The 108,445-nt window shown below is 61.3% G+C and carries 121 protein-coding genes, 1 tRNA gene, 2 pseudogenes and 1 riboswitch (2 of these 125 running past the window's edge); of the genes and pseudogenes, 49 read left to right on the top strand and 75 right to left on the bottom strand.

Translation table 11 applies throughout. The annotated features are described in order from the left end of the window. Positions 1–361 carry the 3' portion of an invasion associated locus B family protein gene (locus tag AC0L7I_RS05260; RefSeq protein WP_473398493.1) on the top strand. Its footprint begins 155 nt before the window's first position, so only the last 361 of its 516 coding nucleotides appear in the window; its start codon lies off the left edge, out of view; the stop codon is at positions 359–361. On the opposite strand, the gene AC0L7I_RS05255 is transcribed toward AC0L7I_RS05260, so the two are convergent. Then, on the bottom strand, positions 358–993 hold the full coding sequence (locus tag AC0L7I_RS05255) for a 1-acyl-sn-glycerol-3-phosphate acyltransferase (RefSeq protein ID WP_473398492.1): 636 nt from the start codon (positions 991–993) through the stop codon (positions 358–360). The two genes, AC0L7I_RS05260 and AC0L7I_RS05255, sit on opposite strands and share 4 nt — an antisense overlap. Before the next feature lie 103 nt (positions 994–1,096). On the opposite strand from AC0L7I_RS05255, the gene AC0L7I_RS05250 reads away from it, so the two are divergent. Then, a complete protein-coding gene (locus tag AC0L7I_RS05250; RefSeq protein WP_473398491.1) occupies positions 1,097–1,753 on the top strand; it encodes a DJ-1/PfpI family protein in 657 nt (218 codons plus the stop codon). Between the two features lie 69 nt (positions 1,754–1,822). Here the strand turns inward: AC0L7I_RS05250 and AC0L7I_RS05245 are convergent, their stop codons facing one another. Continuing rightward, entirely contained in the window at positions 1,823–2,458 is a 636-nt protein-coding gene (locus tag AC0L7I_RS05245; RefSeq protein ID WP_473398490.1) for a YiaD family glycine zipper/OmpA-like lipoprotein, read from the bottom strand. A gap of 182 nt (positions 2,459–2,640) precedes the next feature. Here AC0L7I_RS05245 and rlmN point away from each other — a divergent pair, with 182 nt between their 5' ends. Beyond that, the gene (gene rlmN, locus AC0L7I_RS05240; protein WP_473398489.1) at positions 2,641–3,816 is read left to right on the top strand and encodes a dual-specificity RNA methyltransferase RlmN; all 1,176 of its coding nucleotides are present in this window, start codon (positions 2,641–2,643) and stop codon (positions 3,814–3,816) included. A 1-nt stretch (position 3,817) separates the two neighbouring features. Here rlmN and AC0L7I_RS05235 read toward each other — a convergent pair whose 3' ends face one another. The 3 genes from AC0L7I_RS05235 to AC0L7I_RS05225 all read right to left on the bottom strand — a co-directional run bounded on the left by AC0L7I_RS05235 (position 3,818) and on the right by AC0L7I_RS05225 (position 8,122). Beyond that, the gene (locus tag AC0L7I_RS05235; protein WP_473398488.1) at positions 3,818–5,305 is read right to left on the bottom strand and encodes a tryptophan halogenase family protein; all 1,488 of its coding nucleotides are present in this window, start codon (positions 5,303–5,305) and stop codon (positions 3,818–3,820) included. Between the two features lie 112 nt (positions 5,306–5,417). Continuing rightward, positions 5,418–5,597, bottom strand: a complete 180-nt coding sequence (locus tag AC0L7I_RS05230; RefSeq protein ID WP_473398487.1) for a hypothetical protein — start codon at positions 5,595–5,597, stop codon at positions 5,418–5,420. Positions 5,598–5,701: 104 nt separating this feature from the next. Next, entirely contained in the window at positions 5,702–8,122 is a 2,421-nt protein-coding gene (locus AC0L7I_RS05225; RefSeq protein ID WP_473398486.1) for a putative bifunctional diguanylate cyclase/phosphodiesterase, read from the bottom strand. Between the two features lie 205 nt (positions 8,123–8,327). Between AC0L7I_RS05225 and AC0L7I_RS05220 the strand changes: the two genes are divergently transcribed. Genes AC0L7I_RS05220 through AC0L7I_RS05210 form a run of 3 tightly spaced genes read left to right on the top strand, consistent with a single transcriptional unit; the run spans position 8,328 to position 9,926 of the window. Then, positions 8,328–9,101 carry a phosphodiester glycosidase family protein gene (locus AC0L7I_RS05220; RefSeq protein WP_473399115.1) on the top strand — a complete coding sequence of 258 codons (774 nt, stop codon included), beginning with the start codon at positions 8,328–8,330 and terminating at the stop codon, positions 9,099–9,101. Between the two features lie 60 nt (positions 9,102–9,161). Beyond that, positions 9,162–9,542 (top strand): hypothetical protein, encoded by a 381-nt coding sequence (locus AC0L7I_RS05215; RefSeq protein ID WP_473398485.1) that lies wholly within the window; start codon positions 9,162–9,164, stop codon positions 9,540–9,542. 27 nt (positions 9,543–9,569) lie between these two features. Beyond that, the gene (locus tag AC0L7I_RS05210; protein ID WP_473398484.1) at positions 9,570–9,926 is read left to right on the top strand and encodes an ArsC/Spx/MgsR family protein; all 357 of its coding nucleotides are present in this window, start codon (positions 9,570–9,572) and stop codon (positions 9,924–9,926) included. Positions 9,927–9,930: 4 nt separating this feature from the next. Here the strand turns inward: AC0L7I_RS05210 and AC0L7I_RS05205 are convergent, their stop codons facing one another. The 3 genes from AC0L7I_RS05205 to AC0L7I_RS05195 all read right to left on the bottom strand — a co-directional run bounded on the left by AC0L7I_RS05205 (position 9,931) and on the right by AC0L7I_RS05195 (position 11,706). Next, positions 9,931–10,764 carry a hypothetical protein gene (locus AC0L7I_RS05205; RefSeq protein ID WP_473398483.1) on the bottom strand — a complete coding sequence of 278 codons (834 nt, stop codon included), beginning with the start codon at positions 10,762–10,764 and terminating at the stop codon, positions 9,931–9,933. A gap of 127 nt (positions 10,765–10,891) precedes the next feature. After that, positions 10,892–11,353, bottom strand: coding sequence for an SRPBCC domain-containing protein (locus tag AC0L7I_RS05200; protein WP_473398482.1), 462 nt, complete (start codon positions 11,351–11,353; stop codon positions 10,892–10,894). After that, a complete protein-coding gene (locus tag AC0L7I_RS05195) occupies positions 11,350–11,706 on the bottom strand; it encodes an ArsR/SmtB family transcription factor (RefSeq protein ID WP_473398481.1) in 357 nt (118 codons plus the stop codon). The genes AC0L7I_RS05200 and AC0L7I_RS05195 overlap by 4 nt, the downstream gene beginning before the upstream one ends. 107 nt (positions 11,707–11,813) lie before the next feature. Continuing rightward, positions 11,814–11,912: riboswitch (TPP riboswitch) on the top strand. Here AC0L7I_RS05195 and AC0L7I_RS05190 point away from each other — a divergent pair. Together AC0L7I_RS05190 and thiC are read left to right on the top strand one after the other, a co-directional pair. Continuing rightward, a complete protein-coding gene (locus AC0L7I_RS05190; RefSeq protein ID WP_473398480.1) occupies positions 11,907–12,293 on the top strand; it encodes an MmcQ/YjbR family DNA-binding protein in 387 nt (128 codons plus the stop codon). It overlaps the preceding riboswitch by 6 nt. Beyond that, complete coding sequence (thiC, locus tag AC0L7I_RS05185) at positions 12,290–14,167, top strand: phosphomethylpyrimidine synthase ThiC (RefSeq protein WP_473398479.1); 1,878 nt, start codon at positions 12,290–12,292, stop codon at positions 14,165–14,167. Before AC0L7I_RS05190 ends, thiC begins: the two co-directional genes overlap by 4 nt. 581 nt (positions 14,168–14,748) lie before the next feature. On the opposite strand, the gene AC0L7I_RS05180 is transcribed toward thiC, so the two are convergent. Further along, entirely contained in the window at positions 14,749–15,849 is a 1,101-nt protein-coding gene (locus tag AC0L7I_RS05180) for a TIR domain-containing protein (protein ID WP_473398478.1), read from the bottom strand. Between the two features lie 211 nt (positions 15,850–16,060). Here AC0L7I_RS05180 and AC0L7I_RS05175 point away from each other — a divergent pair, with 211 nt between their 5' ends. The 4 genes from AC0L7I_RS05175 (at position 16,061) to AC0L7I_RS05160 (ending at position 18,181) form a co-directional block, all read left to right on the top strand. Further along, a complete protein-coding gene (locus AC0L7I_RS05175; protein ID WP_473398477.1) occupies positions 16,061–16,489 on the top strand; it encodes a hypothetical protein in 429 nt (142 codons plus the stop codon). 315 nt (positions 16,490–16,804) lie between these two features. Next, positions 16,805–17,272 carry a phage tail protein gene (locus AC0L7I_RS05170; protein ID WP_473398476.1) on the top strand — a complete coding sequence of 156 codons (468 nt, stop codon included), beginning with the start codon at positions 16,805–16,807 and terminating at the stop codon, positions 17,270–17,272. A 2-nt stretch (positions 17,273–17,274) separates the two neighbouring features. Beyond that, positions 17,275–17,691, top strand: coding sequence for a VOC family protein (locus AC0L7I_RS05165; protein ID WP_473398475.1), 417 nt, complete (start codon positions 17,275–17,277; stop codon positions 17,689–17,691). 10 nt (positions 17,692–17,701) lie between these two features. Continuing rightward, positions 17,702–18,181: a DUF4262 domain-containing protein gene (locus AC0L7I_RS05160; RefSeq protein ID WP_473398474.1), complete on the top strand. Its 480-nt coding sequence runs from the start codon at positions 17,702–17,704 to the stop codon at positions 18,179–18,181. Here the strand turns inward: AC0L7I_RS05160 and AC0L7I_RS05155 are convergent. Beyond that, positions 18,178–18,507 (bottom strand): YkgJ family cysteine cluster protein, encoded by a 330-nt coding sequence (locus AC0L7I_RS05155; RefSeq protein ID WP_473398473.1) that lies wholly within the window; start codon positions 18,505–18,507, stop codon positions 18,178–18,180. The genes AC0L7I_RS05160 and AC0L7I_RS05155 overlap by 4 nt on opposite strands. A gap of 144 nt (positions 18,508–18,651) precedes the next feature. On the opposite strand from AC0L7I_RS05155, the gene AC0L7I_RS05150 reads away from it, so the two are divergent. From AC0L7I_RS05150 to AC0L7I_RS05140, 3 genes are all read left to right on the top strand, one after another. Continuing rightward, a complete protein-coding gene (locus AC0L7I_RS05150; protein ID WP_473398472.1) occupies positions 18,652–19,002 on the top strand; it encodes a hypothetical protein in 351 nt (116 codons plus the stop codon). Between the two features lie 111 nt (positions 19,003–19,113). After that, positions 19,114–19,629 carry a DUF4262 domain-containing protein gene (locus AC0L7I_RS05145; protein WP_473398471.1) on the top strand — a complete coding sequence of 172 codons (516 nt, stop codon included), beginning with the start codon at positions 19,114–19,116 and terminating at the stop codon, positions 19,627–19,629. Between the two features lie 42 nt (positions 19,630–19,671). Then, positions 19,672–20,283, top strand: a complete 612-nt coding sequence (locus AC0L7I_RS05140) for a glutathione S-transferase family protein (RefSeq protein WP_473398470.1) — start codon at positions 19,672–19,674, stop codon at positions 20,281–20,283. Positions 20,284–20,391: 108 nt separating this feature from the next. On the opposite strand, the gene ftsH is transcribed toward AC0L7I_RS05140, so the two are convergent. The 9 genes from ftsH to cls form a co-directional block, all read right to left on the bottom strand. Next, complete coding sequence (gene ftsH, locus AC0L7I_RS05135; RefSeq protein ID WP_473398469.1) at positions 20,392–22,314, bottom strand: ATP-dependent zinc metalloprotease FtsH; 1,923 nt, start codon at positions 22,312–22,314, stop codon at positions 20,392–20,394. Between the two features lie 93 nt (positions 22,315–22,407). Then, on the bottom strand, positions 22,408–23,367 hold the full coding sequence (tilS, locus tag AC0L7I_RS05130; protein WP_473399114.1) for a tRNA lysidine(34) synthetase TilS: 960 nt from the start codon (positions 23,365–23,367) through the stop codon (positions 22,408–22,410). Positions 23,368–23,438: 71 nt separating this feature from the next. Continuing rightward, a complete protein-coding gene (gene ybgF, locus AC0L7I_RS05125; RefSeq protein ID WP_473398468.1) occupies positions 23,439–24,473 on the bottom strand; it encodes a tol-pal system protein YbgF in 1,035 nt (344 codons plus the stop codon). A gap of 101 nt (positions 24,474–24,574) precedes the next feature. Further along, positions 24,575–25,120 (bottom strand): peptidoglycan-associated lipoprotein Pal, encoded by a 546-nt coding sequence (gene pal, locus AC0L7I_RS05120; protein WP_473398467.1) that lies wholly within the window; start codon positions 25,118–25,120, stop codon positions 24,575–24,577. A 220-nt stretch (positions 25,121–25,340) separates the two neighbouring features. Continuing rightward, positions 25,341–26,696 carry a Tol-Pal system beta propeller repeat protein TolB gene (tolB, locus tag AC0L7I_RS05115; RefSeq protein WP_473398466.1) on the bottom strand — a complete coding sequence of 452 codons (1,356 nt, stop codon included), beginning with the start codon at positions 26,694–26,696 and terminating at the stop codon, positions 25,341–25,343. Between the two features lie 31 nt (positions 26,697–26,727). Continuing rightward, positions 26,728–27,681, bottom strand: a complete 954-nt coding sequence (locus tag AC0L7I_RS05110) for a hypothetical protein (protein ID WP_473398465.1) — start codon at positions 27,679–27,681, stop codon at positions 26,728–26,730. A gap of 18 nt (positions 27,682–27,699) precedes the next feature. Continuing rightward, positions 27,700–28,137 (bottom strand): ExbD/TolR family protein, encoded by a 438-nt coding sequence (locus AC0L7I_RS05105; RefSeq protein ID WP_473398464.1) that lies wholly within the window; start codon positions 28,135–28,137, stop codon positions 27,700–27,702. Between the two features lie 3 nt (positions 28,138–28,140). Further along, positions 28,141–28,854 carry a protein TolQ gene (gene tolQ, locus AC0L7I_RS05100; protein ID WP_473398463.1) on the bottom strand — a complete coding sequence of 238 codons (714 nt, stop codon included), beginning with the start codon at positions 28,852–28,854 and terminating at the stop codon, positions 28,141–28,143. A 224-nt stretch (positions 28,855–29,078) separates the two neighbouring features. Further along, on the bottom strand, positions 29,079–30,536 hold the full coding sequence (cls, locus tag AC0L7I_RS05095; protein ID WP_473398462.1) for a cardiolipin synthase: 1,458 nt from the start codon (positions 30,534–30,536) through the stop codon (positions 29,079–29,081). Between the two features lie 70 nt (positions 30,537–30,606). Here cls and AC0L7I_RS05090 point away from each other — a divergent pair, with 70 nt between their 5' ends. After that, positions 30,607–31,344 (top strand): endonuclease/exonuclease/phosphatase family protein, encoded by a 738-nt coding sequence (locus AC0L7I_RS05090; RefSeq protein WP_473398461.1) that lies wholly within the window; start codon positions 30,607–30,609, stop codon positions 31,342–31,344. 25 nt (positions 31,345–31,369) lie between these two features. On the opposite strand, the gene AC0L7I_RS05085 is transcribed toward AC0L7I_RS05090, so the two are convergent. After that, positions 31,370–31,822, bottom strand: coding sequence for a YbgC/FadM family acyl-CoA thioesterase (locus tag AC0L7I_RS05085; RefSeq protein WP_473398460.1), 453 nt, complete (start codon positions 31,820–31,822; stop codon positions 31,370–31,372). Between the two features lie 79 nt (positions 31,823–31,901). On the opposite strand from AC0L7I_RS05085, the gene AC0L7I_RS05080 reads away from it, so the two are divergent. Next, positions 31,902–32,255 (top strand): DUF983 domain-containing protein, encoded by a 354-nt coding sequence (locus AC0L7I_RS05080; protein WP_473398459.1) that lies wholly within the window; start codon positions 31,902–31,904, stop codon positions 32,253–32,255. Here AC0L7I_RS05080 and ruvB read toward each other — a convergent pair whose 3' ends face one another. The 7 genes from ruvB to AC0L7I_RS05045 all read right to left on the bottom strand — a co-directional run bounded on the left by ruvB (position 32,256) and on the right by AC0L7I_RS05045 (position 37,765). Continuing rightward, positions 32,256–33,284 carry a Holliday junction branch migration DNA helicase RuvB gene (ruvB, locus tag AC0L7I_RS05075; protein ID WP_473398458.1) on the bottom strand — a complete coding sequence of 343 codons (1,029 nt, stop codon included), beginning with the start codon at positions 33,282–33,284 and terminating at the stop codon, positions 32,256–32,258. It lies immediately after the preceding gene. Next, positions 33,281–33,901 carry a Holliday junction branch migration protein RuvA gene (gene ruvA, locus AC0L7I_RS05070; protein WP_473399113.1) on the bottom strand — a complete coding sequence of 207 codons (621 nt, stop codon included), beginning with the start codon at positions 33,899–33,901 and terminating at the stop codon, positions 33,281–33,283. Before ruvA ends, ruvB begins: the two co-directional genes overlap by 4 nt. Further along, positions 33,901–34,404 (bottom strand): crossover junction endodeoxyribonuclease RuvC, encoded by a 504-nt coding sequence (ruvC, locus tag AC0L7I_RS05065; RefSeq protein WP_473398457.1) that lies wholly within the window; start codon positions 34,402–34,404, stop codon positions 33,901–33,903. Before ruvC ends, ruvA begins: the two co-directional genes overlap by 1 nt. Before the next feature lie 81 nt (positions 34,405–34,485). After that, positions 34,486–35,586, bottom strand: a complete 1,101-nt coding sequence (locus tag AC0L7I_RS05060) for a Rieske 2Fe-2S domain-containing protein (protein ID WP_473398456.1) — start codon at positions 35,584–35,586, stop codon at positions 34,486–34,488. Between the two features lie 8 nt (positions 35,587–35,594). Further along, positions 35,595–36,032: a protease inhibitor I42 family protein gene (locus AC0L7I_RS05055; RefSeq protein ID WP_473398455.1), complete on the bottom strand. Its 438-nt coding sequence runs from the start codon at positions 36,030–36,032 to the stop codon at positions 35,595–35,597. 68 nt (positions 36,033–36,100) lie between these two features. Then, entirely contained in the window at positions 36,101–36,874 is a 774-nt protein-coding gene (locus tag AC0L7I_RS05050; RefSeq protein WP_473398454.1) for a hypothetical protein, read from the bottom strand. Beyond that, positions 36,875–37,765, bottom strand: coding sequence for a hypothetical protein (locus AC0L7I_RS05045; RefSeq protein WP_473398453.1), 891 nt, complete (start codon positions 37,763–37,765; stop codon positions 36,875–36,877). A 181-nt stretch (positions 37,766–37,946) separates the two neighbouring features. On the opposite strand from AC0L7I_RS05045, the gene lepA reads away from it, so the two are divergent. Then, positions 37,947–39,752 (top strand): translation elongation factor 4, encoded by a 1,806-nt coding sequence (gene lepA / locus AC0L7I_RS05040; RefSeq protein ID WP_473398452.1) that lies wholly within the window; start codon positions 37,947–37,949, stop codon positions 39,750–39,752. A 215-nt stretch (positions 39,753–39,967) separates the two neighbouring features. Here lepA and AC0L7I_RS05035 read toward each other — a convergent pair whose 3' ends face one another. Then, positions 39,968–40,585, bottom strand: a complete 618-nt coding sequence (locus AC0L7I_RS05035; RefSeq protein WP_473398451.1) for a hypothetical protein — start codon at positions 40,583–40,585, stop codon at positions 39,968–39,970. 100 nt (positions 40,586–40,685) lie between these two features. After that, entirely contained in the window at positions 40,686–41,264 is a 579-nt protein-coding gene (locus tag AC0L7I_RS05030; RefSeq protein WP_473398450.1) for a hypothetical protein, read from the bottom strand. 484 nt (positions 41,265–41,748) lie between these two features. Here AC0L7I_RS05030 and tsaD point away from each other — a divergent pair, with 484 nt between their 5' ends. Beyond that, positions 41,749–42,855 (top strand): tRNA (adenosine(37)-N6)-threonylcarbamoyltransferase complex transferase subunit TsaD, encoded by a 1,107-nt coding sequence (tsaD, locus tag AC0L7I_RS05025; RefSeq protein WP_473398449.1) that lies wholly within the window; start codon positions 41,749–41,751, stop codon positions 42,853–42,855. Positions 42,856–43,095: 240 nt separating this feature from the next. Here the strand turns inward: tsaD and AC0L7I_RS05020 are convergent, their stop codons facing one another. Then, a complete protein-coding gene (locus tag AC0L7I_RS05020; protein ID WP_473398448.1) occupies positions 43,096–43,701 on the bottom strand; it encodes a TetR/AcrR family transcriptional regulator in 606 nt (201 codons plus the stop codon). Positions 43,702–43,840: 139 nt separating this feature from the next. Between AC0L7I_RS05020 and AC0L7I_RS05015 the strand changes: the two genes are divergently transcribed. Together AC0L7I_RS05015 and AC0L7I_RS05010 are read left to right on the top strand one after the other, a co-directional pair. Then, the gene (locus tag AC0L7I_RS05015) at positions 43,841–44,140 is read left to right on the top strand and encodes a YciI family protein (RefSeq protein ID WP_473398447.1); all 300 of its coding nucleotides are present in this window, start codon (positions 43,841–43,843) and stop codon (positions 44,138–44,140) included. Continuing rightward, positions 44,137–44,817 (top strand): glutathione S-transferase family protein, encoded by a 681-nt coding sequence (locus AC0L7I_RS05010; RefSeq protein WP_473398446.1) that lies wholly within the window; start codon positions 44,137–44,139, stop codon positions 44,815–44,817. The genes AC0L7I_RS05015 and AC0L7I_RS05010 overlap by 4 nt, the downstream gene beginning before the upstream one ends. On the opposite strand, the gene AC0L7I_RS05005 is transcribed toward AC0L7I_RS05010, so the two are convergent. From AC0L7I_RS05005 to AC0L7I_RS04980, 6 genes are all read right to left on the bottom strand, one after another. Beyond that, on the bottom strand, positions 44,801–45,625 hold the full coding sequence (locus AC0L7I_RS05005; RefSeq protein WP_473398445.1) for a sulfotransferase family protein: 825 nt from the start codon (positions 45,623–45,625) through the stop codon (positions 44,801–44,803). The genes AC0L7I_RS05010 and AC0L7I_RS05005 overlap by 17 nt on opposite strands. 47 nt (positions 45,626–45,672) lie before the next feature. Beyond that, positions 45,673–46,212 carry a tellurite resistance TerB family protein gene (locus AC0L7I_RS05000; RefSeq protein ID WP_473398444.1) on the bottom strand — a complete coding sequence of 180 codons (540 nt, stop codon included), beginning with the start codon at positions 46,210–46,212 and terminating at the stop codon, positions 45,673–45,675. Between the two features lie 56 nt (positions 46,213–46,268). Continuing rightward, entirely contained in the window at positions 46,269–48,425 is a 2,157-nt protein-coding gene (locus tag AC0L7I_RS04995) for a PQQ-dependent dehydrogenase, methanol/ethanol family (RefSeq protein WP_473398443.1), read from the bottom strand. Between the two features lie 106 nt (positions 48,426–48,531). Further along, positions 48,532–49,443, bottom strand: coding sequence for an orotidine-5'-phosphate decarboxylase (pyrF, locus tag AC0L7I_RS04990; RefSeq protein WP_473398442.1), 912 nt, complete (start codon positions 49,441–49,443; stop codon positions 48,532–48,534). Then, positions 49,440–50,261 (bottom strand): S1 family peptidase, encoded by an 822-nt coding sequence (locus tag AC0L7I_RS04985; RefSeq protein WP_473398441.1) that lies wholly within the window; start codon positions 50,259–50,261, stop codon positions 49,440–49,442. The genes pyrF and AC0L7I_RS04985 overlap by 4 nt, the downstream gene beginning before the upstream one ends. 21 nt (positions 50,262–50,282) lie before the next feature. After that, on the bottom strand, positions 50,283–50,714 hold the full coding sequence (locus tag AC0L7I_RS04980) for a DUF350 domain-containing protein (protein ID WP_473398440.1): 432 nt from the start codon (positions 50,712–50,714) through the stop codon (positions 50,283–50,285). 96 nt (positions 50,715–50,810) lie between these two features. Between AC0L7I_RS04980 and AC0L7I_RS04975 the strand changes: the two are divergent. Then, positions 50,811–51,594: pseudogene (locus AC0L7I_RS04975) on the top strand (3-hydroxybutyrate dehydrogenase). Positions 51,595–51,604: 10 nt separating this feature from the next. On the opposite strand, the gene AC0L7I_RS04970 reads toward AC0L7I_RS04975, so the two are convergent. After that, positions 51,605–52,249: an SCO family protein gene (locus tag AC0L7I_RS04970; RefSeq protein ID WP_473398439.1), complete on the bottom strand. Its 645-nt coding sequence runs from the start codon at positions 52,247–52,249 to the stop codon at positions 51,605–51,607. 63 nt (positions 52,250–52,312) lie between these two features. Here AC0L7I_RS04970 and AC0L7I_RS04965 point away from each other — a divergent pair, with 63 nt between their 5' ends. Both AC0L7I_RS04965 and AC0L7I_RS04960 read left to right on the top strand, forming a co-directional pair. Next, a complete protein-coding gene (locus AC0L7I_RS04965) occupies positions 52,313–53,680 on the top strand; it encodes an ActS/PrrB/RegB family redox-sensitive histidine kinase (RefSeq protein ID WP_473398438.1) in 1,368 nt (455 codons plus the stop codon). Between the two features lie 50 nt (positions 53,681–53,730). Next, positions 53,731–54,303: an ActR/PrrA/RegA family redox response regulator transcription factor gene (locus tag AC0L7I_RS04960; RefSeq protein WP_473398437.1), complete on the top strand. Its 573-nt coding sequence runs from the start codon at positions 53,731–53,733 to the stop codon at positions 54,301–54,303. 60 nt (positions 54,304–54,363) lie between these two features. Here AC0L7I_RS04960 and AC0L7I_RS04955 read toward each other — a convergent pair whose 3' ends face one another. Then, positions 54,364–56,427, bottom strand: coding sequence for an ArnT family glycosyltransferase (locus AC0L7I_RS04955; protein ID WP_473398436.1), 2,064 nt, complete (start codon positions 56,425–56,427; stop codon positions 54,364–54,366). A 146-nt stretch (positions 56,428–56,573) separates the two neighbouring features. On the opposite strand from AC0L7I_RS04955, the gene AC0L7I_RS04950 reads away from it, so the two are divergent. Beyond that, positions 56,574–57,305 carry a glycosyltransferase family 2 protein gene (locus AC0L7I_RS04950; protein WP_473398435.1) on the top strand — a complete coding sequence of 244 codons (732 nt, stop codon included), beginning with the start codon at positions 56,574–56,576 and terminating at the stop codon, positions 57,303–57,305. Here AC0L7I_RS04950 and AC0L7I_RS04945 read toward each other — a convergent pair. Next, entirely contained in the window at positions 57,302–57,832 is a 531-nt protein-coding gene (locus AC0L7I_RS04945) for an AAA family ATPase (RefSeq protein WP_473398434.1), read from the bottom strand. The two genes, AC0L7I_RS04950 and AC0L7I_RS04945, sit on opposite strands and share 4 nt — an antisense overlap. Before the next feature lie 166 nt (positions 57,833–57,998). Here AC0L7I_RS04945 and AC0L7I_RS04940 point away from each other — a divergent pair, with 166 nt between their 5' ends. Next, positions 57,999–58,574, top strand: coding sequence for a hypothetical protein (locus tag AC0L7I_RS04940; protein ID WP_473398433.1), 576 nt, complete (start codon positions 57,999–58,001; stop codon positions 58,572–58,574). A gap of 77 nt (positions 58,575–58,651) precedes the next feature. Here AC0L7I_RS04940 and phaR read toward each other — a convergent pair whose 3' ends face one another. Continuing rightward, entirely contained in the window at positions 58,652–59,224 is a 573-nt protein-coding gene (phaR, locus tag AC0L7I_RS04935; RefSeq protein WP_473398432.1) for a polyhydroxyalkanoate synthesis repressor PhaR, read from the bottom strand. 151 nt (positions 59,225–59,375) lie between these two features. On the opposite strand from phaR, the gene phbB reads away from it, so the two are divergent. Continuing rightward, a complete protein-coding gene (gene phbB, locus AC0L7I_RS04930; protein WP_473398431.1) occupies positions 59,376–60,101 on the top strand; it encodes an acetoacetyl-CoA reductase in 726 nt (241 codons plus the stop codon). Between the two features lie 76 nt (positions 60,102–60,177). Here phbB and AC0L7I_RS04925 read toward each other — a convergent pair whose 3' ends face one another. Then, positions 60,178–60,624 (bottom strand): cupin domain-containing protein, encoded by a 447-nt coding sequence (locus AC0L7I_RS04925; RefSeq protein ID WP_473398430.1) that lies wholly within the window; start codon positions 60,622–60,624, stop codon positions 60,178–60,180. Next, complete coding sequence (gene gloB, locus AC0L7I_RS04920) at positions 60,624–61,385, bottom strand: hydroxyacylglutathione hydrolase (RefSeq protein ID WP_473398429.1); 762 nt, start codon at positions 61,383–61,385, stop codon at positions 60,624–60,626. The genes AC0L7I_RS04925 and gloB overlap by 1 nt, the downstream gene beginning before the upstream one ends. Positions 61,386–61,448: 63 nt before the next feature. On the opposite strand from gloB, the gene AC0L7I_RS04915 reads away from it, so the two are divergent. From AC0L7I_RS04915 to AC0L7I_RS04905, 3 genes are all read left to right on the top strand, one after another. Further along, complete coding sequence (locus AC0L7I_RS04915) at positions 61,449–62,192, top strand: class I SAM-dependent methyltransferase (protein ID WP_473398428.1); 744 nt, start codon at positions 61,449–61,451, stop codon at positions 62,190–62,192. 56 nt (positions 62,193–62,248) lie between these two features. Further along, a complete protein-coding gene (locus AC0L7I_RS04910; protein WP_473398427.1) occupies positions 62,249–62,593 on the top strand; it encodes a P-II family nitrogen regulator in 345 nt (114 codons plus the stop codon). Positions 62,594–62,769: 176 nt separating this feature from the next. Continuing rightward, complete coding sequence (locus AC0L7I_RS04905; protein WP_473398426.1) at positions 62,770–64,200, top strand: putative bifunctional diguanylate cyclase/phosphodiesterase; 1,431 nt, start codon at positions 62,770–62,772, stop codon at positions 64,198–64,200. Here the strand turns inward: AC0L7I_RS04905 and AC0L7I_RS04900 are convergent. Beyond that, a complete protein-coding gene (locus tag AC0L7I_RS04900) occupies positions 64,197–64,574 on the bottom strand; it encodes a DUF983 domain-containing protein (protein WP_473398425.1) in 378 nt (125 codons plus the stop codon). The genes AC0L7I_RS04905 and AC0L7I_RS04900 overlap by 4 nt on opposite strands. 179 nt (positions 64,575–64,753) lie before the next feature. Between AC0L7I_RS04900 and AC0L7I_RS04895 the strand changes: the two genes are divergently transcribed. The 3 genes from AC0L7I_RS04895 (at position 64,754) to msrB (ending at position 66,523) form a co-directional block, all read left to right on the top strand. Further along, entirely contained in the window at positions 64,754–65,698 is a 945-nt protein-coding gene (locus tag AC0L7I_RS04895; RefSeq protein WP_473398424.1) for a prephenate/arogenate dehydrogenase family protein, read from the top strand. Beyond that, positions 65,695–65,934 carry a DUF2164 domain-containing protein gene (locus tag AC0L7I_RS04890; RefSeq protein WP_473398423.1) on the top strand — a complete coding sequence of 80 codons (240 nt, stop codon included), beginning with the start codon at positions 65,695–65,697 and terminating at the stop codon, positions 65,932–65,934. The genes AC0L7I_RS04895 and AC0L7I_RS04890 overlap by 4 nt, the downstream gene beginning before the upstream one ends. Positions 65,935–65,998: 64 nt before the next feature. Further along, entirely contained in the window at positions 65,999–66,523 is a 525-nt protein-coding gene (gene msrB / locus AC0L7I_RS04885) for a peptide-methionine (R)-S-oxide reductase MsrB (RefSeq protein ID WP_473398422.1), read from the top strand. A gap of 2 nt (positions 66,524–66,525) precedes the next feature. Here the strand turns inward: msrB and AC0L7I_RS04880 are convergent, their stop codons facing one another. The 4 genes from AC0L7I_RS04880 to AC0L7I_RS04865 are packed head-to-tail and all read right to left on the bottom strand — an operon-like array spanning position 66,526 to position 71,253. Beyond that, a complete protein-coding gene (locus AC0L7I_RS04880) occupies positions 66,526–67,719 on the bottom strand; it encodes a M23 family metallopeptidase (protein WP_473398421.1) in 1,194 nt (397 codons plus the stop codon). Then, positions 67,719–68,360 (bottom strand): hypothetical protein, encoded by a 642-nt coding sequence (locus AC0L7I_RS04875; protein WP_473398420.1) that lies wholly within the window; start codon positions 68,358–68,360, stop codon positions 67,719–67,721. Before AC0L7I_RS04875 ends, AC0L7I_RS04880 begins: the two co-directional genes overlap by 1 nt. Before the next feature lie 2 nt (positions 68,361–68,362). Next, positions 68,363–68,995 (bottom strand): hypothetical protein, encoded by a 633-nt coding sequence (locus AC0L7I_RS04870; protein WP_473398419.1) that lies wholly within the window; start codon positions 68,993–68,995, stop codon positions 68,363–68,365. 2 nt (positions 68,996–68,997) lie between these two features. Next, positions 68,998–71,253 carry a S8 family peptidase gene (locus AC0L7I_RS04865; protein WP_473398418.1) on the bottom strand — a complete coding sequence of 752 codons (2,256 nt, stop codon included), beginning with the start codon at positions 71,251–71,253 and terminating at the stop codon, positions 68,998–69,000. A 54-nt stretch (positions 71,254–71,307) separates the two neighbouring features. Between AC0L7I_RS04865 and cobB the strand changes: the two are divergent. Then, positions 71,308–72,114, top strand: a pseudogene (gene cobB / locus AC0L7I_RS04860) (Sir2 family NAD+-dependent deacetylase); the annotation flags it as partial. A gap of 174 nt (positions 72,115–72,288) precedes the next feature. Next, a complete protein-coding gene (locus tag AC0L7I_RS04855) occupies positions 72,289–73,392 on the top strand; it encodes a sensor domain-containing diguanylate cyclase (RefSeq protein WP_473398417.1) in 1,104 nt (367 codons plus the stop codon). 35 nt (positions 73,393–73,427) lie between these two features. Here AC0L7I_RS04855 and AC0L7I_RS04850 read toward each other — a convergent pair whose 3' ends face one another. From AC0L7I_RS04850 to AC0L7I_RS04815, 8 genes are all read right to left on the bottom strand, one after another. Then, entirely contained in the window at positions 73,428–73,757 is a 330-nt protein-coding gene (locus AC0L7I_RS04850; RefSeq protein ID WP_473398416.1) for a hypothetical protein, read from the bottom strand. Positions 73,758–73,764: 7 nt separating this feature from the next. Next, entirely contained in the window at positions 73,765–74,838 is a 1,074-nt protein-coding gene (locus tag AC0L7I_RS04845; protein ID WP_473398415.1) for an EscU/YscU/HrcU family type III secretion system export apparatus switch protein, read from the bottom strand. A gap of 8 nt (positions 74,839–74,846) precedes the next feature. Next, complete coding sequence (locus tag AC0L7I_RS04840; protein ID WP_473398414.1) at positions 74,847–75,602, bottom strand: flagellar biosynthetic protein FliR; 756 nt, start codon at positions 75,600–75,602, stop codon at positions 74,847–74,849. Further along, positions 75,602–77,620: a flagellar biosynthesis protein FlhA gene (locus AC0L7I_RS04835; protein ID WP_473399112.1), complete on the bottom strand. Its 2,019-nt coding sequence runs from the start codon at positions 77,618–77,620 to the stop codon at positions 75,602–75,604. Before AC0L7I_RS04835 ends, AC0L7I_RS04840 begins: the two co-directional genes overlap by 1 nt. Before the next feature lie 68 nt (positions 77,621–77,688). Then, positions 77,689–77,952 carry a flagellar biosynthetic protein FliQ gene (locus AC0L7I_RS04830; RefSeq protein WP_473398413.1) on the bottom strand — a complete coding sequence of 88 codons (264 nt, stop codon included), beginning with the start codon at positions 77,950–77,952 and terminating at the stop codon, positions 77,689–77,691. 15 nt (positions 77,953–77,967) lie between these two features. Beyond that, positions 77,968–78,264 (bottom strand): flagellar hook-basal body complex protein FliE, encoded by a 297-nt coding sequence (gene fliE, locus AC0L7I_RS04825; protein WP_473398412.1) that lies wholly within the window; start codon positions 78,262–78,264, stop codon positions 77,968–77,970. A gap of 17 nt (positions 78,265–78,281) precedes the next feature. Further along, a complete protein-coding gene (locus AC0L7I_RS04820) occupies positions 78,282–78,665 on the bottom strand; it encodes a flagellar basal body rod C-terminal domain-containing protein (protein ID WP_473398411.1) in 384 nt (127 codons plus the stop codon). Positions 78,666–78,677: 12 nt separating this feature from the next. Continuing rightward, entirely contained in the window at positions 78,678–79,019 is a 342-nt protein-coding gene (locus AC0L7I_RS04815; protein WP_473398410.1) for a flagellar biosynthesis protein FlgB, read from the bottom strand. A 103-nt stretch (positions 79,020–79,122) separates the two neighbouring features. On the opposite strand from AC0L7I_RS04815, the gene AC0L7I_RS04810 reads away from it, so the two are divergent. Then, positions 79,123–80,487: a FliI/YscN family ATPase gene (locus tag AC0L7I_RS04810; RefSeq protein WP_473398409.1), complete on the top strand. Its 1,365-nt coding sequence runs from the start codon at positions 79,123–79,125 to the stop codon at positions 80,485–80,487. Here the strand turns inward: AC0L7I_RS04810 and AC0L7I_RS04805 are convergent. The 6 genes from AC0L7I_RS04805 to AC0L7I_RS04780 form a co-directional block, all read right to left on the bottom strand. Then, complete coding sequence (locus AC0L7I_RS04805) at positions 80,473–81,309, bottom strand: DUF1217 domain-containing protein (protein WP_473398408.1); 837 nt, start codon at positions 81,307–81,309, stop codon at positions 80,473–80,475. The two genes, AC0L7I_RS04810 and AC0L7I_RS04805, sit on opposite strands and share 15 nt — an antisense overlap. Before the next feature lie 3 nt (positions 81,310–81,312). Then, the gene (locus AC0L7I_RS04800; RefSeq protein WP_473398407.1) at positions 81,313–81,747 is read right to left on the bottom strand and encodes a flagellar biosynthesis repressor FlbT; all 435 of its coding nucleotides are present in this window, start codon (positions 81,745–81,747) and stop codon (positions 81,313–81,315) included. Further along, positions 81,747–82,184, bottom strand: coding sequence for a flagellar biosynthesis regulator FlaF (gene flaF, locus AC0L7I_RS04795; protein WP_473398406.1), 438 nt, complete (start codon positions 82,182–82,184; stop codon positions 81,747–81,749). The genes AC0L7I_RS04800 and flaF overlap by 1 nt, the downstream gene beginning before the upstream one ends. Before the next feature lie 18 nt (positions 82,185–82,202). Further along, positions 82,203–83,417, bottom strand: coding sequence for a flagellin N-terminal helical domain-containing protein (locus AC0L7I_RS04790; RefSeq protein WP_473398405.1), 1,215 nt, complete (start codon positions 83,415–83,417; stop codon positions 82,203–82,205). Positions 83,418–83,590: 173 nt separating this feature from the next. Further along, positions 83,591–83,971 (bottom strand): hypothetical protein, encoded by a 381-nt coding sequence (locus AC0L7I_RS04785; protein WP_473398404.1) that lies wholly within the window; start codon positions 83,969–83,971, stop codon positions 83,591–83,593. Beyond that, a complete protein-coding gene (locus AC0L7I_RS04780) occupies positions 83,968–84,291 on the bottom strand; it encodes a hypothetical protein (protein WP_473398403.1) in 324 nt (107 codons plus the stop codon). Before AC0L7I_RS04780 ends, AC0L7I_RS04785 begins: the two co-directional genes overlap by 4 nt. Before the next feature lie 116 nt (positions 84,292–84,407). On the opposite strand from AC0L7I_RS04780, the gene AC0L7I_RS04775 reads away from it, so the two are divergent. Continuing rightward, entirely contained in the window at positions 84,408–85,892 is a 1,485-nt protein-coding gene (locus tag AC0L7I_RS04775) for a flagellar hook-length control protein FliK (RefSeq protein ID WP_473398402.1), read from the top strand. Positions 85,893–85,903: 11 nt separating this feature from the next. Next, a complete protein-coding gene (locus tag AC0L7I_RS04770; RefSeq protein ID WP_473398401.1) occupies positions 85,904–86,470 on the top strand; it encodes a flagellar hook assembly protein FlgD in 567 nt (188 codons plus the stop codon). Between the two features lie 9 nt (positions 86,471–86,479). On the opposite strand, the gene AC0L7I_RS04765 is transcribed toward AC0L7I_RS04770, so the two are convergent. Genes AC0L7I_RS04765 through AC0L7I_RS04730 form a run of 8 tightly spaced genes read right to left on the bottom strand, consistent with a single transcriptional unit; the run spans position 86,480 to position 93,286 of the window. Then, positions 86,480–87,073, bottom strand: a complete 594-nt coding sequence (locus AC0L7I_RS04765; RefSeq protein ID WP_473398400.1) for a flagellar basal body-associated FliL family protein — start codon at positions 87,071–87,073, stop codon at positions 86,480–86,482. Between the two features lie 9 nt (positions 87,074–87,082). Further along, positions 87,083–87,799: a flagellar basal body L-ring protein FlgH gene (locus tag AC0L7I_RS04760; protein ID WP_473398399.1), complete on the bottom strand. Its 717-nt coding sequence runs from the start codon at positions 87,797–87,799 to the stop codon at positions 87,083–87,085. Next, complete coding sequence (gene flgA, locus AC0L7I_RS04755; RefSeq protein ID WP_473398398.1) at positions 87,781–88,188, bottom strand: flagellar basal body P-ring formation chaperone FlgA; 408 nt, start codon at positions 88,186–88,188, stop codon at positions 87,781–87,783. The genes AC0L7I_RS04760 and flgA overlap by 19 nt, the downstream gene beginning before the upstream one ends. 5 nt (positions 88,189–88,193) lie before the next feature. Next, positions 88,194–88,979, bottom strand: coding sequence for a flagellar basal-body rod protein FlgG (gene flgG, locus AC0L7I_RS04750; protein WP_473398397.1), 786 nt, complete (start codon positions 88,977–88,979; stop codon positions 88,194–88,196). 28 nt (positions 88,980–89,007) lie between these two features. Then, positions 89,008–89,721 carry a flagellar hook-basal body complex protein gene (locus AC0L7I_RS04745; RefSeq protein ID WP_473398396.1) on the bottom strand — a complete coding sequence of 238 codons (714 nt, stop codon included), beginning with the start codon at positions 89,719–89,721 and terminating at the stop codon, positions 89,008–89,010. Further along, complete coding sequence (locus AC0L7I_RS04740) at positions 89,721–91,481, bottom strand: hypothetical protein (protein ID WP_473398395.1); 1,761 nt, start codon at positions 91,479–91,481, stop codon at positions 89,721–89,723. Before AC0L7I_RS04740 ends, AC0L7I_RS04745 begins: the two co-directional genes overlap by 1 nt. Then, the gene (motA, locus tag AC0L7I_RS04735; protein WP_473398394.1) at positions 91,478–92,344 is read right to left on the bottom strand and encodes a flagellar motor stator protein MotA; all 867 of its coding nucleotides are present in this window, start codon (positions 92,342–92,344) and stop codon (positions 91,478–91,480) included. The genes AC0L7I_RS04740 and motA overlap by 4 nt, the downstream gene beginning before the upstream one ends. Positions 92,345–92,392: 48 nt before the next feature. Beyond that, complete coding sequence (locus AC0L7I_RS04730) at positions 92,393–93,286, bottom strand: FliM/FliN family flagellar motor C-terminal domain-containing protein (RefSeq protein ID WP_473398393.1); 894 nt, start codon at positions 93,284–93,286, stop codon at positions 92,393–92,395. 157 nt (positions 93,287–93,443) lie between these two features. Here AC0L7I_RS04730 and AC0L7I_RS04725 point away from each other — a divergent pair, with 157 nt between their 5' ends. The 5 genes from AC0L7I_RS04725 (at position 93,444) to AC0L7I_RS04705 (ending at position 99,238) form a co-directional block, all read left to right on the top strand. After that, entirely contained in the window at positions 93,444–94,274 is an 831-nt protein-coding gene (locus AC0L7I_RS04725) for a flagellar motor protein MotB (protein WP_473398392.1), read from the top strand. An 80-nt stretch (positions 94,275–94,354) separates the two neighbouring features. Next, complete coding sequence (locus tag AC0L7I_RS04720; protein ID WP_473398391.1) at positions 94,355–95,662, top strand: flagellar hook protein FlgE; 1,308 nt, start codon at positions 94,355–94,357, stop codon at positions 95,660–95,662. Positions 95,663–95,690: 28 nt separating this feature from the next. Then, positions 95,691–97,142 (top strand): flagellar hook-associated protein FlgK, encoded by a 1,452-nt coding sequence (flgK, locus tag AC0L7I_RS04715; RefSeq protein WP_473398390.1) that lies wholly within the window; start codon positions 95,691–95,693, stop codon positions 97,140–97,142. Between the two features lies 1 nt (position 97,143). Continuing rightward, entirely contained in the window at positions 97,144–98,124 is a 981-nt protein-coding gene (locus tag AC0L7I_RS04710; protein ID WP_473398389.1) for a flagellin, read from the top strand. A gap of 4 nt (positions 98,125–98,128) precedes the next feature. After that, positions 98,129–99,238: a flagellar basal body P-ring protein FlgI gene (locus tag AC0L7I_RS04705; RefSeq protein ID WP_473398388.1), complete on the top strand. Its 1,110-nt coding sequence runs from the start codon at positions 98,129–98,131 to the stop codon at positions 99,236–99,238. 37 nt (positions 99,239–99,275) lie between these two features. On the opposite strand, the gene AC0L7I_RS04700 is transcribed toward AC0L7I_RS04705, so the two are convergent. Genes AC0L7I_RS04700 through fliF form a run of 5 tightly spaced genes read right to left on the bottom strand, consistent with a single transcriptional unit; the run spans position 99,276 to position 103,558 of the window. Then, a complete protein-coding gene (locus AC0L7I_RS04700; protein WP_473398387.1) occupies positions 99,276–100,400 on the bottom strand; it encodes a FliG C-terminal domain-containing protein in 1,125 nt (374 codons plus the stop codon). After that, entirely contained in the window at positions 100,397–101,173 is a 777-nt protein-coding gene (locus tag AC0L7I_RS04695; protein WP_473398386.1) for a flagellar type III secretion system pore protein FliP, read from the bottom strand. Before AC0L7I_RS04695 ends, AC0L7I_RS04700 begins: the two co-directional genes overlap by 4 nt. Then, positions 101,160–101,483, bottom strand: a complete 324-nt coding sequence (locus AC0L7I_RS04690) for a FliM/FliN family flagellar motor switch protein (protein WP_473398385.1) — start codon at positions 101,481–101,483, stop codon at positions 101,160–101,162. The genes AC0L7I_RS04695 and AC0L7I_RS04690 overlap by 14 nt, the downstream gene beginning before the upstream one ends. 4 nt (positions 101,484–101,487) lie before the next feature. Further along, the gene (locus AC0L7I_RS04685) at positions 101,488–102,096 is read right to left on the bottom strand and encodes a hypothetical protein (RefSeq protein ID WP_473398384.1); all 609 of its coding nucleotides are present in this window, start codon (positions 102,094–102,096) and stop codon (positions 101,488–101,490) included. Beyond that, a complete protein-coding gene (gene fliF / locus AC0L7I_RS04680; RefSeq protein ID WP_473398383.1) occupies positions 102,089–103,558 on the bottom strand; it encodes a flagellar basal-body MS-ring/collar protein FliF in 1,470 nt (489 codons plus the stop codon). The genes AC0L7I_RS04685 and fliF overlap by 8 nt, the downstream gene beginning before the upstream one ends. Positions 103,559–103,734: 176 nt before the next feature. On the opposite strand from fliF, the gene AC0L7I_RS04675 reads away from it, so the two are divergent. The 3 genes from AC0L7I_RS04675 to AC0L7I_RS04665 are packed head-to-tail and all read left to right on the top strand — an operon-like array spanning position 103,735 to position 105,383. Beyond that, complete coding sequence (locus AC0L7I_RS04675) at positions 103,735–104,259, top strand: flagellar basal body-associated FliL family protein (RefSeq protein WP_473398382.1); 525 nt, start codon at positions 103,735–103,737, stop codon at positions 104,257–104,259. Between the two features lies 1 nt (position 104,260). After that, positions 104,261–104,755: a hypothetical protein gene (locus AC0L7I_RS04670; protein WP_473398381.1), complete on the top strand. Its 495-nt coding sequence runs from the start codon at positions 104,261–104,263 to the stop codon at positions 104,753–104,755. Between the two features lie 4 nt (positions 104,756–104,759). After that, the gene (locus tag AC0L7I_RS04665; protein ID WP_473398380.1) at positions 104,760–105,383 is read left to right on the top strand and encodes a MotE family protein; all 624 of its coding nucleotides are present in this window, start codon (positions 104,760–104,762) and stop codon (positions 105,381–105,383) included. A 48-nt stretch (positions 105,384–105,431) separates the two neighbouring features. Here AC0L7I_RS04665 and AC0L7I_RS04660 read toward each other — a convergent pair. After that, a tRNA-Arg gene (locus tag AC0L7I_RS04660) sits at positions 105,432–105,508 on the bottom strand. A 75-nt stretch (positions 105,509–105,583) separates the two neighbouring features. Here AC0L7I_RS04660 and AC0L7I_RS04655 point away from each other — a divergent pair. From AC0L7I_RS04655 to AC0L7I_RS04645, 3 genes are all read left to right on the top strand, one after another. After that, positions 105,584–106,402: a thermonuclease family protein gene (locus tag AC0L7I_RS04655; RefSeq protein ID WP_473398379.1), complete on the top strand. Its 819-nt coding sequence runs from the start codon at positions 105,584–105,586 to the stop codon at positions 106,400–106,402. A gap of 70 nt (positions 106,403–106,472) precedes the next feature. Then, entirely contained in the window at positions 106,473–107,036 is a 564-nt protein-coding gene (locus AC0L7I_RS04650; RefSeq protein WP_473398378.1) for a LemA family protein, read from the top strand. Between the two features lie 9 nt (positions 107,037–107,045). After that, positions 107,046–108,445 carry the 5' portion of a DUF2207 domain-containing protein gene (locus AC0L7I_RS04645; RefSeq protein WP_473399111.1) on the top strand. It continues 310 nt past the right edge of the window, so 1,400 of the gene's 1,710 nt are visible here — the first part of the coding sequence; it begins with the start codon at positions 107,046–107,048; the stop codon falls past the right edge of the window.

The following is a 108,445-nucleotide window of genomic DNA, read 5'->3' as shown; positions in this document are numbered from 1 at the left end:
TGCGGCAACCACCGCAACCGACAAGGCCCCACGTTCGGCCAATCATGGCGAAGTCTGGTACTATGTTACCAGTTGGAAGTCGGGGCGCGCGCGCAACCAGCCGAGCCTGAAGGTTGGCTTCGACTTGCGCGAGGACATGGCTGCGAAAGCCAGTATTGGCCGCTCGTCCTGGACGCTGTTCTCGGTCGGGCCGGAAGCCTTTGCCGATGATTCCGATGACCGGCGCATTGTCGACGCCCTCAAGAAGGGCTCCGAACTCCGCGTCGAAGCCGTCTCCTCACGCAACACGCAGGTTGCCTATCACTTCTCCCTGAAGGGATCGGCCGCCGCCATCGACAAGGCTGCCGCCATCTGCCGCTAGTCGAGCGCGGGCATGCCGAACTGGCCGGGCCTGCGCCCTTCGGCCGTTGCATAAGGCGCCAGTATTTTCGGAAGGTCAGCAGCATAGTTGCCACTTGTTTCCAGTGGCCCGGCGAGGCGGACCGTACGCTTGCCATAGTCGAGCACAGACATCAGCAACGGCACCCCGGCCGAATGCGCAATATGGTAATAGCCGCTCTTCCAGTCTGTATTGCGTGATCGGGTGCCTTCCGGCGCGACGGCCAGGAACAGGCTGTCTGCGGCATCAAATGCGACCCGCATCTGTGACACGACATCATTCGATGTCGACCGCTCCACCGGCACGCAGCCACTGCGCTTCACCAGCCAGCCCAATGGCCCTTTGGTCAGGGATTTCTTGCCCATATAGCTGAGCTTCACCCGGTACCAGCCTGCGACGGCCAGCATGTCGAACCCGTCCCAGTTGGACGTATGCGGCGCGGCGACGATGACCATTTTCTTGTTCGGCGGCCAGTCATCGAGCAGGCGCCAGCCGCCCAGCCACAGGTAAAACCCGCACAGTACATGCACGATCTCAGACCCGATCCCGCGATAGGGCGCCGGGCGGCCAAACCGCGTCGCACCAGGATTCGAGAGAGGCTCCGGATTCGGCATCGCGACACGTTCCACACTTAGGCGCCGATTGGCCAGAGCCAATGTGGCTCCGTCTGCTTTTATCGTCTAAGCAGGATGCTGTGCCCGCACGGAGGCTTGGCCCATGAATATCGGTTTCGTCCTGTTCCCGAATGTCACCCAGCTCGATTTTACCGGGCCACTGCAGGTCCTGCACCGTATGCCCGGCGCCACCACGCACATCCTGTCAAAGACGCTGGACCCCGTTCCCAGCGACTGCGGCCTGTCGCTGGTGCCAACCGGCACATTTGCCAGGGCACCCGCCCTCGACATGATCGTCGTGCCCGGCGGTTTCGGCGTGGTCGAGGCGATTGGCGACGCCGAGACACTGGATTTCGTCCGTTCGGCCGGCACCGCCGCCACCTATGTCACCTCCGTCTGCACCGGCGCCTTCCTGCTCGGCGCAGCCGGCCTGCTCGACGGCAGGAAGGCGACCACGCACTGGGCATACACGTCGCTCCTGCCGCTGGTGGGGGCCACATACGCGCCCGGTCGCTGGGTTCAGGACGGCACCACCTATACAGGCGGCGGCGTGACGGCTGGCATCGACTTCGCGTTCGGCATCATGGCCGATGTCTGCGGCCGGCAGGTCGCCGAGGCGATCCAGCTCGCCTTGGAGTACGATCCCGCACCGCCGACCAATACCGGCCATCCCTCCCGCGCCAGTGACAAGTTGATGGCCATGATGGCCACGCGCTATGGCGATCCGGTAGAGGCCATGCGCGCTGCCGTTGCCGGCTAGGCGCAAAAGAAAACGCCCGCCAGCACGAGACTGACGGGCGTCATAATGTCAGCCTTTTCAGGCCCCCGATCAGCTTTCGGTGATCGGTGTCAGGATGATCTCGACACGGCGGTTGGCGCGGCGGCCAGCTTCGGTCGAGTTGTCGGCGATCGGCTGGGTTTCACCCATGCCATAGGCCTGCAGGCGAACCGGTGTGACGCCTTGGTTGATCAGGTACGTCTTGACCGAATTCGCACGGCGCTCGGACAGGGCCTGGTTGTAGGCGTCGTCACCGTCAGAGCTGGCATGGCCGATAATGTCCACGGCGGTCGACGGATAGTTGACCAGCGTCGTCGAGACATCGTTCAGCGACGCGTAGAAACCGGGAAGAATTTCGGCGCTGTTGACGTTGAACGTCACGTTCGACGGCATGGTTAGGGCAATCTGGTCGCCATTACGAGCGACTTCGATGCCTGTTCCAGCCGTGGCGGCGCGCAGCTCGCGCTCCTGCTTGTCCATGTAGGCCCCGGCGGACGCACCCGCGATCGCACCGACGGCTGCGCCGATGGCTGCGTTGCGGCCGTCGTCGCCACCTGCCAGCGTACCAAGGCCGGCACCGGCGATGGCGCCTGCGGCGGTGCCGATCATGACGCGGTTGCTGGGGCCTGTTTCACAGGCTGCGGGGATCATGGCAAGCGCGACAGCGCCAAGAATGAGATATCTCATGGAGGTCCTCCGGATTGTGGGCGTCATTTCTCAGTCAGCCCCGTTGATAGCGTTGATTACGCGTAAGCGGGGCTTTCGGATAAACGTGTGGCGAATTGATGGCCGCCTCATTCACGTCGCGTTCACGATGCCCTGCCCTCGGCGGTTCCTGCACCGAGCACCCCATGCTATAGCGCATTTTCATGGCCACCACACTTGATCTTTCGCAACGCCCCAGCCCGCAACACGGACCCAGATCCCTGGCCGGCATGCCCCTGCCTGCGCTCAAGGCAGAGCTGGAAGCCATGGGGCTCGACCCGAAAAAGGCCTCGATGCGCGCGAAACAGATCTCGCGCTGGAGCCAGTATTTCGGCGCCACCGGCTTTGGTGACATGACCGATATCGGCAAGGATTTGCGGGCGCAGCTGGCCGAGCGCTATACGCTGGACCGCCCGGCAATCGCCGACCACCAGGTCTCCAGCGACGGCACCCAGAAATGGCTTGCCCGTTTCGCGCCCGGCGTCGAAGGCGAAAGCGTCTACATTCCCGGCGTCGGTATGAATGGCGGCGCGCTTTGCGTGTCCTCTCAGGTCGGTTGCACGCTCAATTGCACCTTTTGCCATACCGGCACACAGGCCCTTGTGCGCAATCTCACCGCACAGGAAATCACCGCCCAGGTGATGATCGCCCGCGACGCGCTCGGCGAGTGGCCGTCTTCCATCGAAGACCGGAAGCTGACCAATATCGTCTTCATGGGCATGGGAGAGCCGCTCTACAATCTCGACAATGTCGCGGCTGCCATCGACATGATTTCCGACGGCGACGGCATCTCCATCGGCCGGCGCCGTATAACTGTCTCCACGGCCGGCGTCGCCCCGAAGCTCCAGGAACTGGGCGAGCGCACCAATGCCATGCTGGCCATCTCGCTTCACGCCACCAATGACGACCTGCGCAACGAACTCGTGCCGATCAATCGGAAGTACGACCTGAAAACCCTGTTCGAGGCGATCCGCGCCTATCCGGGCAGCGGCAACTCGCGCCGGGTGACGTTCGAATACGTCATGCTGAAAGGCATCAACGACACCCCGTCAGAGGCGCACAACCTGGTCCGCCTGCTGAAGGGCGTGCCGGCCAAGATCAACCTGATCCCGTTCAATCCGTGGCCAGGCAGCCCGTATGAATGTTCCGACTGGGAGACGATCGAAGCCTTCGCCGAAATCGTCAACCGGGCCGGCTATGCCAGCCCCATCCGCACGCCGCGCGGCCGCGATATCGCTGCTGCTTGCGGCCAGCTGCGTTCGGAAAGCGTCAAGAAATCGGCTGCCGAAAAGCGCCGCGAAGCGCTTGCAGCAGACGCCCAGGTCGGCGCGGTCGACTAGTTCAGGCCCGCGCGGCCGCTCGCTGGACCAGTTCCAGGATCGCCTCATGCTTTGGCAGTTCGCTCCGGCTCTTGGCAACAATCGGGCTCATGTCCGGCACTTGGACCGGTCTTGAAACCGGGCCATCTACATATTTCATGCCGTGCAGGATGAATTCATAGCTATCCTGCGCAAACAGCCTGTCCGCCCCCGGAAAGTCGAACTGGGTTGGCGAGCGCCGCCTCCATAATTCCAGTCGATCACGCAAATCGTCAACGACGGCTTCATCAGCCGTTGCCGCCCGCCAGAACGGCGTGTCCCGGCGCTTCGAGGTCACATAGTGAAGATTGAGGAAGCCCAGTATCTCGTCATAGAGCTCGTCAATGATGCGGTTGTAGTATCGCGCGGTCGTCTGCGGCGCGACGCTGAAATCCTCCAACATGGTGGCAATGGCAAGCCCCGCGAATTCGATCAGGTATAGGCCGGAAGATTCCAGCGGCTCCAGGAAACCGTCCGACAGGCCGACCGCAACGCAATTGCCCTTCCAGCTGACCTGCCGCTTGCCGCTCGTGAAGCGGATGTGGCGTGCGTCGAGCTTGTCGCTGTGCTCGCCTTCGTAACGACGCAGCGCCGCCTCGGCGGCATCTTCGCTGAGAAAGGCGCTGGAATAGACGTAACCAATGCCGCGCCGGTTCTGAAGGTTGATGTCCCATTGCCAGCCGGCGTCTCGTGCCGTGGCCAGCGTATAGGTCAGGATTTGCTCGGGCTTGTACACGTCATACGGCACACGCATCGTCACGGCACGGTCACACAGGAGGTGTTTGGCAAAGGACTTCATTTGCACACCCAGCGCCTGCCCCAGCAGCGCCGACCGGAAACCGGTGCAATCGACATAAAGGTCGGCCGTCAACGCCTCCCCCTGGTCTGTGTGAACCGCCGAAGTCAATCCTTCCGGTGAGACTGTCACATCGGTGACATTGCAAAGCTTGTGCTGGATACCCCGGTCACGCCCGAATTCGGCGAGCCGGTTGGCGAGCTTGATGGCATCAAGGTGATACGCATAGGGAAAGCTTGCCTGGTATTGCGGGTGGCGCGGCGACTTCGGCGAGATGTTGTGCTCGGCCAGTTGCGTCAGCGCGGAAAAACTATGATCGAAAGGCAGCTTGTTCTGCGCTGTCCAGCGGCTGGCCGCCCCATCTGTCTGGGGCCGCCGCCGCCGGTCGAACGGGTGGTCATAGGTTTCGCCCAGGTTCCAGTCCTTGAACCGGATCAGCGTCTTGAAGGTCGCCTCGGCCGAAATCAGGACGTCCTGCTCCGGCAATCCGATATCGTTCAATGTGCGCCGGATTGACGGCACTGTTGCCTCGCCAACGCCAATGGAGGGAATGTCGGGCGACTCGACCAGCGTGATCTGCGTCTTGCGGCCCGCCCGCTGGCAATGCGCATTGAGCAGGTTGGCCGTAATCCAGCCCGCGCTTCCGCCGCCCACTACCACAATTGACTGAACCATGCCCAACCCTTGAAATGCCGCTTTCCTGTCTGTTTTGACAGGATCATTGATGGGGTCAATTGCAGGCCGCAAAGCCACACCCTGACACGATGTCTGCCTGCCATGGGCCGCGCTAGCGCAGCTTCGAAATCTTCAGCTTGTCGATCTTGGCGCGCGTCTGGATCGATTCTTCCGTGCGTGTCATCGCCTTGCTGATCGCCTTCAGGCTCATGCCCTTGCCTGCCAGAAGGTGCAGCTTCTGGATCTCGTCGGTCGTCCATGCCTGTCGGTGGCGTTGGAATTTCTCTGCCATGCGCGTGTCCTTGCCGTGTCCGCCAATTCAGCGGTCTTGAAGCGTCAGACTAACCCATGACAGGCCGCTTCGCGATGCCTTGTCTGCCGATAGCCGGGCCCCGGCTAAACGACCCGCCGCAAGGCCCCATCGCGACCGGCCGGAACCGGCTCGGCCGAGGATGTGTCTTCGGCAGCCCGTTCACGCCTTTTCAGGATTCCATCTACAACAAGGTCGTCAGGCCGCTTTGGCCGGCTGAACAGGTAACCCTGCAGTTCCGAGCATCCCTCAGCCTTGAGCGCGTCGGCCTGCACGGCTGTTTCCACGCCCTCTGCCGTCGTGCGCATGCCCAGGCTGTGTGCCAGGCCGACCACGGACCGGACGATGGCAGCACACTCCTCGCTCGATTCCATTTTCTGCACGAACGACTTGTCGATCTTGATCTTGTCGAACGGAAACATTCGCAGAAGGCTCAGCGAGGAATACCCCGTTCCGAAATCGTCGAGCGAGATCGTGACGCCCAGATTGTGCAGAGCGTTCAGCATGCTGAGGCTCTCTTCGGTGTCGTCAAACAGCGCCGTCTCGGTGATTTCGAAATCGACACGCTTTGGATCGATGCCGGTCTGTGCCAGCGCATGGGTCACGGTTGTCACCAACGACCTGTTCCTGACCTGCAGCGGCGAAAGATTTATCGAGATCCTGACTTTTTCATCCCATGTCGCGGCTTCGCGAAGCGCTTCGCGGATAATCCAGTCGCCCACAGTCGTGATCATCCCGGCCTGCTCAAGGATCGGCACGAACAGGTCGGGGCCGACTGAACCTCGCTTTGGATGATTCCACCGGATGAGCGTTTCGAACGACCCGAACCGGCCCGACTTGGCATGCACGATCGGCTGGAAGTTCAGGCTGAACTCATTGTTGGCAAGCGCATGACGCAAGTCGGTTTCCAATGCGATGCGCTCGCCGGCATCGTCATTCAGGTCTGACTCGAAGAAACAGACCGTGTCACGTCCCGCCGCTTTCGATGCCAGCAACGCCAGGTCGGCAAATTTGAGCAACTCGGCGGATTGTACGGAATGTTCCGGACACATGGCGATACCCAGGCTCACGCTCGACTGGGCATGCGCGCCATCAATATCGACAGGTTCAGACAGCACTTGCTGGATCGTGACGGCCAGCGACATGGCTTCGCCGCGCCCTGAAATGTCCTGCTGCAGGACGACAAATTCATCGCCGCCAAAACGGGCGACCACGTCATTCGGGCCCACCAGTTGGCGCAACCGTTCTGCCGTTGCCTTGAGATAGGCGTCACCGGCCGTGTGGCCATAGACGTCATTGATCGTCTTGAATCGATCAACATCGAGGGCATGGATAGCGAATTGCGAACCCGATTCCATCGATCCGCTTACGGCAGTCTTGAGCGATTCCAGCAGCATCTCCCGCTTGGGCACGCCTGTCAGGGTGTCGTAATGTGCAAGATCGTGAATCTGCTTTTCAGCCCGGCGCTTCTCGGTGATGTCAGAGGCGACGCCCCGATAGCCTTCAAACACCCCTTGGTCATTAAGCACGGGCTTGGCAGACACGCTCCACCAGAACGTGCCCGCTGGCAGCAATACAGGCAGGATAAGATTGTTGAATTCACCATTGACGGCCAGCGCTGCGTTCAGGCGGCCCAGGTCTTCCCGGCCCTCAAGGTTCGTGGCGTCAAAAAAGTTCGTGATGTGCTGCTGGTCGAGATCGGCCACCGAGATGCCGCACCGTTTGGAGAAGACTTCGGACGGATTGAGCAGGCGATGCGCCGCGTCCAGTTCCCATAGGCTGTCTGAAGCCGCCTGTTCGAACTCGTTGAGCAGCAGGCTGATCAAGCTGGCTTTTTTCTTGAGAAGGCCAGCCTGTTCTTTCAGTTCGACCTGCTGCAGCCAGGCTGCGACATAGTTGCCATAGTTCCAGAAAATTGCCCGTACGGACACCAATGTAAAACAGGCGGTGAGCGAAAGCAGGGCGATCTGCTCGCTGCTAGGGGCGGATCTGAGCAGGCCGATCAATAACCCGCTGGCCATGGCCAGCACGAATCCGACGGCGGCCGCTGGCAGGGTAGACAGCATGTAGGCAGCGCCCGTCATCATGCCCGCGCTGACGCAAAGGATGACTGCGACATCGTACCCGCTTCCGTTCGGCAGGAACAGGAGCGGGCACAAGGCCCATGCCCAGCCAACCAGTGCCGATTCGACGATCGGGCGATACAGCGCCTGCACGGGACTTGGCCGGGCGGGCCTCTTGAACCGCACTACGCGCAGGCTGGCGCGCATGCCGAACAGCGCCGTAGCCACCATGACGGCAGACCATATTACCAATTCCCGAGAAGGCGCGTGGAAGGACAGGTAAGTGACGAGAATCGCTGCATTCACCGTGCTGGCGACAATCCCGAAAGGTAACAGCGCCTTATATGTGTGGATTTGCATGCCGCGAATATAGTCGGCATGTTCGGGCGTCATACGGGAACGGCCCGATCCCATTTCCAGGATAGTCGCAATATTCAAGTTCACGGCATTTACTCCACAAATGCACAACCTGCCGACCATCCTGGACTCGAGCAGAACGATAATAGATACTGGCTGGAATAAAAAATTCGTTTAAACAGAAGGCAAATACGGCCCGATACTGCTAAAATATTCTGGAAGCTACGATATGCAGCCCTCGGCTGCTGCCTGTCTGGTATTCGCCACGAAGCCTCTCTAGACTCGATCAATGATGCTCCCGCGCGCCGTCTCTTCTTCAATTGCTGCCCTCGCGGTGGCCTTCGCCACGGCCTGTTCGCCGCCGCCCGCGCACGCCTGCAATCCGGTCAGTTTCGACGGGGCGCCCTACACGGTGTGCAGGTTCGCCGTGGCCAGCGCCGACATTCGCCTCTTCCTCAACGGCCCGGATGGCGTCCCCTATGGCCAGTTCGACCGTCTCGCCGAACAGCTCGAATCGGACGGCAAGACGCTCGCCTTCGCCATGAATGGCGGCATGTACCATGACGACCGTCGCGCCGTCGGCCTGTTTGTCGAGGAAGGCAACCAGGTCGCTCCGCTGGTCAGGTCCGCCGGTCCCGGCAATTTCGGCATGTTGCCCAATGGTGTATTCTGGATCGAGGGGCCTGTAGCAGGCATTGCAGAAACCAGCATTTACGACGCCCGCTTTCCCGCCGCACCACCGCGCTTTGCCACGCAGTCCGGCCCGATGCTGGTGCTCGACGGCAAACTCCATCCGGACTTCAACGAGAATGGACCCAGCCGCAAGCGGCGCAACGGCGTCGGCCTCAGCGCCGACGGCCGGCATGTCTATTTCGCGATCAGCGACGCGCCGGTAAATTTCCACAGTTTCGCCCGCCTGTTCCGCGACCGTCTCGGCACGCCGAACGCGCTCTATCTCGATGGCGTCGTCTCGCGTCTCTACGCGGCAGACCTCCAGCGCGACGAGGCCGGGCTCGACATGGGCCCCATCGTTGCGGTCGTGGAATCGCGCACCGAAGCGCCCTGACACATTTCGGCCTCGCCCCGGTCTTATGGTACATCAAACACCGGCACGGGAGCACGAACCATGATCGCTGACACGGTATGCGTTATCTTCGGAATCTATGCCCTGGCCGCCGGGCTCGGCATGGTGATCGAACCGGGCCGCGCAACCCGCGTGCTCGACGAGTTCGATACCAGCCCGGCGCTCGTCTATGTCACCGGCGCCTTCATGTTCTTTCTCGGCGCCGCCGTGCTTGCCCTCGTCGACGATTTCGCCACGGTCACGCGCGGCATCACCACCCTGCTCGCTGCCAGCATGATCGTGGAGAGCCTGCTGATGCTGGCCTGGCCGAAACCGATCTTCGCACTCGCCCGCTGGATGGTGCCCGAAGACGACCATGTACGCGGCTTCGGCCTTGTCACCATGGCCTTCGGTCTGGTCATCGCGGTGCTGGGCATCGTATAGGGCCCTGAAACCGTTTCAGGAGCGCCCATGCCCAACGCCCCCCTCACCCTCTACGGCCTGAAGAATTGCGACACATGCAAGAAGGCCATGACCGCCCTCACGGCGTCAGGCCGCAAGGTCGCCTTTGTCGATATCCGCGCCGAAGCCGACCTGCCCGCGCTTGTCCCCGCCTGGCTGAAAGCCGTCGGCGCAGAGAAACTGGTCAACCGCCGTTCGACGACATGGCGCGGCCTCACGCCCGCACAGCAGGCCACCGCCCTCGGCGACGGCGCTGCCGCCCTGCTGATTGAAAATCCCACGCTGGTCAAACGCCCCGTCATCGATACGGGCGCAGAAACCATTGTCGGCTGGGACAAGGCGGCCCAGCAGGCGCTCGGCGCCTGACGGCTCAGCGCCGACGGCGCGGGTTCTTGTAGAGGTCGTCTTCGCGGTGATCGAGTTCCGGCTTCAGCCGGCCGCCATGCACCTTTTCTGTCAGCTGGCGGACATGGCGCCGCGCCGCCCCATTGAACTTCAGCATGGCGCAGAACAGCTGCAGCACGGCTTCCAGCCTGGCATTGGCATGCGCGCTGTCCAGCGTCACTTTCCACGCCCCGCCCAAATTGATGATGCGGCTGTCGAGCTGGCCGATCTTGCGGCCCTTCTGGTCATACAGAGTGTAGTCCGAACCAATGCAGACAATGTTCCGGCGCAGCTTGTAAAAGCGCGGCCCGTTCTTCGTCTGCAGGAAGAAGGAATATTTCTCGGGGAAGAGCGGCCAGTGATGGGCCGAGCGTTCGAGCTGGATCAGCTGGTCGTGCCGCGCCAGGTTGATCGAATAGGCCGGCACGGGCAGGCCGCCCGCGCCCAGTGACAGCTGCATCGAGCGCCCGATCAGCATCTCTATCGTGCCGCGCCAGTGCAGGTCTTCGGAGAACAGCTTGATCACCAGCCGCCGTTTGAAATCCTTGTTCCGCTTCCACATCTCCTGGCGATAGGCGATCAGCGCCTCGCGCTTCCCGTTCACGACCGTCTGGCCGTAAATCTCCATGTCCTTGGTGAACTGGTCGGACGCCGCCTCGTTCTGGGTGCGTTTCATGATGCCGATTTCGGCCGTATTCAAATCGGTGGCCCAGAAATCCACCTTGAACTTGCGGGTCTTCACGGGCGCTTTCGTGCGCGGCGTCAGTTCATCCGCCACAAGGGGAACATGCAGCGGCGCATGCGCAGATCCATCAGCCATGATCGTCGCCTCCTTCCGTAACGGAATCAGATGCGGCCCTTGATGGTCATCAGGTGTCAGGATTTGGTTAACCGGACTGCGTCCGGTGTTAACCTGTGCGCAGTCCCGATGCATGACAGCGTGGGTCTCAGTCCTGTTTCATCATGGCTTCGAGACGCAACAGGGCGCTCTCCCAGCCTTCCTGCACACCGTCCAGCAAGTCCGCACCGTCCAGCGCCGCTGTTTGCAGGGTCAGCACGAGCCGCGTTCCCTGCCCCTCCGGCATGAACTCCGCGGAGACCAGGCAGGCGCCTTCGAGCGCCTCCATGGATGCAATGATCTCGGTATAGACGATCCGCCTGTCTGCCACGATGTCGTGATAACGACCGCGCACCACAGCGATGGCCTGTTCACCCATCATGCACGTGCTGACATCTTCTCCGCCGACAGAGAAATCTGCAGCGTCAATACGCAGGTCGATTTCATCGGATGGCGACCCCCATATCCGGCGCTTTTCCGGATCAGCCCAGGCATCGAACACCCGTGCCGGGCCGGCCGGGTAGGCCTTTTCTATGGTCACTGTGCCGTGGCGGATCGTGTCATGGCTCATGTCGGGTTTCCTTCTGTGTCAGTCGCGTCAAGATAGTCGCCCAGCCGGTCAAGCCGCGCCGCCCATGCCTGCTGGTAGCGGGTAATCCATGCATCCAGCTCGGCCAGCCGCGCGGTTTCCAGCCGGCACCGCCGCACGCGGCCTTCCTTGCGGGTTGTCACGAGGCCAGCCGATTCCAGCACGCGAACATGTTGCAGGAAGCTCGGCAGCGCCATGTCATAGGGTTCGGCCAGTTCGGCGACACTCGCCTCGCCTAGGCTCAGTTGCGCGATCACGCCGCGCCGCGTGGCATCGGCCAGCGCATGGAAGCCACGATCAAGGGCGATTGGGTCAGGCGAAGGATACTTAGGCATACGCCTATCTATTGGGCCCGGCCCGCCCTGTCAATACACTTAGGTAATTGCCTTAGTGTTGTCCGCATGCATGCCACTTTCTTTTGGCCTCCAAACCGCCTATTCTTTGTCCATCCGAGGGGTGTCCGGCATGGTGCCGGGCTGAGAGTTACCCTTTGAACCTGATCCGGCTCATACCGGCGCGAGGGACGGAGAATAGAATGACGCTCGACGCGTTCACGGCCTTCTGCACCTCCCTCCCCCACGCGACCTATGTCTGCCAGTGGGGCGGCTCCCATGTCTGGAAGATTGGCGGCAAGGTCTTCGTCATTGCCAGCGCTGAGGACGGCCAGCTGACCGACGCCTCGTTCAAGGTCACGACCATCGCGTTCGACATCCTGAAAGACCAGCCCGGCTGCCGGGGCGCGCCCTACATGGCCTCGCGCGGCATGAAATGGATCCAGCGCACCAGCGACGCCTCCATGTCCGACGCAGACCTCCTCACCTATATCCGCGACAGCTACCGCCTGGTCGCCGCGGGCCTCACCAAGAAACTGCAAAAAGAGCTGGGCCTTGTCCCCGCCCTGCCCAAAGGATTCCCCCAATGAACAAGCCCGCCGACCAGTCCCAGTTCGAGACCCCGAAAGTCACCACAGGCGCCCTCCCCGCCAGCCGCAAGGTCTATACCCATCCGCCGCAGGCGCCCGACATCGCCGTGCCCCATCGCGAGATCGACCTGCACCCGAGCGCCAATGAGCCGCCCGTGCCGGTCTACGACACGTCCGGCCCCTATACAGACCCGTCGGTCACCATCGACGTCGAAAAAGGCCTCGCCCGCGACCGCCGCGACTGGGTGCTCGCCCGCGGCGGCGTCGAGGAATACGAGGGCCGCCATGTCCGGCCGGAAGACAATGGCGGCGCGGCGGGCAAGCATCTCGCCCGCGAATTCCCCGTCCGCCACCGCCCCCTGCGCGGCCTGCCCGGCCATCCCGTCACGCAATACGAATTCGCCAAGGCCGGCGTCATCACCAAGGAAATGGTCTATGTCGCCACGCGCGAGAACATGGGCCGCGCCAGGGCCCATGAAGACGCCGCCGCCACCATTGCCGACGGCCAGTCCTTCGGCGCCCATATCCCGGAATTCATCACGCCGGAATTCGTCCGTGACGAGATCGCCGCCGGGCGCGCCATCATCCCGTCCAACATCAACCATGCCGAGCTCGAGCCGCAGATCATCGGCCGCAACTTCCTCGTCAAGATCAACGCAAACATCGGCAACTCCGCCGTCACCTCATCCGTGGAGGAAGAAGTCGACAAGATGGTCTGGGCGATCCGCTGGGGCGCCGACAATGTCATGGACCTCTCGACGGGCCGCAACATCCACAACACGCGCGAATGGATCCTGCGCAATTCCCCCGTCCCCATCGGCACCGTGCCGATCTACCAGGCGCTGGAAAAGGTGAACGGCGTCGCCGAAGACCTGACATGGGAAATCTACCGCGACACGCTGATCGAACAGGCGGAGCAAGGCGTCGACTATTTCACCATCCATGCCGGCGTCCGTCTCGCCTACATCCACCTCACCGCCAATCGCGTCACCGGCATTGTCAGCCGCGGCGGCTCGATCATGGCGAAATGGATGCTCGCCCACCACACGGAAAGCTTCCTCTACACCCATTTCGAGGAGATCTGCGACATCATGCGCACGTATGACGTCTCCTTCTCCCTCGGCGACGGCCTGCGCCCCGGCGCCGGGGCAGACGCCAATGACGCCGCCCAGTTCGCCGAACTCGAAACCCTCGGCGAGCTGACCAAGGTGGCCTGGGCCAAAGGCTGCCAGGTCATGATCGAAGGGCCCGGCCACGTGCCGATGCACAAGATCAAGATCAACATGGACAAGCAGCTGCGAGAATGCGGCGAGGCGCCCTTCTACACGCTCGGCCCCCTCACGACAGACATCGCCCCCGGCTATGACCATATCACCTCCGGCATCGGCGCCGCGATGATCGGCTGGTTCGGCACGGCCATGCTCTGCTATGTGACGCCCAAGGAGCATCTCGGCCTGCCAGACCGCGACGACGTCAAGGTCGGCGTCATCACCTACAAGCTCGCCGCCCATGCGGCCGACCTCGCCAAGGGCCACCCGACCGCCCATTTGCGCGACGATGCCGTCTCCCGCGCCCGCTTCGATTTCCGCTGGGAAGACCAGTTCAACCTCGCGCTGGACCCCGAAACCGCGCGCGACTTCCACGACCAGACCCTGCCGAAAGACGCCCACAAGGTCGCCCATTTCTGCTCCATGTGCGGCCCGAAATTCTGCTCCATGAAGATCACCGCGGAAGTGCGCGAATACGCGGCCGGCATGTCAGACAACGAGAAAGCCGACATGGAAAAACAAGCCGCCGCCGCCCGCGCAGGCATGGCGGAGAAGAGCAAGGAATTCATGGACAAGGGCGGGGAGATTTATGTGGGGGACAAGTAAAGTTGTCACTAGCTGATGTAAACTGGGTGGAGCCGATGATCTCGGCAGCATTCTCTGGGGGAGCAATCTTATTGCTCTTTCTGATTCGGGGTGTCTTGGAATTGAGAGTTTGGCCGCGGATCGTGATGCTATTGTCTCCAATATCGACGCAAGGTATCGAATTCAAAAAGCATCCCAGACTCGAGGGAAGTTGGAACCACGAGTACAAAACTGATCGGGGCGCGGGAAGTCAGCCAGAAATCACGAACTTCTCGAAGCGCATGTATCGCTTCTCTGACTATGTTTACTCCGCATTCGAAGCTGACGGCGCGAGCTACTACATCATAGGAAAAATCGAAGACGGATACATTACCGGTGACTGGAGAGCGCAACGACTAAAATTGAACTCGTATTCGGGCAGCTTCCAATTCAAAATCATAGACGAAAATAAACTTGAAGGGCGTTGGATCGGATTCTCAAAATCTCAAAATGCGATACGACACGGAACATGGTCTTGGAATCGCCGCACATAATGGGCGCTGTTGCCGGTTCAGAGCGATAAGCGATTTGCTCGCATCAAGAGAACAAAAATTCGGCTAGCCTCAATTCTTGCCTTTTGGCAGCGGCTGCTTTTTCATGTCGTTTATTGCTTCGAGCAGCTTGATCGTGACCTCTCCCGATAGATCATCGGAATTGTATCGAACTTCGAATAGTCCTTGTAGATTTGAAGGAAGCTTCACGCCCTCCCTCACAAGCAAAATGAATCTCCGACCGTAAAGCGCCATAGCGGCTCCGATCTCAATCAGGACGTTTCCGTTGATAGCATTTACTTCATTAGCAGCACTGTCGAGCAACTTCTGTTCAGAATCAACGTGAATGATGGCGGCTCCGCACGAGCGCATATCGTCCATAACCTTGTCGGGGACAGGTTTTGATACAGACTGATTCTCGACAGAGACAACCGGAACCAGCTCCCCAAAGCCAAGCAGCTTTTTTATCATGCCGATGAAGGCCTGATTTGTTCCGTGCGTCACAAAAACTCGACGAAGGACTTCGTCGGAGCGATTATCCGTTGGCAAACCACCGACTCTTTGCGCAGGCACCTCCGCTAACTCCTGATCCTCAAGTATCTCTCCGTTATCGGCCTGTTCCTGTTCTTGGACAATTGGACCACGGACATCAGATGACAAATCGATATAGACCTTTCCCTTGATCTCCTTAGTCAGACCATACTGCTTTGCACTTTCAACGATCAGAGACAAAACACCCTCGGTCCTATCTTGAGGAACTCCCATCTCGGCAAGCACATTCTGAGCGATTTTCGCAGGAGGAAGCGACGAACCATTGTACTTTGAGAGGAACTCATCGATTACACGGGGTTTCCGCAACGCCTCTCGGAGAGCCGCATAATCGTCGCCCTCCGAGGTTGGCCTGGTGGCTCGACGACCTAGCTCAGTCAATCCAATTTCTGGTGCATTGGGACCACCAGTCGTCAATCCATAAGCTATCGCAGCACCTGCAATACTACGGAATGGTCCAGATGTTGGCGTCATGTCCAACCCGGCCGCTACATTTAATGGAGTCGTGGGTTCGCTCGCATAATTGTCAGCGATACACTCAGCGATTCTGAGCGCCTGCTTCAAAGTTTGTCCCGGTACGTCTTTTTGCGAAATTAGCGTACGTTTAGCGGCGGATTTTGCCATCTTAAGTGCCTCAAAATTAAGATCATTAGCTTTGTTCTATAGAGTCACATGGGAGACAAACGCCAAATATAAACCCCTAAGACTCTATTATATATCAAGTATTTTTTTGATCGCTGTGCACATCACATTCACCAACTTCTTGTGTAATCCGAAATCGCAATCTTTGATTGTATTTTAGCGACACAGCGCGATAGATTGCAAGAGCTTAGCGTTGGTTGCATTTCGCGAATTGCGGCCAATGATGCCAAGTCGAAAGAACAGCAATCGTTGCGGCATGGGGATTTTGTACATGTGTTTAGAGAGTATCGGTCATTGGTCGGCCATCGGCTCATTTGCTTTGGCGTTGGTCGCCTCGACTTACGCCGCCGTCGAGTACGCACGCATGAAAGGAAAACGCCTTTGCAAACGAAGGGCATTGGAAGAATACTTAAGCATCTCCTTCGATCAACGTGGCTCGAACCAGCAGGGAACGCATACGATTCTGCATTGCAAGAGCGAGCTGAGCCTAACTGAAGACGAAATTACAGACATCGTGTTCTTTAGTCCGAAAGTGCGCTTCTTTGGGGTTGTTGACCCTAAAACAAAAAAGATCGTGGACCTCCTGGTTGGCGACGTGCGCTGCAAGCCAAAGCAAGCGTAGGGTGGGTTAAGCAAAGCGATACCCACCGTTCGCCCTCGCCTCACACACCGATCTCCCCCTCCGCACACCCCCCTCCCCCCGATGACCCCTGCGAACGCAGGGGTCCATGGACTGGCGTTTCAGCCAAGGCGCGAAGGGAAAGTCCGGTCCATGGATACCTGCCTGCGCAGGTATCTTCGGAAGAGAGCAAGCCCCGGCTGCACCAAAACTGCAAATCGTAACGCACCCTTCCGGGACATGACCTGCGAAACGCCCGCCCCTTGCCCCTCCCGCACCACGCCTTAGGCTAACCCTTCCACAATGGGAGGACACGGAATGATTCGGAAATTTGCGATGGCGGCGGCGGTGACGGGCGCGCTGATGGCGGGGACGGCGCCGGCGGCCCATGCGGGCGTTGACGAATATATCGGCGAGATCATGACGGTCGGGTTCAATTACTGCCCGCGCAGCACGCTGGAGGCCGATGGCCGCCTCCTGCCGATTGCCGAGAATACCGCCCTGTTCTCTCTCCTTGGCACGATGTATGGCGGCGACGGGCGCACCACCTTCGCCCTGCCGGACCTGCGCGGACGCACCATTGTCGGCGCGGGCCAGGGCCCCGGCCTCACCGAACGCCGGCAGGGCGAGCGGGGCGGCAGCGAGACGGCCAGCGCGGCCGCCGCCCTCGCGGTTGATGGCGAAGGGGATGGCTCCGGCAATGCCTCGGCCGGCAATAACATGCCGCCCTATCTCGCCCTCAAGCACTGCATCGTGACGCAAGGCATCTATCCGTCGCGGAACTGAGCATGCCCCTCGCCCCCTTCCATCTCGCCTTCCCGGTGCACGACCTTGCCGCCGCCCGCGCCTTCTATGGCGGCCTGCTCGGCTGCGCCGAGGGGCGCAGTTCTGACGACTGGGTGGATTTCGACTTTCACGGCCACCAGATCGTCGCGCATCTCGCGCCCGATCAGTGCACCCCCACCGGCACCAGTGCCGTTGATGGCCATGGCGTGCCCGTGCGCCATTTCGGCCTCGTCCTGCCAATGGCAGACTGGCAGGCGATGGCCGCGCGCCTTGAAGGCCAGGTCGATTTCCTGATTGCGCCCTATGTCCGCTTCAAGGGCCAGCCCGGCGAGCAGGCAACCATGTTCTTCCACGACCCCAGCGGCAACGCCATCGAGCTGAAAGCCTTCGCCGACATCGGCCAGCTGTTCGCGAGATAGGAGCCTTCCGTTGACAGACCGCCCCCTGGACGATTTTGAAACCCGCACACTGGACAATATCGCCACGCATGGCTGGTCCGCGCTGCATGTCTTCGATCCAGACGGGCTTGGGGCAGAATTCTCCTATTCCGTCGGTTTCACCCAAACGCTGGGCACGCCGGAATTCATCGTCTTCGGCCTGCCGAAAGACCTGAGGCATTACATGCTCTCGGAAGTCTTCCGCCAGATCAAGGCGGGCTGCACGGCCGAGCTCGGCCAGCGCTGGCATGACCTGATCGAGGGCTTTGACTGTATCGGCATGGCGGCGACCGATCCGGAACTGTTCACCGAATATGCAACTTCCGCCAACTGGTTCTGGCGCCATCAGGGCCATGCCGGCCATCCGGATGTGATCCAGCTGGTCTGGCCCGGCAGCAAGGACGGCCTCTTCCCGTGGGACGATGGCTGCTCGCCCGACGTGATCGCCGCCCAACCCAAACTCTGGGCCTAGGCGGGCTCCCCTTCCCTGTCCCGCACACGCTCCCCCATCACGCCGTTCGCGCGGCGCGCCTTGACGCATTCGAAGCTGCCCGCCCGGAAGGCGCGGCAGGCTTCGGGCCGGTTCTCATACACGCCGCACACGGCCTTTCCGCCGCCAATCTGGAGGTGCACGCACCGGCCGCAGTCGAACGCCACATAGGTCTGCCCGCCCTCGGCAAACAGGCTGCCCGCTGGCAGGGCGCGTGACGCGTCCCATGCCGACAGGGCGAGATAGCGCGGGTTCCGGCTGAAACAGCAGGCGCCGCAGGACACACAGTCAAATGCCGGGTCAGTCATGGTGGGGAATATCGCTCCGCCGCCCGTTTGCGACTGTCTCATCGGTCGGCGGCAGCGGCGATCTACGCCTGCCCGTCCCGCCCGGCAAGCGGGATTCGCTCTTGCCTTTCCGCACCCCCCTAGGCCTCGCGTATACTGCGCGCCATGAACCCCGCGACGCGCCATCGCATCTTCTCTGCTGTGCCCATATGGCTGTGGCCTTATGTCTGGCTGCAGCTCTGGGGCCTGCAGCGCTGGATCAGGGCCAGCGGGCGCGGCCTGCTGATCGCCGTCTGCCCGCGCAGCGGCCATGTCTACATTACCGCCATGGCCGATGTCCCGGCGCCCGAGGGGGCCTATAGCTATACGCCGCCAAAGCAATTTGCGTGGGCGCGCCTCGCCGTGGCCGAGGCGCCGTGCCCCGGCGCGGCCTGTCCGGGCATTTCCCGTGCACGTTTCGTAGACCGGCCACGCCCGGCCCACACCCTTGCCCCACCCTTCGCCGACACGTCTTAGGGACGCACCACGCCCCAGCCACACGCCTGCCGCCGCAGCCCCACCGGGCCTGCGGCCGCCCGTGCTGGGGCACGCCTCACCTTAAATCTCGGACATGTTGGCCCGCGCGCCTTGACCCCGCGCCCGGCGCAACGCGTCATCGCGGCCATGACCGAGAGCGAACTCTCCGCCGCCACGCGCCGCCTGCTCGCCGATATCGACACGCATGGCTGGCACAGCCAGCACGTGTTCGATCCTGAACTGGCCGAGCCGAATTTCACCTATTCCGTCGGCTTCACGCAGACGCTGGACGCGCCGGAATTCATCGTCTTCGGTCTCCACCGCGATGTCATGCACGCCATGCTGGCCGAGGTCTTCCGCCAGATAAAGGCAGGCCGGAAAGTCGAAGGCGACCAGCGCTGGCACGGCCTCTGCGAGGATTTCGACTGTATCGGCAGGAAGGCCGCGCATGAGGCCCTGTTCACGAAATACGCCGCCCGCGCCAACTGGTTCTGGAAACGCTGCGGCCAGCCCGGCCACCCCGCCCTCATCCAGCTCGTCTGGCCCGGCCTGCTGGACGGCCTCTACCCCTGGGACGCAGGCTGCGCGCCCGCCGTGATCGCCGCCCAACCCCGGCTCTGGGCCTGACCGCACCCTTGCGCCCTCGCCGCCGCGCGCTAGGCTGGCGCCATGATCCTGTATGACTATCCCGGCGGGCCCAACCCGCGCCGCGTCCGCATCTTCCTCGCCGAGAAGGGCCTCACCGTGCCCATGGAAACCGTGGACATTCTCAAGCGCCGCAACCGCCAGCCCGATTTCCTCGAGAAGAATCCCACCGGCGGCATTCCCATCCTCGAGCTGGATGACGGCACCTGCATTTCGGAAAGCGTCGCCATCTGCCGCTATTTCGAGGAATTGCACCCCGAGCCGCCGCTTTTCGGCACCGGCGCGAAAGAGCGCACCGTGATCGAGATGTGGCTGCGCCGGGTGGAGCTGAACCTGATGGTGCCCATCGGCATGGTCTGGGTCCACGGCCATCCGCTGACGGCCAAGCTGATCCGGCAGATTCCCGAAGCCGCCGCACAAAACCGCGTGCGCACCGCCATGGGCTACCGGCTGCTGAACGACCAGCTGGCCGACAATGAATTCATCGCCGGCAATGCCTATAGCGTGGTCGATGCCGTGGCCCTGGCCACCTATGATTTCGGCGCCGGCCTCGTCGGCGTGCCCCCCGAAGACGGCCTCCCCCACCTCGCCCGCTGGCACGCCGCCGTCAGCGCCCGCCCCAGCGCAGCGGCCTGACGCGCCGGCTTATCCTCCCCCTTTCAAAATCGTGTAGAATGCGCGGCACAAGAAAAAGGCGCCACCGGGATCCGGTGACGCCTGATTGTTTGCGCAGGAAGGCGTGCCTCAGGCCGGGTTCGGCTCCGGGTCGCCAAGGCCGGCATCGCCCTTGGGCTTGCGGCGCTTGCCGATCACCGGGACGGCTGAGGCCGGGCCGGTATCATCGTCGCCGAGATCGGGCCGGGTCGGCTTGTTGCCTTTCAGCAGTTCGGCGATCTCGTCGCCGGTCAGCGTTTCGTATTCCAGCAGGCCGGTGGCAATCGCTTCCCACTGGTCGCGGCTGACTGTCATGATGTGGCGGGCCTCGTCCATGCCGGTCTGGATCAGCTTGCGGACTTCTTCCTCGATCTTGCGGGACGTTTCTTCCGACACATGGCTGGATTGCATCAGCTGCTGGCCGAGGAACACGTCGCCCTGGTCGGAGCCATAGTCCACGGGGCCGACATTGTCGGCAAAGCCCCAGCGCGTCACCATCGCCCTGGCAAGGCGGGTTGCCTGCTGGATGTCAGAGGCCGCACCGGCGGTAACATTGTCATGGCCGAATTTCAGTTCCTCGGCGACGCGTCCACCCATCATGATGGCCAGGCGGCTGGTCATCTCGATCTTGGACATGGACAGCTTGTCGTCTTCCGGCAGCTGCATCACCATGCCGAGGGCCCGGCCGCGCGGAATGATCGTCGCCTTGTGCACCGGATCGGCCGAGGGCACTTTCATCGCCACGATGGCGTGGCCGGCTTCGTGCCATGCCGTCAGCTCTTTTTCCTTTTCGGACATCACCATCGAGCGGCGCTCAGGCCCCATCAGGACCTTGTCCTTGGCGTCTTCGAATTCCTGCATGGCGACAACGCGCTTGCCACGACGGGCTGCCAGCAGGGCGGCCTCGTTGACAAGGTTGGCCAGGTCGGCGCCCGAAAAGCCGGGCGTGCCGCGCGCAATCGTCTTGGTGTCGACATCCTTGGCCAGCGGCACATTGCGCATGTGGACGCGCAGGATTTTCTCGCGGCCGATAATGTCGGGGTTGCCGACCGTGATCTGGCGATCGAAACGGCCGGGGCGCAGCAGGGCCGGGTCCAGCACGTCAGGCCGGTTGGTCGCAGCCACAAGGATGATGCCTTCATTGGCCTCGAATCCGTCCATCTCGACCAGCAACTGGTTCAGCGTCTGCTCGCGTTCGTCATTGCCACCTCCGAGGCCTGCGCCGCGCGAGCGGCCGACCGCGTCGATCTCGTCAATGAAGATGATGCAAGGGGCCGAACGCTTGGCCTGCTCGAACATGTCGCGCACGCGGCTGGCACCGACGCCGACGAACATTTCGACAAAGTCCGAACCGGAAATCGTGAAGAAGGGAACGCCGGCTTCGCCGGCCACAGCGCGGGCCAGAAGCGTCTTGCCGGTGCCGGGCGGGCCAACCAGCAGCGCGCCTTTCGGGATCTTGCCGCCGAGGCGCTGGAATTTCGACGGGTCCTGCAGGAATTCGACGATCTCCTGCAGTTCTTCCTTGGCCTCGTCCACGCCGGCGACGTCGTCAAACGTCACCCGGCCATGCTTTTCGGTCAGCAGGCGGGCGCGCGACTTGCCGAAGCTCATCGCGCCGCGGCCGCCGCCGCCCTGCATCTGGCGCATCATGAAGAAGACAAAGCCGACGATCAGCAGGATTGGCAGGATCGAGAAGATCAGAGAAGCGAAATTGTTGCGGCCGCTGTCAGCGTCGATCGTGAACGGCACGCCCTCTGCCACGAGGATGCCCTGGGTTTCCATGTCGAGGCCGCGCAATTCGCTGACCAGCGTACGGTCATCGGTCGTCTTCACGACGATCTGCTGGTCGCCAAGCGTTGCCTCGATCACTTCGCCGCCGTCAATCAGCTTGTAGATTTCGGACAGTTTTGCCTTGTCGGCATGGTCTGCTTCAGAGGTCCCGCCCATGGCGACGGCCATGCCGATGACAAGCAGGGCGATGGCCCCCCAGATGGCAAGATTGCGCACGTTCATATTCGGTCTCTCAATTTATCAGTGTTCCTGATCCCTAACATAGGAGCAGCGTCGCACAAAAACGACTCCTTTCCGCTTAACAAGCAGCAATTGTCACGGCTGGCCGAGCAGAAGGTCTCGCAAATCGCCCAACCGCCGGATCAGCAATGGATCCAGGCCATCCAGCCCCACCTCCGGCACAAGATGAACAAATGGGCCCGTCCGCGTAACCTTTGCGCCGCCCAGTGTCGCACCTGCAAACGCCCGCGAAGCCCGCACCCGGTCAGCCAGCGATTGCAGGTTTTCCCGCCTTGGCGGTGTCTCCCGGCCGGTCACGGCCTGAATCAGGATGCCCATCCCGCGCGCGGCGCTTTCCGGGCCAAGCATGGTCATATCTGCTTCGATATATGCCGCGCCGGACACGCGAACATGGTCGCGCAGCCAACGCCCCAGGCGAACATCCTCAATCGCACGCAGTGCGGCGAGGTCCGTCAGGCACCGCGCAATCCGCGTATGAAGCCCCGGAGAGGCGGCCAGCAATTGCCGCATCCGCACCCGCTCATAGGCCGGATTTTCATTTGTCGGGTCCTCCGCCCAGCCTGTGCCTCGCGATTTCAGCACTTGCCGCAAGTCATCGCGGCGCGCGGCCAGCAGCGGCCGGGCGATCCGGACGCCCGCCCCTTCCGGCCAGACAGGCGACGGTGAGACAGCCTGCATGCCGGCCAGCCCATACCAGGTCGATCCTTGCCGGGCCCGCATCAGGAAGGTCTCGGCCTGGTCGTCGGCCGTGTGCCCCGTCAACAGGATCGCGCCGCCTCGAGCCTTCAGCGCGCGCGCCAGCGCCGCATGCCGCGCCCGCCGGGCGGCGGACTGGCGGGCGACCGGATTGTCCCAATATAGAGTTTGATGGCGAACCCCGAGCGCGCGACAAATCTCGCCAACCCGCGCGGCCTCGCGCGCAGACGCTTCGCGCAGGCGGTGATCAAATGTGAATGCCATCAGGTCGCGCCCCCGCGCCTGAGCCCAGTCATGCGCGAGATGAAGAAGCGCAAGGGAATTGCTGCCGCCGGACACGGCGACTCCGACAGGGCCGGTCCCTGCCCGGCACAGCCGGTCAAAGGCTGCGAATTTGGGCGTTTGGGTTTCTAGTTGTCGCACCCGGACTTGGTCCGCTCGACCGCCGACAGGTCGCGCGTCACACCCGATGCGTTCGGATAGCGTTTCGGCAGCGTGTCGAGCGCGAGGCAGGCCTTCTCCTTGTCACCGACGAGGCGCATGGCCCGGGCCAGTTTCACCAGCGCATCAGGTGCGCGCGGATCGTTCGGGAATGACCGGATCATCGTCGTATAGGCAGCGCCGCTGTCAGCAAAAGCCTTCTGCTGGTACAGCGTCTCGCCCAGCCAGTAATGCGCTTCGCCGGCTTGCGGGTCGTTGCCGAACTTCTCGAGGAACAGGCGGAAGGCAGCCTCTGCGCCGGCATAGTCAAACTGGATCAGTTTCGATTTGGCGGCGGCAAACAACGGGCCGGCCTCACCCGGCAGATTGCTGGCCGAGATGGTCCCCAGCGATCCGGACGGCAGGTTCAGTCCGGCTTCGGATGGATTGTTCGAGACGGGTGTCGATGACGGACTCATGCCGGACGCGCTGTTGGCCAGGCCGGTCGCGGACGCTTCACTCGTCGGTGTGATCAGCCGTGTGGGACCGGCATTGCCGAGGCTGCCGGATTGCGGCGAGGCGGGTGAGGCGACGGAATAGTCGCCGCCCTGCGCCGAACCGGGATAGGCGGATTCCTGCTCAGCGGCAGGATCGGAAAAGTCGGCGTCTTCGCCACGGCGCGCTTCAAGTGCGGCCAGGGTCCGGCCCTGCGCGCTGATCTGCTTGCGCAGTTCGCCGATACTGTCGGAGAGCGATTCATTGTCGCGCTGGAGGGCCTCGTTCTGGTCACGCGCCTGGGAGAGTTGGTATTCCATGGTTTCGACCCGCCCGGTCAGGGTCATGATGTCGCCGAGCAGGTTGTTCACCTGGACCTTCAGGTCCGCATTTTGCTGGCGAACCGTGGTCACCTGCGAAGCGAGGTCCGAACTGGTGACACCTTGCGTTATAGGCGCACTGCGCTGCGCCACGGCAGGTGCGGCGGCGAGCATGAGGCAGGCGAGGGCGAGAGCCGGGGCTTTGAACATGAATGCAATATCTCCGCGCAGTTTGGTCGGGACCATACAAAAACAGCCGGGGCCAAATTAAGGCACCCGGCTGCGTATTGTAGACCGTTCAGCAGATCAGCTTAGCTGGTCGAGCCGGAAACGATTTGCGTGAAACCGTTACGGTTGAGGGCCCAGGACTGCTCGTCGCTGCCAGCAGCGATCGGGCGTTCCTTGCCGTACGAGATCGTGTCGATCCGCGATGGATCAACGCCGAGGCTTACGAGATAGTCTTTCACGACCGACGCGCGGCGTTCGCCGAGCGCAAGGTTGTACTCGCGCGTGCCGCGCTCATCGCAGTTACCGGCGACGAGGATGCGGACAGCGGGGTAGGAAGCCAGCCAGGCAGCCTGACGCTTCAGGATTTCCTGGTCGTCGGCATCAAGGCGGTAGGCGTTGAGGTCGTAATAGACGCGCTCACCAACATTGACGCGGAAATCGTCGAGCGAACCAGCCAGCGGGCCGGTAGGCTTCACGACTTCTTCGACAACGGGTGGCTTCGGCGCAGGCGTCGGTTCGACGACTTCAACAGGCGCAGCAGGCTCAACGACGGGCGCTGGCTTGGATGCACAGGCGCCGAGCGCGAGCAGTACGGCAGTTGCGGCGGTAAGTTTCAGTGACGTTTTCATTGCTAAGACTTCCCTGGATGTCCTTAGAGCGATATTGACGCCTTACGGCGGGCGTTTTGTCAACGTGATGACGACTAGCGCGTAAGTGATTCCATATTCTGACGGAAATCGGGCGACAATCGGGCGGTGACTTAACCGAGCGTCGTTTTGCACAAATTTGTCGTCATGTCTCCATAAAGCGACGCCCCCGGACCATTCCAGGGGCGTTTAACTGCTAATTTTATTGCAGAAGCGGCGACCAGGCCGGGTCTGACGCGTCGGTTTGGGTCGGCAAACGCTGTTCATTGCGTCCGGAGAGGTCAACCGACCAGAGTTGCGGCCCTGCGCCGGGACGTGATTCGCGGAAATAAACGATCACGCGGCCGTTTGGCGACCAGTCCGGGCCTTCATCGAGATAGGCCTCGGTCAGCAGGCGCTCGCCTTTGCCGTCAATCCCGATCACGCCGATATAGAACCGGCTGCCGGACTGCTTTGTAAACGCCACGAGATCGCCGCGCGGGCTCCAGACGGGCGTGGAATAGCTGCCCTTGCCGAACGTGATCCGGCAGGCCGAATCCCGGCCGCCCGACGGGCAGGAACGCGGGCTGCCATCGGCATTCATGATGTAGAGCTGCGGGCTGCCGCCGCGATCGGAGGTGAACACGATGGAGTTGCCGTCCGGCGACATTGACGGCGATGTGTCGATGGCCGGATGGTCGGTCAGCCGGCGCGATTCCCGGGTCCGCAGGTTCATGATGTAAATGTCGGAATTGCCGCGTTCGGCTTGCGTCATCAGCACGCTCTGGCCATCACGCGAGAAGCGCGGGGCAAAGGTCATGCCCGGGAAATTGCCCAGCAGTTCCTGGCGGCCCGTCTCGATATTGAAGAGATAGACCCGCGGCTTGCCGCCTTCATAGGACATGTAGGTGATTTCTTGCGCCGAAGGCGAGAAACGCGGCGTCAGAACCGTGTTGCGGCCGGGCGTCAGGTATTGCTGGTTGGCGCCGTCGCTATCCATGATCGCGAGGCGCTTCACACGGGCGAGTTTCGGGCCGGTCTCGGCGATATAGACCATGCGCGTATCGAAATACGGGTCTTCCCCGGTCAGGCGCTGGTAGATCGAGTCGGCGATCTTGTGCGAGATTCGGCGCCAGTTGTCCGGCGTCGTGGTCAGGCGGCGGCCCGGCTGGCCATTGATGCGCATGACTTCGCCGGCATAGACGTCCCACAGGCGGAACGAAACGGCGATCTTGCCGTCCGGCAGCTCTTCATAGGCACCGACGACAAGGCCGTCCGTCTTGATGATCTTCCAGTCGGCAAAGCGCGGCTGGACACTGATATCGAGATCCTTCTGGATGAAGGAGGCCGGGTTCTGCATCTCGAACAGGCCGGTCGAGGCAAGGTCGGCGCGTACGACATCGCTTATCTGCTTGGCCATCGCAGCGTCGGCCCCGGAAATCTGGAAGTCCGGAATGGCGAGCGGTGTCGGCGTGAAATTGCCGTCGGTGACCCGCACCTGCAGCTGCGCCGCAGCCGGAAGCGCAAGACTGGTGGCCAGCAGGAACGCTGTCGCCAGCGCTGTCAGGATACGTTTCATTCGATAGTCTCCTTGAAACTTGGGGGGACGGTCAGTTCTCCGGCCCGATTGTCACGTCGATTTCCTGCCATTGGTCGTAATCGTCCGCAGGCAATTTATATGGGGCACACTTGCGCACTGCCCGCAGGGCGAGGTCAACCGGAATACCCGACCTGCCGATGGGCCGCGACTTCGGCAAGACAAGTTCAGCCGAGTTCGACAGGCTGCCGTCGCGCGCCAGTTTCAGGCGCACCACGACATTGATCTGGTCTTCCTTGGGCAGGTCGTCGATCCCGTTCCAGCAATAACCGATCTGGCGACGGACGGCCGCCTGCAGCGAGGCGGTATTGCCGGTCCGGTCGCCCGCGCCCTTGCGCGGTTGCTGGGCATCGGCCAGCACGGGCTTCTGGATACGTGGCGGTTCCTGCGCCGGGGGCGCCTTGCGCTCGTTCTGGGCCTTGGTTTTCAGCACATCCTCGAAATCATTGAGGAAATCGAGGTCGTCGGACGCCGCTTTGGGTTTCGTCTTTTCGACCAGTTTCGGCTCTTTTTTCGGTTCCGGCTTTTTCTTCTCTGGCTCCGGCGCCTTGACGGGCTCCGGTTCGGCCTTCTCGTCTTCAACGACAATGTCATCCTCGCTCGGTTCCTCGGCGCGGGTGTCATTGGCGTCAACTTCGTCAGCCGTCAGGTCTTTCTGGTCGTCCGGCTCGGCCTCTTCCTCGGGGGCCTCCTCCGGCACCGGTTCGGCTTCAGGCTCCGGTTCGGCCTTCGGGATCGCGCTTACGTTCGTCACGAGGCCGATGTCGAGAAACTCGATCGGCACGTCGATCGCGCTCGCACATTCCGGCAGGCGCATCATGATGTCGACCGGACCGAGGCCCGGCTCGTCACGTTCGAGCTTTGCGATGGCCTTGTCACACTCCGATTTCTGGTTCGGCCATGACATCACCGCCAGCGCGAGCACGCTCGCGTGGAGAAGGGCCGAAAGGGTGAAACCGCGGAGCATGGGTTCTGAAGGCCCCCGCTATTTCTTCTGTTCGGTGACGAAGGCGAGGCGCGTATAACCGGCCGCACGCACTTCGGACGTCACTTCCATGATCCTGCCATAAGGGACGGACTCGTCGGCGCGCAGGTACATCTGCTGCTCGTAGCCCTCGCCGATGATGGCGGCAAGCTTGGCGCCAAGTTCGTCCACGGTCACTTCCGTATTCTGAATATATACCGACCCGTCGGCCTTCACCGTGATCGCCAGCGGCGCATCGTTCGGCTCCGTCTTGATCGGCCCGGACCGTGTTTTTGGCAGGGCGACATCCTCGCCGCGCACCAGCAGGGGTGCCGTGATCATGAACACGATCAGCAGCACCAGCATGACGTCGACGAACGGCGTGACGTTGATTTCGGCGTTCAGCGCCCGGCGCCCGCGCCGCCCGCCCTTGCCGCCAGATCCGAGGATCAGTCCCATGGCCTAGTCCCTCGCGGCGTCGGACGCGCGGCGCGACAGGCGCACCAGGACATCCTGCGAAAACGTGTCGAGCTGATCGCCGAACCTGGTCAGGTCGCCGGTGAACTTGTTGTAGAAAATAACTGCCGGAATGGCCGCCACCAGGCCCATGCCGGTGGCGAACAGGGCTTCGGCGATCGGGCCGGCCACGGTACCGAGGCTGGTATCCTGCTGGGCCGCGATGTTGAGAAAGGCGTTCATGATGCCCCAGACCGTGCCGAACAGGCCGATAAAGGGCGAGGCCGATCCGATGGTTGCCAGCACGCCGAGACCAGTTCCGGCCTTGCCGATTTCACGATCGACCGTCGCTCGCATGGATCGCTCCGCACGGTTGACGAGCGCAGCCGATTCGCCCGGTTGCGATTGCCCGCGCTTGGCATCCGACCATTCGCGCGCAGCCGACGCAAACACGCGGCTGGCCGCGTCGCCGGCAACCTGGCCGGGGCGCATGTCAAAATCCTCGGTACGACCGCTCCAGAACGCATCCTCGAACTGCTTGGCCTTCTTGCGGGCGCCGCCGAGCGAGAATGTCTTTTCAGCGATCACCATCCACGACCAGACAGAAGCGGCCAGCAGGCACAACAGTACCAGTTTGACGATCGGGTCTGCATCGAAAATCAGTGAGAGTAGCGAGAAGTCACTATTGCTGGCGGCCGTGCCAATCGCTTCGGATTCCATGAGATTCCCTGCTCCTTGAAGTCTGCGGGCAGCACGTGCTCCGCATATGAGTCTGTGCCGTCGGCGCGGAGCCTCGGCGTCTGCCCCTGTTTCACTGCCAAATCTGGCGGAAACACGGCAGGCACGCGAGTTTCCGCAGCTGGTTAACCGATAGCGGCGTTTGGTTAAGGATTAGTGGCTGACGGCCATGTTCGCTGCGCTGCAGCAATGACGCCTGAAGCCGGCTAGAGAATCGGTGCGGCGAGGCGCAGGACATTCTCCTTCATGCGCCGCCAGTTCGATCGTGTCGCCCAGGCTTCGGGATCGATATAGGTGCATCGGTCGAGATAACGTTCGCGCATCTGGTCCAGGACATCGGATACGTCCTTGTCATAGGCGATCAGGGTCAGTTCGAGATTCAGGTAGAAGCTGCGTGTGTCCATATTGACCGTGCCCACCATCGAAATCGTATCATCGATCAGGACACATTTCGTGTGCAGCAAGCCGTCGGAATAGCGGGCGATGTTGATACCGGCCTGCAGCAATTCTTCGAAAACGGACTCGCTGGCATATTGGGCGAGTTTCGAATCAATCTTTTCCGGCACGATCACATCCACGGCAACACCGCGTTTGCGCGCCGCCTTGAGCGCCAGTGTCAGCGTCTCGTCGGGAATGAAATAAGGCGTGATGATCGACACCCGCCGGTGCGCGGCAAAGATCGCCGAAACCACCCATTCATGGATCGGGCTGTCGCGCGTTTCAGGGCCGGACGGCAACAGTTGCAACGCCACGTCCCCGGCCGGCGGTGCGTCAGGCCGATCGGTCGGCAGGTCGCGCAGGGCCTCCCGGTCAACGTCCAGGCCAACGCAGTCGAATATGTAATCGGCATTGAACACGCAGCCGAGCGAATCGACGATCCGCCCCTCCAGCCGGAACATCGTGTCGACCCACTCGCCGACCGACTTGTTCTTCTTGAAGAATTTCGGGTCCACCAGGTTGAAGCTGCCGATATAGCCAATTGACTGGTCGATCGCGATCAGCTTGCGATGATTGCGCAGGTCAGAGCGTTGCGACAACGACTTGACCAGTCCGACAGGCAGCGACGGCTCGACATCCACGCCAGCGCTGCGCAGGCGCTGCAGCCAGCTGGACCGGAACAGGGCCTTGCTGCCGAAACTGTCTGCCAGGAGGTTGCAGTCGACCCCGCGCCGGGAAGCGCGCACCAGCGCCTCCATCACGGCGGTCACGCGCCCCTCGGGTTCGACAATGTAGAATTCAAGGAAACATGTCTTGGTCGCCTGGTCGATATCAGCGACAATCCGGTCGAGTATGTTGCCCGCGTCTTCAAGCAGTTCCAGCTTGTTGTCGTGTGTCACCGGGAAACCGGAATGAGTCGCCACGCTCTGGCTGAGCGCCCGCATTGTGTGCGAGGCGTCCAGTGCCACGTCCTGCAACGGGTCTTCGGCAATGCCATACTTGCGCGAATAGAATTGCCGGATGCGCGCGCCCTGGCTGAGGCGCTTGCGTCCCATCCGATGATCTCCGAACAGGAAAAAGAAAAAGATGCCAATATAGGGCAAGGAGAACAGGATGATGATCCAGGCGAGCGTCGTGCTCACCGCCAGCTTGCGATAAAGCAGCCGTATCGTCAGGGCGACCGAGATCAGGATATGGAGGGCAAATACCAGTGAACTTGGTAACAAGGCAGTCCCCTTCGACCCGTACTGTCGAATGCCGGCTGGAACACGCGGCTCCAAACGCCATATGAGCAGCATGAGCCACTCACTCGAGATTCTGACCTGGAACATCCAGGCCGCTATTGGCACGACCAGGTATTCGCAATACCTGACCCGCGCGCATCATCAGGTATTCAATACCAGCGCCAAGCGGTCCACGCTGGAAAAAATCGCGGAAATCGTCAAAACCTATGACGTTGTCTGCCTCCAGGAGGTCGACCTGGGGGGGCGACGGTCCGGTTTTACCTGCCAGGCCGAGCAGATCGCGACCCTGTCGGGCCATTCGCATGTCGCTGTTCAGCGCAACCGGACGATTCCAGGCATCTCGCTACACGGCAACGCCATTCTCAGTCGGTACGCCCTGTCTGATATCCATGATTTCAAGCTGCCGGGGCGTGTGAAGGGCCGCGGCTGCCTGATCGCCAATGTGCAGGTGGGACGGGGGATATCGGTGGCAAACCTACACCTCAGCCTCGGCCGGGACGATCAGGCGACCCAGCTTGAGGCGATTGGCGAGCACCTGCCGCGCAGGAACCCCTTCCTGGTCGTCGGGGACTTCAACTGTACGCATAGTTCCACTCATCTCGAAACATTTGCCACGGCCAACAAGGCGCAAATCGCCAATCATCCGCAATTGCCGACCTTCCCCTCCTGGCGCCCGCAGCGCGATCTCGACCATATCGTCTATTCGGACCGGGTAAGCCTTGAGCACCGGCGCAGTCTTGCCCTGCAACTGTCCGACCACCTGCCCGTTTCGGCCGAAATCCGTTTCTGATCCAGCCTGGAGGCAATTCCAGCCTTCAACCACGCCAGACGAACGCTTCCAGGTGTTCGGCCACTTCACGTATGGGACGACGAAGCCGCCCGTCGGAATGGATCATCACCGCGGTGATCTCGGCTTCGGAAATCAACTGGCCGTCTCGCAGGCAGGCCTGTTCGAACCGGATGCGCGGTCCGTCCATGCCGAGATAACGCGTGCGGATGTGCAGCAGGTCATCCACCTTGGCCGGGCGCTTGTAGCTGACATTCACATTGGTCAACGTGAAGGCCGCCGGGTCTTCGCGCTCCAGCAGCGACTGGTGCGAAATGCCCGCATCGCGCAAATGGTCCGACCGTCCGCGCTCGAAGAAGCGAAGGTAATTGGCGTGGTAGACCATGCCGGTGAAATCTGTGTCTTCGTAATAGACGCGCACCGTGATCCAGTGCTGGCGGTCTGCATCGAAATTCTTGTCGTCGAGTGTCGGCTGGGTCATGCCCTCCGCGTTAGCAGATCACCCCTGCGGCGTCATCCCGGCTGGCGGACGCACCCAACCCGTGCCACCCCCTTGCCCCATGCCTGCACGCCCCGGCCTCACCTCCATTCTGCGCGGCCTGCGCGGACGCTGCCCGGCCTGCGGCAAGGGCCGCCTGTTTACCGGCTACCTCCGGCAGGCGCCTGCCTGTTCCCATTGCGGCGAACCGACTGGCCAGATCCGCGCCGAGGATGGCCCGCCCTGGCTGACCGTGTTGATTCTCGGGCCTTTTCTTGCCCCGCTCACGTTCCTCGTTTCAATGAAAACAGCCTTGCCGCCCTGGTTCAGCCTGCCCGCGTTGGGCACCGGCGTCGTCGCCGCCGTGCTCCTGCTGCTGCCTCGCGTGAAAGGCGCCTTCATCGGCCTCCTTTGGCGAATGCAGAAGGGCGAATAGCTATTTCTCGGTGAACAGGCCGGACTGCGCGCCGCCCGGCACAGGCAGGCCAAGCCGCTCATAGGCCAATGGCGCCGCAGTGCGCCCGCGCGGGGTGCGGGCGACATAGCCCTTCTGCATCAGGTAGGGCTCGATCACGTCTTCGACCGCATCGCGCGCCTCTGACAGGGCCGCTGCCAGCGTCTCGACGCCCACGGGCCCGCCCGCATAGGTGTGCACCAATGCGTGCAGGTAGCGCCGGTCGAGCGCATCGAGGCCGTCTGCGTCGATTTCCAGCCGTTTCAGCGCCCGCGCCGCGGCAGGACTGTCGATCTTCGCGCCCTCGGCCTCGGCAAAGTCGCGTACCCGGCGCAGCAGCCGCAGCGCGATGCGCGGCGTGCCCCTTGCCCGGCTGGCAATCTCGACGGCGCCTTCCTCGGTAATCGCCGCGCCCAGCTTGCGCGCCGCCGCCAATACGATCCGCGCCAGTTCTTCCGGCTCGTAGAATTCGAGCCGCAGCGGAATGCCGAACCGGTCGCGCAGCGGCGTCGCCAACAGGCCCGCCCGCGTCGTTGCCCCCACCAGCGTGAAGGGCGACAGGTCGAGCCGCACCGAGCGCGCCGACGGCCCCTCGCCGATCACGATATCGAGGGCATAGTCTTCCATCGCCGGATAGAGGATTTCCTCGACCACGGCCGGGAGGCGGTGGATCTCGTCAATGAACAACACATCGTTGGGCTCAAGATTGGTCAGGATCGCGGCGAGGTCGCCCGCCTTGGCGATCACCGGCCCGGACGTCGCCCGGAAGCCGACCCCCATTTCCCGCGCCAGGATCTGCGCCAGCGTCGTCTTGCCGAGGCCCGGCGGACCGAACAGCAGCACATGATCCAGCGCTTCCGAGCGACCGCGGGCCGCCTCGACATAGACTTTCAGGTTCGACTTCGCCTTGCGTTGGCCGACATAGTCGTCAAACGTCTGCGGGCGCAGCGCACGGTCCAGCGCGTCGCCGCCCTGCGCGTTCGGATCGGAGAGCTCCCCCTCGCGGCTCACCGGCTAAGTTCCTTCAGCGCCGCTTTCACCAGCGGGCCAACGTCAGCGTCACCCGCCGCCTGCGCAGCAGCCGCAACGGCGCGTGCCGCGTCGCTCTGGCCATAGCCAAGGTTAACCAGAGCCGAGATCGCCTCGCCGCGCGGCCCGGTTTTTGCGGCCACCGGCGCCCTCGCCATGCCGGCCGCATTGGCCGCATCGAATTTGCCAAACCGGCCCATGGGCGGCGCCTTGCCGCCAAGCTCCCCGACGATGCGCTCGGCCAGTTTCTTGCCGACGCCCTTGGCGCGCTCCAGCACGGCGGCATCGCCGAGCGCAATCGCGTCCATCAATTCAGCTGGCGTGATCGCATCGAGAATCGCCATCGCCGCCTTGCCCGCCACGCCATGCACGTCCTGCAGGCGCACGAACCAGGCGCGTTCCTCGTCGGTGCCGAAGGCATAGAGCGTGATCGCCGCTTCGGTGACTTTCGTTTCGACATGCAGCACGGCATTCTCGCCCGCATGCACACGGGCCAGCAGCCGCGTGCCCGCCTGGCAGACATAGCCGACGCCGTTGACGTCAATCAGCAGATGATCGAGGCCGAGCGCCGCAATCGTTCCGGTCAGGCGTCCGATGATCATGCCGCCCCCCGCTTCAACTCCAGCGGCAGGTGGTGCGCCGCGCAGATCGCGCAGGCAAGCGCGTCCGCCGCATCAGCCTTCATTTCTCCGGCGCGCGGCAAAAGGCGTTTGACCATGAACATGACCTGATCCTTGTCTGCCGTGCCGGTGCCGACCACCGACAGCTTGATCTTGCGCGGGGCAAACTCGGCAACCGGCAGGCTCGCCAGCGACAGGGCGGCCATGGCGGCGCCGCGTGCCTGGCCCAGTTTCAGCGCCGAGCGCGGGTTTGCATTCACAAGGGTTTCCTCAATTCCGGCCGCATGCGGCGCATGTTCGCGTGCAATCTCGGCGACGGCGGTAAAGATGCCGGCCAGCCGGGCCGCCATTTCCAGCCCCGTATCCACGGAGATGACCCCATGCGCCACATGCGCAAGGCGGGCGCCGGTCTGCTCGACCACGCCCCAGCCGGTATGGCGGAGGCCCGGATCAATCCCGAGAATGCGAATCGTCGCTGTCATCGGCCCTACCCTATCAGGCGTCGAGGTTAATGACAGCTTGCATTTTCCCCATTTGTTCCAGCTTTCCCGCAGCAGGGCAAATTAGCTCATCCACTTCAGCACACGCGGCTCGATGGGGTTGGCGAAGTCGCGGCCTTCGCTGCGGGCCTCGGTCCATTCGCGCTTCAGGCGCTGGTACCATTTGGCCTGCACGTCGATATCGTCGATCCACAGCATCGCCTTCTGGTGCGCCATCCCCTGGTTCTGCAGGTCGACCATGTCGCCGTCCTGGCGCAGGAATTTCTTCGCCATCTGGATGGCGATGGGTACGGCAAGGTGCAACAGCGGCGCGCCGGTCCACCAAGTGAACTGGGTGATGCGCGTGCGCTTGGGCGCTTCCGGCGTCAGGCAGGTCAGCGTCAGCAGGCGCGCGGTTTCGTTGGAAATGATCTCCCAGCGAAAGCCCGGCAGCTGGAAGCGGATCTCGGTTTCGACATTGCCGCCGAACACCCAGCGGTAAAGGAGGGAGTTCGACGATGGCCGGTGCCGGTCAATCGCCCAGCCGCGCGGCGCCGGAATGAACTGCTTCTCTTTCAGCTTCAGGCCGACTGACGGCGGGCGCCACCACCACTGGTTATGCACGAAGGGCACATGCGCCGGGTCCATCAGGCCGACCACGGCATCGTCCATATGCGCGTTGAACACGTCGTGGATGACGAAACCCGGCTTGTCCGGCAGCGGGCCGAATTCCGGCGGCGGCACGGCTGGCGGGGCGTCGAGGCGCGGATTGTCCGCCACGTAGATGTAGACCGCGCCATTCGCTTCATGGATGGGATAGCGGCGCACCTTCACCTTTGACGGGTCGTAGGCGCTGCCTTCGGTCAGGCTCGGCATCAGCTTGCACACGCCGTCCGTGCCGAAGCGCCAGCCATGATAGGGGCATTGCAGCGCCCATTCGCCGTCTGTCTCGAGTTGCTGGCCTGCAGAGAGGGGCACCAGCCGGTGCGGGCAGATATCGCGCAGCGCAAACGCCTCGCCCGCCGGCGTGCGGCCCACGACGACCGGCTCGCCCAGCATCATGATACGGTGCTGCTGGCCCTTTTTCAGCTCGCTCGATGGCGCGGCAAGGTACCAGCTGTCCGTCAGGAACCCGTCATCGGTGATGCCTGTCCTGGTCTGGGGAGGGGTCTGTGTGTCTGCCATGGGCCGCCTTATGGCGCAGGATTGACCGTGACGTCGAGACTCCAGGTGTCGCTGGGCGGTTCATTCTCTTCCCACGGGCGGTGCTCGACCAGGTGGAGCGTTGCCTTGCCGGTCGCGACGGCTGCCAGGTCGAACGAGAGATAGTGGTTGCCGCCGGTCACGCCGGGCTGGTTCTGGAATTCCGGATCGGTCGGGCGCGTGTTCTCACCAACCATTTCGAGGAAACCGGGCTGGTCCAGGATTTCCCAGATATAGCCGGCTGTGGGAATGCTCTCGAGTTCGATGCGCAGTGTCTGGCCCACATGCATTTCAATCTGCCCGCCATTTTGATCAGCCCCCGCATACAGCATGCCCTCCGGCAATTTTGTCACGGGGTCTGCCGCCGGGCCGGTGCAGGCTGCAAGCACGGGGCCTGCAAGGACGGCGATGAACAGGGAACGCAGCATGTGAAATCCTCCATCATGCCTTCTCAATAGCAGGAATTGGGCAGCGCGCCATTACATCACGTTGCGGGTCAGTTCCGGATCGCGCCTTCGAACGTCACCGAAGCGCCACCGGCCCGGAAATAGTCGGCCCAGAAGGCCCGGAGCCGCGCGTCCAGTTCCGGGTCGAGCGGCGGGCGGCCCGGATTGTGCGAGCGGCCGAAGCCGACAATCCTTACGTCCGCGCCTTGCACAGCCGGCAGGTAGCGAAACTTCTCCGCCAGCGCCATCGCGGCATCCGGCTCCATCGACCTGAATTCAGACCACGGAACGGCCTGGCTGTTTTCCAGCATGTCGGAGAAAATATAGACATGGTTGAACGGCTGGCCACCGGGGGGCGCCTGCGTCCATTGGGCAATCGTCGACATGATGGCCGAATGGTCGGCCGAGGCCGATCCCTGAACGGCCGGGGCCAGCGTTTGCGCCAGGCTGCCCATGAACTGGCGTTCGTCGGCCAGGGCCTTCATGCTGCTGCATCCACCAAGCATGGAATCGAGCGCGCCCTGCCCTTCGGGACAGCCCGGCTTGCACGCATTTATCAGGCGGGCCGACTGTGTGTAATGCTCGTCGATTGTTGCCAGCACGATGCGGTCGCCGGGACCCAGCTGGTCGACAACCGTGCCGATACTTTCGGTGATGACCGCGCGGTCCGTGTCGTCATAAGGCGTGGTCTGGTCGATCAGGAACAGGGACGCAGTCTGCCCGAACGCGCAATAGCCTGCAGCCTGCGCGCCCGACGGCGCCTCATCCGACGCACCCGAACACCCTGTCAGGACCAGAGCGACTGCCAGCAGGACCCGCTTCATTCAGGCGCCGAGCCTGCGCATCTGGTTGGCAAACCGCCGCTTTTCATTGGCTTCCTCGTCGGCACGCTTGGCGCGCAGTTGGGCTGCCTGCTTTTCGAGTTTGCGCTTCTGGCGGTCGACCCGTTCAAAATCGGGATGCTGGTCGTGGCAGAAATAGGCCGCCGATACGCCGACAGCGACAACCGCCAGGTTGATCAGCATGAATATCCAGCCATCGAGGCCGAGACCGGACTTCAGTGCGATGATCGCCGCGCCGCCATATTGCTGGCTCTCGAGCGCCTGGCCAAAGCCCATTTCAGGCTGCGTGATGAAGGCCAGGTATCCCTGCCTCAGGATCGAGACGCCATAAGCCAGCGCCACGATCAGGGCGATGACGAGGGCGATCTGAGCGGCTTCGCCCCACCAGTTCTTGCGCCGCGCATTGTAGCCGAACCGGCACATGATCATGCCCAGCCGGTGGGCCAGCGAAACCAGCAGGCCGCCGACAAGGAAGGAGACCAGCAGGGCCACGGCCGGGCTTTCCTGGAAAAAGAGCTCGAAACTGAACCGGTTGATCGGCACTTCGGCGATGGCGAGCGCGACCATGAAGGGCCAGTAGAACCAGCCGGAGGAATAGCGCGGCTGGCGCTGTTCGGAGGCCTGAATCTCGTCCCAGGTTTCATTCGTACGCTGAAGCTGGTCGCGAAGACTGTCCTGCCGCGGGCTCCAGCGGGTTTCGACCGCTTCCATCCGGCGCGAGAACTGGCGCTCGAGGACGTCGGCTTCCGCTTTGGCGGAGGCCGGGACGTCGGGGATATGCTCTGGGTCGGAAATGGGTGTCGGCGTCAGGTTTGGCTGACCTGGAAAGACTTGAAGGGAGGAAGAGGAACGCCCCGTATTATCAGTGCTCATAAGACACGAATCCCAAGTTTTGCCGCCCGCCAACACCTTCGCCACCAATATGTTTGCGCGAACCATGTGGCAGCTTCAAGGCGAAATGCCAGCGGCGCCTGCAATGCAGGCTGCGACCGCTGATCCGGCATGCCGCCCAAGCCCACTTCCCGTTCGCGAAAAGCGCCGCTATATGCGGCCCATGACCCCACGCGACAAAATCCGCAATTTCTCGATCATTGCCCATATCGACCATGGCAAGTCGACGCTCGCCGACCGCCTGATCCAGGCCTGCGGCGGGCTGACCGACCGTGAAATGTCCCAGCAAGTGCTCGATACGATGGATATCGAGAAAGAGCGCGGCATCACGATCAAGGCCCAGACCGTGCGCCTCAGCTACACCGCGCAGGATGGCGAAACCTATACGCTGAACCTGATGGACACGCCGGGCCATGTCGACTTTGCCTATGAAGTCAGCCGCTGCCTTGCCGCCTGCGAAGGCTCGCTGCTCGTCGTCGATGCCAGCCAGGGCGTCGAGGCCCAGACGCTGGCCAACGTCTACCAGGCCATCGACCAGAACCATGACATCGTGCCCGTCCTCAACAAGGTCGACCTGCCGGCGGCCGACGTCCAGCGCGTCAAGGACCAGATCGAGGACGTGATCGGCCTTGATGCCTCCGACGCGGTCGAAACCTCGGCCAAGACCGGCCTCGGCATTCCCGACGTGCTCGAAGCCATCGTCAAGCGCCTGCCGCCGCCGCGCGACGGCGACGCCACCAAGCCGCTCAAGGCCGCGCTGGTCGACGCCTATTACGACCCCTATCTCGGCGTCGTCGTCATCGTCCGCGTGCATGACGGCGTGCTGAAGCCGAAACAGTCTATCCGCATGATGCGCACCGGCGGCGTCTACGAGATCGACAAGATCGGCACGTTCAACCCGAAACTCACTGAAACCGACGCGCTCGGACCGGGCGAGGTCGGCTATTTCGTCGCCTCCATCAAGGAAGTCGGCGAAACGGCGGTCGGCGACACGATCACCGAGGACAAGCGCCCGTGCGAGAAGGCCCTGCCAGGCTATAAGGAAGTCCAGCCGGTCGTCTTCTGCGGCCTGTTCCCGATGGATGCCGGCGACTTTGACGACCTGCGCGCCGCCATGTCCAAGCTGCGCCTCAACGATGCCAGCTTCACCTGGGAGATGGAAACCAGTGCCGCGCTCGGCATGGGCTTCCGCTGCGGTTTCCTTGGCCTCCTCCACCTCGAAATCATCCAGGAACGCCTCAGCCGCGAGTTCGACCTTGACCTGATCGCGACGGCGCCCAGCGTGGTCTACGAGATTACCATGACCGACGGCACCGAGATCGAGCTGCACAACCCGGCCGACATGCCGGACGTGGTCAAGGTCGCCGAAATCCGCGAGCCGTGGATCAATGCCACGATCTACACGCCCGACGAATATCTCGGCGCGATCCTGAAACTCTGCCAGGACCGCCGCGGCATCCAGAAAGAGCTGTCCTATGTCGGCGGCCGGGCGATGGTGAAATACGAACTGCCGCTCAACGAGGTCGTGTTCGACTTCTATGACCGCCTGAAATCGATCAGCCGCGGCTATGCCAGCTTCGACTATGAGATCGTCGGCCACCGCGCCGAGAATCTCGTGAAGCTGCAGATCCTCGTCAACGAGGAGCCCGTCGACGCCCTCGCCATGCTGGTCCACCGCGACCGCGCCGAAAGCCGGGGCCGCCAGATGTGCGAACGGCTGAAAGACCTGATCCCGCGCCAGATGTTCAAGATCCCGGTCCAGGCCGCGATCGGCGGGCGCGTCGTCGCCCGCGAGACCATCTCGGCCATGCGCAAGGACGTGACCGCCAAATGCTATGGCGGCGATGCGACCCGCAAGAAAAAGCTTCTGGAAAAACAGAAGAAGGGCAAGCAGCGCATGCGCCAGTTCGGCAAGGTCGAGATTCCGCAGGAAGCCTTTGTCGCGGCGCTGCGGATGGATAACGATTAGGGTCCTTTCGAGGCGCTCACCCTGAGTTTCTCTTCCCCCTTCTCCCTCCGGGAGAAGGGTTGGGGATGAGGGGTGATGGCGTCGCTGCGAGCGCAAGTGTTTGTGGCCGGTCCCGTGTCCCCTCACCCCTACCCCTCTCCCAAGGGAGAGGGGGTGAACCTGCGTCCGCACACTCCGCAGAATGCCCGGCCGCTGGTCTGACAAGCCTGTCGAAGTCAGCTTGAATTGTCCCACTTTTCGAGGGCCGCATTGAGCAGGCCCGGCAGGGCCGTGGCGACGGCGCCGAGTTCGGGGCGAAGCCGCCAGGCGCTGGCCATGGGCATTGCGACCGGTTTCGGATCGCCGCGCGTCTGCTGGCGGGCGAGGCTGCGCGCAAGGCGTTTGGCGTGGACGTCTGGCGCTTCGAGCACCTTGTAGAGGGCGCTGACGCGGGCGAGGAAGGGTGCGGCGGGTACCGGGCCGGAAGCCCGGACACACCCCGGAAACAGCCCGGAGGCTTCGGGGTCGACGGCAGGCTGCACCCGTCCCGACAGGGCGAAACGGTACGGGGCCGGGAAGGTGACGGTCTCGGTGCCCTCGGGGAGCGGTGCGGGGGTGGCCGGGGTGAGGCCGGTCCGTGGGCGCACCGCTGGCAGGGTGAGCGCCAGCGCCATCAGGGTCAGCAGGCGCCGCACGATGATTTCGAGTTGTTTCAGCCGTCCCGAGGCCTTTTGCTTGAGGCTGCGCCGCAAGGTGAGGGGGCGCAGGTGCGCGTTCGTCATGTTGATCACCGCCCACAGCGCGAGCCGCGCCTGTTCGAGGCCGTGATGGATCAAGTCAGGCGGATGGCTCATGCGGCGCAGTATAGCGCAGGTGGGGTATGGGTTGGATAAGGTGGGGGAGAGAGGGGGCGAGTGGTGGGTATCGCGATACTCAACCCACCCAACGCTCGCTTTAATCCTGCCGTGAGCCCAATTCCACGACGTTCTCAAAGCAAGACGCCAACTTTTCTTCTAGCTTTTCACCTTGAATGACGATGCTGAAGCCTACGTCTCGGGGCACTCCGTGAACCTCGTAATGGTCGACGAGAACGACGGCTTCGGCTCCATCTGGCCAAAAAAGGACCGAGTCGTGCAGCGATTTTGCTGCCTCGAGAAGCTGCAAAAATGTGGCCGATTCAATTCTGGCAGAGCCGACGTAACCGTATTCGTCAAAGCTGATAAAGCCGCCGTGCAAGTCAGTAATTTCGTCACAACAAGATAGGATTTCACGCGCGCGAGCTTCGTTGGTGTGTGCTGCAACCAAGCCTGGACTGTCATTGAAGTCCGACCGCCGAACATAAGCAATAGGTGGTTCCTTATCGATATCGAACTGATCGAGCGTCAGGTTCATGTTAAAAGCCGCATTGACATTTTCAACGATGGAATTGCCGACGCTTTCTCGCTTTTCAGCATTTTCCTTAGCTTCGGCAAGCCGCGTCCGGCGCTCTTTCAACGCCCGAATGCGATCTTGTTCTGCTGCATCTTCGCTCACGTTCTAAACGACTCCTTGTCTGGATCAAAGCGAGCGTAGGGTGCATTAAGCGTAGCGCAATGCACCATCCTGTATCAGCCGCAAAGACGGTGCATTGCGGCCGGTGGCCTTAATGCACCCTACATGCTGCTTGAGGCTGCGCCGCAAGGTGAGCGAGCGCAGGTGGGCATTGGTCATGTTGATCACGGCCCAGAGCGCGAGGCGCGGCGACCGGACGCCCCCTTCTCCCTTGGGAGAAGGGTTGGGGATGAGGGGTAGCGGAAGTCGCGGCACGGGCAGTGTTTGCGGGGTGTCCGGTGACCCCTCACCCCCGGCCCCTCTCCCAAGGGAGAGGGGGGCGCGAGAGGCGCGTTCCTTTCTCCGATGGCATGAGATCCCGGCTTTCGCCGGGACTGCGGACGTGGGGTGGTGTTGAGAGGAGCGCTCACCCTGAGCGAAGTCGAAGGGCGGGCGCGGGCTTCCCAATCTCCCCGTCCGGGCTTACATGCCTCCCATGTCCCACCCCCTCACCATCCTCGGCATTGAATCCTCTTGCGACGAGACGGCTGCGGCCGTGCTGCGGCTGGAGGATGGGCGCGTGACGCTGCTGGCGGACGTGATCCACACGCAGCTGGAAGAGCATGCGCCGTATCAGGGCGTCGTGCCGGAGATTGCGGCGCGGGCGCATGCGGAGATTGCCGACAAGACAGTGGCGGCCGCCATGAAGGATGCGGGCCTTTCCTATGCAGACCTCGACGGCGTCGCCGCCACATCCGGCCCGGGCCTGATTGGCGGCGTGCTGGTGGGCATGATGACCGGCAAGGCGATTGCGCAGGCGGCGGGGAAGCCGTTTATCGCGGTCAACCATCTGGAAGGGCATGCGCTGAGCCCGAGGCTCGGCGGCGATTGCCCCTTCCCTTACCTGCTGCTGCTGGTGTCGGGCGGGCACTGCCAGTTCCTGGAGGTGCGCGGGCTGGGCGACTACAAGCGGCTCGGCTCGACGATTGACGATGCAGTGGGCGAGGCGTTCGACAAGACGGCCAAATTGCTGGGCCTCGGCTTTCCGGGCGGCCCGGCGGTGGAGCGGCTGGCGAAGGCCGGCGACCCCAAGGCGTTCAGCTTCCCGCGTCCGCTGATGAACCGGCCCGGCCTCGACATGAGCTTTGCCGGCCTGAAGACTGCTGTTGCCCGCGCCGCCGCCGAAGAACCGCTGACCGAGCAGCGCCTCGCAGACCTGTGCGCCAGTTTCCAGGCCGCCGTCTGCGACGTGCTGGGCGGCAAGGCGCAGCGCGCACTTGAGGCGTTTGATCCGGGTGAGGGGGAGAGTATCCGCTTCGTCGTGGCGGGGGGGGTGGCCTCCAACCAGGCCATTCGCGCGGCGCTGGAGGCGGAAGCGGCGGCGGCAGGGGGGCAGCTGGTTGCGCCGCCCTTGCGGCACTGCACGGACAATGCCGCGATGATCGCCCTTGTCGGGGCCGAGCGGATGGCCGCCGGCCTGATCGAGGGGATCGGGGACCTTGGCGCCGGGGCGAGACCCCGGTGGCCGCTGGATGAAGCGTCGGCGACGCTGGATCCGGCTTATGCCACGGGGCTCAAGGGCGCCAAGGCCTGATCAGGCACCACTAGACTGCAAATTCAGCAAGGGCGAGCGTGGCTGCGAAGATGGCAACCGCGAAGGGCACGGCTGCGATCAGGGCAAAAAGGGATTGGCGGGCTTCAGTTTTCGAGATGGTCATTGGATTGCTCTTCAGGGGTCTTCTGGAAGGCACCATAGTCTTCCATGACCTTCATATAGCAGGCCCTGAAAAATAATCAATGAACAATTTCGATTTTATTCAGCGTTTAGGTTTTCTCATCGATCCGGCGTCCTGGCGCCGCACGACAGCGCCGCCAGCAGGAGATCGAGCACACCGCCCAGTTCCCGCTGCAGTTTCGGCAGGGACAGGGCCGAGAAAAGCTGCGGAAAACGGAATTTCATCAACGCAGACTGCATGAATTCAGCGGTTTCCTCCGGCCGCTCGAGCGCGCGGAATTCACCGGCCTGGATGCCATCGTTCAGGATCTGCACCAGGTACACGCGTTCCTGGGCCATCTGTTCGTTGAAATAGAGCGGGCGTTCCTGTTTGAGCACATTGGCCACTTCAAGGATTTTCGCATCCTCTTCAATGGCGCTGAACGTGCGCTCCAGACTCATCTCGAAAAACTCGCGAAGCCTTGAAGATGCTGATGTTTTCTTGCGGGCAATCGCAGCATAATCCTCGAAAACCTTGGCGTTGAACTTGCGCGCCATGGCCTCGGCAATATCGATCTTGGAGGCAAAGAAGCGGTAGATATTGCCGGCCGACATGCTGCAGTCGCGGGCAATTTCCGACATCGTCGTCTTGCCGTAACCATAGTGATGGATGCGCTCCATGGCGGCGTCCAGGATCTGCTCGCGGGTATCGGTCGTGTCATTCATGCGAAAACCATACTACTAATTCCTGAAGGATCAATGATTCATTCAGCTCACATTTGCCGCAACCGGCGAGGCGGTAGGCAACATTCGGGCAGTATGCCATAGCGGTCCACACACTCAACCAGGTCGCGAGGAGACGATCATGCCCCTGTTCTGCCTACACTGTCTCGACAAAAAGGATGGCGGCGCCGCGCTGCGCGCCAAGGCCCGGCCCGCGCATCTTGAATGGGCCGTGAGCCTGGGAGACGCGGTCCGCATGGCCGGGCCGCTGCTGGCCGAGGACGGCGAGACGATGATCGGGTCGCTTTTCCTGGTGCAGGCTGACAGCCTTGCCGCCGCCAAGGCCATTTCAGCGGAAGACCCCTATTCCAAGGCCGGCGTGTTCGGCCATGTTCACATCCAGGAGACCCGCTGGGCCATCGGCCAGGGCAAGCCGGCATGAGGCAGCTCGTCCTCGGCAACCTGAACTATTCCAGCTGGTCGATCCGGCCGCTGCTGGTGGCTCGCCATGTCGGCCTGCCGGTGGAAGAGGTGATCGTGCCGCTGGATTTCCCGGAGACGAATGCACGGCTGAAGGCGATCAGCCCGACCGCCAAGGTGCCGCTGCTGATCTGGGACGACCAGGCGGTGTGGGAAAGCCTCGCCATCACCGAATGGATCGCCGAATGGGCAGCGCCCGGAAAGGTCTGGCCGGAGGATGCCGGTGCCCGCGCCGTGGCCCGCGCCGCTGCCTCGGAAATGCATGCCGGCTTTCAGGCCCTGCGCAGCCTCTGCCCGATGGATATCCGCGCGCGGCATGCCACACCGGAGATGACTGACGGATTGAAGGCCGACATCGCCCGCGTCGATAGCCTCTGGTGCGACCTGCGCGAGCGCTTCGGCAAGGGCGGGCCGTTCCTGTTCGGGCAGTGGAGCGCTGCCGACGCATTCTACACGCCCGTCGTCACCCGTTTCCGCACCTATGGCCTTCCGCTGACCCCCATTGCGCAGGCCTATGCCGACGCGGTGCTGGCGGACGAAAAATTCCTGGTTCTGGAAAAGCAGGCCGAGGCGGAACCCTGGTGGATCAAGTATGGCCCGGACGGCCGGTCCAGCGGATATCTCAAGCCGGCAGGCTGAACAGGTCGTAGCCGAGATCGTGCCGGAACAGGGTCTTGGCCTGTGTCCGGTACAGGTCCATGGCCTCGCCCGTGAACAGGTCGGCAAGCGAGGTCTTGCGGTTCTGCAGCACGTTCGGCTCGGCGTCCGGATCGGTGTGCTTGGCCATCTCTTCCTTCGTGCCCGCCGCTAGCGCCGCGTCGATGGCAGCCGGCGCCAGGTCCAGCGACCAGTGCGCGGCAACCGCTTCAAGAACCGCCCGGGCATCCTTCAGCGTGTCTTCGTAATGGACGGTGAGAATCCGGCCGGGCGCCCCGGCGCAGACGTCGCCCCAGCGGTTCCAGAACCGGGCGAGCCAGTAGATGTCGCACCGGTATTTCCTGCCGCCCGGATCGCCCTTCAGATAGGTCAGCCAGTCGACCTGGATATCGTATTCCCATTTCGCGTGATGGCTGGCGAGGATGGCCATCGGATGGCGCACGGCGAGCACGTAGGGCGGCAGGTGCGCCATGCGCCGGGCCCAGCCCCAGTCGGCCAGGCGGTGGGGGATGGTATGGCTGAAGGCGAGGCGGGGGATGTCCGGGAAGGCCGGCTTGTCCTTGGGCCAGCCGATATAGGGCCGCACCGCATTCTCGGAGAAATATTCCGGCCGCGCGATGCCGTGCGTGTCGGCAATCGCAATCGCCAGCATGTATTTCAGCCAGTGCGTGCCGGAATTCTTCGACGTCACCAGCATGCCGTCAAAGGCACCGTGGCGCAGAACGGAATAATTGTTCCAGTTATCGTTGCGAACGCGGGCGCGGTAGGCGGCAGGCAGGGTCTCGGTCATGGGTCGCCCCTAGCGCCAGACATGGCATCGCGCAACCGAGACCGGCATCATGTCTTGAGGCCGGCCCGGTCGCGGTACACTTGCAGCAGGGCCAGCTGGTCGCGCGTGGGCGTGCCTTCCGCCTCGGATACCGCCTCAAGCATGCCGTCGAGATCGACCACTTCCTTCGGGCCGAGATAGCGGTCGCCGACAATTTTCTGGCTGAGGCGGCGCATGGTTTCCTGCGGCAGCGGCGCCTTGTTCGTGACCCATGCCGCATGCGCAACCAGTTCGTGGGCTTCGTCCTGCGAGAAACTGAAATGGCGCATGATTTCGCCGGAGATGGCATCGCTTTGCCGATCGGTCAGCGGGCCGCCGCGGGCGCGGGCGACTTCCATCATCATGATGGCGGCGGCTTCGCGGGGGTCGTCAATCAGGTCGAGGCCGTTGCGGCCCGCCCGGTACTTGAAGGCAAGGCGCCGGGGCAGGTTGGCGGCAGACCGCGCAAGGTCGACTGCTTCGCGCGCGCCGTCGCGGGCCATGCGCAACCGCCACGACCAGACGCCGATGGCCACCAGGATGCCGAGAATACCGATCAGGAACTGCATGGAAAAAGTGTAGCGCGCCCCAACGGGACGCGCCACACCTATTGGACTCTTGGTCGTTACTGACCGCCGCCTGCAGGGTCTGCGCTGGCATGGGCCTGAGCGAGGACATAGGCCCGGATCGCTTCCGATTCCTCAGGCGTCAGGAATTCGGCGAAGGACACCATTCCGTTGGCGGCAAGGTTGCCGTCAAGCACAACGCCCTTCCAGGCTTCGGCATTGCCCGTGATCGCCGACCAGCGCAGGTCTGGCAGCACGCCGGAACTGGCCGCCAGCGCACCATGGCAGACCATGCAATTGCGGGAGAAGGCAACGGCGCCCTGCGCAATCATCGCTTCGTCGCCAAACGCTTCCGCCTTGGCCGTCCGCTCGATCGGCGTGAAATCGGCGTCGGCAATCAGGCCGGTGCCGCCCACCTTGAACGTGACCACTTTGCCCACGGTCGAGGGAACGGCAGCGTCGTAAGCATAGCCGGCGGTGAGCGCGAACGCGCTGCCCCAGCCGGTCGTGATCGTCACGTATTGCTCGCCGTCAATCAGATAGGTGCCGGGGCCCGATGCGGCGCCTGACTTGACGTTCTGGCTCCACAGCTTTTCGCCGGTTTCGGCATTGTAGGCGACAAAGTCGCCATTCAGCTTGCCCTGGAAGACGAGGTTGCCCGCCGTCGACAGGACGCCGCCATTCCAGGCATTCTCATGCTCGACGGTCCAGCGGGGTTCCTGCTTGACCGGATCCCACGCAATCAGGCGGCCCTTGAGGGTGGAGCGGAGGAACTTGGCGACGTCGGGCGGTGCAATCGGCGGAATGCCCGAGGAGAAGTCGGCGCCGGTGTTCCAGCCAATCGTCTTGGTGCCGAACCGGGGATCTTCCGCATAGGCCTGCGGAATTTCCTGCGCCGGGATATAGGCAAGCTTGGTCGCCGGGCTGTAAGCCATTGGCTGCCAGTTATGCGCGCCAAGCGGCCCCGGAAGTTGCTGGTGAGGCTCCTTGCCATAGCGGGCTGCGGCCACTTCCATCGGCCGGCCATTCTCGTCGAGACCGGTTGCCCAGTTCAGCGGCACGAAGGCATCGCCCGAAAGGAACTCGCCGGTAGCGGCATCCAGGACGTAGAAGAACCCGTTCTTGGGCGCCTGCATGGCGACGCGGCGCGACGCGCCATTCTCGCCGAGCGGCAGGTCGGCCAGGATGATCGACTGGGTGGCCGTGTAATCCCAGTTGTCGCCGGGCGTGGTCTGGAAGTGCCATTTGTATTCGCCCGTCTCGGCATCGACCGCGACGACCGAGGACAGGAACAGGTTGTCGCCGCCAGCGGGATCACGGAACGTACGGTTCCATGGCGAGCCGTTGCCGACACCGAAAATGACCTGGTCGTTGACGGTATCGTAAACGATGGAATCCCAGACGGTGCCGCCGCCGCCATCGGTGACCCAGGCACCTTCGTCGCCCCAGGTGACATTACCGACGGTTTCGAACGCCTTGTCGGAGGCCTCATTGTCAGGTTGCTTTTTCGGGTTCGGCACCGTGTAGAAGCGCCACAGTTTCTTGCCGGTGGCCGCATCATAGGCTGTCAGGTAGCCACGAACGCCCAGTTCGGCGCCGCCATTGCCGATCAGCACCTTGCCGTTGACCACACGCGGAGCGCCGGTGATCGTGTAGGGCTTGGCCTGGTCGACGGTCACCGTGCTCCAGATCCGTTCACCCGTTTTCGCATTCAGCGCTTCGAGTCGACCGTCGATGACACCGACATAGACCTTGCCATCCAGAACAGCGACACCTCGGTTGACCACATCGCAGCAGGCTTTCACGCCGACGGCGCGGTCGACGTCCGGATCATAGGTCCACAGCGCGTCGCCCGTCTTGGCATCCAGCGCATAGACGACGGACCAGGCGGACGTGACATACATGACGCCATCGACAACGATGGGCGTGGCTTCAACACCGCGATTTGTGTCGAGGTCATGCGTCCAGGCAACACCGAGGCGACCAACGTTTTCGGTATTGATTCCAGTCAGCGTCGAGAACCGCTGCTCATCATAGGTGCCGCCATAGGTGAGCCATTCAGCTCCGCCGCTGGCCGTTGCAATGCGGTTCGTGTCGACAGCAGCGAAAGCTGCCTCAGCAGGCTTCTCGGCCTCTTGCGCCTTTTCTTTCGGGGCACAGCCCGCGAGCAGCGCCAAAGCGCCTCCCGCCATGATAAATGAACGCCAATGGGTCATGGCCTGTTATCTCCCCTCGGTTTGAGCATGGCGGTCTGGCGCCGCTTTTTGTTGATTGCGGATGATGCTAGCCGTTCGCCGACAATTGTCGAGGTCTCTCGCTAGGTCAGTTGCCCGCCAAAGTGCCGGATCGTTCGGCGACACCGCTGAGCGCGGTGAGGTCAGCCTGCGCGGCGTCGATCGCATCACTGATTGCCGATTTCCATTCGGCGAGATTACCTGCCGATACCGCAGCTTGCGGGAAATTCACGGACCGGGACGCGTTCACAACGCCGCCTTCAAGGTGATTGCCGCGCCTGACAAAGCCGGCAAGGGCATCTTGCGCACCGCTGCCCTGCGCGCCGTAGCCCGGTACCAGGAACAGGCATTTCGGCGCCAGTTGCCGCAGCTTGCGCGCCTCGTCAGGCCCGGTTGCACCCGCGACCAGCATGAGGCTCGACCAGCCGCTTGCTCCTTCGAGGCGACCGATTGCGGGCTGAAGGGCTTCGACAACCCGCGCATAAAGGGGCGCGCCGCCCATGTCCTGCGTCTGGAAATCGGCCGATCCGGGATTGGAGGTGCGCGCCAGGACAACCACGCCTTTGCCATGGGATTCAGCTGCCGACAGGAACGGCTCGAGTGTATCCATGCCCATGTAAGGGTTTACGGTGACGGCATCACAGGGAAACGGTGCCGCCTTGCCGAGATAGGCCTGCGCATACCCTTCTGCCGTCGATCCGATGTCACCGCGCTTGGCATCTGCGATCACGATCAGGCCGGCATCGCGCGCCACATTGCAGACGCGCTGCAATGCGCGCATGCCATCGGGACCGAGACGCTCGAACAGGCCAACCTGCGGCTTGATGATTCCGGCCCGTCCGGCAACCTGCCCGACAATGGCTTCACCCCAGCGCGCCAACCCGTCCGCCGTGTCGCCGCCGAACAATGCGGGCACCCGCCCTGCGTGAGGGTCTATGCCCACGCAGAGCGGACCCAATGTGCGGGCGGCGGTGACAAGGCGACTGGCAAAATCGCTCATGGCCGCACCTGGCAGGCGACTTTCACCACCTGCAGCCGGCGACGGGCATTGTCGGATTGCGGACCATACGTGTTCACGGTGAACGCCTCATGTGGGCCTTCGACGGTCGAGACGTCGAGACTGGTAAGAAAAGCCTCAACCGAGGACGGCGCAGCGGTGTATATCCGGCCGCGGCGCGGGCTTTCGGCAACAATGACGCCGCGCACGCCGCCATCCTTGTCGAAGACCGGACCGCCCGATATGCCGCCAAGTGTGCCCGTCAGGCCCTGGGTGCGCCCGATCTCTGCCCAGGCGAGGATCGGCTCGGCGCCGTTGCGGCGCCCGCGCGTGATCAGTTTCGATCGCGACAGCAGCTTGGTTGCCACTTCACCGGGCCGCCCCTGAGGATAGCCGACATGATAGCCCTCGTCGCCGACACGCAGCGTCGATCCCAGCGCGAGTTTCACAGAAGCCGGGCTGCGGCCCGTCGAAATGAGGGCGAGGTCGTGGTCTGGGTCGACCGTAACCCGCGCCGCCGGGACGTACTGGTCGGGCGCAACCAGAAGCCCGACGCTATTGCAACCTTCAACCACGTGGCGTGCCGTGATCCAGTCGCCGGAATTGTTGACCGCAAAAGCCGTTCCGATGCCATCTTTCGGGGAGTCGACCTGGACCAGTATCTGCTCGTCCAGGATGGACGGCGGCGGCAATGTCGGGCCGTCCGACTCCAGGACTGTGGGAGGCGATTCAGGCGCATCGGCATTGTGCTCGTTGGCAAACAACGTCCAGACGACGACGCCGAATACCAGAAGGTACAGAACCCAATCAAACGACCTCATTTGTGCGCGTGTCTCCTCAACTCAAAACCTTTGCAGGGCCGGGTCCCACAAACCGGCTGCCAGAATAAGCGCCGACGAAATCTTTGCGGCAATCAGCACGATTGCTGCGCCGGCCTGATCCTGCTCGATCCGCTGCGGAATGTCGCGCAGCACCACATCTACAAGGCGATACACGATCAACTGGAGCAACAGGGCGATCACGCCCCATATCAGCAGGTCCAGAAGGGAAACGCTCGATGCCAGCGTCGAAGCGATCGGTATTGCCAGTCCGGTTATCGCGCCGGCCAGCGCGAGGCCTGCCGAGGCATTGCCGTCTTTTACCAGTGCAAGTTCTTTCCAAGGCGTCAGCAACACGTAGATAGTGCTTGCGACAAGCAGCATGGCACCTGCAGATGTTGTCCAGACCAGAAAGCGCGGAAACGCCTCTACAAAAGCACCGATTTCACCGTCCATTGAACCCGCCTATCTTGAACACATATTGCCGTGGGCCCTCCCGAGGCCGTCCTTATCCCTAAACACAGCGCGCCTGCGCCTCAAGGAGACATCACCATGCTGAGCGGAAAAACTGCACTCGTCACCGGCTCGACGAGCGGTATCGGGAAGGCGATTGCAACCCGCCTTGCACGCGAAGGATGCAATGTCGTGCTCAACGGATTTGGTGACGAAGCCGCAATAGAAGCGGACAGATCCAGCCTGGCAAAGGCATTCGGTGTGAAGGTCGGATACTCGGGCGCCGACCTCACCAACCCGGATGCGATTGAGGGCATGATGGGCTATGTCGCGCGCGATTTCGGCGGAGCCGACATTCTCGTCAACAATGCCGGCGTCCAGCACGTCGCCCCGATCGAGGACTTTCCTGTCGCAAAATGGGATCTCATTATCGCGCTCAACCTGACAGCCGCGTTCCATACGACGCGAATGGCCCTGCCCGGCATGAAGGAAAAGGGCTGGGGCCGAAATCCTGAACACTGGCAGCGCCCACGCCAAGGTCGCTTCGCCCTTCAAGTCTGCCTATGTGACGGCCAAGCACGGGCTGGCCGGCCTGACCAAGGTGACGGCGCTTGAAGGGGCGAAATACGGCGTGCGCTGCAACCTGGTCTGCCCCGGCTACGTCCATACCCCGCTCGTGGACGGCCAGATCGCCGATACGGCCAAGGCGCGCGGAATGACCCGGGAGCAAGTCATCGAAGATGTGATCCTGAAAGCCCAGCCGACCAAGGAATTCGTCACGGCGGAACAGGTCGCAGGCTTTGTCGCCTTCCTTTGTTCGCCCGACGCCGACCAGATCAACGGTGCCGACCTGTCGATCGATGGCGGCTGGACGGCCCAATAGGCTTTGACGCCTACTCTTCCAGCACTTCGGTGAGACAGGCGGCGATCGTCTCGCTCGTGTCCTCATGGGTGAAGAACGTCTTCAGCTTCCAGTCCTTGTCCATCAGGTAGAGCAGGCTGGTATGGTCCATCGTGTAGCCGGCCGTGCTGCTTGGGTCATCGATGCGGGAATAGTCTGCAATGAAGGATTCGGCGGCAGCGCGGACCTGGTCCGGCGTGCCGGTCAGGCCGACGAGATTCGTCGGAAATGCAGCCGTCGTTACATATTGGGCAAGGGCTTCTGGCGTGTCGCGTTCGGGATCGACCGAGATCAGGAGCGTCTGCGGCGGTTCCATGCCTGCGGGCAGCATCTTGTAGGCGCGCGCGATGCTGACCAGCGTCATCGGACAAACGTCCGGGCAATAGGTGAAGCCGAAATAGATCAGCGACGGGCGGCCCTTGAACGTGTCCTCGGTAACCGTTTCGCCAGTGTGCGAGACGAGCGAAATGGGTCCGCCGATTTCCGGATAGGCGCGGCTGAGACACCCTGATTTGACCCCGCCGGATTGGGGTTTCGCCGCTGTTGTCGCGCTATCGGACGGGGGTGCCGCGGGGCTGCAGGCAGTGGCGGCAAGGGCGCCGAAGGCGGCGATGAGGGTGCGGTAGGGGAATGTCATGTTCGCGATATGCCGGAAACAGCCCGCTTGGCGCAAGCGCCACGCTGCCGCATAAGCACGTCCATGGACGATATTACCCGCGATTCCCGCTACGGGCTGGACGACGCTGTCTTCACGCTGGCGCCCGAGGGGCTCGGCTCGGCCCAGTCGGCACTGGGACGGACGCGGCTGCGCACATTCATCACGCTGCGCTGGCTGGCCGTGGCCGGGCAGACGGCGGCTGTCCTGTTCGTCGCCTTCGTGCTGGGCTTTGAAATGCCGCTGGCGCTGTGCCTGGCAATCATTGCCGCGTCGGCCTGGCTGAACGTGTTTCTCGCCTTCGCCTTCCAGAGCCAGCGCCTGACACGTGGCTGGGAGGCCAGCCTGCAACTGGCCTTCGACACGCTGCAACTGGCGGCACTGATCACGGTGACCGGCGGCCTGTCGAACCCTTTCCTGCTGATGCTGCTGGCGCCGGTGACCGTGGCGGCATTGTCTGTCTCGCAGGCGCGGGCAACGATGATTGCGGTTCTGGCGCTCGCGTCGGCGGCGATGATGCCATTCTTCTCGCTGCCTTTGCCCTGGGTGGGCGGTGCCGCGATCAGCCTGCCGCCGCTATTCCAGTGGGGCCAGTTTACCGCGCTCGTCGTGGGCCTGATCTTCTTTTCCCTGTCGGCTGTCCGGGTCAGCCAGGATGAGGCCCGGCTGGTGCGGGCCCTCGATGCGGCCAGTGTGGTGATGGCGCGCGAACAGAAGCTGTCGGCACTGGGCGCCATGTCGGCGATGACCACGCACGAGCTTGGCACGCCGCTGGCCACCATTCACCTTGTGTCCAAGGAACTGCTCGCCGAAATCGGGACGGACAATCCCCATAGCGAGGACATTCGCCTGATCGCCGAGCAGGCCGACCGCTGCCGCGCGATCCTCGCCACCATCCGCGAAGCGCGCGAGGCGACCGATATCGTGCATGCGCTGATGCCGCTCGACGCGCTGGTCGACGAGGCCGCTGCGCCGTTCAAGGGGCTGGGCGTCGATCTCGTCGTACGCGCGGTCCCCGGCGAACGAGGCGAGCCGAAAGCGCCGATCCTCAATCGCAGCCCGGAAATCCTGCACGCGCTGGGCGCCTTTATCGAGAACGCGGTGAGCTTTGCCGACACGCGCGTGACGGCGGTTGCGTCATGGACGGACGACCAGGTGATTATCACGATCACCGATGACGGGCCGGGATTTGCCGCCGAAGTGATGCCCAAACTGGGCGAGCCCTACGTCTCCCAGCGCAGCGAGGCCCAGTTGGGCGGTGGCGACATGGGGCTTGGCTTCTTTATCGCCAAAACCCTGATCGAACGCACAGGCGGGCGCATCGCGACACGCAACCGGACCCCGCCCAAGCGCGGCGCCGTTGTGCAGGCCCTCTGGCCAAGAGCAGCTCTAGAGGCTTCTAAAGTGGCTTAGGGCGTGCCAAAGGCCTATACTGGATTGGAATCACGAGAAGGAATGCGGCCATGGACCGCCCGGTGTCTGTAAACGTGCACGAGAGCCTCAAGGATGTGGAAGACCGCTCCTGCCTTGTCATGGATGATGACGGCCCGTTCGTTCAACGCATGGCGCGGGCCTTGGCCCAGCGCGGGTTCGTTGTTTCGGCTGTTTCGACGGTCAGCGAAGGCAAGGATATTGCCCGCCTGAACCCACCCGCCTTTGCCGTGCTGGACCTGCGCCTCGAAGATGGCAGCGGCCTCGACGTGGTCGATATGCTGCAAAAACACCGCCCGGAGGCGCGCGCCGTGATCCTGACCGGCTACGGCGCGATTGCGACGGCCGTGGCGGCCGTGAAGGCCGGCGCCGTCGATTACCTGTCGAAACCTGCCGATGTCGACGACATCATCCGCGCCCTGACCGCCTCGAAAGACGAGAAGCCAGCGCCACCGGAAAACCCGATGTCGGCCGACCGGGTGCGCTGGGAGCATATCCAGCGCGTCTATGAGTTGTGCAATCACAATGTCTCGGAAACGGCCCGGCGCCTGAACATGCATCGCCGGACCCTTCAGCGTATCCTGGCGAAACGCGCGCCGCGATAGGCAGACCAGGTGTCACGGTCCGCTCATCCCGGCGAATGCGGGCCTGTAAACCACTGATCCTTATTCCCCCGGGCACCCGCCTGTATCGAAACGGATGGCCCGGAAATTGACCGGGTCGCCATTTGAATAGTTGAGTGCATAGTGCGGCTGGGACTCGGTGATGCAGAGGCCCTGCCTTTCCGCTTCTGCGCGCAGCGTGGCGACCGTTTCCGTAATCGCGGGCTCGGCTTTCCTGTCCTCGAAATTGACGAGATAGACGACCGGGTAGGCCGCCGGGTCTGCGGGCAGGTCGAGCGGCGTTTCCGGCGGGTGCAGGTTCTGCGTGCCGAGGGTGAGGATATAGCTCGGCTCGGCATATCCGAGGGCAAGAACGCGGGCCGGCGCCGAGGTGTTGCAATTGGCATCGTCTCCCGGCACGCCGCAGACGTCCTCGAGCGCGGCGCGGGCGGTTTCAGTCGGCTGCAGCCAGACCTGGCTGGGCAGCATGAAGATGCGGATATGCCAGCCGACGGCGACGCTGGCGGCAATGGCGAACAGGATGGCCAGCCCGTCGCGGCGCCGGGCAAACTCGATAATCGCCAGGCCAACCAGCAGGAAGCCAAGCCACCACAGCCAGAGCGGGAAGCTGCGATAGGATGTCCATGCCTCGAGCACCTGGCTGGACGCGGCCGTGGTAAAGTCTGCCGCGGTTTCTTCCATGTAGAAGATCGCGACGCCGGTGAACGAAACAGCGAGCAACAGGATCGCACCTATGGCGAACAGGACGAGCGAAATCCAGCGGCTGACCGGCATGCGCACGCCGTCCATCAACTGCACTGCCGCGTAGCCGCACAGGAGGCCGATCGCGGGGTAAGCGGGCAGGATGTAGTGGCTGAGCAGCGTGGGCATCAGTTCGAAGAAGGCGTAGGTGAGCGCCGCCCAGGCAACGAGGAAGCGTATGGCGCGGGTCTCGTCCGTCAGGCCGTCAATGCCGATCGGCCAGCGGTGTTTCCAGTCGTCGCGGCCGGATATGTACCAGAACACGGCGAGCAGGACCGCCGGGAAGGCCGGCAGGGTTTTCAGCGTGGAAAGGGTCGCCAGAGTCCTGGCGACGAGTCCGGAGCCTTCAGGGCGCGGAAGGAGCGGCAGGGCATAAAGAAGGATCGTCAGGAATGCGAACACAATGGCAGTGATCGCCGCCGATTCGCGCAGCCATTTCCATCCGAGGTCTCCTCGCGGCTTCAGGCGTTTCCAGGCGGCAACGCAGCCCGGAACAAGCATCAGCGTGGCCGGGAAGAACCAGGCAGGCATGTGCGTGAGGTGGTAGAACGGCCAGCCGCCATGGCCTTCGGAGGCGCCGGTGAACTTGTCTTTCAAATCCTTGCCGACGGCGCCCTTGATGAATTCCCCGCCCGTCGCGGCCTGGATCCACAGGAACCAGGGCAGAACGAGCGCAACGAAAATCACCGGGCCGGGCCACCAGAGGAGAACACGCCACCAGTCGCCTCCCTTGCCGCCAGCCGACTTTGTCCAGACCCATGCGCCGAGACCCGCATAGGCCGCGACCATCGGGCCGACCGGGCCCTTGATGAGGAAGACGAGCCCCATGGCCGTCCAGAACAGGAGCGCCATGCGTTTGGACTGGTCACCCCGCATATAGAGCCGGGCGAGGGCGCCGATGCTGAGCGTGGTCAGGAACACGAGCACGCCGTCTGTCTTGGAAATATGCGCCTCGCTGGTGAGGAGGAGTGTCGCGCCGAACAGGGCCGCACCGACGAAACTCGCGCGGCGTCCGATCAGCGGGATGCCGCACCAGAAACAGGCGAGCGTAGCCAGCGCCGCGCCAAGCCAGCTGGGCACGCGGTAGGTCCAGATCTGCTTGGCGTCGGCGCCGGTGAACAGGGCGGTTGAACCAGCCTGCAACCAGTGAATCCCGGCGGGCTTCTTGTTACGCAGCTCGTCCTGGTAGCGCAGGCGAATATAGTCACCCGATTCCAGCATCTGCTTGGAGGCCTGCGCGAAGCGGCTTTCGTCGCGGTCGAGCGCGGGAAGGTTGAACACGCCGGGCGCGGCGGCCCCGAACGTGATCACGAAAAGCAGGACCCAAGCTTTCCAGCCGGACGAGATACGGTCGAGAAATGTCATGGCTTTGCCTTCTAGCGGGTCGCGTTGGGCGCGTCTTGTGGTTTTGGGCAGGAATCAGGACCAGATGAGGTAAGGTCTCGCTTTTACGGCCCTGCCTCGTTATGAGGCGTGGTTCGTTTTCCTCGCAAGCCCGAAGGCGCGTAGATTTGGCCAGTTCCCTTGAATTCTCTGTCGTCGTGCCCGTGCACAATGAAGCCGGCAATGTCGAGACGCTGATCGAAGAGATCGCGCGGGCACTGGACGGGCGCGCCTTTGAGATGGTGTTTGTCGACGACGCCTCGACCGACGATACGCGGGCCGTGCTGTCCGAGCTGAAATCACGTTTCCCGATGCTCAGGGTCCTGGGGCACCGCAAGAATGCCGGGCAAAGCCGGGCAATCCGGTCGGGCATCCTGGCGGCACGGGCGCCGGTTATCGGCACGCTGGACGGTGACGGGCAGAACGACCCGGCTGACCTGCCAGACCTTTACCGCGCCCTGACCCGCGCAGATGCCCCCAGCGACCTGAAAATGGTGATGGGCCGCCGGGCCAGCCGCAAGGACACGCCATGGAAACGGTTCGGATCACGTTTCGCCAACAATATCCGCCAGCGCCTGCTGAAGGACAATTGCGACGATAGCGGATGCGGCACCAAGGCACTCTATCGCGACGCCTATATCTCCCTTCCCTATTTCGACCACATGCACCGTTACATTCCGGCCATGATGCGGGCGGAGGGCTACAAGGTGGAATTCCGGGACGTGAACCATCGCCCACGCGCTTCGGGCAAATCGAACTATACCAATTTCGGCCGCCTGAACGATGCGCTGACAGACCTGCGCGGCGTGATGTGGCTGATCCGCCGCCGGCGTCATCCCGGCGGCACAGACGAAATCTAGGCGCCGATCACTTCGCGCACGAAAGCAGCCCGCGTTTCAGCGTCCGCCAGCGGCATCTCGACCAGATCGTATCCCAGATTTTCATAGGCGATGCGTACCAGCGCGCCGAAAGCCTGCGCGCCCGTAAAATCGAGCGTGCGTTCGCCATCCTGCATGTAGATGGCCTGCCAGGCCGGAAACCAGAAGACGCTGCGTATGGCGGGCCGGGCTTCGATGGCGCGCAGGATGGGACGTTTGTCCAGTTGCCAATAGTCGGCATAGGCCAGCAGGTCGGGAAGACCCCGATCAAATATGACAGAGCCGGGCAATAACAGGGCGTCGTCATGCTCCCGCATCGCCTGCTCCAGCATCAGCTGCACAAACAAGGCCGGGTTGCGGTCGCCGGTGCCCTGCCCGTCCACGCGGCGCTGGTGCGCCAATACGCGGCGCGCAGGCTCGGCCACGGTTGCGAGCCTACCGGCCAAATGCGACAGGACCGTTGTCTTGCCGCTTCCGGGCGGGCCGGTAAGAATGTGAAAATCGGGCATGCCTGTCTCCTCGAAACCGGGGTTCCTGACCCGAAACCGCCGCATTTGCCGCTATTCTGGAACGTCAGGACCTGCTGCCTGCCTGCATTGGGGAAATCTTCTCGCGTCGCCGCGATCAATACGGTAAACCTCGTGTTAACTCAGCCGGACGACGGGTGGTGATGATATGAACAAGACAAAGATCGCGCTTGCGGGAGCTGCGGTCGCAAAGATGGAACGCCAGAAGCGTGAGAAACAGGCTTCGAACGACTCGAATGAAAAGGGGTACATGATGCGCGCAATTTTCGGGATCTTTCCGCTGCTGGTCATTCCGGTGGCCCTCTACAACCTTCTGGCCCTCGGCTTTGGCGGCGCGGTCGAGACCGTGAACGCGCAAGGCGAACTGGTGCGGGCGACGAGCGCGCCCATCCTTCAGCTGCTCAACGGCCCGTTCATGCACCTGCCGATGATTTCCGGCGTCGACTGGATGCTGACCAAGGGCGACGCGATCCTGTTGCTGGCCGTCGTGTTCCTGTTCCTGGAAATCCTGAAATCAACCAGCACCGGCACTTCGACAATCATCAATCACGCCGTGTCGATGATGCTGTTCATCGCCTGCCTGATCCAGTTCCTGCTATTGCCGAACTTCGCGACCTCGACCTTTTTCATCCTGATGTCGATGACATTGCTGGACGTGCTGGCCGGCGTGGTCGTGACCATCGTGTCGGCACGGCGCGACTTTGGCGTGGCCGGGGACGTTTAAGCCTCAAGGCACGCTGCTGGAACTAAAACGCCTGCCTCGATACCGGGGCAGGCGTTTTCCGTTGGCGCCTGGACCGCCTAGTCTTTTTTCGCGAGGTCGGCGAGCTGGTCCTGGATGGCCTGCATCTGGGCCTGCATGGCGGCGAGGGCCTCGGCCTGGAAGTCGAGGATCGGGTTTGCCGGGGCCGGTTTCTCGGTTTGGGACGCCTTGTAGAGCGTCGGCATGAACATTTTCATGCCCTGTTCGAACATGGCCATGTTGCGCTTGGCCTGTTTTTCGAAGGCAGACATCGGATTGGCGGCCTTGCGCCATTCCTTCTGCGTGTCGGCGAAACTGTTCATCGACATGTCGAGGAAGGCCGGCAGGAAGGTCTGGGCGCCGCCGCCATAGAAGCCGATCAGCTGGCGCAGGAAGTTCAATGGCAGCGCGCCTTCGCCCTTTGTTTCCTGCTCGAAAATGATCTGCGTGAGCACCTGGCGCGTCAGATCATCGCCTGTCTTGGCGTCACGAACCTCGAAATCACGGCCCTCGCGGACGAGGTCGGACAGGTGATCGAGCGTCACGTAGGACGAGGTGGATGTGTCGTAAAGACGACGATTCGCGTATTTCTTGATGATGATCGTTGAAGACGATCCATTTTGCTTGGCCATATCCTGCCCTCTGTTCTCCGAAACGGAGAAGCAATTTTTGTGCTATGCAGCAATGTTTGCACAGAATTTGCGTGTGACCAATGTCCTAGTTGAAGTCTCAGGCCCATGAAGGCTACGAGTGGACGCAACTTAACGCCGGAGGAAAACAGGCATGACGAAAACAGTACTGGTCACAGGGGGCACGCGGGGCATCGGGCATGCCATCAGCGTGGCAATGAAAGCAAAAGGCTTCAAGGTTGCGGCCAATTATGGCGGCAATGATGAAGCGGCCAAAAAGTTCGAAGCGGAAACCGGCATCAAGACCTACAAGTTCGACGTCGCCGACTATGACGCTGTCGGCAAGGGCCTGGCCGCCGTCGAAGCCGATCTCGGCCCGGTCGACATTGTGATCAACAATGCCGGCATCACGCGCGATGCGCCGTTCCACAAGATGTCGCTCGACCAGTGGCAGCAGGTGATCGATGTCGACCTGACTTCGGCCTTCAACGTGACCCGCCAGGTCTGGGACGGCATGCGCGAGCGCGGCTTCGGCCGGGTGATCAATATCTCCTCGATCAACGGGCAGAAGGGCCAGTTCGGCCAGGCAAACTATTCAGCCGCCAAGGCGGGCCTGATCGGCTTCACCAAGGCGCTCGCCCAGGAAGGCGCCAAGAAGGGCGTCACAGTGAACGTGGTCTGCCCGGGCTATATCGATACGGAAATGCTGCAGGCCGTGCCGGAGAAAGTGCTTGAGGGCATTATCGCGACCATCCCGGTCGGCCGTCTCGGCAAGGCCGAAGAGATTGCTTCGATGTGCGCCTATCTTGCCAGCGACGAAGCCGCCTTCATCACCGGCGCCACGATGACGGTGAACGGCGCGCAATATATCGCGGGCTAGACCGAACGCATCACGCGCAACAGGAAGAACCGGACCGGCCCCGCGCTGTCCGGTTTTTCTTTGCCTGAAAGCACCGTCAGGGCCGCGGGCGCCAGCCGGGCGGGGCGAGTTCGAACCCCTTGAATTCGAATCCCGGCGCGACAGTGCAACTGACCAGCGTCCAAGCGCCAAGCGTTTCGGCGGTTTGCCAATGGTGCGCGGGAACGAGCACTTGCGGGCGCTGGTCGGCGCGCAGGTCTGGCCCCAGCTGGAAGGCACTCGCACCATTCCCGTCTGGCGGCGACAGTGTCAGGGTAAGCGGGCCGCCGGCATGCCAGAACCAGGCTTCGTCTGCATCGACCCGGTGCCAGGCCGACACTTCGTCCGCCTGCAGCAGGAAGTAGATGGCGGTGGAGGCAGGCCGGTAGCCGTGCATGGCGGGAGCGCGAAAGGTTTCGGCATAGTGGCCGCCTTCCGGGTGCGGCTTCAGGCCGAGCATCCGGATAATCTCGTTGGCGCCAAGGTCTCCCGAAATGGCGTCCATCAGAACCGGTCCTTGCGGCCACGGATTTCGGCGAAGGTCGCCACCGCGTCGCCGGGATGGCCCATGGCGGCCTGAAGGGCAGCGTCGTCGGCGCGCAGGAAGGGATTGGTGGCCAGTTCGCGCGAGAGCCGGGTGGGGACGGTCCACTCATTACGGGCGCGCTTGTCGGTGATCTCATTCACATAAGCGGCGAGCGCCGCGTTTCCGGGATCGACCGTGACGGCAAATTTCGCGTTCGAGGCCGTGTATTCATGGGCGCAGTAAAGCGCGGTCTCGGGCGGCAGGCCCTTCAGCCGCTCCAGGCTTTGCCACATCATTTCCGGATTGCCTTCGAATACGCGTCCGCAACCGAGCGCAAATACGGCATCGCCGACAAAGGCGGTGGATTCTGTTGGCAGATGATAGGCGATATGGCCCAGCGTATGGCCGGGCACATCGATGACCTTAGCTTCGATATTTCCGAGCTTGACCACGTCGCCGGTCTTCACCGCACGGTCGATGCCGGGAATTTTCTCCGCTTCGCCAGCAGGCCCGGTAATGGTGCACCCTGTTGCTTCCTTGATGGCGAAGTTGCCGCCAGCATGGTCAGGATGCCAGTGCGTGTTCCAGACCTGCGTGATCGTCCAGCCCTTCGCGGCGGCCTCGGCGAGGTATTTCTGCGCGTCGGGCGTATCGATGGCGGCCGTTTCGCCCGTGGTGGAATCATGCGCGAGGAACCCGTAATTATCGTTCAGGCAGGGAAACTGATGTATCTGGAACATGTTCTAGGGTCTCCATTGCCGTTACGGGTCGTTACAAGACCTTGATCTAACACAGGGAAGTCGATGCGTCAGGATGCCGTCACGCTACAACGATTCTATGCGTCCCCGTTAGGGAGCGCGGCGTCGCGCATCCTGTCGGCCAAACTCATCGACCTGTGGGGCGATGCGAACAATCTCTCCCTGCTGGGGCTTGGCTACGCCCTGCCGGTGCTCGATACGTTCGGTGACCATCCGAGCCGCAGCGTGGCAGCTGTCCCATTCGATCATGGACCGGTGAACTGGGACCCGACAGGACGGGGCAATGCCGCCGTATCCGTGGGCGACCTGCGCCTGCCCTTTCCGGACGGCATGTTCGACCGGGTAATCGTGCTTCACGGACTGGAAGAAACTGGCGATCCGCGCGCCTACCTGCGCGAAGTCTGGCGCGTCATGTCGCCGGAGGGGCGCATTGTCCTGGCCGCCTCGAACCGCGCAGGGCTCTGGTCGCGGGCAACGCGGACACCATTCGGCCAGGGACGGCCCTGGAGCCGGGCCCAGCTGATGAACCTGCTCTCGGTTGGGCTGTTCCAGGTCACGGCCAGTTCGAGCGCGTTGTACATGCCGCCGGTTTCAACAGGCCTGGTAACGGCTGCCGCCGAAGGCTGGGACGCCATCGGTCGCCTGATCACGCCTGGTCTGGGCGGGGTCGTTCTGGTGGAAGCCGTCAAGCGATTGTATGCCTCTCCGGGAGGCGGCGCCGTGGCGCCGGTTGTGGAGCGCGCGCGCATAACCAAGCCTGCAACAGGCTCCGGGCGCGAAAGGCATTGACGCGAGCGATGCGACGGGTACGTTCGCAGGTGCACAAATCAGAAGGCCGGTCGACCATGAAACTCGTGACAGCAATCTTCAAGCCCAGCCGCCTCGACGCGGTGATCGACGCGCTGTCCGAAGCGGGCGCAACCGGGCTGACCGTCTCGGAGGTGCGCGGCTATGGCCGCCAGCAGGGCAAGACGGAAGTCTATCGCGGCGCCGAATATGAAGTCCGTCTCCTGCCGAAGGTGCGGGTCGAGGTCGCCTGCGCGGACGTGGATGTGGATCGTTTCTCGGATGCAATCATCTCCGCAGCGAACACGGGCACGATTGGTGACGGCAAGATATTCGTCCACACGGTCGACTCGGTGGTCCGGATTCGGACAGGCGAGCGCGACGAGCAGGCCCTGACTGGCTGACCGGCGCCAAGGCGCCGGAAATCATGACAAATCGCGCGTTAACGCGCGCGGCCATATTTGGTCGCGCGCCGAAAGCGTTCGTCCACTTGAGGACAGTAACACTGGCGGCCTAACTTGAGGACCGGGTTCTCTACCATGCCCCATTCATTTCACCCTTCCATGCACCGGGCGCGCTCATGAGCGGGCTGTCGGCTATCCTTATTGCAAACGTCGCGCTGGCCCTGCTAGCAGCGCTGATCCTGTGGCAAGGCTCCCAGCATGCCGAACAGCTGCGCATTGTCCGCAAGCAGTTCAGCAAGTTGTCCTCGACAGATCCCATCACCGACCTGCCCAACCGCGCAACCCTTCATGACCGGTTGAACGATGCGCTAAAATCTGAAGATTCGGACTCCGCACTCATGGTCATCGAGCTTGACGGGTTCAAGGTCGTCAATGACACGTTGGGGCATGAAACCGGCGACGAATTGCTGCGAGCGGTGGCCATGCGGATGTCGAGCTGCCTGCATCAAACCGACGTTCTCGCGCGCGTGGGCAACGGCGAATTCGCCGCACTGATCATGCGGGACGATGCCGAGATCCGCGCGACCCAAACAGCCCAATCCATCGACAAGGCAATGGACGCACCGTTCCGCATCCGCGACGACGTCATCAACGTGAAGGCCAGCATCGGTATCGCGCCAGCCAGCAAGGATGACACGCCAGCCACGGAAATCCTTCGCCGCGCGGATGTTGCGATGTTCGCCGCCAAGAGCGAAAAACAGGATAGTATTCGTGTCTACTCGCCAGCGATGGATGAAGTGCTGCAACTGCGCCGCACGATCAATTCGGAACTCGACCTGGCACTGATGAATAACCAGCTCCAGCTTGTCTACCAGCCCCTCGTGTGCGCCCGAACCGGCAAGGTCATGAGCGCAGAAGCGCTGATGCGCTGGCCGGGCAAGCAAGGCCAGGCGGGATCGCCGGGTGTGTTCATTCCGATTGCTGAGGAAAGTGGCCTGATTTCGAAACTCGGCGCCTGGGCGCTTGACCAGGCCATGCAGGAAATCACCCGCCAGAAGACCATCCCGATCGCCGTCAATGTCTCGCCGATCCAGTTCCGCGTCGATGGGTTCGCCAGCAGCGTCGAAGCCGCCCTTGAGCGCCATGGCATCGACCCGTCATTGCTGCATATCGAGATCACGGAAGGGGTGCTGATTTCCCATACGGGCGAAGCCCAACGCACGATGAAGCGTCTGCGTGAAATGGGCGTGCAGGTCCTGCTCGACGATTTCGGCACAGGTTACTCTTCGCTGAGCTACCTGCAGCAATTCGAGTTCGACGGACTGAAGATCGACAGGGCTTTCATCCAGCAGCTCGATATTGGTCCGACCGGACGGCAATTGCTGAAATCGATCATCGCGCTTGGCCACAGCCTTAATATGAAGGTTGTCGCCGAGGGCGTCGAAACAGAAGACCAGGCCGCCATCCTGCAATTGCTGGCCTGTGACTTCCTGCAGGGTTATGCACTGGGCCGTCCCGACGCGGCCGACAAGCTGCACGGTGTCACGCGCCCGGAGGAATTGCTGGGCAACCTGCACCGCAATGGCGGCTGGAGCGCGGCGAACTAGCGATCCTTGATGTCTGAGGCGGTGACCTGTTCGGCGCCGTGGTGAAGCTGCAAATTAAGCAGCACCGCCTTGGCGACCGGCAGGAGGACCAGGCACAGGCCGACAAGCACGATGCACAGCGCAGCAAAGGCGAAGACCTTTGCCAGGCCAGGAAGCGGGCTCATCGGCAGCAGGAACAGGAACGGGGCGAGCAGAACGAGCACGCCGAAACCGACAAAGAAGGCAGGCCCGTCCGCCGTGTCGGCGGCTGTCATGTCGCGGCCGCAAACCGGACAAGCGGAATTGAGCTTCAAATAGCCCGAGAACAGCTTGCCTTTTCCGCAATTGCCGCAGCGCAGGCGCAGGCCGGCCAGGATGGGCGTGGTTTTTGCCATGTCAGTCTCCGTCGTAAGGGCATATGTAATGCCTCACCGACGCGAAACAGCCGCGCCAAACAGTCGCTGCCAACCACCCACGGCGCCGAACCGTTCGGATTAACTTCAAACGACCCTTGACCTTGGCCTTCGCTTTGCACACCAGAGCAGCGCAGATTGCCTGAACAAGAGTGCGTTGAATGTCCGACCCTGTATTCCCCTCGATTGCGATTGTCGGTGCCGGCCTGATCGGTGCTTCGATTGCCCGCGCCGCCGCCGAATATGGTGCAGCAGGATCTGTCGTTCTCTATGATGCCAGCAATGATGTGCGTGACCGGGCGAATGGGCTGGGCTTGGGCACAGTTGCGGATACGCTGGCGGCCAGCATCGCAAATGCCGATTGCGTATTCCTGTGCGTGCCTGTCGGTGCCCTCAGCGATGTCGCAGCGGCCGCTGTTCCGCACATGAAGACAGGCGCCATCCTGACCGATGTCGGTTCGGTGAAGGGCGAAGCGGCCGCGGCCCTGACGGCTGCGGGTGACGGACGCGTCCATATCATACCGGGCCACCCGATTGCGGGCACCGAACAATCCGGCCCGGAAGCCGGGTTCGCATCCCTGTTCCGCGGCGCCTGGCACATCCTGACCCCAAGCGACGATGCCTCGCCTGACTATCTGTCTGCAGTCGATGCGCTAACCCGTTTTTGGCAGGCGCTGGGCGCCAAGGTCGAGACGATGGACGTGGCCCGGCATGACCGTGTCCTGGCCATCACCAGCCACCTGCCCCACCTTATCGCGTTCAACATTGTCGCTACTGCATTCGACATGGAGACGGTTGAACAGGGCGAAGTGGTCAAGTATTCGGCCGGCGGCTTTCGTGACTTCACGCGCATTGCAGCCTCGGATCCGGTCATGTGGCGCGACGTGTTCCTGACCAACAAGGACGCGGTACTCGAGTGCCTCGGCCGGTTCTCCGAAGACCTCGCTGCGCTGCAACGGGCCATCCGCTGGGGGGACGGAGACATGCTGATGCGCGAATTCACCCGCGCCCGGACGATCCGCAAGGCGATCATTGATGCCGGTCAGGATTCCGGCGCCGTGAACTTCGGACGCAACCCGGTGGCAACCCATGAGCCGGAGAAATGAAAACCATCTCGCTGACCCCTGAGCGCCGCGATGCTTTGTGCCGTCTGGTCCAGCAGAAATTCCAGACCGAATTCGACGAAACGCTGAGTGAATTCCGCGCCGGGGAGATTGTCGACTTGATGCTGAGCGCGATGGGTCCGGCCGTGTACAATCAGGCGGTGCAGGATGTCCGGGCACATTTGCAGGGCAAGCTGGACGACCTTGATGGCGAGGTTTGGGTCGAAGACGGCGCCTGACCGGCTCACGGCCTTGTGTGTTTTACGTGTCCGGGCCGGTTGCTAGGCAACTCATATGAGACAAATGAATCACGCCCTCTCCCGCCGCGCCCTTTTGCTGTCCGGGTCTGCTGCCGTTGCGGTCGCCGCTTGTTCCTCCGCCGGCGCGGACAAGCCGCAACCATCCGAAGCCGAGAGCGCTGATGACGCCTACGCGGGCACTGAATGGCGCGCGCTGAGCGAAGACGACTGGCGCGCGCGCCTGTCACCGGCGGCATTTTCGGTGCTGCGCAAGGCAGATACCGAACGCGCATTCACCTCCCCCCTGAACACAGAAAAACGCGCGGGCACCTATCATTGCGCTGGGTGCGACTTGCCGCTGTTTGCTTCCGACAAGAAATTCGACAGCGGCACTGGCTGGCCGAGCTTTTACGATGTCATGCCGGGCGCGATCATGACGAGCCTGGACCGCAAGCTGATCTATACCCGCACCGAATACCACTGCGCCCGTTGCCTTGGGCACCAGGGACATGTGTTCGACGATGGCCCGGCCCCGACAGGGCAGCGCTGGTGCAATAATGGCGTGGCGCTGACCTTCAGGCCGGCCTGACCCTATTCGATGATTTCCATACCTTCGGGAATGACGATCGGTGCTGACGCAACGGCGACGTTCTGCTCGACCTGTTCGCCGGGGCCGTTTTCACGCCGCTCATAAGCCTGGACCAGAGACAGGTAGGGCGAAACGTGCGCCCAGCCGTGATCTGCCGTGTTCTCGACAATCTCGAAGTGCAGGTGGAAGGTCGTCGCCGAGCCGCCGAAATCGTTCGACACAAATCCGAGTGACTGGCCCGCCGTGACGGCATCGCCGGTCTTCACCTTGAGCTTTGCCATGTTCAGGTGGAGGTATTTGTAGATGCGGCCACCAGCACGCAGGCTGATCGAATAGGACCCGACATTCGAGATGACGCCATCCTCGACGGCGACCACTTCGTGCAGTGTGCGATCGGCCTTTGCTGTGGACCGCATGGTGTTGCACTGGGCCGGAGTGCCGACACGGATATCCTGGCCCTGATGGATCTTTTGCGCCGGGCAGTAGGGCGATCCGCGATTGGCGCTGCGAGTTTCGCAGAAATTGTCACGCCATGGGTAGGCATAGTTGCGCGGATCGCACTGGTCGCCGCCGCCTACGCCGCCGCCAAAGGTGAAGACCTGCGATTGCAGATAGGTCGGCGCCGTCGCGATCGGGAAAACCATGTCGGGGACATGGACGATCTGGTCGCCGGAGCCCTGACCGGTACCGGGGATCAGCGCGCCGGGAGCAAAAAAGCTGAACACCGGATCGGGCGCCGGTTCAGGAACGGGGGGTGTGACCGGGTCGGCAGGGGGTGTTGCAGGTGTATCGGCGGTGCCGTCTGCAGGTGGTGTGGGGTCGGTCGGTGTGTCGGAGGAACCAGGCGTGTCGGTCGCATCCGGCAGGTTATCTGCCGGGTCGCTGACCGGGGGCGTATCGGCGGGGACGTCCGCACCGGTATCCGGCGGCGTCGCCGGGTCGTCCGCCGAGACAGGGTCGGTCGTAGGCGTGCCGGGATCGGTCGGCGTGTCGGGCGTGGTATCTCCCGTGTCGCCGTAGGGGTTGTCGACAGGCGAAGCCGGCGGCGGCGGACCGGGCGCGCCGGGGGGAATTGCCGGGCCGGGTTCGGGGGTGCTCGGTGGCGGACCGCCGTCCCCCGGGAAGCGGATGAAGTCGCACCCGGCAAGACCGGTCAGCGCGACGGCCGCCAGGATGAACGAAGCCTTTTTCAGCATCAACGTGTCCCCGCGATGACCAGTTTACGAGCGATTTCGAGCGCCACGTCCTCTCCGATACAGGTGGGCGAAGCCCCCGTGGCATTCTTGCATTCAAACTCGATGAGATAGTCTGCACCATAGCGCGAGAACGCGACCTGTGCGCCGGACGCCGTGGCGACGAAGGCCGGTTCCGTATCGGCGGACGTATCGCCAGCTTCACGAGCGCCGACGACTTCGTTCGAACCGTTGACGACAATGTCATAGTCGACACCGGGATAGGTGGCGAAATAGCCGTCGCTCATCGGCTGGAACTTGACGCCGCCCTCGGCCGATTGCGGCACGACGATGCCGGTAGGCAGCAGGACAGGCACAGGGGCACCTTCTGCGCCGGACTGGACCTGGAAGGTTCCGGCTCCGCGGTCTTCGCTGGATACAGAGGCCATGTCGCGCCGGGCGGCTTCCCAATCAATCGTGGCCGTGCTGGCAACAGCTTCCGGTCGCACCGGCATGCCGGGATCTGCAGGCGGGGTGTCGGCCGGGGTGTCCGGGGCCGACGCGACCGTTGTGTCAGAGGCCGGGTCTGGCCCCTTCAGACGGTCGCATCCGGTCAGGGCAAAAGCCAATACGGCCGCAAGGGCGAGCATGCCAGACGTGTTCATTATCAGTCTTCCTTTCCGGGATGGGCGATATAGTCGGGATCAGCATAGGCGACGCCGTCGACGGCCATGATTTTCTCCTGCACCGCACGGACTGCCGCACGAGTTGGCTCCACGCCCGGGGGCATTTGATAGGCAAGCCTGATTTCGCCGGAATAGCTGGCACCGACGAGAACAAAATCCCCCAGCGCCGGTGTTCGCCGGACATAGTCAGCGAAAGCCTGCTCGGCAGCAGCCGGGTCGCGCTTGTAGAGGCGTGCCACCGAATCGATTTCCGGCGCCCCCTTGATACGCACGATGAAGGTGACCTCGACGCCGGTTGCCTGCGCAGTGATGACGCTTTGCGGCACCTGTGCAGGCTGAACGGCAGGACCGTCAGGTGGAGGACTGTCTTCAGGGGAAAGCGGCGCAGGCGCATCGGGAACCGTCCCGATCAGGGGATTGGCGTCCCGGTCGACACGGGCGTCGGGCAGTGAGGCCGACACCGCATCCGACACGCCGGACAAGGTGACGCTCGGCTGATCGCCGTTGTCAGGTGACCCGGCCAGGACAAACAGGCCGGTCGCCCCCGCAAGCAAAGTGAGACCTGCCAGACCGAGCGGGCCACCAAAATGAAACGGGGTGCGAATGCCTGCCATGCCTATTGAGTCCCTCCCCCTGTGCTCAGCGGCGGTACGTTTGCGAGATTCAGCAAGCCGCCGCACGGTCGCGCGCACATGCCGGAACTGCCGGGGATCGGCGTCGTGCCGGGGTAAAGGGTACAGGAACCCGCACACTGGAGCGGTTCTCGCGTATCAAGCGCCGCGATCAGCGTGGCCTTGAGCTCTGCCGGTGTCGCGTCAGGCTGGCGCGCCTTGAGTAGCGCAAGCGCGGCCGAGACATGCGGAGCTGCCATGCTGGTGCCCTGCTCGTATGCATAGAAGCAGGTGTCGACACCTTCACCCGTGACCGGATCGTAGCAATTGGTCGCTGCCTTGGTCGACAGGACTCCGTCCGGACGGCCATCGCCATTATCGTCGCGGGTCAGGTCGCCGCCCGGCGCGATAACCGTGACGTTGTCACCGAAGTTCGAATAAGGCGCGATCTGGCCACGGGCATCGCCTGCCGCCACCGTGATAACATTCTGGCAGCCGCCGGGGGCATAGAACTGCGTCGAGACGCGGGCATTGCCGGCTGCAGACACGACGATCACGCCGCGATCCGTGACCGAGTCGATGGCATCCTGAAGTGAGGCGGGGCAGAACTCGAACAGGCCGATGGACAGGTTGATGATGTCCGCCGGATTGTCGTTCCAGACCTCGTTGCCAAGCGCATCTTCGCCTGGGATCAGGCCGCCGGCCCAGCGAATGGCATCGTTGATGTCCGACAGGCGACCACCGCATTTGCCAAGCGCCCGCACAGGTACAATCTTCACGTTCCAGGCACCGCCAGCCACACCGGTCCCGTTGTTGGAGGCAGCCGCACCGATCGTGCCGGCGACGTGGGTGCCATGGAACGTATCGGCGGCGAAGGGCTGTGTGGGATCACACATATCACCCGGATCGTTCGCATCATTGTCGCGTCCATCGCCGTCATTGCCCATGCGCGGATCGGACACCATGTCCCAGCCGGCCGCCACGTTCGGCGAATCCTTGATGTCCGGATGCTGCATCTGCAGGCCGGTATCGACCACGGCCACGACGACCTGGTCCGAGCCTTCATTGGCCTGATGCGTCCAGAAATCCTGGAAACCCGCGCCACCGGCCGATTCGCCATCACCCGTGCCATTGTTCTGCAAATTCCATTGCAGGCTCCACAGCGGGTCATTGGGCGTTATGTCGGTCAGCGTGACAGGCGTTACCGGCGTGTCGCCGGGAACCGTGCCCGCAGAGGGAGTCGTTCCGGGATCAGTAGGGCGCGGACGCCGCACGAACTGGTTCTCGAAAATGAAATCCTTCTCGACATATTCGAACTGACCGGAGGCGCGCAGGTCTTTCACGATACATTCGGTTGCCATCGCCGCATTCGACTGGATGGTCACGAGATCGGCCGTATCAGGGCAGCCTTCGCCGGCATCGACCGCGAGAAAGCTTGCCTGCAGCTTGGCAGCGGCGTCTTCCGGGCTAAAGCGCGTCGGGTCAGCACCATCCGAACCGATCTGGATCACCATCTGGCCTTCGCGCGAAAGGGCGACCTGGCCGTCCATGCCGTATTTTGACAGCGTATCCAGCATGACGGAATTGGCATCCTGCTGCTTACGGATCGCGTCACCCGTAATCAGCGACCGGCGGGCCAGTTTCTTGGCGGCAACGCGACGTGTCTCCGGGACTGCTTCCATCGAGCGAGGGGCGAGGCTGCGCGTGCGCGGCTTCGGCGCAGGCTGTTGGGCTGCCGTGCGTTCCAGCTCCTTGGTCGCCTTGGCGATTTGTTCCTGCGATTCCTGGGGCGCATTCGGGTCCAGCTTGACTGTCGGCATGAGGCGCGCGGGCCGGACCAGGCCCCGGGCTTCGGCTGGCGCAGGCGCGGCGACCGGCGCTTCGGCTTCGCCAGCTGCTGCAGCGGGCGCTTCTTCAACCATCGCCATTTCAGGTTCGACTTCCTCGAACAGTTCGTCGTCTTCCATCATCAGCGCGTCTTCTTCGTCGAAGGCGACAGGCTGGATATCCTTCGGCTTGGCGATGATCGAGCCGATGGCGAACATGGCCTTTTCGCTTTCCGCCTGGAACGCAATTTCATTGACCAACGTGCCGGCAACGGCGCGGTCCATGACGGAGGCGGCAAGTAATGTCTGGTCGGCGCCGGGTTCGACAACCGCGCGGCCGCTAATCTGGTCGAGTGTGGCATCTGCCAGTTCACGGGCGCGCTCAAGCCGTGTTCCCTGCTGGTCGCAGGCCGCAAGCACGAGCAAGCTGGCCATAGCAGCACCCAAGGCGAGTCTCGTGGTTTTCCTGGTGAGGTTCGGCAGCATGTCAGAATGTCCCCTTACAATTGCCAACGTAGCCCCCGGTCCCCTAAATTAACCGTGTGTTTAGATTATGACGAGGCCTCCCACATGTCCAATGCTAACGCGCAGCGCCGTGTCGTTGTGCTTACCGGTGCGGGAATATCCGCCGAAAGCGGCCTCGGCACGTTCCGCGATGTGGACGGCATCTGGACCAAATACCCGCTTGAGGATCTTGCCACGCCGGAGGGATTTGCCCGCAATCCGGCCTTCGTGCATGGATTTTACAATGCACGGCGGGCGCAGCTGAAAACGTCCGAGCCGAATGCGGCCCATCTGGCCCTTGCGCAATTGGAGGCGGCCATGCAGGCCTCCGGAAGGCACTTCACGCTGGTTACGCAGAATGTCGATCATCTGCACGAACAGGCCGGCAGCCAGAACGTCCTGCACATGCATGGCGAACTGCTGAAGATCCGGTGCGGGGCCTGTGGGGCCGTCGAGACGTGGCCGGGCGATATCAGCGTGGCGACACCCTGCCCGACCTGTGAGGCCGTCGGTCTGATGCGACCCCACGTTGTGTGGTTCGGAGAAATGCCACTTCACATGGAAGAAATCGAAGCGGATATCTCGCAAGCCGACCTGTTCGTGTCGATCGGCACCAGTGGCAATGTCTACCCGGCTGCAGGCTTCGTTCAGATGGCCCGGCGTGCCGGCGCCCGGACGCTGGAACTCAATCTGGAGCCATCAGACGGGGCGAACTTTTTCAGCGAGGCGCGCTATGGCAAGGCAAGTGACGTGGTGCCGGAATGGGCCAGCGAGCTTGTGGCCCTGACCTGATCACCAGGCCCTGAGCAGAGCGCGGCGAATTGCCTATCCTGCCTTACCGGTCCGGGCTCCATCAAGCCAGCGTATCGCTCAAGCGAATTTTTTCGCACAACTTATATAAGATAACCCCAGCGAAACATTTTATTCCTACTATCAAGTTCACATGTCTGGGGGGACACGGGAACATTGCTTAGCTATTTGCCACCGCAGGTCGACAACCTGAGAACTGAAATTCTGCACAGGTACCAGATTCTCAACGGATCTGAGCCCTATGACGCCAACCAGATTTCGCGCACCGTCGGTCTGGTCTTCGATGTTCCGATCGTGGTCATAGCGCTCAATGAACGCTACAGGCACTGGTATCGTTCCAGTCAGGGCGTTGCAGCCGGTTCCCTGAATCAGATTCTCGCTTTCTGCGCACAGGCGAACCTGTCGAGTTCTACGTTTGTTGTACCGGATATCGGAGAAGACGCCTTTTTCCGCCGAGATTCGGCGCTGAACGATACAGCCAACATTGTCTTCTTTGCTGGCGCCCCGCTGGCTGATCCCGATGGCAAGAGATTCGGAACCCTTTGCCTGATCGATCACACGGCGCGAAACCTGAGTGCCGAGCAAGTAAGGATTCTCGACAGCTTCGCGCAGCTGGTCAGCCGGGACATATGTGTTCGAAGCGCAGGCCGATACGCGGTTCGCGACCTGATCGGCCTGGAGGAGGAAAAGTGTTTCCTGTTTGACCTTGCGATGACAGACCCCCTGACCAAGGCGCTCAATCGCAGGGCTTTTTTCCGCTTTGCCGAACAGGAAGTCCTGCGGTCCAAACGGCACGGACTGGGGGTCTCCGTCCTGATGATCGATATCGACCACTTCAAGGCCGTAAATGACACGCACGGACACAAGGTGGGCGACAACGTTCTGACACAACTGGTGGCCGCCATATCCGAAGGGACGCGCGACGTGGACCTTGTCGGCCGCCTTGGCGGCGAAGAATTCGCGATCATCCTGCCCGAAACGGGCCTGGACCAGGCCGCGATCCTGGCCCAGCGCCTGCGCAAATCGATCAGCCATCTGTCTTTTTCAGGCGAGGCATGCGAGTTCAAGGTTTCGGTCAGCATCGGAATAAGCATGCCGGAAATGACCGACCTGGATATTCTCCCGGCCCTTGAGCGGGCTGACAAGGCGCTCTACGCCGCCAAGCGGAACGGTCGAGACCGGGCTGTAACCATCCCGCCACCCGTTCCCGTCAAGGCATCTGGTTCAGATTCCGAATGGGTCCTGAGGCGCGCCTCATAAGCCGGCTTCAGGTAAAGTCCCCCTGATGCGCCGCGCTATTTCTTCATGCGCTTCAGACGGTCCTCTGAATCGAACGCTCGCTTCAGGACATCATGGGCGCTGCGAAGCTCTGACTCCTTTTCCATCACCGTCGCGCGCAGCGATTCGATATCGTGGATCAGTTTATTGGCGTGACCATGCTGCAGTGAGAGCAGAAATGTTCCGGGCTCGCCATGCGGAGTATCCAGCTCCCGAAGCGCCTGTTCGAGACGCGCCGCTTCAGCGCCGACCCGATCACGTTCCTGTTGCGCCAGATGGAAATCCTGTTCCGCCTTCTGACGTTTGAGCGAAACGATCTTTTGCAGGTCTGGTTTGCGTCTGGCCATGGTGTTCTCACATATGCTTGCGCACGCTTTCCACAAAGTTGATGGCGGCGGCCACGGCTGCGAAATGTTCGGGGTGAATCTCCTCGTCTATGTCCACGAGTTTGTAGATTGAGCGCGTCGATGGCGGATCGCGATGTATCGGCACGTTGTTGGCAATCGCGATTTCCCGAATTTTCGCGGCAAGGTGATCCACGCCCTTTGCCACGCAAACCGGCGCCCGGTTGTCATCTGGATTCCATTTGAGTGCCACGGCATAATGCTGCGGGTTGACCATCACGACGGTCGCATCCTTGACATTCTGAAGTTGCTGGCCCTGCGTTATCTTGGCACCGGCCTGGCGCCGCTGCTGTTTCAGCTGCGGGTCACCTTCGCTCTGCTTCATTTCCTTTTTCATCTCTTCACGGGACATTTTCAGCTTGTTCTCATGAAGGCGGCGCTGCAGCGGCAGGTCGAGAGCAGCCAGCACGAGCTGGAACAGGAGGAACCACATGATCAGCTTGAGCGCCTGATTGAATGTGAATGACGCAAAATGCCCAAGCTCAATGGCGCTGCTGGCATAATAGTCTGTCGCCAGCTGGAACAGGAACACAACCGCAATGATACCCGCGAATCCCAGCTTGACCGTGTCCTTGAGGAAGTCCGTGAGGCCCCTCGTTCCGTAGCGCTTCTTGAGGTTTTCGATGGGCGAAAGCTTTTTCATGTCCATCTGGATTTTCTTGAACGAAAACGAGATCGACCGCTGAACGACAAGCGCCACCAAAACGACGGCGGCCATAATCAGAAACAGAACAGAGAAGCGCACCAGCAAACTGCTGAGCCAGCTCCTTGTCTGACCGCCCCCGTCCGTGAACACATCATCTGCGTAACCATCCACGTGGTAGAGGAATCCCGAGAAGTCATCGAAAACCGAATTGCCGACAACGCCCTGCAACACGATTCCTGCGCCCAGAATGCCCGCGATCAGGGCAAACGCGTTCGCCTCCTTTGACTGAGGAACGTTACCCTCGTCGCGCGCCTGCTGGCGCTTCGCATCGGTGGCGTCAAATTCCTTTTCGCCGCTATCGGGTTCCTGATCGGCCATGCGCTACCCTACATCCATCCCACGATCTGGACGACGCGGTCTTTCCATACAACCAGCAGCCCGATGGCAGACAAGGCAAACAAGATCGTGCCCCCTCCGATCATGAGCGGCGCACCGACAAAAGCGACCATCAATTGCGGCAAGGCCTTATTGATGAAACCAAGGCAGATATTGTACAGCAAATTGACGGCAACGAATGGCCAAGCCAGCAGGACGGCAAAGCCCACGGCCGAGAAACTTCGCTGGATGAGCAGGTCCCAATCGAGCGCTGACAGTGCGCCGACTGGAATGTCGTTATACAAACGCATCAGAGACGCGATGGCGTTCAGATGGAAATCCGCCGTCAGCAAGATCGCGGTGCCGGCCATTGAAAGCATGCTTGCCGTGAGGCTTTGGGCGTCGCGCTCGAGGGCAACCCCGAGAAGCTGTGAGAGGCCGATCGACTGCGAAATAATCGTGCCTGCGATGCTGAGCATCCAAACGGATACACGCAAGATGGCCCCGAGGCAGAACCCTATTGTAATCTCGCTCAGCAATAACGCGCCATAGCCGGACAAGGGCGACAGGGACGGGACGGCGACAACACCTGTACTCGCAAGCGCCATGGCGATGGCCAGCAGCACCATCAGGCGCATTTGCACCGGCACGACCTGCTCGCCGATTCCCGGCATGAAAAAGATGACGAAGGAGAGCCGCGCCACGACCAAAAAAAACATCGCCAGCAGGGGCGTCAGCGGGCCCGCCAGTGATGCAAGGTCTGCCATCAGACAACGCCGATAATGTACGGCTTGGTTTTTGCGGTGATCTCTTCGTAGGCCAGAACCGAATTGCGGATGCCTTTGCTCGCGAGCACGGTTTGCAGGAAGCGCCTGCGCCGCGATGAGGTCGCCACAGACGCGATCACGCCTTTTTTCGCAGCGTCGTTCAGTTTCGATTGCACTTCATTGGTCAGCTCGCCAAACATTTCGGGCGGCAGTGCGATGTCGCTGCTGCCATTCTCATTGTTGACCTCATATTGGGTGAACTTCTGCTCCCAGTCTGTCGACAGCTGGACCAGCGGCAGGCGACCCTGCTCATCCTGGAGGCGGTCCACGATCTGGAATGCGAGACGCTGCCTCACAAGCTCGACAATTCGCGGCAGGCCCGGCGACGTGCCTTTGACTTCGGCAATCGCCTCGATGATCAGGAACAGGTTGCGGATCGAAACGCGTTCCTCGAGCAACAAGCGCACGACTGACAGCAGCATTTCGGGCGTAACTTTCGCCGGGATATACTCGTCCAGGAAGCGGCGGTTGGCAGCAGCCCGGTCGCTGTCGCTGACCGTCGTCAAGGCATCGAGCGTATCGAGCATGACCATTCGGGTAAAGACCAGCGAGAAGTTGGACTGGATAACTTCGAGCATGTGAGTTGCGAGAACCTCGATCGGCTCGACGACGGGAATGCCGGCTGCGGCCAGTTCCTGCTTCTTGCTGTTGGGCAGCCAGCGGGCAGCGGCCTTGTAGACTGGCTCCTTGACCTTTTCACCCTGCAATTGCGGCGACTGGTCGTCTTCCATGAGCGCAAGGATGGAGCCCGGACGTAGCAAGCCGGAATCAAGCCGAACGCCCTGGATGCGGATCCGGTATTCGTTCCGCTTCAGGGTCGGATTGTCCGTCATCCGGATCGCCGGCAGGACGAAGCCATATTCTTCTGCAATATACCGGCGGATCTTGTGAATCCGGCTTTCGAACCCGTTCTCGCCGAGAAGAACGAGGTTCACCAGATCGGGCGCCACTTCCAGGTGGATCTCGTCGGAATGGATCGAATCACCAAACTTTACAGGCTCGTCCACTTCCGGCTCAGGGTGCTGCTCGGCCGCTGCCTCCGCTTCGCGGCCCTTCCGCCGGACAAGGACCGACGCCGTCGCAAAGCCCGCCGACGCCAGCATGAATGGCACGAAAGGCAGGCCGGGAAACAGCGCGAACACGAACAGGATTCCGGCGACGATCATCAGCGCTGCCACGTTACTGCCAAGCTGTGCCACGAGTGCGAGGTCGATTGCGCCTTCCTCACGTCCCTTCGACAGGAGCAGGGCGGATGCCACAGACACGATGACTGCGGGAACCTGCGACACAAGACCGTCGCCGACCGTAAGAATGGAGTAATTGCTCAGGGCTTCGGAGAAGCTCAGATGATGGACGGTCAGGCCAATGCCGATTCCGGCAACAAGGTTCAGGGCCGTGATCAGCAGGCCGGCAATGGCATCGCCCTTGACGAATTTCGATGCACCATCGAGGGAGCCGAGGAATGCGGCTTCTTCCTGTTCCTTCTGGCGCCGCTTCTTCGCCTCTTCGTGCGTGATGGCGCCTACGGCAAGGTCGGAGTCGATTGCCAACTGTTTGCCAGGCATGGCGTCGAGCGCAAACCGCGCACCAACTTCGGCCATGCGCCCGGCACCCTTGGTGATAACCATGAAGTTGACGATGACGAGAACACTGAACACGACCAGGCCAACGAAAAGATTGCCGCCCATGATGAACATGGCGAAGCCCTCGATGACCCCGCCCGCTGCCTGGGTTCCTGTATGGCCTTCACCGATGATCAGCTTTGTCGAGGAGACGTTCAGCGCCAGGCGCAGGATCAGGGAGGCGAGGAGCACACTGGGGAAGGACGAGAAATCCAGCGGCCGCTCAATGAACACCGAGGTCGCAAAGATCAGGATTGCGAAGGCGAACGACATGGTCAGCCCGACATCCATCACCCATGCGGGGATCGGCAGGATCATCACGAGGATGACCAGCATCAAGCCTATGGCCAGCAGCGAAGTTGGCCGGGCCAGACCAAAGTTTTTTGATGTCTCCACGGGGCGACCTATTGGGAAATGAGCGGCAGTACCGAATTATTGAACAGGTCGACACAGATCCTGGTCATGTATCCGAGCGAAAGAAAAAACACGATGATTACCGCCAGGATCTTCGGGATGAAGGTCAGGGTGACTTCCTGGATGGACGTTAGTGCCTGCAGCAGGCCAATGGCAAAACCGACGACCAGCGTGACCGCCAGAATCGGCATTGCCATCATCGCCGCGGCCCAGATATGAGCGCGCAATACCTCGAAGATTTCTGCTTCGGACATAACGCTCTCCCGGCCTCAAACAGGCATTCTCAGCAGTTCCTGATAGGCTTCGACGACCTTGTCCCGGATGGTGACAGCGGCATCCAGCATCATTTCGGCATTTGCCAGCGCAGTCACCATGGCATGGGGATCTGCCCCCGAAACGGCCGTTTGCATCGCGGCATTTTCAGCCTGTTGCATGGCTGCGCGGAAATCCTGCACCCCTTCGGCAACGAGATTCTTGCCAGCACCGGCCTTTCCCACATCCTTGGCGGTATCCGCCGGTCGCGTGGTATTCAGGGCCGTGTAGGCATTGAAACTTACTGTAGACATGATTTCACATTGCCTCTCTAGCGACGCAGGATATCAAGCAGGGATGTGTACATCGAACGCGCCTGCTGGAACGCGTTGAGATTAGCCTCATAGGTGCGATTGGCGCCCCGCAGGTCGGCCATCTCCATGATCAGGGACACGTTCGACATCGTCACATAGCCGTCCTGGTCAGCCATGGGGTGGGACGGATTATAGTCACGCTGACCGGGGGTCTCGTCGAGTATCTGCTTCATCGCCGCGAATTGGTCGGCCGATGTGCCCTGTGGCTCGATGAGGAGCATTTTTTTCTGGTAGCCGGGCGTATCGACATTGGAGATGTTCTCGGCCGCAACGGTGATTCGCTGCGTCTCAAGCTGCATCCCAGAAACGGCCTGCTGCATAATGGCCTTGAGAGGATTCATCGTCTTCTTCCCTTAGCTTCTCTTGCCCATTGCCGTGCGCAACAGGTTGAGCGATTTCGTATAGACAGTCAGTGCGAGCTGGTGCTGGTTCATCGCATCGGCTGAATTGAGCATTTCCTGCTCAAGGCTGACCGTGTTGCCATTCGGCGATCCGACCGTGTCCGTTTCGATTGTCCGGAACGCCATCGACATCCCGTCTGGCGAATTTCCTGAGGCTGCGCGAGCCATGAAACTTTCGAACGATTCGAGCTTGGTAGCCTTGTAGCCGGGCTGGTCAGCATGCGCGATGTTGGTCGCACTGACTTTCTGGCTTTCTGCCGCATGGCGCGCCATGGCGCCGAGAACCTGAAACATTGGAAGTTCGGATAGCATGATCGATTCACTTTAGTTAACCGCATCACAAGGTTTGATAATATATGTTAAAGAAAGGGTTAATTACATGTGAAGGACTGTTTCCATGCAGATGGTCGCATCCACATCATCATTGAAGCTGTTTCGGCTCTGGGGCACCGTCACGGATGTGGCGCCGGGCGTGATCAAGATCGCCGGAATCAGCGAACTTGCGGGCGTTGGAAACGAAATTATCATTGAAAAACAGGGTTTAAAGGTTCTTGGTGAAATCCTGACCGTATCAGGTGACAGCGTGACGGCGCTCCTGTTTTCGCCCTGCGACGCCATCCGTATCGGTGACGCCGTGCAGATCGAGCAGGAAGCCAGGATTGAGCCTGGGGACCATTGGCTGGGGCAGATCATTAACTATCGCGGCGACTTGACGAGCGGCGACAGCCCTCCGGCATCGGGGTCGACAGCGTCGCGCAGACTGTTGGCAGCACCGTTGCCTGCGCACGCCCGGCGGGGAATTGGACCGCGTCTCGCTTCCGGGTGGATGGTCACCGATACGGTGCTGCCCATTTGTCGCGGACAGCGACTGGGACTGTTTGCGGGTTCGGGCGTGGGGAAATCCACATTTCTCGGATCACTGGCCGCCGGCATGGACGCCGACAGGGTGGTCATCGCACTGATCGGCGAGCGCAGCCGGGAAGTGAACGAATTTGTTCGCAACATTCTTCCTGAGTCGATCATGTCGAAGACAGTCGTCGTAGCAGCGACTGCCAGCGAGCCTCCCGGCGCGAAGAAGCGAGCGGCCTATTGCGCGATGGCCGCTGCAGAGCATTTCCGCGACCAGGGCCTGAACGTATTGTTCCTGTTCGATTCCATCACCCGGTTCGCGGAGGCACATCGCGAAACCGCCCTTCTTGCGGGCGAAACCCCGGCCCTCAATGCTTTTCCGCCGTCAACTGTCCGCGTCATTGCCGAACTCGCAGAACGGACCGGGCCGGGCACAGACGGCAAGGGCGACATCACAGCGATCTATTCTGTGCTTGTCGCCGGGTCTGATATGGAAGAGCCCGTCGCCGACATGATCCGCGGCATTCTCGACGGCCACATCATCCTGGAGCGTGAAATTGCAGAACGCGGCCGTTATCCGGCCATCGATATACTGCGCAGCGTTTCGCGCAGCTTGCCACACGCAGCAACCGAGGACGAAAACGTGCTCATTCGCGAATGCCGCCGGATGTTTGCGCTATACGAGGAGATTGCGCCGATGCTGCGGGCAAACCTCTACGAATTCGGCAAGGATGCCGAAGCCGACAGGGCAATTGCGCTCTATTCCCTTCTCGATAATTTTGCCGCGACGCCGAATGATCAGGGCATCGAAGCTGCATTTGAGCGGCTTCGCGAAATACTCCGAACTGAAAGGAGCCTGGCTGCGCAAGCCCTGCCTGCCACGCCGATAGAGGAGGAATCAGAGCAGGCTTAGGAACAGGTTCTGACTACCCAAGCTGCCGAGACCGCCATTGCTGTAGCCCAAAAGCGTCAGTGCAGAAGATGCTGGCGAATAACTGGCTGCATTCTGCGAAATGGATTCCATGACATGAAAGCGCTGGATGACCTTGTCGATATTCTCGGCAGATGTCAGCTCGGACATGTGCTTGATTCCCAAAGTGCTCTGGAGGCGCTCCTTCAGGATCTCAGCCTGACGCTCAAGCGTCAGCTTGCGGATATCTGTCGGCAGGTTGGTCGCGCCTTCCAGCAGGGTTCGCGTCGGCACGTCGCCGAGAATCCGGAACAGAATTGTATTTTCGCTTGAGCCGGTTCCGGCAATGCTACCGATACTGGACCTGTAGTTCAGGCTGAGTCGCATATTGTCATCGACTTCGCCGACAGCCGCTTCAAAAGAGTTGGCTTCAAATTGCGCGGCCATTGTCGTCAGTGCGGCAGGGGTCAGGGAAATTTTCCCATCCACGGGATTCAGGGCCTTGGCGAACGCGGTGTATTTCGAGTTGTTGAGCCGCGCGAGAAATGTGCTCTCCGGATCCACTGATTCTTCCAGCACCTTGTCGATGAAACCGCGCTTCCACTCTTCACCGCCAAGATCGAACGCCGTCAGCGCCACGCGAAGCAGGCGCCGATCGTCGAGAAAGCTCTCGACGGACACTGGTTCGGAAAACTTGTCTACGAGATAGTCCCGGTCAAGACGAATTTGCGGAGACTTGGAATGGCTCTCCAGCTGGCGGTCATAGGTCGCCTCGAGGAATTTCCATCCTCCATTGCCGGTCAGGGGGATGACGGGCTGAAACATCCGTCAGGCGACTTTCGTATCTACCGCGAGTGCACCAGACTTGTTGGCACGGGCCAGAAGCTGGTCCTCGATGACCATGATCTGCTTGAGGTGACAGAGCGCGGAATAATAGTTGCCCCGACTGACCATCGAGCGAAGCGCCGGAATGAGTTCCGCGTTGATCGGTTTGAAAATATCCAGCAGTTTGGCACATTCGTCGTCAATCGCCGGTAATGTCCCCAGCTCTTCAAGGTCGCCTGTAATGAGCAACTGAACGGCGTAATAAATCTGCTTGCAGGGTGTGTTGACGTCTTCCGGCCGCAAGGCATCGCGGCAGCGCAGCACCCTAACATCACTATCCGTGATACGGATACGCGCGGGCTTGTCGCCATTTTCCAGGACGGCGCCATTGACGATAAAACGTTCACCGGGAGCGATTTTGAGTACGAGTCCAGACATCAGGCAGCCTCACCTTGCAGCTCGGGTTGGGCCGGGCCGGCCAGTCCCGCAATGATGGGCTTGTTGATCTCGATCAGGTCGGCGATCTCGCCGTCGCCCGAGAGAATCTGCATGCTGGATTTTTGTACGAATTTCGAAAGCTGGAGGAGGTTGGCCTTGAGCTCGTCCGGCAACGCATTGGCCGGGTTCATCAGGTCAGTCGCTAGCAGCGTCCACAATTGCTGGTTTCGGTAAATGGCATCGGCCTTGGCAGAGGCTTCCGGAGACTCGGAATTGGCAACGGCTTCAAGCGCTTCAGTGATCTGAACAAAGAGGGCATGCTCGATGCCTTTATCACTGCCCGTGCGCTGTTGGACCTGACCGTAAGCCTTATATGCCAAATTATGCAAAACGCCCTCCTGGCGACAAAGAAAAAATGGCCCGGGCGCATCATGCATCCGGGCCACCGATTAGTATTAACGGAACAGTGACAGCAGTGCCTGCGGTCCCTGGTTAGCAATCGAGAGCGCCTGAACGCCGAGCTGCTGCTGAACCTGCAGAGCCTGGAGTTTAGCAGATGCTGCTTCCATGTCGGCGTCGGTGAGGCCACCGATACCCGAGGTCATTGCATCAATCAGTGTCGAGACGAACTCGCCCTGGCTTTCAAGGCGCTTCTGCGACGAACCGAGAGCAGCAGCAGCGTCAATCGACGTCTGCAGCAGGCCTTCGATGGCCGTCAGGGCAGCGGTTGCACCAGCATCAGTCGTCACATCGATGGACGCCAGGTTGCCAAGGCCACCCGTCTGGACGCCAGCCGTACCACCTGTTGCCGATCCGGACGTGATCGCAAGAGCGCCACCGGAATCGTTGTTGATGGTGATGACTTCACCGACACGCGACACCGAGTAGTTCGAATCGCCCGTCGCTGCGAGGAAGGTCGACATCTGGTTAGCAAGGTTGGCAGCAACCGAGCTCAAGCTGTCGTCTGCGCCTGCAACATACTCAAACGTACGCTGGCCAAGGCTGTTGGTCGCGGCCGAGTCGTCGAGAATGAGGCGATAGCTGTGGCCATCGGCAACGGATGCAATCGTGACAGTCTGGGCAGCACCATCAGCCACTGAGTCGCCGGTGCCGGCATTCGTGCCGCCGTTGTCGATGATCGACACATCGGTAACACCCGTGCCACCGTATACTGCCGCCGTGCCCGAGTTCGTCAGCGACAGGTCCTGACGCTCAACAGCGATGAAGGATGCAGCAACGCCGCCGGACGAACGGTCAAGCGAGGCCAGGAAGTTGACGTCTGCCGTCGAGTTACCGTCAAGCAGGTTCAAGCCGTTGAACTGGGCAGCGCCGACGTAGGTTTCGATACCTTTGGTCAGCTCGCTGATGTCCGTCTGGATCTTGGTACGGTCAACGTTGCTCTGCTGGGCCGACACGATCAGCTGCTTGATTTCCTGCAGGCTCTCGGTGACTTTTTCCGAAGCCGACCGGGCCACACCAACGGTCGAAGAACCGAGGTTCAGCGAGTCGGAAATGGCCTTGAAGCTTTCGACGTCTGTCGACATGACCGTGGAGATAGCCCAGATCGAAGCGTTGTCCTTGGCGGACGACACTTTCTTACCGGTCGAGATCTCGTTCTGGACGGTCGCAAGGTTTTTGTTGATGTTGCGAAGGGTGTCGAGCGCGAGCATCGCGCTGTTGTTTGTAAGAATACTGGACACAGTTTGTTACCTCTAAAATGTTCTCCGCGACCTGGTCGCAGAATTGATCAAACACGCGTCGTCCTGACAGCGGTAAAACCGCCAACCAATCTTGGTTGTTAAGGTGATCCTTAGGTGTCCATTGTGTAGATTAAGTTAATTGGTCAGGCTTTTCTGCGGAACTGACCCGTAACCTCTGTGAAAGGAATTTTACTGCCGTCCTGGGTGTAGGATCCGACATATACACTGCCATGCATCGTCTCGAGTCTTTCGATCGCATGGCGTAGCCCGTTTCGGACGGCTTCGAAGTGAACGGAGTTCTCCTTCGACAAGCGTACAATCGTTTCTATGTGCGCACGATGCTCGCTCGTGAGCGAGGCAGGCTCCCGGCTTGCGAGATAGGTCTCGAGGTCCTGCATGGCCCCCATCTTCTCTTCGACAAGCGAAGCCACTTCCCGCGCGCGTCCGGTCAACAGCAACTCTTTCTCGCTGAGCAGTATCTCCTTCAGACGGGTGGTCTGAACGCTGAAATCATTGTCATTCACGTTGTTTTGTCCATGCGTGGCTGAGGAACTAGGGTGATGTTTCGTTCAACGGCTTCAGCCAGGCCTAGCGGATGTGTCGCAGCAATATCTTTCGCGACGGCCTCAACCACATACCGGGAAAATGCGGAAGCCGCCTCTCCTCCGCCCTGCTCAAATGCCTTGTCCAGCCCGGCATGGCTGAGCATCTCAGCCCAGAGCATCTGCTCGAACCTTTGCCCGATATCAGATATTTCATCGCGTCCGAGATTCCGGATGTCAGGGCGATGCTCGGGCGCCAATGCCGGCGCGCCAATAGAGGGAAAAGACGCTGGTCCTGTCATTCAACACTCCGCGGTCAAACAAAACTGAAAAAGTGAACGAAATCGCTTCGATTATTAACGCACTTTTTACGCGGCGTGGTTTTTATTCGGTTAACGCTTAACCCAACGGGTAAAAAATGGCATTCACCCTCGAAACGATTTTTTCAAGCCGGCCGGCACGCCAATCGCCTGAATCCGACAACAAGCAACCGAGCCCGAGTGGCAAGGGCGCTGATTTTGCGAAAAGCCTTTCAGGGCTGGAGACAGACCAGGGCGACAGCGATGAACCCGACTTGCTCAGCCGGCCGGATGCCGGACAGGTTTCTGCAGCGGCCATCCTGATCAACTCCCAGCCGGCCGGCGACTCTCCTCCAGGCGATACGCTGGCAACTATAGACAACGCCGCACTACTGGCCTCAGACAGCCAGGCCGTGCCAACCGTCGACGTGCCCGAAACTCCGGCTGTCCCGCTGGCCACAGATACAGTCGACGCGCCTGAAGGCGCCCCCCGACAAGCGGCGACCGATGCCACCGAATTGCCCGAGCTAACGCTTGAACAAGCCGCGCCTGAAACGACCGAGATACCTGAAGCGCGCCTTGAGCAACTGGCTGACCGACCGGACAGGCCACCGGAAGACCTCGCTACCCTAGACGGGTCAGGTTCAGATAGTCGTGCCAACGCCGTGACACCAGCCGCTTCGGAGCCGGCACCAGCTCCGGCCAAGGCGGCGCCACCGCCGGATGCGGGCACAGATAGGCCCCCAGAGGCCGATATTGCCGGACAACCAAGAACCGCCGATCCCGCGTCTCAAGCGGCGCTCGCAAGCGCGGTCGCCCCTGCGGCAGCAAGTGCCGAGCCGACGTCCAGGACTTCGGACAAATCAGGTGCGGTTACATCCACGCCTTCCACATCCAAGGCGTCTACGCTGGTCGGCGAAGCGGTTTCCCCCAAGGGCGACAAGCCAGCCAGGAAATCGGCCCACGGCGATATCCAGACGGGCGATACTGATCAGCTGACGTCGGCCGCGCGGGCGCCAACGCCAGGCGCGGCCACAGAGCCTGCCACAAGCGCGAAGGCTGTTACGCCACAGGACATGGCAATTTCGACACAACCGGGACTGGCGCAGGCGCCAAACACACAGGCGCCAGCCTCTCCCGTTCTTGGCGCGATGACCGCGACCCACAGCCTGATTTCCGCCTCACCCGCGCAAGTCGTCGAGATAATTTCTGATTCGATCGCCGCTCCGGAGGACCGGAAGGACAGGATCATGATCCAGCTCGACCCGCCAGAGCTCGGCCGCATATCGATCGACTTCAAGTTCGATGCAAACGGGCTTCAGCACGTGACCGTTACCGGCGAAACGCCGGAAGCGCTTCGCCAGCTGCGCGCAATGCACTTTGAACTGGTCAACGCGCTCGAGCGGCAAGGCTTGTCGAGTCAGAACATGTCGTTTCAACAGCACCAACAGGCCCAGCAGGATCCGGGCAAACAGGCCGCAAATGCCGCCCGGATCGACGGTGACGCCGCTTCTGATAAAGATCTGGCCGCAACCGCCATGGTCGCTGCACAGAATTCCCGAACCCGCGCCGCGACAGGCGGCGGTCTCAATATCAAGTTATAAGGGTAACATCCATGACCAGCATTTCACCCGCCGGAAGCACCCCAGCCAACGTTGCGACCGCACCAACCGAGCAGCCCGCTATCGGCGCAGAGTTCAACAGCTTCCTCAAACTGCTGACAGCCCAGCTGCGCAACCAGGATCCGCTGGCCCCTCTCGATTCGACACAGTTCGTCGAGCAATTGGCGACCTTCTCCTCGCTTGAACAAAGCGTCAAATCCAATAGCAGCCTCGACACTATCGCTGCCAAGATGAGTGACCTCTATGCCATCGCCGCAAGCCAATGGATCGGGCAAACAGTTTCAGTTGAGACGTCATGGGTCCCATTCTCCAGCGAAGCGGTAGACTTTACCGTCGGCATTCCTGAAGAAGCTGACCAGGCCGTTCTTGCCATCAAGAATGACGCTGGCGAAGTCGTGTGGACCGAGGCGCTCGATCCGGATGCTGAAGAATATAGCTGGGACGGACGCAATCAGGACACTGGCGAAATTTCCCCTGAGGGCCAGTATCAATTCGGTGTCGAAATCTATCGTAACAACGAATATTACGGAACGATTGCACCGCAGTTCATAACCAGCTGATCGGCCACCCTAGAGATTTTGCTTGGCCATATCCACAATCAGCACGTTCCGGATGCCATCCGGCAAGATCCTCTGAAGGTTCAAAAGCACGGTCGCCCGGATCGATTCGTAATTCTCTAGCGTCGCGATGGAATCGAGCGTGTTGCCGTCATTGCTGAGTTCGATCAGCGTTGTCATGACATTGTCGCGAATCTTGGGTTCCATGGAAAACAGCTTGTTCGACCCACCGGCATCGATTTCGAGATTGATATTCAGGATTACCAGGCTTGTAACCTTGTTGTCCTGCATGATGGGAACAACGAATTCGCGGCTGAACTTGAAGTATTCGACACCCGACGATGACGCGCCATAAGAGTCGCCGCCATGCGAATCCTTCTTGGCGTGGCTGTCTTTTTTGCCGTGACTGTCTTTCTTGCCATGGCTGTCCTTGGATGCCTCGTCGGATCCGTGCCCGCCTTTTTCCTTCTTGGCCTCATGAGATTTTTCCTTCGCATGGCCGTCCTTGCCAGACGATGCGCCGGAGCTGCTTTTGAGAAAGCTTCCACCAATACCGCCAATAACGATACAAACGACGACAACCACGGCAGCAATGATGTTCTTCATGAGGATATCCTAGAAAGGCAGGACTTTGTCGAGAAGCCGGGGAACCATCTTGCGCCCGTTCGCTCCTGTCGTGTCGCCCTCGTTGACATAAGAAAGGCGCGCATCGGCGATTTTCTCATATGAAACCGTGTTCGTTCTGGTGATGTCCTGCGCGCGAATGACGCCAGCGACACTCAAATAACGAACCTCTTTACCAACTCGTGTTTGCTGGTAGCCCTGGATGACGAGGTTGCCATTCGGCTCCAGACCGACAACACGTGCCGCAAGCGTGAACGCGATCTTTTCGGCACGGTTGATTGCTCCGCTCCCGCTGAGGCTGGAGTTTCGATTGAAGTCGACCGCAGGAGAAACGTTCGCTGATCCGGGCAAGGCGTTGTTGATGACGCTCGGCAGGCCGAACAGGGCATCCACACTGAAGTCCTCGGCGGTAGATCGGTCCCGGGAGAGCGAACTCTTCAGGCTGGCCTGGTCGTTCATTTCCACGACGACAGTCAGCAGGTCCCCGACTTCCTTGGCCCGCCGCATGCTGAGCAGCGCATTAGGCGAGGTCGCCCACAGGGATGGATTCGGATCACGGTCTGTATCCAGTTCGGCAACGGGTGTTGCCCACTCCGAATAGACAGCGTGTTCAACTGCAGGCCCGGAATGTGATCCGCTTGCACAGGCCGTCAGGGCCGTCGCGAGAATTGTCGTTGAGAATAAGATTTTCATTGTGCCAACACCCATCCACCTTCCTGAACGATCCCTTGCACCAATTGCCGCGAGTCCGGATTGAGCACACTCACCGTTTCGCTGAGACCCGCCTCGCCCATCGCCCGGCCTGTCGTGGTGATTTCAAGCGCTCCATTGATATACTTCAGCGTGACAACCTGGTTGCGCTTCACCAGCATGGGTGGGCGCGTATTGTCGGCGGTTATCGTCTGACCGGCATAGATCGTGCGGCGCACTTCGCGCCCCACGAGCGGTTCACCGGCGCCAGCCGCCGATCCGGCATCAGTCACGGCATTGGCTGCCGAGACCCGATCGCCAGCGCGAATGACTTCTGCGGCGACAAGCGACGACGCGTCGGTGACTACCGCGATGGCACCAAGTCCAAGTGCGACCAGCATGATCATGTCTGCTACCTCAGCCGTGTTGTGGCAGCGAGCATTTCATCGGAAGCAGTGATCACTTTCGAGTTCAGCTCATAACCGCGTTGCGCCTCGATAAGGTCTGAAATTTCCTTGACCACATCGACGCCGGATTCTTCGAGATACCCCTGCCTGAGAAAGCCAGCCCCTTCGGTTCCCGCAACCACTTGCGTGGGGGTTCCGGATGCAGCGGTTTCCCGGAACATATTGTCGCCAACAGCTTCCAGGCCCTTTTCATTGACAAACCGCACAAGCTGAATTGCACCGATAGCCTGGCCTGCAGGCTGGTTGTCAAAATAGGCGACGACTTCGCCATCGCGGCTGATCGAAATGCTCTGCGCATCATTGGGGATCGTGATGCCGTCGGCCAGAGGATAGCCGTCCATGGTGACCATCTCCCCTTCCGGGCTCCGATTGAGCTTGCCGTCACGCGTGTAAGCCGACTCTCCAGATGGCAGGATGACTTCCAGGAACCCTGCACCATCGATACCAATATCAAGCTCTGATCCTGTCTCGCGCATGGAGCCTTGCGTGATCTCCATGGAAACGGTTGACGGCCTGACACCCGTACCGATCTGGATACCCGCTGGCACAACCGTTCCTACCTGGGACGTGATCGTGCCCGGGGTCAGGTATTGCTGGTACATCAGGTCGGAGAATTCAGCGACGCGCGGCCGATAAGCTGCCGTACTCATGTTGGCGATGTTGTTTGAGATGACGTCGACACGCAGCTGCTGCGCGGCCATTCCTGTCGCGGCGATCTGTAGTGATTTCATGTTCGTCTCCTTCGTTCAGTTTTCGCGATTATCGTTCGCGAACGGTGGATATGAGTTGTCCTACACGCTGGTCTTCTCGCTCGAGGAGCGTTTGTCCGGCTTCATAGGCGCGCTGCACTTCAATCATCCGGGCGACTTCAAGGACCGGTGACACGTTGGATTGCTCCAATGCGCCCTGAACCACGTTGAAGTCTGTGGCATTCCTGAAACCATCCGGCGCCGAAAAATAGGTGTTCGAATCGCGCATGAGAGCACCGTCTGCGGTCACGATGCCGATCTGCTCAAGCTGTTCTCCATTGGCCGAAATCGTGCCATCGCCCGAGATCGAAATCTGGCTCACTTCCGGGGGAATGACGATCGGGCCTCCTCCGGCTCCGAGCACGTTGTTTCCAATCATGTCAATCAGCGTGCCGTCCGCCGAAAGCTGGAAATGGCCCGCCCGGGTCAGGCGCGGTCCCTGCGGCGTTTCAACCGTGAAGAAGCCGTCGCCCTGGACCGCAAGATCAAACTGGCCGCCTGTGGTTTTCAAGCCGCCCTGTTCCATTTCGAAGGCATGTCCGGCAAGCGCGCCCATCGAAAGCGACAGCTCTCCTGGCCCGGAATTCACGAGAAATTCCGCGAATATCGCCCGGTCGGACTTGTAACCGGTGGTGCTCGAGTTCGCGAGATTGTTGGAAACAACCTGCATTTCCTGCATGAGGCCATGCTGGCGCGCGAGGGTGGCGTAAATCGCATTGGACATCAGTTGCTTCCTCCTGAGGATGACGCAGGTGTGGAATTGAGCAAGTCGACCACACGGGAGATCGGCATCGCCTCCATTGGCGGACCTTCGCCCCGGGCCACTTGTTTCAAGCTAACCACGCGCCCGACACGTAGCTCGTGCTCGTCGCCTGTCAGTTGGCTGGCGGCGTCGTAAATCCTGTCTGACACGATCCAGTGACCCGACACGGCATCCTGTTCGATCAGCGCCAGAATTGTCGCAGGCTCGAGCGGCAAACGTTTCTCGATCTTGTTGAGCAGGTCTACTTTTTGCTCCTTGATCGCACTTTTTGCTGCAAGCAGGTTAATCCGCTCATTTCGAGGATGCGCGTCGGCAAGCGCATAGACCGCCGGGTAGTCCTGGCGCCGAAACGCGAGGCTCGCCACCTGCGGCGTCATGTCTTCATTCGATATCGATTTGGTCGACAGGTCACCGGCCATCGCCCCAAATCCAAAATGGATGGCGCGTTCTGTTGCCTTGTTGAACAGGCGGTCCCTGCTCGGTTCGTTTTCGAGCAACTCGGCGCCGCCCGCCAAAGCGCTGATCGCCGCAAGATTGCGCAGAGGGTCATCTCCGTCCAGGTCGCGATCGAGGCTCGATACGAGTTGACGCCTCACCTCTGCCTGGGCTTCCGGATTTTGGAGTGCCGGCATTTCCGCAAGCTTCATAATTGGCTCGTAGCGGGACCGGGCGCTCAATTCCTCAAGCGCAAACTGAAGGCTGGCCGCGAGGTGTTTGTCGTTGGTGTTGTCCTGCCCGAATTTTTGCATCAGGTCGCCAAGCAGGATTTCTTCGTATGCAGGATCCATCGGTCTTTTTCGGCGCAACATGGCTGCCAAAGCCGGTTCCTGAAACTGGGGGTGACTGAGGAAAGCGACAACTGTCCGCTCTGCAGCAGAATCCCCGCTATCCAGATTGACCAGGGCACTCACAAACTGCAGTTCCGAAGAGTTTGCCACCTGCTCGTCGCTAAAGTCCGCGATCAGCTTTCGCGTCAGCGCCTTCTCGCCGAGACGCTCGAGTTCGGGAATGCTGAGAGCGGCGTAGTCGATCCGCAACTGGAGAGGAAGCAAGCGGAATCCCGTGAGACCATCCTCCAGACTCTGAATTCCCTCGCTTTGTCCGGCGACGAGTTGGGCAAGGGCCAGCCAAAGCCCTGCATCCTTCTGGCAGGAGGCCATCTCCCGGAAGAAGCCTACATCGGGCTTGGTCCGGTTTTCCATGAGCATTGCCAGTTTCCGGTAGGGTGTAAACTCCGCGCCCGGCGTTCGCTTGAGACTCATGATCGCTTCGGGGTACAGGCCGAGAGCGATATACGCCTTGGCCATTTCACTGAGCGCGAGAGGCAAGACCACACCATTCGTTGAGGCGCCCACTTTCTCCCGAATCGAATACAGTTCCTGGTAGCGTCCGATCTCCTGCAAGCTCGTCAAGTCGAGCGCGTAGGGGCCGTCGCAGGCACTGTAGCGCTCCTCGGCAACGGGCGCCTGATCCGGTACTGTGTTCTCCTTCGGCGCCGTCACGTGATGTTCGGATTTGGACGGCCCGGCAGGTTCCGCTTGCTTGTCGCCCGCTGGCGTCAACAAGCCCTCGCTGATGGCACCACGTACGAAAGAATCGAGATCGGACGAGAGGTCCGATTTGCGTGCCGATTTCTCCGCTCCTGCTGAATCCGGCTCAACCGCCATCGCCTGGGGAACCAGGCAGACGCTGAGAAAGAGGATCCAGAGGTAGTGTTTCATGCCGCCTTTTTCGCCTCACGTAACGCCTGCTCAACTTCATCGAACGACGGCCGAACCCGAGCTGGCGCATGACGCCGCGCGACTTCCACACAAATACTGACCGGATTGAGGTGCAGGTTGGAGACAAGGATCTCGCCGATCATTGTGTAGAAGGCATGTTCTTCGGTGCGAACCCCCTTCACCTTGGTGGCAAATGGCCCGACGACCCCGTACGCGAGAAACACGCCGAGGAAAGTACCAACAAGCGCGCCGCCGATCATGCCACCAAGAATTTCCGGCGGCTTGTCAATTGACGCCATCGTTTTGATAACCCCCAGAACGGCAGCAACAATCCCTAGCGCCGGAAGCGCATCTGCCATGTTTTGAAGGGCGTGCGATCCGTGAAGGTTGTTCTCAGCGAGCTGCTCAATCTGTTTCTGCAAGAGCTCCTCAACCTGGTGCACGTTGTCGAAATTCATGATCATTGAACGGAGGGTGTCGCAGATAAGCTCAATCGCGTAGTGGTCCTTGAGAATTTTTGGATACCTGGAGAAGATGCTCGACTCCTCGGGAGATTCGATATGCCCTTCCAGCTCAACCGGATTCTGCTTCATCAGGTTGAGCAATTCGTGCATCAGGCACAGCAGGTCCTGGTAATCCGACTTCTTCCACTTGACGCCTTTGAAGACCGCCACCACGTCGCCGCCAGTGTGCTTGATCGTGTTCATGTCATTGCCAACAAGGAATGCGCCCACTGCGGCGCCACCGATCATCATCATTTCGAATGGCAGGGAATGGGTAATAATACCCATCTTGCCCCCGGCAAGTATGTACCCGCCGAAGACCATGGCCAACGTGACGATCAGGCCCAAAATTGCGTTCACTAAAAAACTCCCTTGATCCCCACCCGCGATTGGCGGCGACCTCAATGCCTATCTTAATGCCTTGACGAAACTCTCGGATACCGGCGCATGTAGCTTTACCGCACGCTGCCGTTCCCAAACTCCGAGTTCCCCGGTTCCAATATCCACACTTCCGTGCACGGTTTCTGTGCTGAGCGACAAACGACCTGCATCTGCGTTGACCAACGGCAGAACATCGCCGACTTCCAGCCGCGAACAGTCGCCAATCGTCAGTGTCATCCTGTCCAGAACTGCATCGAGCGAAATGGTTGACGCCCTTACGCTGTCGCTAAGGGATTTGGGGCTCTGCGAGCAGGCGTGGGCCTTGCGATCAGCAGCCTGACGCACATCGTTTCGCGCATATGTAAGCAGATAGTCGACCTCAAACAGGCATTTGAGCAACGATTCCTGCCCATCGAGCGTGAGAGTCACCCCGACCTCCAGGTATCGGCATGTCGCTGCGAGCCCACCGGCAGTTGCTCCGGCGTCGGACTGCGGATCTTCGCGGGCATACACGTCGTGTTCGGTCATGCCGTTCGCCAATTTCTGCCAAAGCGCCACCGTCGGCTGCTCACTCAGCAGCTTGAGAAACAGCGGCGAGGCTTCTTCGAAACTTGACGGATCCTGACGCAGACGCTTAGCAGCACACCGGATCGCGCATGGAGCATCGAAGGCAATGGCGCATAGTCCCGGCGACACATCTGAGGCAAAAAACAAGGTAAACGGATTTTCAGCCATCTCGGCAGCAGCCCGTCCGCCGACAACCCGGCGACTGGTCAAACTCGGCTGGGTTTCAAGGTCGAACGTGTCCATTGCCCAGTCTGACGTCTTGGACAGCAATTGCGCCCAAAACCCCTGCATCTGCAGGATCGACGGGGGCACACCGGCCCCGGAATCAATCTTTTTTCGCAGGACCGCAGACACGAATCACCTATCGTTGAAGTATTGTTAATCCCTTCCAATTGGTGTCCGATCCATTGAAAAAGCATTAACACAACGGCCTAAACTTAAGCTTTGGATAAGCAATGATCCTTCATGGCTTTTTGGTAGGCATGGCTCATCAAATAATCTGGTGGGCCCTATGGAAATCCAACAAGCTGCAGTCGTACAACCCATCATCATCAAGCGGCGACGTGTCGTTAAGGGTGATGGACACCATGGCGGTGCCTGGAAAGTCGCGTACGCTGACTTCGTGACAGCCATGATGGCCTTCTTCCTGCTCATGTGGCTGTTGAACGCGACGACCGAAGAGCAGCGCAAGGGCCTGGCGGACTATTTCAGCCCCACGATTCCGATTTCCAGGAATTCGGGCGGCGGCTCGGAAAGCCTGAACGGCTCGTCCATCATGAGCGAAGAGACCTTTGCCAAGATGGGCACTGGCGCAGCGTTGCACCCCAGCGCCGCCGCGTTCGAAGGGAAGGAAGCGACGAAAGCCCAGAACGCCGAAAATGAGAGCGCCATCTCCAAGGAGTTGGAGACGTTGAAACAATCGTTGACCGAGGAGGGCAGCCGCCTGTCGGAGCACATGCTTATCAAGATGTCCCCGGAAGGCATCGTCCTGGAGATTACCGATTCTGAAGACGCACCGCTGTTCCCTGTCGGGCAAAGCGTGCCGTCCACGCTGTTGAGCGACATGCTCGACCTTGTCGCCAATTCCTTCGCCACGTTCGAAAACAACATCAAGATTGTTGGACATACCGACAGCTTGAGCTACCGGAACGGTGCGACCTATGACAACTGGAACCTGTCTTCCGACAGAGCAAATGCCGCGCGCAAATTGCTCTTGGACTCGAACCTCGACCCGAACCGCATTCTCGAGGTTTCCGGGAAGGCTGACACCGATCCTCTGGTTGAAGACAGTCCGTCCGCAGCCCAAAACCGCCGGATATCAATTACAATACTAACTCGTTAATCCTGCTTGGGCAAAGAGTTATCCGCTCATTAACTATCTGATCCTAGTTTTGGGCGCACTACTTTGCAGGAGCAACCAAAATGAGTATCTCATCGGCCTTGAATGCGGGAGTGATGGGGTTGAATGTCAACTCCGCCCGCCTCGCAACGATTTCTGACAATATCGCGAACGCGTCTACATCGGGCTACAAGCGTAGCCAGGTCGATTTTTCCAGCATGGTTCTCCAGCAACGCTCGTCAGCATATTCTGCTGGCGGCGTTCGCGTGAACACATTCAAGGACATTGCAGCCACCGGTTCATTGATCTCGACCGGTAGCGCAACGGATATTGCCGTTGGCGGTCGTGGACTGTTCCCGGTGACGAATGAAAGCGGCCTGGAACTGACACCGTCAGATCGCGATCTCCAGCTTCTGCCAACTGGCTCATTCTATGCCGACCAAAACGGCAACCTGCGCACACAAAGTGGCCTGTTCCTGCTGGGTTGGCCCGCAGACGCCTCCGGCGACATCGGAAACGTCAGCCGCAACAGTGGTGTCCACCTGACGCCTGTCAACATCGCAACATCCCAGTTCACCGCAACGGCGACCACCGGCATCGATCTTGGTATCAACCTTCCTGCGGATGCGACCATCGCCGGCGCGACAACGGGCGACTACAATCTCCCGGTTGAATATTTCGACAATCTCGGCCGCGCGAACTCGCTGACATTCCAATTCTCGCCGACCGTCCCGGCGCTCGGCGCAAGTAACGAGTGGGTCGTCGATATTTTCGATAGCGCAGGCGCTACGCCAACCGTTTCGATTGGTACTGTCGACATTACCTTCAGTGACACCACGACCTCCGGCGGTCGCATAGCGACTGCCGCCGCCAGCAATGGCGCGACCTACAATGCCGCGACGGGCAAAGTGTCACTGACCCTGCCGCATGGACCGGTTGAGGTATATATCGGCAAGCCGAATGACAGCGCGGGTGTAACCCAGCTGGCTGCGCCGTTCTCGCCAACCGCCGTCTCCAAAGACGGTGCGCCGATCGGCGACCTCAGCTCGGTTGAAATCGATGGCAACGGGTACCTCCAGGCCGTCTACGATACAGGCCTGCGCCGGACACTCTACCAGATCCCTGTCGGCGATGTGCCCAACATGAACGGCCTCAACGCCCTTGATTCACAAGCCTTCTCGGTCTCCGCTTCGAGCGGCAGCCTGTACCTTTGGGACGCTGGCTCCGGCCCCGTTGGCAGCATTTCCGGGTTCTCTCTCATGGAATCCACAACCGACATCGCGGCCGAACTCACGGACCTGATTGAAACGCAGCGGGCATATTCGTCCAACGCGAAAATCGTCCAGACGGTCGACGAAATGCTGCAGGAAACCACTAACCTCAAGCGTTGATATCCAGTATCGAAAGGCGCCCGGCTAAGTGTCCCTGTCCAATGCCATAAACGTCGCCCGCACCGGCCTTCAGGCGAGCAGTCTGAGGGCCGACACGGTTGCGACCAATGTCGCGAACGCGTCAACGGCGGGATACGTGCGCCGTTCGCTGGTGCTGTCCGAGAACATCGTCGCAGGCGGCTCCGCTGGCGTACGGTCCGACGGCATTGTCCGGAACCAGAACGAAGCGTTGACGGTAGAGCGGCGCGGCCTGTCCAGCGATCTGGCGCAGGCCGATTTGCTCACATCGACCTGGAAGACAATTTCCGTGCAGGTCGGCGATACCGAAAATGGAGACGGCCTGTTCAAGGCTTTCTCGGAGTTCGAATCAGCGCTTTCAAATCTCGCATTGTCCCCGGAATCGGGTGCGGACGCGTCAGTGGTCGTAAATTCAGCCAAGTCAATTGCACAGGAGTTTCACGACCTGTCCAATATGACGATTGCCCTGCGGACGGAAGCGGATCGGGAGATCGCGCGCGGCGTCGACACGGTCAATGCCGCACTGAAGACTATCGAAAAGCTGAATGGCAGTATCGCCAAGAGCAACCGGACATCGAACGAAGCGGCCGGTTTGATCGACGAACGCAACCGTGTCCTCGACACAATCTCCCAATACCTGCCAGTCCAGGCGGTGCCCCGGGATTACGGGACGGTTGATATCGTCACGCCCGAAGGCGTGTACCTATTGTCGGGAACAACAGCCCGGCAAATCGAATTCAACACCTCGAACGCATTTGGTCCTGACCAAACGCTCGCAAACGGGGGGCTGTCCGGCCTCACCGTTGAGGGCATAGATATCACGCCCGGCTCATCCTCCTATGGCGCGGTGTCCAGCGGCCTGTTTGGCGGGCTCTTCACGTTGAGAGACCAGGACCTGCCTGCCTTCAGCGACCAATTGGATACGTTGGCCGGAGACCTGATCACACGCCTGTCGGACGATGCGATCGATCCGACGAAAACGCCAGGCGAACAAGGCCTGTTTGTCGACGCGGCAGGCACAGGAGCGCCCGGCCTGGCCGCCCGCATTGCGGTCAATCCTGTCGTCGACCCAGCACAAGGCGGCGCGACCTGGCGCCTGCGCGACGGACTTGGCGCGGTCGCGCCCGGATTTGCAGGTGATTCGACCATTCTGAACAATTTGTTCGGGGCATTCACGGCAGTGTCTCCGATCAATTCGAACGGAATCCAGGGCGTCTTCACATCTACGGAAATGATCGCCCAGTTCGCTTCCCTCGCCGGACAGAAGCGTGTTCAAAATGAGAGCGTACTGTCCTCGACATCGTCTCAGCACACCTTGCTTCTGGAAGCCGAACATTCCCAGAATGGTGTCGATATCGATGCCCAGATGCAGGAAATGCTGCTCGTTGAGCAAGCCTATGCCGCCAACGCCCGGGTCATCGAAGTCGCGAGCCAGATGATCAGCCGGTTGATGGAGATCTGATATGTTACGCATTCCATCCTTCACCAACCTCACGGCGTCCAGCCTCAGGCAGGAAACGATCGCGCTGCGTGAACGCCTTACGACCACGACCGAGGAAGCTGTCACAGGGCGGTACAAGGACCTCACGCAACATCTTTCCGGCCGTATCAACCAGGCAATGCTTGGCAAGAAGGCACTTGATGGCGTGGCCCTGGAACGCTCACAGCTGACCCTCCGCGGCAGTCGCCTCGAAATGACACAAACGAGCCTCACCGTTATTCAGGAGCGAACAAGCGGCCTGTCCGCCCGCATGCAGGCTGCATTGGGCTCCGAAGACCAGGCTGCCCGCAACGCAACCGCGCGCGATTCCAAGGCAACACTGGAAGAAACCTTTTCCGCTCTCAACACGCGTTACGGCGAGCGATTCCTTTTCGCTGGCAATGCAACAGCCACGCCGCCCCTCGCATCGCCCGAAGATCTGCTGGCAGACATTCGACTAATCGCGGCAACCGCGACCGACGCTGCAGACTTCGCCACGCAACTGGACACGTACTTCAATACGCCCACCGGCGGGTGGCGCCAGAACATATACAGCGGCACGGAAACTTCGTCCGATCCTGATGCGGTCACCGGCGCCGATCCCGGTCTCATCAATATCGTTTCGGGCCTGGTCGTCATGGCCTTGTCCGGGCCCGACGAACTCCTTCCACTCCTTGATGGAAACAGCCAGATCGTCGCCTTGGCGGCGACCCGCCTGAGCGACGGGCAGACCGCCTTGACCAACAAACGTTCTGACGTTGGGGTCATCCAGGCCAAAGTGGAGCGATCAAAGGAAGCGCTGGGCGTCGAGGAAACTGTTCTGACCGCAGCGTTCAATGAAATGACCGCTCGCGACCAATATGAAGCGGCATCGGAACTGCGCGAACTGGAAAGCAATCTCGATGCGTCCTATCTGCTGACCTCACGGTTGGCCAATCTCAGCTTGCTGAATTACCTGAGGTAACGCCATGAAGTGGTCCACACGGCTCATAGCCCTTCTTGCAGCGGTCCTTGTCGCCCTCCCCGCGCCAGCCATGGCGCAGCCCCGCATTCGCGACATCGTGGATGTGGAGGGCGTGCGCGGGAACGACCTTGTGGGCTATGGCATTGTCGTGGGCCTGAACGGCACGGGCAATTCGGTCAAGAATTCCCCGTTCACCGAAGACTCACTCTCCTACATGCTCGAGCGCCTTGGCGTTAACGTGCAGGGCGAAGACATCAAGCCGAAGAACGTCGCGGCCGTTCTTGTGACAGCTACCTTTCCATCCTTCGCGCGTAACGGGTCGACGATCGATGTGACCGTCGCGTCGATCGGTGATGCAAAGAGCCTGAAGGGTGGAACGCTGATCCTTACCCCAATGAAGGGCGCGGACAACGAGGTCTATGCTGTCGCTCAGGGTAGCATTGTTGTCAGTGGCATCGACGTTCAGGCCGCCGGCGCCAGCGTTTCGCGCGGATCGCCGACAACGGGCGGCGTACCCAACGGCGCAAGGATCGAGCGGGAAATCAATTACGCATTCAACAAGCGCGAATCGGTGACCCTGGCCCTTCGCAGTCCGGACTTCACCACGGCTGCTCGCATCGAGGATACAATCAACAATGCTGTCGGCGCCAAGATCGCATCCATGCGAGACTCCGGCACCGTGGACCTGGACCTGCAAACGATATCGGATTCTCCTGCGCGCGTGCTGGCCAGCATTGAAAACCTGATGGTCCCGGTCGCCACACCAGCGCGTATCGTCATCGACGAAAAATCGGGCACGATCGTGCTCGGAGAAGATGTCACGATTTCGAAAGTGGCGATCGCACAAGGCAACATTTCGATCAAGATCGTCGAAACGCCTGTCGCATCCCAGCCTAACGCCTTCGCCGGGGGGGAAACTCTTGCCCTGCCCCGGTCACAGATCACCATCGGCCAGACCGGCAGCGGCCATATCGCGCTGATGCAGCCGAATGTATCGCTGTCTCAACTGATTGCGGGCCTGAACGCCCTTGGCGTGTCGCCCCAGGAGATGGCCGACATCATCCGGGCAATGAAAGCCGCAGGGGCGATTCACGCAGACCTGGTCGTCCGCTGATCGCTTTGCTTCGGAAAAGGCAGCATCCTGCCTGGCGTCAGGCCGCTGCGGACGTGTCCTCGGTCTGGATGTTGACGAGCTGAATCTGGCCGGCGCGTTTCATTTTCATCAGCAGGGCCAGGAAGTCCCGCTGAACCGTGTCGATCTGCGTTTGTGGCATGTCGCCCATTTCAGACATCTGGTCGCGAAGCTTGTCGGCCAGGCGTGGCGAAATGTTCTTGAGCAGGAATTCGGACACGGCATCATTGCTGCCCCTCAGGCTGGCAACGAGCTTGAGCGTCGTCTCTTCATCCAGTTCGCGGAAAACATTCGGGACCACCGTTGGCGGCAGCATGTTAGGAAGCCCCTCAATCGTGAACAATGACTGCTGGATTTGCTTGTACTTGTCCTCATACTTCCCTTCGAGGAACTTGGTCAGCTCGTCGCGCTTCTGGGCCGGGATCAAGCTGAGCAGTTCGCCGATATCTGCCAGATGCTCATTGCTTCCGCCAATCTCGTCCTGCGTCGCATTCAGGAATTCCAGTTCGATCATCCGCGCGAGCACCTGATCGATGCCGGGATCATCAGCCTGGCTTTCAACCATGAACCCCATTGCCGGCCCGAGCTTGTCACCTTCCATGTGATTGAGAATTTCCGAAGCGATCGAGACGTCAAGTTTGCGCAGGATCAGCGCGATTATGTTCGGAGTCAGTCCTTCAAGATAGGCGGCAACCTTTTTCGGGTCGCTCTTTGCAAGCCGCTCCCAGGGGGATTCGTTCGTCGCCATCGCCATCATCATCGGAATTTCAACGGGCTCATCCCCGAGGATCGAGCTCAGGCGGTCAGATTCCAGCACGCCTGAAAGCACCTCACGGGCCTTCTCCCTGCCGCCCCGCAATGCGCCGCTGGTCCTGCGAAGATGCGACAGGAAATCGACAACGATCATGATCATCTCGTCGCGGCCGACAAATGACATGTTTTGCAGCGCTTCCGCGATCTTCGCCATTGCGGCGTTGTCCAGCTTTTCGACAACGGGCTTGGCCGCGCTTTCACCCAGCATGGTGATGATCACGGCCGCGCGCTGCGATGGCGTAATCGTCGATTTGACGGCAGCTTTACCCCCCGGCTCCGTTCCGCGCGGCGTCAAATTTGCGCCCAGGTCTGGTCTGGATTGCCCACTCATCCCGTATATCCTCTCAACACCGCTTCGGTGATCTTCAGCCAACCATCTGCCAAAATGAAAAACCCAAGCTTAAAGGGCAATGAAACAACCGTCGGCGGCACCATCATCATGCCCACTGCCATCAGAACCGAAGCGACGACCAGGTCAATCACCATGAAGGGCAGAAAAATCACAAACCCGATCTGGAAGGCGTGTTTGACTTCAGACAACATGAAGGCCGTGGCCAAAAGCGAGAAGGATGGCGCTTCTCCAGCCGGCACGGGGCGGTTCACAGCGTCGCCCAGGACATCGATCGTTGTCGGTTCAACACGCCGCATCATGAATTCGCGGAACGGGTCGGTCGTCTGAACCCATGCCTGCTCTTCGGTCAGGACACCATCCATATAGGGGGAGATTCCGGTGTCCCACGCCGTCATGAAGACAGGCTCCATGATGAAGAATGTAAGGAACATGGCCAGCGCCATGATCATCATGTTCGGCGGGGCCTGTGGCACGCCGATAGCCTGACGCATGAACGAAAAGACAATGACCATGAATGGCAGGCAGGTCACCATCATGGCGATTGCCGGCACCAGGCTCAAAACCGACACGAGCAGGAATAGCTGAATGGTCGAGCGGCTAAGACCGCCACTGGCGCCGTTCAATACATCATTCAGGCCTGGAACAGGTTCTACAGGTACGCCTTGCGCGTGTGCGACAGACACAAGGCATGCCGCCGCAGCAAACAGGAATACAAGAAAACGGGTTGCGCCGCCGATCCTAGCCAATGGCATCGCCGGCCTGCTCTTCCAGTTCGGTGATCTTCACCCCGAGCGTTCCGTCCTCTGTTTCGACAAGCTCGCCTCGGGCGATGATCTTGTTGTCGATTGCCAGTTCCACCGGATCGTCGATGCGCGACGTCAGTGGCACCACGGATTCCGGTCGCAGCTCCAGGATATCCGAGACGCTCAGGCGTGCCTGGCCGATCGACACGGTCAACATGACTTGCACGTCGAAAATCGACCGGCGATACTTGTTCGCATCTGAATCGTCCCGGCGTTCAACACCGGCTGGCGCCTGAGGGATCTCTTCGGGATTGGACATTCGTCTACTCTTCAATCGTGGCTGGGGATGGTTCCAACTGGTCGAGGCATGCCTTCAGCAAGCCGTCAAAATCGAATGCGAGGCCCCCTGTTTCCCATGAAACGAGGACCTGATCATCGTCGGGCGTTTCAGCCGGGACAACGGCGCAGCGTTCGGACAGGGAAGCGTTTTTCTCGACGACTTCCCGAAGTTTCTCCAGCAGCGCAGGCTGCGCGCGGATTTCGACGGCCGGAGCCATTGCCGGAACCATGCCCGGCAAGTGGCGCCCGATCTCTTCGGCGAGGAACTGTCTGGACAGTTCGGGAAACAACCTGGACGCAATCGACTGCGTCACGCTGACGACCTGTTCGCGGGAGTCCCGCTCCAGCCGTTCGATCGTGTCAGACAGAGCCGTCAGCATGATCTCGATCTCGGCGAATTCCGGAACGCGTCCCGATGCGTCCTCACCGGACTCAGGTTCGGCTTGCGGAGCAAAGGCCAGAACATCTTGAGCCGGCTCCAAGACGACTTCTTCAACAGGCATCTGGCCCAACAGCAATCGGCGAGAATTGGATGCCGGCGGCGGTGCAGCGCTATCGAAACGGGGCAGGTTGGAGAAGAACGCCTCACTCATTGACCGCGGCCTTCCGGTCCTCGTTCAGCCATTCCTGAAGGATGGCAGCGGCGTCATCCTGGCGTCCCATCGTATAATCCTTGAGCGAGACGAACGGATCGGGCCCTCCGGCGCCTCCACCAGAGGCGAAGAAATCATCGCCCGCAGCGCCGGACTGCGCATTGCCATTCTGGCTGAGCAGGGGACGGATCACGCCGAACGCCAGGACGATGACGACAAGGCCAAGGACGAGGATCTTCACACCTGACCAGAGATAGCGCTCCATCAGCTGCTCGACCAGGCCGGGCGCTTCCACCATTTCGGTCACTTCGGGCAGCTGGAACGGCATGATCTCCACCGTCAGGTCATCTCCCCGGCTCGTATCAAGACCGGCGCCTGAAATGATCAGCTTCTTGAAGTCCTCAATGATCTGTTCCGTCGCTGTCGCCGCATCGGCGGCGGCCGGGTCGACGCCCAGAACCTGGTCATTGAGGAGAACGGCGATCGAAATCCGCTCAACCGCACCGGGCAGTATCTCGGTCTGCGTCCGCGTTTCGTTAATTTCGTACGACACGTTTTCAGACGAATTCCGGGCCGTACTGTTGGAGGAACCGCCTGCTTGCCCGCCCTCCTGCGGCAGGTTGCTGGCTGCTGTAATGCCAGTCGCAGAGCCGCCGCTGGATTCACTGACATCGCCACTGGAGCGATTACGAACTACCCGCGAATCCGGATCGAACATGATGGCGGACGTTGTCTGGCGCTGGTGGCTGACATCGACCGATACCGAAACGCGTGCATTGTTGGGCCCGACGCGCGCCTCCAGCAGGCGCAGGATTTTCTGTTCGAGCGCGCCTTCCTGCGTTTCCGCCTTAACGCCCGGCTGTTCGGCAGAATTGATGCCGGGGCCTGCGAGAATGCCCTTCCGCGAGTCGATCACGGCGACTTCATCCGGGCTCAAACCCGAAACCGCCAGCGCGACGAGATACTGGATCGCCTGCGCCTGTCCGCCGGAGAGGTCCCGGGACGCGGCAAACGTGACAGAAGCCGTCTGCTTGGGTTCAGAGCGCGCAAACCCCGAGCGAAGGCTCGCGCCGATGTGAACGCGGACAGACTGGACGCCCGGAATGGCCAGGATCGTGCGGGAAAGCTCACCCTCTTTGGCCCGCCAGTATGCGGCGTTGTACATCTCGGATGTCACCGAAAACCCATTCACCTGGTCGAGCAGCTCGTATCCCTGGACCGATTGCTGCGGCAGGCCTGATTTTGCCAGCGAGAACCGGACGGAATCGCGATCGTTCTGGGCCACGAAAATGGCATCGCCCCGGATTTCGTACTGGGTTCCGCGTTTCTCGAGTTCATCAATGATTTCGCCGGTGCTGGCCGGCTCGAGACCCGAGTACAGCAAGGTCATCGGCTGCTGCATGGCGCCCCGCACCAGGAAGGTCATGGCGAGCACGACGCCCAGTGTGGCAAACGCCAACATTAGTTGTCGCTGCAATGGCAGCGCTCTCAAAGTAGCGATGAAACTCATGACCCGGCAATTCCGTTTACGGCAGCATTACTGCAATGGTTAAAATTATGCGGGTAATTGTTAACGGTTCCTTTACCCCAACATTTGTTTAACAGGGCGGTGGGGTTTTAAGTCTGAATCGGGTTCACATGGCGAAGGACAAGGGCGGAAAAGCTGCGGATGACGCGGCACCTGATTCGGCAGCTGCCGAAGCGAAATCCGGTGGCGGGATACTCGGCCTCGCACTGCTGGCTGTTGGCGCGATCGCCAGTTCGTTCGCGACGGTCTATTTCCTCTCGCCCGCTCCGGCTGCCGAAGTGGCCGTGTGCGAAACGGAAGAATCAGCTACGCATGCGGAACCAGCCATCAACCCGAACCAGACTTACGTCGAATTGCGGGATATCCTCATTACGATCGGAAGCGCCCCTGCGACGCGTTACCTCAAGATGAAAGTCGCCATCATCACGGACAGCGAAGACATGTCGACGGTGAGCAACGCGGAACCCGTGCTGATCGATGCTTTCACAAATTACCTTCGCGCTGTTGAAATCAGCGATTTCGAGAATCCCGGGTTCTATTCTCACATGCGGGATCAGCTGGACCGTCGCTCACAGCTCGTTCTGGGCGGCAGCGTGTCCGATGGTGTCCTGATCACCGAATTCCTGTTGAGGTGAGATGATGAATTTTGAACCCACAGATATTGCCATTGTCCTGGTTTCGTTTGCAGCCTGCGTTTACTGCTTCGTGCTCAATCGGCGCCTGAAGGCGCTGCAAAACACAAAGGACGGCCTGGGCGCGACCATCATGGCCATGTCGAAATCCATCGCGGCCATGTCGAACTCGACTCAGGAGACGCGGTCTCATGTCGGGGAGATGGCCGTTCGCCTGTCGAGCCTGCTGCAGGACGCCAACCAGACCTGCGAACGGCTCGAAACCCTGCAGGGCTCGCTGGAAGCCACCCAGAAAAATGCGGTCGATCAGGTGACGGCGACGCAAACAGAGCTGGGCATCATGATGCGGATCATCCTGGACCAGTCGAAGACCCGGATCATGGAAATGACGACCCTGATGCAGCGGCTTCGGGATTTGACCGACGCGGCAGGCGACATGCCGGAGGCCGCCACGCCAGTTCAGGCCAAGCAAAAAGCCGTTCCGCACCGGGTGGGTTAGTGTCATGAAAACACTCGACAAGCGCGGATCCTACGTTCTCCTGTCTCTCGGATTCCTTTTTGCGATCGGCGCGGCCGTTCGGTTCCTGCCCAGCAGCTTTGCGATCGCGAGCGAGACGCTTCCCGGCGAACATTCCGAAACGGAAGGCGTTGATGATGCCGCCGATGCATCGACGGCGGCGGTGAAAGTCGAACCGATCAACCAGGTCTGTTTCACGGAGGAAACGGCTGCAGCGCTGGCGGCCGAACAAAGGGTCATGGAAGCCCAGTTCGACGAACTGACGAACCAGGAATTGTCGCTCCAGGCGCGCCAGCAGGAGCTGGACCGCCGGGCGGCTGACCTCGACGCGCTGCAAAAGACGCTCGCCGCGCGCTGGAAGGAAATGCAGACCACCTCGGACGAAGACGTGGTCCATCTCGCCCGGATGTACGGCTCGATGAAACCGGACCAGGCAGCCGCGATTTTCAACCAGATGGACCCCGAATTTGCCGGCAGTTTCCTGCAACTCATGCGCAGTGAGCAGGCGGGCCTGATTATGGCCAGCATGGAAGCACGCAAGGCCTATGAAGTGAGCCTGAAACTGGCCGAGATGAACGAAGACATCCGCCAGACGGAAAAGTCGAACTGAACCGGCGAGCCACGCTGCAGCGCAACGCTGCCTAATCCCTCGAAATTTTGGTGATCCCGGCGCGATTCGAACGCACGACCTACAGATTAGGAATCTGTTGCTCTATCCTGCTGAGCTACGGGACCACGGGGTGAGCCTATACGGCATGACGGGGCGGGATTGAAGCCTTTCCGGTGGTTTTCGGGCGGGCGCAGCGTGCTATGACAGGGCGGGGCGACGGCAGGGTGCGGGCGCCAGCGCTGGAGGGTCCGAGTGTGGCATGGGGGTGGCAGGGCCTGCTGACGGCGCTCGCGGCGCTGGCTGCTTGCGGCGCGCCCGACCCGCTGGCCGATACCCAGCCTGGCGAGCATGGCCGCGTGGTGCGCGTCATCGATGGCGACGCGCTGGTGCTGGACACCGGGCAGAGCGTGCGCCTGGTTGGCATCGAGGCGCCGGCGGGACCCTACAAGGACCGCGCGGGCGCGCCCTATTTCAAGGAGTCGCGGCGGATGCTGGAGGACATGGCGCTGGGGCGCGAGGTGCAGCTGTTCTATGCCGGGCTGACCCGCGACCGGTACGACCGGGCGTTGGCGCATGTGGTGACGACCGACGCGCTGGGACCGGACCTGTGGCTGAACCGGGAAATGGTGGCGCGCGGCGGGGCGCGGGTGCGCGTGTATCCGGATACGGCGGGGGCGAACGACCTGTTGCTGGCGCCGGAGGCCGAAGCGCGGGCGGCGGAACGGGGCCTGTGGGGGACAAGGGCCTACCGGATACCAGTGGCGACCGACCTGCCGGAACCATTCGAGAAATTCCAGCTGGTGGAAGGCGAGGTCACGGCGCGGCTCAGCACGGACGAGCAGGGTGCGTCTTGCGAACTTGGCCTCGCCGGGTCGGCGCTGACGCTGGAAATCAAGCGGAGCGCGGCGGCGCTCTGCCAGGTTCAGGCAGGCACGCCTGTGCGGGCGCGTGGCTATGTCTATGGCGGCAAGCTGGAAATTGCCCATGCCCTGAACCTGGAGACGCTGGACCGCGAATAGGCGGTAGGCATTCACAAGCGCCGCGGTTTGCCCGATACAGGAGAAGACGCATCCAGCCGGGAGACACGCAATGGTGGGCACTTATATCCTGATCGGCCTTGGAATCCTGATCCTCGCCGCAGTCATACTGATCTATAACTGCCTCGTTGCGAAGAACCAGATGGTCAAGAATGGCTGGGCCGATATCGACGTCCAGCTGAAACGCCGGACCGACCTCATCCCGCGCCTTGTCGACACGGTGAAGGGTTATGCGGCGCATGAAAAGAGCCTGTTCGAGGATGTCGTCGCCAAGCGCGGCGCAGCACTGGCGGCGGGCGACGACCCGCAGGTGCGCGGGGCCGCCGAGTCGGCGCTGTCGCAGCCCGTGGCGCGCCTCGTGGCCGTGGCCGAGGCCTACCCGGACCTCAAGGCGAACCAGAACTTCCTCGACCTGCAGAACGAACTGTCGGACACCGAAAGCAAGATCGAGATGGCGCGGCGCTTCTTCAATGGCGCGGTGCGCGAACTGAACACGGCGGTGCAGAGCTTTCCGGCGAACGTGATGGCCGACCTGTTCGGCTTCCGGACAAGCGCCTTCTTCGAAATCGAAACGGCTGACCGCGCCCTGCCCCCGGTCGACTTCAAGGGGGAATAGGCCGTGCTGATGCGTCCCCTGATCGTCCTCTTCCTTGCCCTGACCCTGGCGATGGGGGCCCTGGCCGACGAGCGGATCAACCGGTTCGATGTCGACATCGATGTCCAGACGAACGGCGATATCATCGTGAACGAAGCGCTGACGGTCACGTCCGAGGGCAACCAGATCCGGCGGGGCATCCTTCGTCTCCTTCCACGCTACTATTCCGATGACGGGGCCAAGCTGCCTTATGCGTACAGGATCCTGAGCGTTACCCGCGACGGAGCGCGCGAACCCTATGCGACCTCGACGATGGACAATGCGCTGGAAGTGCGGATCGGCGATGCGGATGTATTCCTGCAGAACGGCCAGCACATCTATGAGATCAGGTATCGCGTGAAAAACCAGGTGCGTTATTTCCCGACGCATGACGAGGTCTACTGGAATGCGACCGGCAATTACTGGGACTTCCCGATCGATGCGGCGACCGCGACCGTGACCTTCCCGGCGGGTGCCCGGTTCACCGATTACCAGGCCTATACGGGCGGGCTCGGCGAAAGCGGCTCGGATTATACCGACAGCATGACGGGCAGCACGCTAGCCTTCAGCACGACCCGGACGCTGCGATCAGGCGAAGGCCTGACGGTGGCGGTGGGCGTCGAGAAAGGCCTGATCGACCCGCCGTCGAGCGCCGACCAGACGCGCCGGTGGTGGCAGCGCAATGGCTCGCTGGCGATCCTGCTCGCCTCGCTGCTGGGCGTGTTCGGATTCTCGTGGCGCAATTTCAACAAGGTCGGGCGCGACCCGGTGAAGGGACCTGTGTTCCCGCGCTATGAGCCGCCGGCGGGATATTCGCCCGCCGCTGTGCACCACATCTATTATCGCTCACTGTCGGGTCACAAGGCGCTGATCGCGACGCTAATGAACCTGGCCATCAAGGGGCACCTGACCATCGAGGCGGGGAAGAAGAAGGAAACCACGCTGACCCGCACGCCAGACGCAGAAAAGCCCGTCAGGCTGACGCCCGAGGACCTGAAACTGGAAACCGGGCTGTTCCGCTACGATACCGCGCAGACGCTGACATTCGGCAAGACATACGATGCCAAGTTCACGGCGGCCTATATGGCGTTTCGCGCCGCCCTCTCCCGGGCTTATGGCAGTGCCTATTTCAAATGGAACGCGCTCTATACCGTGATGGCGGTGGTGCTCACGATCGGGGCCGTTATCCTGGCGATCACGCAGGCCACGATCTGGTCCTGGTGGCATACGGCCACAATCCTGGCGCTGGCGGCGCTGAATGGCTGGTTCATGTACCTGATGCCGGCACCGACCCGGAAAGGCCAGGCCGTGCGCACCGAGATCGAGGGCTTCAAGCTCTACATGGAAACGGCCGAGAAGCTGCAGCTGAACGCCGTGGAAGTCGGCAGTGA

The sequence above is a fragment of the Hyphomonas sp. J20-32 genome, from assembly GCF_055808555.1.
Note: the sequence above shows the minus strand (reverse complement) of the source record. Positions and strands in the feature narration are given on the sequence as shown.

Coding starts and splice junctions, on each gene's coding strand:
- AC0L7I_RS05255 (WP_473398492.1), bottom strand. CDS start 993: ATGCCGAATCCGGAGCCTCTCTCGAATCCTGGTGCGACGCGGTTTGGC.
- AC0L7I_RS05250 (WP_473398491.1), top strand. CDS start 1,097: ATGAATATCGGTTTCGTCCTGTTCCCGAATGTCACCCAGCTCGATTTT.
- AC0L7I_RS05245 (WP_473398490.1), bottom strand. CDS start 2,458: ATGAGATATCTCATTCTTGGCGCTGTCGCGCTTGCCATGATCCCCGCA.
- rlmN (WP_473398489.1), top strand. CDS start 2,641: ATGGCCACCACACTTGATCTTTCGCAACGCCCCAGCCCGCAACACGGA.
- AC0L7I_RS05235 (WP_473398488.1), bottom strand. CDS start 5,305: ATGGTTCAGTCAATTGTGGTAGTGGGCGGCGGAAGCGCGGGCTGGATT.
- AC0L7I_RS05230 (WP_473398487.1), bottom strand. CDS start 5,597: ATGGCAGAGAAATTCCAACGCCACCGACAGGCATGGACGACCGACGAG.
- AC0L7I_RS05220 (WP_473399115.1), top strand. CDS start 8,328: ATGCTCCCGCGCGCCGTCTCTTCTTCAATTGCTGCCCTCGCGGTGGCC.
- AC0L7I_RS05215 (WP_473398485.1), top strand. CDS start 9,162: ATGATCGCTGACACGGTATGCGTTATCTTCGGAATCTATGCCCTGGCC.
- AC0L7I_RS05210 (WP_473398484.1), top strand. CDS start 9,570: ATGCCCAACGCCCCCCTCACCCTCTACGGCCTGAAGAATTGCGACACA.
- AC0L7I_RS05205 (WP_473398483.1), bottom strand. CDS start 10,764: ATGGCTGATGGATCTGCGCATGCGCCGCTGCATGTTCCCCTTGTGGCG.
- AC0L7I_RS05200 (WP_473398482.1), bottom strand. CDS start 11,353: ATGAGCCATGACACGATCCGCCACGGCACAGTGACCATAGAAAAGGCC.
- AC0L7I_RS05195 (WP_473398481.1), bottom strand. CDS start 11,706: ATGCCTAAGTATCCTTCGCCTGACCCAATCGCCCTTGATCGTGGCTTC.
- AC0L7I_RS05190 (WP_473398480.1), top strand. CDS start 11,907: ATGACGCTCGACGCGTTCACGGCCTTCTGCACCTCCCTCCCCCACGCG.
- thiC (WP_473398479.1), top strand. CDS start 12,290: ATGAACAAGCCCGCCGACCAGTCCCAGTTCGAGACCCCGAAAGTCACC.
- AC0L7I_RS05180 (WP_473398478.1), bottom strand. CDS start 15,849: ATGGCAAAATCCGCCGCTAAACGTACGCTAATTTCGCAAAAAGACGTA.
- AC0L7I_RS05170 (WP_473398476.1), top strand. CDS start 16,805: ATGATTCGGAAATTTGCGATGGCGGCGGCGGTGACGGGCGCGCTGATG.
- AC0L7I_RS05165 (WP_473398475.1), top strand. CDS start 17,275: ATGCCCCTCGCCCCCTTCCATCTCGCCTTCCCGGTGCACGACCTTGCC.
- AC0L7I_RS05155 (WP_473398473.1), bottom strand. CDS start 18,507: ATGACTGACCCGGCATTTGACTGTGTGTCCTGCGGCGCCTGCTGTTTC.
- AC0L7I_RS05150 (WP_473398472.1), top strand. CDS start 18,652: ATGAACCCCGCGACGCGCCATCGCATCTTCTCTGCTGTGCCCATATGG.
- AC0L7I_RS05140 (WP_473398470.1), top strand. CDS start 19,672: ATGATCCTGTATGACTATCCCGGCGGGCCCAACCCGCGCCGCGTCCGC.
- ftsH (WP_473398469.1), bottom strand. CDS start 22,314: ATGAACGTGCGCAATCTTGCCATCTGGGGGGCCATCGCCCTGCTTGTC.
- ybgF (WP_473398468.1), bottom strand. CDS start 24,473: ATGTTCAAAGCCCCGGCTCTCGCCCTCGCCTGCCTCATGCTCGCCGCC.
- pal (WP_473398467.1), bottom strand. CDS start 25,120: ATGAAAACGTCACTGAAACTTACCGCCGCAACTGCCGTACTGCTCGCG.
- tolB (WP_473398466.1), bottom strand. CDS start 26,696: ATGAAACGTATCCTGACAGCGCTGGCGACAGCGTTCCTGCTGGCCACC.
- AC0L7I_RS05110 (WP_473398465.1), bottom strand. CDS start 27,681: ATGCTCCGCGGTTTCACCCTTTCGGCCCTTCTCCACGCGAGCGTGCTC.
- AC0L7I_RS05105 (WP_473398464.1), bottom strand. CDS start 28,137: ATGGGACTGATCCTCGGATCTGGCGGCAAGGGCGGGCGGCGCGGGCGC.
- tolQ (WP_473398463.1), bottom strand. CDS start 28,854: ATGGAATCCGAAGCGATTGGCACGGCCGCCAGCAATAGTGACTTCTCG.
- AC0L7I_RS05090 (WP_473398461.1), top strand. CDS start 30,607: ATGAGCCACTCACTCGAGATTCTGACCTGGAACATCCAGGCCGCTATT.
- AC0L7I_RS05085 (WP_473398460.1), bottom strand. CDS start 31,822: ATGACCCAGCCGACACTCGACGACAAGAATTTCGATGCAGACCGCCAG.
- AC0L7I_RS05080 (WP_473398459.1), top strand. CDS start 31,902: ATGCCTGCACGCCCCGGCCTCACCTCCATTCTGCGCGGCCTGCGCGGA.
- ruvC (WP_473398457.1), bottom strand. CDS start 34,404: ATGACAGCGACGATTCGCATTCTCGGGATTGATCCGGGCCTCCGCCAT.
- AC0L7I_RS05060 (WP_473398456.1), bottom strand. CDS start 35,586: ATGGCAGACACACAGACCCCTCCCCAGACCAGGACAGGCATCACCGAT.
- AC0L7I_RS05055 (WP_473398455.1), bottom strand. CDS start 36,032: ATGCTGCGTTCCCTGTTCATCGCCGTCCTTGCAGGCCCCGTGCTTGCA.
- AC0L7I_RS05050 (WP_473398454.1), bottom strand. CDS start 36,874: ATGAAGCGGGTCCTGCTGGCAGTCGCTCTGGTCCTGACAGGGTGTTCG.
- AC0L7I_RS05045 (WP_473398453.1), bottom strand. CDS start 37,765: ATGAGCACTGATAATACGGGGCGTTCCTCTTCCTCCCTTCAAGTCTTT.
- lepA (WP_473398452.1), top strand. CDS start 37,947: ATGACCCCACGCGACAAAATCCGCAATTTCTCGATCATTGCCCATATC.
- AC0L7I_RS05035 (WP_473398451.1), bottom strand. CDS start 40,585: ATGAGCCATCCGCCTGACTTGATCCATCACGGCCTCGAACAGGCGCGG.
- tsaD (WP_473398449.1), top strand. CDS start 41,749: ATGCCTCCCATGTCCCACCCCCTCACCATCCTCGGCATTGAATCCTCT.
- AC0L7I_RS05020 (WP_473398448.1), bottom strand. CDS start 43,701: ATGAATGACACGACCGATACCCGCGAGCAGATCCTGGACGCCGCCATG.
- AC0L7I_RS05015 (WP_473398447.1), top strand. CDS start 43,841: ATGCCCCTGTTCTGCCTACACTGTCTCGACAAAAAGGATGGCGGCGCC.
- AC0L7I_RS05010 (WP_473398446.1), top strand. CDS start 44,137: ATGAGGCAGCTCGTCCTCGGCAACCTGAACTATTCCAGCTGGTCGATC.
- AC0L7I_RS05005 (WP_473398445.1), bottom strand. CDS start 45,625: ATGACCGAGACCCTGCCTGCCGCCTACCGCGCCCGCGTTCGCAACGAT.
- AC0L7I_RS05000 (WP_473398444.1), bottom strand. CDS start 46,212: ATGCAGTTCCTGATCGGTATTCTCGGCATCCTGGTGGCCATCGGCGTC.
- AC0L7I_RS04995 (WP_473398443.1), bottom strand. CDS start 48,425: ATGACCCATTGGCGTTCATTTATCATGGCGGGAGGCGCTTTGGCGCTG.
- pyrF (WP_473398442.1), bottom strand. CDS start 49,443: ATGAGCGATTTTGCCAGTCGCCTTGTCACCGCCGCCCGCACATTGGGT.
- AC0L7I_RS04985 (WP_473398441.1), bottom strand. CDS start 50,261: ATGAGGTCGTTTGATTGGGTTCTGTACCTTCTGGTATTCGGCGTCGTC.
- AC0L7I_RS04980 (WP_473398440.1), bottom strand. CDS start 50,714: ATGGACGGTGAAATCGGTGCTTTTGTAGAGGCGTTTCCGCGCTTTCTG.
- AC0L7I_RS04970 (WP_473398439.1), bottom strand. CDS start 52,249: ATGACATTCCCCTACCGCACCCTCATCGCCGCCTTCGGCGCCCTTGCC.
- AC0L7I_RS04965 (WP_473398438.1), top strand. CDS start 52,313: ATGGACGATATTACCCGCGATTCCCGCTACGGGCTGGACGACGCTGTC.
- AC0L7I_RS04960 (WP_473398437.1), top strand. CDS start 53,731: ATGGACCGCCCGGTGTCTGTAAACGTGCACGAGAGCCTCAAGGATGTG.
- AC0L7I_RS04955 (WP_473398436.1), bottom strand. CDS start 56,427: ATGACATTTCTCGACCGTATCTCGTCCGGCTGGAAAGCTTGGGTCCTG.
- AC0L7I_RS04945 (WP_473398434.1), bottom strand. CDS start 57,832: ATGCCCGATTTTCACATTCTTACCGGCCCGCCCGGAAGCGGCAAGACA.
- AC0L7I_RS04940 (WP_473398433.1), top strand. CDS start 57,999: ATGAACAAGACAAAGATCGCGCTTGCGGGAGCTGCGGTCGCAAAGATG.
- phaR (WP_473398432.1), bottom strand. CDS start 59,224: ATGGCCAAGCAAAATGGATCGTCTTCAACGATCATCATCAAGAAATAC.
- phbB (WP_473398431.1), top strand. CDS start 59,376: ATGACGAAAACAGTACTGGTCACAGGGGGCACGCGGGGCATCGGGCAT.
- AC0L7I_RS04925 (WP_473398430.1), bottom strand. CDS start 60,624: ATGGACGCCATTTCGGGAGACCTTGGCGCCAACGAGATTATCCGGATG.
- gloB (WP_473398429.1), bottom strand. CDS start 61,385: ATGTTCCAGATACATCAGTTTCCCTGCCTGAACGATAATTACGGGTTC.
- AC0L7I_RS04915 (WP_473398428.1), top strand. CDS start 61,449: ATGCGTCAGGATGCCGTCACGCTACAACGATTCTATGCGTCCCCGTTA.
- AC0L7I_RS04910 (WP_473398427.1), top strand. CDS start 62,249: ATGAAACTCGTGACAGCAATCTTCAAGCCCAGCCGCCTCGACGCGGTG.
- AC0L7I_RS04905 (WP_473398426.1), top strand. CDS start 62,770: ATGAGCGGGCTGTCGGCTATCCTTATTGCAAACGTCGCGCTGGCCCTG.
- AC0L7I_RS04900 (WP_473398425.1), bottom strand. CDS start 64,574: ATGGCAAAAACCACGCCCATCCTGGCCGGCCTGCGCCTGCGCTGCGGC.
- AC0L7I_RS04895 (WP_473398424.1), top strand. CDS start 64,754: ATGTCCGACCCTGTATTCCCCTCGATTGCGATTGTCGGTGCCGGCCTG.
- AC0L7I_RS04890 (WP_473398423.1), top strand. CDS start 65,695: ATGAAAACCATCTCGCTGACCCCTGAGCGCCGCGATGCTTTGTGCCGT.
- msrB (WP_473398422.1), top strand. CDS start 65,999: ATGAATCACGCCCTCTCCCGCCGCGCCCTTTTGCTGTCCGGGTCTGCT.
- AC0L7I_RS04880 (WP_473398421.1), bottom strand. CDS start 67,719: ATGCTGAAAAAGGCTTCGTTCATCCTGGCGGCCGTCGCGCTGACCGGT.
- AC0L7I_RS04875 (WP_473398420.1), bottom strand. CDS start 68,360: ATGAACACGTCTGGCATGCTCGCCCTTGCGGCCGTATTGGCTTTTGCC.
- AC0L7I_RS04870 (WP_473398419.1), bottom strand. CDS start 68,995: ATGGCAGGCATTCGCACCCCGTTTCATTTTGGTGGCCCGCTCGGTCTG.
- AC0L7I_RS04865 (WP_473398418.1), bottom strand. CDS start 71,253: ATGGCCAGCTTGCTCGTGCTTGCGGCCTGCGACCAGCAGGGAACACGG.
- AC0L7I_RS04850 (WP_473398416.1), bottom strand. CDS start 73,757: ATGGCCAGACGCAAACCAGACCTGCAAAAGATCGTTTCGCTCAAACGT.
- AC0L7I_RS04845 (WP_473398415.1), bottom strand. CDS start 74,838: ATGGCCGATCAGGAACCCGATAGCGGCGAAAAGGAATTTGACGCCACC.
- AC0L7I_RS04840 (WP_473398414.1), bottom strand. CDS start 75,602: ATGGCAGACCTTGCATCACTGGCGGGCCCGCTGACGCCCCTGCTGGCG.
- AC0L7I_RS04835 (WP_473399112.1), bottom strand. CDS start 77,620: ATGCTGGTCATCCTCGTGATGATCCTGCCGATCCCCGCATGGGTGATG.
- AC0L7I_RS04830 (WP_473398413.1), bottom strand. CDS start 77,952: ATGTCCGAAGCAGAAATCTTCGAGGTATTGCGCGCTCATATCTGGGCC.
- fliE (WP_473398412.1), bottom strand. CDS start 78,264: ATGTCTACAGTAAGTTTCAATGCCTACACGGCCCTGAATACCACGCGA.
- AC0L7I_RS04820 (WP_473398411.1), bottom strand. CDS start 78,665: ATGAATCCTCTCAAGGCCATTATGCAGCAGGCCGTTTCTGGGATGCAG.
- AC0L7I_RS04815 (WP_473398410.1), bottom strand. CDS start 79,019: ATGTTTCAGGTTCTCGGCGCCATGGCGCGCCATGCGGCAGAAAGCCAG.
- AC0L7I_RS04810 (WP_473398409.1), top strand. CDS start 79,123: ATGCAGATGGTCGCATCCACATCATCATTGAAGCTGTTTCGGCTCTGG.
- AC0L7I_RS04805 (WP_473398408.1), bottom strand. CDS start 81,309: ATGTTTCAGCCCGTCATCCCCCTGACCGGCAATGGAGGATGGAAATTC.
- AC0L7I_RS04800 (WP_473398407.1), bottom strand. CDS start 81,747: ATGTCTGGACTCGTACTCAAAATCGCTCCCGGTGAACGTTTTATCGTC.
- flaF (WP_473398406.1), bottom strand. CDS start 82,184: ATGCATGATGCGCCCGGGCCATTTTTTCTTTGTCGCCAGGAGGGCGTT.
- AC0L7I_RS04790 (WP_473398405.1), bottom strand. CDS start 83,417: ATGCTCGCGCTCGACACCCTTCGCAACATCAACAAAAACCTTGCGACC.
- AC0L7I_RS04780 (WP_473398403.1), bottom strand. CDS start 84,291: ATGACAGGACCAGCGTCTTTTCCCTCTATTGGCGCGCCGGCATTGGCG.
- AC0L7I_RS04775 (WP_473398402.1), top strand. CDS start 84,408: ATGGCATTCACCCTCGAAACGATTTTTTCAAGCCGGCCGGCACGCCAA.
- AC0L7I_RS04770 (WP_473398401.1), top strand. CDS start 85,904: ATGACCAGCATTTCACCCGCCGGAAGCACCCCAGCCAACGTTGCGACC.
- AC0L7I_RS04765 (WP_473398400.1), bottom strand. CDS start 87,073: ATGAAGAACATCATTGCTGCCGTGGTTGTCGTCGTTTGTATCGTTATT.
- AC0L7I_RS04760 (WP_473398399.1), bottom strand. CDS start 87,799: ATGGGTGTTGGCACAATGAAAATCTTATTCTCAACGACAATTCTCGCG.
- flgA (WP_473398398.1), bottom strand. CDS start 88,188: ATGATCATGCTGGTCGCACTTGGACTTGGTGCCATCGCGGTAGTCACC.
- flgG (WP_473398397.1), bottom strand. CDS start 88,979: ATGAAATCACTACAGATCGCCGCGACAGGAATGGCCGCGCAGCAGCTG.
- AC0L7I_RS04745 (WP_473398396.1), bottom strand. CDS start 89,721: ATGTCCAATGCGATTTACGCCACCCTCGCGCGCCAGCATGGCCTCATG.
- AC0L7I_RS04740 (WP_473398395.1), bottom strand. CDS start 91,481: ATGAAACACTACCTCTGGATCCTCTTTCTCAGCGTCTGCCTGGTTCCC.
- AC0L7I_RS04725 (WP_473398392.1), top strand. CDS start 93,444: ATGGAAATCCAACAAGCTGCAGTCGTACAACCCATCATCATCAAGCGG.
- AC0L7I_RS04720 (WP_473398391.1), top strand. CDS start 94,355: ATGAGTATCTCATCGGCCTTGAATGCGGGAGTGATGGGGTTGAATGTC.
- AC0L7I_RS04710 (WP_473398389.1), top strand. CDS start 97,144: ATGTTACGCATTCCATCCTTCACCAACCTCACGGCGTCCAGCCTCAGG.
- AC0L7I_RS04705 (WP_473398388.1), top strand. CDS start 98,129: ATGAAGTGGTCCACACGGCTCATAGCCCTTCTTGCAGCGGTCCTTGTC.
- AC0L7I_RS04700 (WP_473398387.1), bottom strand. CDS start 100,400: ATGAGTGGGCAATCCAGACCAGACCTGGGCGCAAATTTGACGCCGCGC.
- AC0L7I_RS04695 (WP_473398386.1), bottom strand. CDS start 101,173: ATGCCATTGGCTAGGATCGGCGGCGCAACCCGTTTTCTTGTATTCCTG.
- AC0L7I_RS04690 (WP_473398385.1), bottom strand. CDS start 101,483: ATGTCCAATCCCGAAGAGATCCCTCAGGCGCCAGCCGGTGTTGAACGC.
- AC0L7I_RS04685 (WP_473398384.1), bottom strand. CDS start 102,096: ATGAGTGAGGCGTTCTTCTCCAACCTGCCCCGTTTCGATAGCGCTGCA.
- fliF (WP_473398383.1), bottom strand. CDS start 103,558: ATGTTGGCGTTTGCCACACTGGGCGTCGTGCTCGCCATGACCTTCCTG.
- AC0L7I_RS04675 (WP_473398382.1), top strand. CDS start 103,735: ATGGCGAAGGACAAGGGCGGAAAAGCTGCGGATGACGCGGCACCTGAT.
- AC0L7I_RS04670 (WP_473398381.1), top strand. CDS start 104,261: ATGATGAATTTTGAACCCACAGATATTGCCATTGTCCTGGTTTCGTTT.
- AC0L7I_RS04665 (WP_473398380.1), top strand. CDS start 104,760: ATGAAAACACTCGACAAGCGCGGATCCTACGTTCTCCTGTCTCTCGGA.
- AC0L7I_RS04655 (WP_473398379.1), top strand. CDS start 105,584: ATGACAGGGCGGGGCGACGGCAGGGTGCGGGCGCCAGCGCTGGAGGGT.
- AC0L7I_RS04650 (WP_473398378.1), top strand. CDS start 106,473: ATGGTGGGCACTTATATCCTGATCGGCCTTGGAATCCTGATCCTCGCC.